Source organism: Cytobacillus kochii, assembly GCF_044790165.1.
In the GTDB taxonomy this organism is placed as follows: domain Bacteria; phylum Bacillota; class Bacilli; order Bacillales; family Cytobacillaceae; genus Cytobacillus; species Cytobacillus kochii.
Genome location: NZ_CP085254.1, coordinates 633,124 through 748,466, shown reverse-complemented (window position 1 = coordinate 748,466; position 115,343 = coordinate 633,124). Strand labels below are relative to the sequence as shown.

The following is a 115,343-nucleotide window of genomic DNA, read 5'->3' as shown; positions in this document are numbered from 1 at the left end:
GATTGATATCCTTTTTGTTTCAGTTCAGTAGTCACAGCTGCAAACAGAGCCGTCCCCACTCCCTTTCTTTGATACTTTTCTATTAAATAAATCGCATAAAGTTCGCCATCAAAACCGTTGTACTTCCCACTTCTCTCTTCCCCACCCGAAGAAAATCCAATGATTTCACCAACCTCATTTTCAGCCACATATACGCCACCAAGAGGAATATTGTTTAACCACAATTTTCCCCTCTTTTCATACGAAAGTCTATTTAGATATTCTTGTGGGAAAATGGTAGCATAGGTGCTACGCCAACTATCGACGTGTACTCTTGCTATACCCTTGGCATCCTCAAGAACCGCTTTTCTTATAACAAACGACGAATGATTCATTGTTTTCCCCCTGTTTTTTATTTAAGTAATTCGTTTACTATTCTAAATATTCCTTTAAGATATTATGCTAAAATCCTATTAAAGAGGAGGGGCCTTTTTGAAATGAAGAAGTGCTTCATCCTTTGTCACCTTCAGTTTTTTATTGCTACTTAGCGCTTGTCACAATACACCTAGCTTTGATGTTTATAAAGGATGCACCTTAAAGATTAAAGGGGAACATGTAAAAGACGTATATTCTCGTATATTTACGACCATTAGTGGATTGGAAAGCGCTGGTCTATAAAAAAGGCTAGGGACGTGGAGCAGAAGCCCCATGGTCTTGCACCAATATCTTTAACGAAAGGAAGTCGAAGGTCTTGATGCTCATCTTCTTACTTATTCATATAATCGTTGGATGGGTTCTTATATGTACGTATAAAAGGTTGCCTTCTGCCGTTTTCACCTTTATAGGTGTTTTTGTTATTATGAGCTTTATATACTGGACGACAGTCGTACTCCGTTACTAATATGTATTTTCCTTCTCTTTACTACACATACTAAGTTTTAGTAATTTTCGGAGGAGATACCATGCTTTCTACTGCACTTAGTAACCTAGACCTTGGAGCAAAAGGATTATGGTTTCCAATCATCGTTGTTGTCGCGCTATTATTTATCCTTAACCTCATGCCCAAAAAGAGAATAAATCTAACAGAATTATATATCATTTTTTGTATTGTTGGGTTTGCAACATGGATCATGGATGCATTTATTTTACGCGTTTTCGACTTAGTTGATTTAGGTTCCCCTAAAAAGCTAGGACTCGGTGATATTCTCTCTTTTACCTTCATCCCTTCATCATTAGCTTGTATCTTCTTAAATTTCGCAAATAAGAAAAACAAATGGAGTTTAGTCATATTCTTCACCCTCATTTCATTTGGTATCGAAATTGGAATAGAATACTTTGGTTACATGATAGAAAAAGGATGGTTTAATTTTTTCTCTATTTTGTTTTATTTTATTGTTTATGGTTTTGTACTGCCTTATCAATTGAGAATTATAAGGCGGAGATGAATAATCCCCCTCGGAGAACTAATTTTTAATTTAGATGTTTACACTCTTGCGCTATCTAATATGGCGATTCTTATTTACTGCTTTTTCATTTTATTAAAGGATATGAACCTAACAACTTAAAAACCACCCTCTACTCGATACCATACAATAGCATCGTTTGTTTTTCACAAAAATGAAACACCTATATCAGAAGGATATACAAGGAATACACGGAGAAACAATTGTAAAACGGCTGCAAAAGGATTATTCATACCGATTTATCGCCTTAACATTGGTATAGTAACCTGGATGTAAGAGCATCGTTCACTGCTTCTTGTATCCTTGGATTTAGCAAACGAATGTTTATAATTTGGAGCATGGTCAATAAACCACTCTTTCATATTAATTCTTCAACAAATGTAACTTCTTCCGAATCCAGATTTGAGATAACAATTTCATAAGCCCATGGCATCCTCAAGAACCGCTTTTCTTATAACAAACGACGAATGATTCATTGTTTTTCCCTCCTTTATATTCTTTCACCTAACATTGAAGTTTTTTGCTGCACAATAATCGCCTGCTGTGTAGCAAGTGACTCTCTTTAATAAAAGGTACCTTCCTAGTGCTTGGCATTAATGTATAAAAGATAAATTAAATTCCATATTGAGAAGGAGCGCCCTACAAATTAGTAGAAATTACATACATGAGGGATTCATTTTTTTAAGAAAAATTAGGAGGTAATCATGAGTAGATTAGTACATTTCGAAATTCATGTAGATGACATGGACCGCGCTAGAAAGTTTTATGGCGAAGTATTTGGCTGGACATTTGAAGATTGGAGCGAATTTGCAGGTATGCCTTATTTTGGGGCAGTAACTGGCGATGAGGATGAGCCTGGAATTGACGGTGCTTTAATGCAACGTCAAAGTCCTCCTCCTGAATCAAATCAGCCATTAAATGGTTATGCCTGTACAATAGGAGTAGAAAATTACCATGCGATTGAAGGAAAAATACTTAATAATGGTGGTGTAGTAGCATTGCCCAAATATGCTCTCCCTGGCATGGCTTGGCAGGGGTACTATAAGGATACAGAAGGAAATATTTTCGGCATTCATCAACCAGATGCAAATGCGAAATAGACTAATCTCACCAGAAAGAAAAGGTATTTTTCATCGCACCTTTTCTTTCTATTTTTCGGTGTGATTTTTTTCAGATGAGTTCCACCTTATCGATGTTGATCAATTAAGATTGGATTGCCGTCTGGATCTTCCAGAGTAATAAATGCCGGTCCTTCTGTTGATTCATCGGCTTCCTGTATTAATTTTACTCCTTTTTCTTTCAATTCTTTTTGGAGTTCTCGAACATCTGTAAAATCTTCTAGATTTTCAGCGTTATTATCCCACCCTGGATTAAATGTAAGCGCATTTTTTTCAAACATTCCTTGAAAGAGACCTATGACCGTTTGTTCATTCTTCAATATAAGCCAATTTTGATTAATGTCCCCTCCTAGCGTTTTAAATCCTAGATCCTCGTAAAATGCTTTTGATCGATGAATATCTTTTACATTTAAACTAATAGAAAATGCTCCTAGTTTCATCGTGTCTCCCCCTTTTAATAGATTACATAATATTTCTATTTTTCATCAATAATACCTTCTAGCTAAAGACAATCATGGAGACAATATGTGATATTTAATGTTTCTATAGGCTTTATCCTAATACAACATATCATATGAATTGGAACAGCATAAAAGGAAATGAAAAAAATTTGTATTGCTAAAATTAAATGATAAAATTACTGGGATTAAAGTAATAAATAAAAAAGGAGTTTTCTATGATTAACAAAATTGGTAAGGTAACTGTTTATGTAAAAGACCAAGAACTAGCGAAAGACTTCTGGATAAACAAAGTTGGTTTTGTCTTAAAATTTGAACAAGCTATGGGACCAAACATGTCTTGGATAGAAGTCGGTCCAAGTAAAGACGAATTTACAACACTTGTTCTTTACTCCAAGTCAGCAATGGAACAACAAAACCCTTCAGCTGTTTCTCACCCTTCTATCCTTTTCAGCACAACTGATATAGAATCAGCTTACGAAAAAATGAACCAAAATGGAGTAGAAGTAGATGAAATGCAAAGACTTCCTTTTGGTACAATGTTCTCTTTTAAAGACCAAGACGGGAACAACTACTTACTACGTGAAGACAAGTAGCATTAATCAACTTAAATAAGATAGATTGCAAAAGCATGGACATTTTGACCGGAAAATCCATGCTTTTTAAACCTTTACAAGTCCATTCAAATCTACCGTTTATAATCCTAATAACAGAAACATTACATCGATGCAGTTCTTCACCCATAACTATATATTTCCCCTCACTACCACATGGACAAGAATCATTTCTACCGATTTTCTGTTCTTGAATAACTGGTGATGAAATATTCTCTTCTGATTTATTGATTATCCACTACTTCTAACAATTGACCTTTTTAACCTAGATTACCACTGCCATCGCTTCTTGTTTAATGCGCATTTTATTATGCGGTTTACCACCATATTTTTATCCTAATACCTAATGTATTCTAGTTGTTATTTCTCACTTAAATGAAAATAGGCGCCTCCATTGTTGCAGAAAGCGCCCTTTTGCTGAACAAGGCTACGACTTCAGTTATGAAGTAATTGCCTTAACTCTTCTGTCATTTCCTCCACTAACTCTGGTTTGCCATGAAACTGAGCCGGGGTATTTTGAAAAAGTTCAATTTGCCATTCATGATCTTTCTTCACGGCAACTAGCGTTTGATGAGCATTTACTGATGGGTTAATATCTGATGTTTCAGGTGAAATCATACCTGCAATAGCGTGTAAAATTGCTACATCAGTACCTAAAAGCCGTGTATCTTTAACTTTAGTAACAAAAGGAGCAGTAGGATGACCTTCAAATATGGGTGTAAGGTGCGATAAAATCTCTTCTGACCCTATTACCTTACTTCCATCAAAACCAATTTGGACTCCCTGTTCTTCAAAGAGTACAGCCATTCCCTTAGCATCACGATTGTTCCAAGCATCTATTAGTTTTTGATAAAGATTTTGAATTTCAATATGGAATGAAACATTCATGACCTATTCCTCCTTCATTTTTAATACCCTTTCTCATTGTTATCATAAAATTGATCACATTCATTTCCAAACGGTTTCTTTTCGGACTTTCATAAAATCTCCTTATATTCAATTAAATACTTCCATTTATAAAAAGAGTGAATTTCTTGCTGCAAGAAAGCACCCGGTTGTGGAGGAATGTCAAACTATTCAATGATAATTTTCCACTTTTATGTTTATTTTTCGACCTCAAACACACATGGGTAATGAGCAGGACTATACTTTATTATATTAACAAATACATGTCTTCCGCTTTATTCCAATTCGATCTTTATCCTCTACTTTTTTTATATAGTCTTTTGCGAGCGGTACCTTACAAGCAGTATTTCCTACATCCACATGTACTTTTCCAATAAAATCAGCTACCTGTTTCGCTTCTTCCGTTAATTCAGGTACATAGGAGCCGACGGAAATAACAAAGGAATTCATAACATAACGAACTCGATTGCGTTCCTCATGTACAGAATCTTTCACTCTGTACAACAATGTCCTAATTTCCCCTATGTCTAGCTCCTCATCAGGAGTAATTGATAAATAATTCGCATATGTACTCCATCCAACAACTGCGATCATCTCTTGCTCTGAGCTCATCCATTCATTAGCCAATTCAAGGGCATACTCACTTTCAGCTGCTACCTGCGCAACGGTATATTCAGCGACCATATACCAATAAGCTTTCTTAGCCCATTCTTGTAAGTCTTCTTTTGCCATTAATTTTGGATTAACGGATAGACCTGCCAAATACATCGCATCATGATTTCCAGAATGATATAGTTGTAATGCTAACTCATGATCCTTCTTTACATACTTAACAAGCTTTTTTAAATCTCCAATTTTCACACCAAAATAAGGTTCCTTTACTCCGTGGTTCAAGAAGATTCTCTTTGTTTGATCACTGCCTAATTCTTCAAGCTTTTGCATCATTTCTTCATAAGTCATCGTTTTCCTCCACATATGATTACATTAAATTCACTTCAGAGGAATTCTGAAGCGTTTTTTGGCATTTATGTTTAACACGGTCAGACACCTACATATATGATCACAACGGGATTGTGACCTTCTTATCTCTCAAGCTTAACAATCCGTATTTTCACCGGCGCGCCACATATCAACGGTTTTATGAATAAATTGTTCCAATCCCGTATCTTCCATCTTTATCGTTTTTTTGATACGAATGCAGCCTTTTCCGTAATTATAACCAGCTAATAGGGTCTCTGCATTTTCTACCTTATCTATTGTACCCACATAGAGACTGACATAATGTTTTTGCGCATTTAATGCAAACACATAGGTATCATCTTTACCATAATTCAACATTTTATAGCGAATCACCTCATCAAATTCGGGTGCATAAGCAAAAATCATTTGTCGAACCGCAAGCAATTTCTCTTTTCTCCAATCGTCTTCAAGCAATTCTAGATATTCTTCCGAATTCTTTGCATCATATTGCATATTGTCCCACTCCTCTATTTCTTAATTAATAGTTATTATAGAATTCAATTTACTTAACTCTTCCATCTATTCAAATTGTATCGTAGGTACAAAGTATTTTGTATGTATGGCAATTAAAGCAGGTGATGGCACTTGCTTCATTAATCATCTATTCATAAATAATTCCACGTCTAAACTTAAATGCCTTTGCTAAATCGAATCAATTTAATTGGATAAACAACGGCTTAACTATTTTAAGTACAATTTTAGGAGTCTTAGGTTTTCTGCACTCACCGATTAAGCTAGAACAACCTAAATTTAAATTTAAGTATAGGTCTATGATATCATATGCTTTGCCTATCATATAGCTAAGCGAAATTTAACTAGTTAACCACAAGAATGATGACCAACCTGTTCGTTGAGTAGTAACTGCTGAATAAGCCCGAGGGTTCTCATGATATTCTATACCCATTGACTTTCACTACATTCTCTTACATAGTCACCCAAGTCAGGTGATTTTGCTGCGCAATATACGTCTACTCCGTATTAACGGATACCTATGAATTGGTTTCGAAATAAGAATCAAAAAAGCCGGTCAAGATAAATAACCCCCACCGGCAAACTCATTCTTTTATTTATTGGCACTCTACCCTCTTCTATCTAGAAAAAGGTCACTATTACTTTTTTCTTCACTTTATAAACCGTCATCTTCTCTACGAACTGCTTGACTTTATATTTCTCGAATAGGTTTTCGCTTTTTTCTTGTCTTCCCACTTTTGTATAAAATACTCCTCTATTTTCAGTATGGCATTAAAAACATTGATAAAAACTTTTCATATAGTGGTGTTATTCATCTCATTATTTACCATTAATAGTTTTTTTTATCGATCAAATACTATGTTTAAATTTGTTACATTTGGGAGGATATCATATTGAGTAAAACAAGTTATATACCCTTAACCTCATCAGAAATTGGTTCTCTTTGGTCAACTTACTTACAAAATAGTATGACAGAACATGTTTTAAATTACTTTCTAGTGCAAGTTCAAGACCCAGATATAGAACCGTATATTCAAATAGCCTATGACATATCTCTTCAAAGTTTGGACAATATAAAAAGTATATTCACCCAAGAAGAAATCCCAATCCCTGTTGGGTTTACAGAACAAGATGTAAACCTACAAGCACCTCGTTTATTTGATGATATCTTCTTTCTAAGTTATTTACAAAACCTTGGTAAGGTAGGAATGGCGCAGTATAGTTTGATGAAAGCTATGTCAACTAGAAAAGATATACGGGCTTTCTTTAGTTCTTGTCATGAAGAGACCTCCAAACTTTATGATCAAGTCATTGATAGCTTACTCAATAAAGGATTATTAATTCGGCCTCCACAAACACCTATTCCTAATAAAGTCAATTTTATTGAAGATAAAAACTATTTTGACGGTATATCGTTTATTGGGAAGAAAAGACCACTGAACGTGATTGAAATTTCCCATTTATTCTCGAATATTCAAACGAATGTTATTGGTGTAATGCTTTCTATAGGTTTCGGGCAAACAGCAGAATCACAAAAAGTAAGAGACTATATGAATAGAGGAAAAGAAATAGCTAAAAAACACATAAAAGTTTTTGGTGATTGTTTAATTGAAAGTGATATTCAAGTACCAATGACATGGGATGCTGCTACGTTAGAATCTACAGTTCCAGTTTTTTCAGATAAGCTAATGATGTTTCATTTTAATATGCTGGTAGCAGGTGGTATAGGTAATTATGGAGTTGCCGCATCAGTTAGTCAAAGAAGCGATCTAGTGTTGAATTACAATCGGCTCTCAGCTGAAATTGTAAAATATGCTAATGATGGCGCAAATATCATGATAAAAAATGGATGGATGGAAGAAGTACCAACGGCAATAAATCGTACAAATATAATAAAGAAAAGTGGAAACAAATAAATGGCGTGAAAACAATCGAAGTATTACTTTGGAGCATTATATTTCCTGGTTTTGGGCAAATATTAAATGGTAAATACCTTAAAGGCATTGTACTCATACCTTTAATTGTTTTAATTATTGTAAAAGGGAACCTAAATCTAATTATCCTATCTAGCTTACAAGGTGATGTTGAAAGGGCAATTCAACTAACTAACCACAAGTGGATTTTATTTTTTCCTTGTTTATATTTCTTTGCAATATGGGATGCCTATAAAGATGCAGGCGGTGGTGAAAAGCCGTATTCATCTTTCCTGTTTTTGTTTTCAGGCTATTTTATGACCATAGGAACCATTTTTTCTACGAAGATAACTTTGTTTGATTTACATATAGCACCTATATGGCTACCAGTGATTAGTGTTATACCAGGGATACTTGTTGGGTTGTTATTACAATGGATAATCATAAGCAAGGAAAATGGTTAAAGGAAAGTATGCTAGCGCATATCCATCCATATGTAGGTAATTAGATTTTTAATACTCAATGTAGGACAATCAGTGGTATTGTCCTTTTCTTATGTCACAAAAATGGTAAGTAAAAAAATAAAACGATTATCTATTAGATGCTCCACCCTAAAAATACCCCTACTATTCCTAGCAGGTTCTTTTATAACGGCTACAGTTATACTCAAACTACTTGGAATTTACTTTTGGAGAACTAGAAATAGAGTAATATCTCGGCTTTAAGGGATGTAATAGTTCGATATATGAATTGAACAGTATCTCGCATGCTTCATATTTTTCAAGTAAATCCAGGAATGAAACCTTTTTTGCATAATATCTTTGGCATAGTGTTCTTCTTCAATCATTAGATAAAAGCTCTTTCTTATGCGGTGGACAAACAGTCCAATTGCTCATTATTCTGATTTGAGTTCGAGTTGCAACCTCTTGCAACTCTACACGATGTTTCCTGAAACAGTTGTAGAAGCTATAGAAGGTGGTGCATGTGAACTTTATTTTATACCTGGAAATACTGAAGATATGGATACAAAGTGGTGTAAAATCACAAAACTTATTAATGAGAAAGAGCTTCATTTTACTTGGGAAGGACCAGACCAATTTGAGTCATTAATGAACAATGAAAATGAATTAACAAATGTTAATGTAAGTTTTATATCGATCAATGAGGACTATACCAAAGTGATTGTTGAACATAAGGATTTAAAGATAATGAGGACTGGACTGAAGCAATCAATTGGCACCATATGGCTTGGTCAGGAGTTCTTGATAGTCTAAAAGCTGCTCTTGAAAAGGGCGAAGGAACTTTATGTTGCCAACCTTAAAAAAGATTACATACACTGTCTAAATTTTTTTATATAGATGTAGTTTTTTTCTAAAAAACATGTAGAACCTACCTTATGTTGTAGCAATATTTCCCTTTTAGTATAAATGATTAGTCGTTATCCATAAAAAATACTTAAAGGTTATTTTATAGACTAATCTTTTATATAATTAAATATACTTTTATTATAAAATCAAAGGAGTGTATCAGAATGAATAACAAAACAGATGTCCTAGATAATGGGCCTTTTTTTCATGGTACTAAAGCAGAACTGAAAGTTGGAGATTTTTTAGAACCTCAACACTTATCAAATTACCAAGAGAAAAAATCGAACTATATATATTTTACTGCGACTTTAAATGCTGCTAAATGGGGTGCTGAACTAGCAAGGTCTAATTCAAAAGAAAGAATATATATCGTAGAACCACTAGGTGATTTTGAAAATGATCCGAACGTAACGGACAAGAGGTTTCCCGGAAACCCAACCCGTTCTTATCGATCTATATCTCCTTTGAAAATACTAGCTGAATTAGGCTCATGGGAAAGACATTCTGACGAAGAAATAAACCATATGCTTACATCTTTAAAAGAGTTAAGTGAACAAGGAAAAAATGTAATTTACGATTAATGCATAATATCTATAATTGAAAGAACACACATCAATGGTCCGAATCCGTCAAATTTTCATGATCTCCATATATAATTTTCCTCCCTCATTCTTGAGGGGATCTTTTCAAAAATTGGTCCATTTATTTAAGAAGTCTTCTTTTTTAAGATAGATTAACAGATTAAATTAAAAATGAGCCGGGTACAATACCGAACTCATTTTACCCAAGTTGCCTAATGAAATAACGGTGTCTAACTTTTAGGGGTCACTTCAAATTGGCAGCTTATCTTGAATATAGGCACCCTTTAGTCTAAGTATCTAAAGAAATTTTTAATTGCGTCCATACGTATCTTATGACTACAATCCTCGCAACAAAAAATCTTAGCCTTTTTTTCCTTAAATTGTTTATAATTTAAGGAACCTTCGTATACTCTGAATATACTTTTACAACTATAACAAAGTACCTCATAGTAAATCATTGGATCCTCCTAAGCGACACATTACTTTTTAGTTGATTTGTCGAAGATTGTAACCAGTTCTCTAGTATATTCCTGAACATCTAAATGTGACTTTCTCGTTAATTCAAGGGTAAACCCGTCAATGGCACTTCTTATTATTAACGCCATCACCCTTGCTGATGATCTGGTGAATTCTCTGAAAACTCCTTCTTGCATCCCCAGGGTAAGTATATTCTCAATTGGAAGTAAAATAGCTTCATCATGGTCGGCTGCAAACTGAAGTTTACCTTCCGCAGTTCTCATATTAGAAACCGTTTCTATAACAGCGAAAACATGCTGACGATTTTCATCTATAAATGTAAGGTTGGATTCAATATACACCCGAAGCATTTCTTTAGGAGATTTTTGAGCTTCTATTCTTGGAGCAATATAGGCTTGCCAAGCCAAATAGTATTCAATAGGTATTTGCTCCAATAATTCCTCTTTATTTGCAAAGTGATAAGAAATAACCCCCTTACTGATATTTGCACGTTTTGCAATTTGTCCCAAAGAGGCTTGAGCGTAACCTACTTCTGCGATTGTTTTAATCGCACATTCCACAATTTGTGCTCTACGGGCTTTTTCAATGAATGACATTTCTTTTTGATTAGTTGGTTTGTTTTTTTTACTCATATACTTATTTTAGTACAGCCGTACAAAAAGATAACCAAAAAAAATCATTTATTTGAAGATTATCTAAATGATTTATGATCACTTTTATGTAACTACCTGCAAGGTACGATTGTTGAACACAAATTAAACATCGATTTTCAACTAAACTACCCCGTTCGTATTATAAGATCAATCAGATATGAAAATATTTCTGGTTGACCATTTTTTATATGGTCTTATTATAACGGTAGCCGGGGTAAAACGTAACTGCCCGTGGGACTAAGATCCCGTTAGCTAAACAGTTTGCCCCCTACTTGTAGAAACATGATTGAGGTGGTTGGGACATAGATCTCGTATAACAAGCGAAGATTCTAGAAGCAACTGGACACTATCAGACACTAGTTGTCCAATATCTAGGAACGTGGATATTTATTAATTATTATTAATCCTTTAATTTCGTATACAGCATGGCCAAGATCAAAAAAAGTTAATTTAACACCCGATTATATTAAAGGACCCTGTAATTGCTATTTTGCTATTAATTTAGGCAAGTAATTGCATGAAATAAAAGATAATTTCCTTGTAGACCTTCTCAGAAGCACAAACAAAGAAAGTATTAAAAGAAAAAAGACTAATAATGAGAAATAAATTAATAGAGGGTAATAGTATCCACCTTCTTCAGATCAAAACCAAAGAGTGATATTGAATAGTAATAAAACATTTTGTGAAGTGTATATACTACAACTATGTTCCAAACAGGTAACCATGTTGGTTGCACTATATTGTGATTTCCTTAACTCGTAATCCCCCTTTTCTTGACGCTACCCCATGATAAGCATTTTTAATACACAGGTACTCGTTTCCATGACGTCAGTTATTGCAACTTTATTTCAAACTACATTAAACATATAAATAACCTACTTTTTGAATATACTTAGCTACCCACAGCAAATAAACTGTGCAGTAAAAGCCATACACCCTTTTACGTTCACAGTTTATATTACAATCCCTAATGAGTGAATAGTTCTTTTTTCACCAATCTATATGACCAAAAGAAGAAAAGAATATTAGGGAGAATAAATGTATTTTAATAATACGGTTACTAGAGGCCTTCTTGAGATCGCTCCTAGTATGACTGCACAGTGAGTAAGCCTTCAAGAATGGCTTCTTCGAGTAGAGTGATTGGCTCTGGAGACCGATCCGTGGAAAAATGATGCTCTGAAACTACTGAGGATACTATAAAAAGAAAACAACGTTTCTTTGTGAGATAATTATCATTAACTAAAAAGACTCTTCAATTCTCCGCAGAATTACAGAGTCCATTGTAGTGGGTTATTATTCAAAAGTCTTCTTACACAACTAAGTAGAGAATAGCTATACTGACTACCCCAACAATGAGGGATGCTATTAATCCCAAATATACTGGTTTTAATCCAATCTCTCTAATCTTTTTAAAATCGGCACCTAACCCTACACTGGCCATAGCCATTAGTATCATAAACTTTGAAACGAATGTGATATAGTGGGCAACCGATTCATTGAATACTCCAATAGTATTTAACACGGTCATAACTAGAAAACCTAGTAAGAACCACAATTTTGGGAATAAATCCTACCCATTTTGCAATCATCATTGTTATTAATATAAAGATAGGAGTGATAAACCTCTTCATTGACTAGATCTTCAAAATCACTTCCTTAGATTACAGCAGATACTCTGAAGACCGATCCGGAAGTTTAGCTGGAGGTCGTTGTCGGAGAAAACGGGAACGGGCTTCGTGGAGTAGCTGGAAAATGCTACTATGAAATGACTAAGTATACGATAAAAGAAAACAACGTTTCTTCGTGAGAAAATAGGTTGTTTTCTTCCTTTATTTAAATATTTAAGTAGTAAACTATTTAAAAGGAGCCAAGCTATCATTGATTCTATAGATTCTTCTTTTAAGCTCGACCAGGTGCAACACAAAAATCACTAATAATAGTAGTTTCATCTATATATTCAATCGAGAGAGTATCCTTATTCTGATAATTTATAAAGAGTTTGCAAAAAAGTCAGGTCATAGTCAACTGATTCAATGGTGATTCTGAAAGATCCCTTCAATTATGATGTGTATCATCGATTAAAAAGAATTAAAAAAGTATGGTTTAACGATCTAATTAACAAATGGTGTATCCTTTTTTATTTCAACACCCATATTTTTTTCATATATTTTAACGATAGCACATTGATCTTCATTAACATTACCTAATTCTTCCATTTCATTCATAATATCGAGAACTATTTTAGACATTGGTATTTCGACTTCTAATTCCTCAGCTAGTTTGATAGCATTCTTAAGATCTTTTTGATGAACTGCAATCCTAGCACTTGCTTCAAAGTTCCTACTCAGAATTTTAGGGACTTTAGCTGCAAATATAGGACTTCCAGCATATCCATCTTTTATGGCATTAAATAATGTTTCAGGATCAAGACCAGCCTTAACAGCAAACGCCAATCCCTCTGCCATAGCACCGAGATAACAACCTGCAATCATGTTATTGGCCAATTTTGCTATACTGCCACAACCTGATGTTCCCATATATGTAACGGAACTCCCCATATGGAGAAGTAACGGATTCACTTTATCAAAAACTACCTTATCTCCGCCACACATCATTACTAGTGTACCTGCAATGGCTCCTGCCTCTCCACCGCTCACTGGAGAGTCGAATAGATTTATTCCTGCTTTCCGTGCCTTCTCATACATTTCTCTAATCAGAGAGGGGGAAGTAGAGCTTAAGTCAACAATAATTGTCCCTTTTTTCCCTTTATCTATAATTTCTTGAATACTACTTTTTACAAGATCATTAGAAGGTAGGCAGAGAAAAATAATATCACAGCTTTGATAAATTTCATCTACATGGTCAAGGGATTTCCCGCCGTTCACTTTAAAAATACTACGCTTCTCTCTAAAAACATCATATCCTAGTATAGGATAATCACTGTTTTTCAGAAGATTTAATGCCATGGGTAATCCCATTACACCTAAACCTATAAAACCAATTCTCTTATTAATGGGTTTCACTCCCTTCTACTTTTTTTCTACCATCTTATTTATGGCATGGATGGCTCTATTTTCGGTCGCTAATGCTGCTTCTCTTACAGCCTCTGTTAATGTAGGATGTGCATGGATCGTTTCGATTAAATCTTCAATAGTGGCCTCCATACCAATCGCAAGTGCGCATTCGGCAATAAGATCAGTTGCTCTTGTTCCTAAAATATGAACACCCAGGACTTCTCTATACTCTTTGCCGAGAATGACTTTGACCATGCCTTCTCCGCCATTCATTATAAGTGCCTTTCCATTAGCCATAAGAGGGAAATGACCTACTATATAATCAATTCCTTCTTCTTTTGCCTTTTCTTCCGTCAATCCAACCCCTGCAAATTCAGGATTTGTAAAGATGCAGGAAGGAACTGTTTTACCGTTATAGAAAGTTTCCAAACCCATTGCGTTTTCGGCAGCTACCTCTCCCTGAGCAGAAGCAACATGTGCTAACATAACTTCTCCTAAACAGTCGCCAATTGCATAGACATTCTTAATATTTGTTTCCAATTTATGATTCGTTTTAATTCTACCTCTATCGTTCTCAATACCGGCTTTATCTAGATTTAATTCTGCTGTATTGGCTCTTCTTCCAACAGCAACCAGTACCTTCTCTGCTTCAAAGCTTATTAATTCGCCTTTGTATTCCACATTCACTTTAGCTCCTATAGGCGTGGAGTCAACAGATTGTACTTTTGCTTCTGTATAAATGTCAATCCCGCTTCTTTCCAATTTATTTCTTAATAGGGAAGTTAATTCTTCTTCCATCAATGGAAGAATTTTAGGTAGTGCTTCAATGATGGTTACTTTTGTACCGAATTGACTGTATATAGATGCAAATTCAACACCGATGACCCCGCCTCCGATGATAAGAAGTGATTTAGGAACTTCATTAAGGGAGAGGGCACCTGTAGAATCAATGCAATTCTCATTTTCTTTCACACCTGGAATTAGCGGTATAGCCGGAACGGATCCAGTTGCAAGAATGATTTTCCCGTCACCCATGATTTCTTTTGTCCCATCTACCTTGGTCACGGACAGTGTATCGGGAGAGACAAATTGGGCCGTTCCATTTATTATTTTAATTTTATTTGCTTTTATTAACCCGTTTATCCCATTTACAAGCTGACTGGAGATACTATCCTTTTTTTCCAATACCTTTTTCCAATCAAAACCATTTACATTCACATTAATGCCAAAGTCTTTGGCATGATTAGCTTCCGCTAATAAATCCGCAGAGTGAAGCAGTACTTTCGTAGGGATACACCCAACATTTAAGCAGGTACCACCTAATTTACTTTTTTCAATTAATGTTACTCTTCCGCCTAGTTGGGCCGCTCTAATAGCGGCCACATATCCACCAGGACCTCCTCCAACTACAATGACTTCTTGGTTTTCGTTTGACAAATTCACCATACCTCCTTGTGGATATAGACGCTTTTGTAAATTCCACTCATTTTTTATTAAAAAGAGCTTTTTTTAAGATTAGAGAAGAATATTCATAGGTTCTTCAATAAATTTCTTTATACCTTGTTGGAATACAGCCGCTGCTGATCCATCAAGAAGTCGGTGATCAAATGTTAAAGATATAGTCATTACTTGTTTCTTAAATACATTTCCTTCATCATCTATATCCAATTCAATTTGAATCGTATTGACTCCAAGAATTGCTGCATCTGGTTGATTAATGATAGGAGTAAAGGATGTAACGCCGTACATACCTAAGTTAGTGATGGTAAATGTGGAACCTGAATATTCATCCATATTGAGTTTTCCTTCGCGTGCCCTTACAGCTAGATCTTTTGCTGTTTCGGATAATTCTTCAATTCCCATTTTATCTGCATCCTTTATAACGGGGACAATAAGACCCTCATCTAATGAAACTGCCATCCCCAGATTGACATGAGCTCGTTGAATAATCTTGTCGCCATCTAGACTTACTAAAATGTTTTTATTCTTTTTCAGTACTTTAGCTACCGCTTTTAGTATAAAATCATTGACTGATAATTTTGTTTCTCTACTTGCATTCAGTTGCTTCCTGAATTCCATTAACTTGGTCACGTCAATTTTGACATCTTGAGTGACAACAGGAATCTCATTGTGGGACTTGTACATTCTTTCCGCTATTGTTTTTCTGATTCCGGTAAGTTTCACGACTGTATCGCCATCCATTAATTCGATGCTTCCAACTTGTGTTGTAGCAGATTCTGCAACAGCTACTGCAGCAGGTGATGTTGGCTCTTCAGCCTTTTTTAGGATATCCTGTTGAATAATTCTTCCTCCAGGTCCCGTTCCGATTAGATTTGTAAAATCGATTCCCATTTTTTTTGCCGTTTTTCTGGCGAAAGGAGAGATTTTGATCCTCCCTCCAGACCTTGCTGGTAAGGAAACAACTGTTTCTTCAACTTTCACTTCCGCTTCAACAACGGCTTCTTCTTCCACAGCCGTAGCGCTTTCATCAACTACACCTACAGCTTCACCTGGTTCCCCTATGTAAGCTAATAGACCTTTTACAGGAATATCTTCTCCTTCTTGTGCCACTATCTTTAATAGGACGCCATCTACTTCACTTTCAACTTCGCTTGTTAATTTATCGGTTTGAATCTGTACAATAGGTTCTCCGATCTTTACTTCGTCACCTTCTTGCTTTAGCCATTCGTCTAGGGTTCCTTCTTCCATCGTAAGACCTAACTGTGGCATTCTAATTTCAACAGCCATATCTATTATCCTCCAAACTCTCATTTATTCAACTTTCAATCTAGCAATCTTTGAAATTAACAATTTAACGCATAAGTCACGGATTTACTTAATACTTTCTTAACAGAACTCACAATATCATCCACTTGTGGGAAATTTGCATCCTCTAGCGGCGGACTGAAAGGAGATACGATATTAAGTCCAGCTACCCTTTCAACTGGTGAATCTAATTCATCAAAAAGTTCTTCCATAATTTGGGCGCTAATCTCGCCACCAAAACCGCCTCTTTTTACTCCTTCTTCCACCACGACTACATTATGTGTTTTTAAAACAGATTTTTTTATTGCTTCCCAATCAAGGGGAACTAATGTACGAAGATCTAACACTTCTGCATAGATACCTGACTTTTCTAATTCCTTAGCAGCATCTAGGGCAAAATAAACCTGCCTGCTCCATGTAATAATCGTTACGTCTTTTCCTTCTCTTTTAACATCTGCTTCACCTAGTGGAATTACGTATTCGCCTTCAGGTACCTGTTCCTTCTTAGCATAAAGAAGTTTGTGCTCAAGGAAGATAACAGGGTCATTATCTCTTATAGCTGCTTTCATTAAACCCTTTGCATCTTTTGCAGTTGATGGACAAACTACTTTTAAACCAGGGATATGGGCAAATAATGCTTCTAAACATTGTGAATGCTGTCCAGCATTTCTTCTTCCTGCTCCCATGGGTGCCCGAATCACCATGGGAATTGTCATTTGGCCACCAGTCATATAACGTAACTTTGCGGCTTGGTTCATAACTGGGTCTAGACTCACACTAATAAAGTCATTGTACATTAATTCAACCACTGGTCGAATTCCTCTCATAGCCGCACCTACTGCCATTCCTGTAAAGCCTAATTCTGAAATAGGTGTTTCAACCACTCGTTCTGGACCGAATTCATCTAAAAATCCTAATGTTAAAGCAAATGGGCTACCCATTTTCCCTAAATCTTCGCCCACCATAATGACATTTTCATCTCTTGCCATTTCTTCATGCATTCCCTCTCTAATAGCCGCACTAATACTTATTTTTTTACTCATCGTACAACACTCCTTTCGTTATCTTGAGAATATACATCCGTTGTTACTTCACTGAGATCAGGATATGGAGAATTAACGGCAAATTCATATGCTTCTTCAATTTCCTTTTTCATCGCTTCATCAACTTCTATTATTTCTGCTTCGGTTACATCGTTTTCAAGCAAGTATTCTTTGAATCTCTTAATAGCATCTTTTTTATAGGCTTCTTCGATATATTCCTTTGGACGATAGCTTGAAGGATCACCACAATAATGTCCTTCATGCCTAAACGTTTCACACTCTATGATGGATGGACCGTTTCCTGCTCTTGCATATTCAACAGCTTCTTTAACAGCTTCATACACGGTCAATACATTATTGCCATCTACTGTTTTACCTGGGATATCATAAGCCGCCGCTCTTACAGCTAGGGTAGGTGTGTTTGTTACTGATTTGATGTCAACCGAAACGCCAAGGCCATTATTTTCGATTAGATATACAACGGGAAGCTTCCATGTGGCAGCCATATTAATGGATTCATGGAATGCTCCAGTGTTCGCACCAGAGTCACCGAAGAAACAAAGGGTTACTTCATCCGCTCCTTTAATTTTTGAAGCTAAAGCAGACCCTGTAGCAATTGGAATCCCTGCACCAACAATACCGTTAGCACCAAGAATTCCTAAGTTCACATCCACAATATGCATGGATCCACCTTTTCCACCACAATAGCCTGTTGCTTTCCCAAAAAGCTCCGCCATTGTCTTATCTGTTTTGGCTCCCTTTCCAATACAATGACCATGCCCACGGTGTGTACTTGTAATAAAGTCCGTTTTCTCCAGAGCATAGTTAGCACCAACTGCTGTCGCTTCTTGCCCAATACAGAGGTGGATATTTCCTGCTAACATCCCTTTGTTAAAGCATTCTCCTGCTTTTGTTTCAAAAGTTCTGATTCTCACCATTTCTTCATACAATTTAACTAAAAATTCTTTTGAATATTTATTTTCTGTTTCAATACTACTTTTTAAATTAACCAATTTCTCCACACCTTTCTGAACGTTAAATTTTTTAATAGGCAAAAGGTAAACTTTTATCATACAGAGGTACCTATTTATTTCTAAACTCATTTTGGCATTTTTTGGTAAACTATTTCTTTTTAATTGAAATCGCTTACAAATTTAATCCGCCATATCTGTTCAAGTCTTCAGCTGAAAGGTTTTCATTTTTCAACCAAATTTTGAATTCAAAAATATTAAATGCAATTACTGTGCCAAAATTTAAAATAATCTAATCCTTATTAAAAATTGGTACTTTTTTGATAAAAATCAAAAAACATAAAAAGATGTCAAAACATTTATTGTTTTGGCATCTTTTTATTAAAATCCTATAAATTACAACCCATATCGTTTTTTCTTACGAGCTAAGGTAGTAAGATCAATTCCTAAAACATCTGCACAGCGCCTCATAGGACGATATTTTGCTAGATAGTGAGAAAGAACTTTTTTCTCATAGTCATCCATTAAGCTTTTTAGATGAACGTCTGGATTTTCGACTATAGAATCCTCCAACAGATTATCATCTGTATGATTGATTTTATTACGAATATTAGCTGGAATAAAGGTCTCGTTCACCACATTACCATCTGAAACAATCATGAGCCTCTCTACTAAATTTTTTAATTCACGAATATTCCCTGGCCAATCATAAGAGAGAAAGAATTTAATGCTGCTCGGTGAGAAAGACTTGTTGAACTGGTGTTTTTCGTTAAACATTTTTAGAAAATGTTCAATTAGGACGATGATATCATCCGGTCTCTCTCGAAGAGGTGGAATCGTAATGGACAATACATTTAAGCGAAAATAAAGATCCTGTCTAAACTTTTTTTCTCGGATCATTTTTTCTAAATCGGCATTGGTTGCTGCAATGACTCTCACATCTATTGGTATCTCCTTGGTTCCACCGATTCTCTGAATTTTCATATCTTGCAATACTCCTAGTAATTTCACTTGAAGTGATAAAGGCATTTCACCAATTTCATCTAAAAATATTGTACCGCTATTTGCTACTTCAAATAACCCTGCTTTACCATTGCGATTAGCACCGGAAAAGGCACCTGCTTCGTATCCAAATAGTTCTGATTCCAATAGCTGCTCAGGAATGGCTCCACAGTTGATTTTTACAAAAGGGCCACTATTGGCTCGAGTATCAATATTATGTATGTAATTGGCTAAAACATCTTTCCCAGACCCGGACTCACCTAATATTAAAATAGGTGTATTCACTTTAGAAAACTTCTGAGCCAGAATAATAATGTTTTCCATCAATGTGCTTTGATAAATGATTTGATTACCACTTGTTTGTTGGACTTCTTGTAGGGTTTGTCGATAAGACTCAGATAATGCATAGGTTTCGTCTAGTTGATGTTTTAATTTATTCAATTCTGTTATATCTCTAATATTTTGAAAGGTATACATAAGGCTTCCATTATTATCCAAAATAGGTGTAGCCGATATTAAAGCTTCAACCCCTGTAGAATATTTAACTGATTTTGTAATCGTCACTCCTTTTGAGATAGCCTCAATGGATGCAGAATCTTCCATCCAACCATTTTTGATCAATTCTTCCGCTGTATAGTTATCTAACTGAGAAGGCAGTAACCCTGACATTTGTAAAAAAGATTGGTTATACCATATGGTTTGTCCTTTTGCATTGGTAATTGTTACACCATCAAATGAACTTCCAATAATTTTGCGAAATAAAAATTCTGGTCTATCCTTTAAAAGATTTTCTAAATGTTTCATCTAAATCCCTCCTCTGCTTCTATAAGCATAAAGAAATATGGCAACTTTGCTATAATTATAGCAAAATTGCCAATGCGTTTATGCAATTTTTTATATACTTTGAATATTATATTTATCTTAATACCTTTTGTTTTTCTCTACTTAATGGCCTCTGCATTTTGGCGAATTTCTATTACCTTCACTATGTTTTTTCTAGCAAAATAATTGGAAATCCAAGAACCCACGGAAAGATTAATAATCATATTGATTATCGGTGCAATGGCCGCTAATTCACCAATAAAATCAAAGGCTAGAATTGCTGCTAAAGCACTGTTACATAAGCCAACTTGAAAGAGAATGGCACGTGAATCCTCTTCACTAATTGATAATTTTTTGGAAATAAAATAGGACGCAATCATCGGAAAGACCACTTGAATAAAAATAGCTAAACATAAAATAGGCAGAATGCTTATCTCTTGTTGAATGGACTCCCTGCCATTGCCAACAATAATGTGGACAGTTAGGAGCAACGCAAGAGAAGATCCAAATTTTGTTGCTGATTTGGCGTGATATTTAGAATCGGGAAAACTTCTTTGTATAACAATTCCAGCACTTAAGGGTAGAACAACAATGAGTAAGAAAGACTTCAACAAATCAAAGAAGGAAATGGTCACTGAAGCATCTGTTATTCCAAACAGTGAAAGTGGAGTAACAATGGGACTTATCGCAACATCTATTAAAGTTGAAACAATAACAAGCGAAGTATTTCCTCCTGCTAGGAAAGTATAGAGTGTTGCAGCCGTTGCACTTGGGACTGTACCTGATAAAATGAATCCTGCAGCAATTTCTGGCTTGGAAGAGAAAAATAAGTAGGCCATTCCTATGGAAATAAAAACGGTTATCGTCCATTTAAGAAACGAAGCCATGAAAAGCTCTCTTTTTTTTCTTCTAATTCCTTTTATCACATCTAATTCCATAGATAAACCTGTGAAAAATATGACGATCCCAAGTAGTAGACTCGGAATCCATGACGGTACTTTTAAATAATACGATGAAAAGTAAGTAATGACAGAGATTAATAGAATTAATACAGGTAATCTTTTCGACAAAAATTCCGTTAACCATTTCATTTTTTCTCCCTCCTTATTTTTCCAATTATTAAATTTTTCATTGTGATTAATAAGAATTATAAAAGAAATAACTATAAAAACATATAAAAATATTCAAATATTTCAGAAATAATCACTTATCATTTATGGGTTAATAACATAATAACAGCAGGGGTTTAATAGTAAAAAATACTATTTCCAACATAGCTATAGGTTAAATGTTTCTATGAAAATAAATATTGACTTTATTATAAATATTCTGTAAAAATGAAACTGTAGTTTCACTTTTACAGAATATTGTAATAATTTATGGTATCAATTTTTTTGGTAGAGGGGGAGATGATGAATATTGAACAAAAAAGGGTAAAGTCAGCAGAAAATACCTTAATGATTTTAGAATTAATTGCAGAAAAACCTCGTTCTTTTTCTGAACTTATTGTTTTAATGAATAGTAATAAAGCTACCGTATTTAGATTGATTACAACACTAGAAAATCAAGGGTATATTTATAAAAATCAAAAGGATTTTTATCAGCTGACATTAAAACTCTATTCATTAGGTAAGAAGGAAATTGAGAGACATGACTTGCTCGAAGTAGCTAAACCTTTTTTATTAAAGCTTGTAAAAGATGTAAAAGAGACAGTAGTGATTTCTATTTTTACAAAGGATATGGTTTATTATTTAGATAAGATTGAATGGAATTCGGCACTAAGAATTGTGGTGGAACCAGGGCGAACTGCTCCGCTTTATTGTGTAGCAAGCGGTAAGTTATACTTGTCTCATTTTAGTGACGAAGAACTAGATGACTATTTTAATAGACAGCTATTAAAATCCTTTACGGTTAATACGATTACAAGTATTGACACATTGAAAAATGAAATTGTAAAAATTAGAGAACAGGGTTTTGCAATAGATAATGAAGAATGGGAAGAGTACCTGCGGGGGATTGCCTTTCCGATTTATGATTATACAAATAAAATGATAGCTTCATTAAGTATTTCGGGGGTTTCCTATCGTTTTTCAGAAGAAAAAATATTCTCCATTGTTGATGAAGTTTCTCTAATTACAAAGAAAATATCTGAACTATTAGGCTATATAAACAGAAAGGAAGAGGGGATTAAAAAATGAGAAAAAGAAAGTTATCTTTTTTATTTATTGTAAGCGCTATCTTTTCTCTGTTTATCGCAGGGTGTAGTAGCGGCTCAACTAATGCAAATGGTGAACAGGAATTGGATTTGAAAATGTCCATTACTATATCAAATACATCTACTTGGTATAAGGCTGCAGAACAATTTTCAAATGAAGTAAAAGAAAATACTGATAGTCGAATCAATATTAAAATATATCCTAACGAACAGTTAACTGGTGGAGACTCAGGAAAAACAGTCGAAAGTTTATCAAAAGGAACAGTTGATCTTACATATAACTCAACGATCATTTATTCCATCTTAAATGACAAATTAGGCGTGCTTAGTGCACCATTCCTATTTAAAGATGGGGCAGATGTTGATTCCAAGTTAGCTGGCGAAGGCGGAGAAGCAATCAAGCAGATCATTCGTGACTTTGGCGTTGAACCATTAGGTTTCGGGGAAAACGGATTTAGACAAGTAACAAATAGTGTTAGAGAAATTAAAACTCCAGAAGATATTGAAGGTCTAAAAGTTCGTATTCCTGGAATTAAAATGTATACAGACCTATGGACTTCTTATGGTGCAAACCCAGCAACTATGACGATGTCTGAAGTTTTCACTGCTTTACAAACAGGAACGGTTGATGGGCAGGAAAATCCTATTGATGTTATTCACTCTTCTAAACTTCAAGAGGTTCAAAAGTACACCACTATGTGGAACTACTCTTACGACCCGCTTATTTTAGGTATGAACAAAAAATTATATGACTCTTTAAGTAATGAAGACAAACAAATTATTCAAACGGCTGCTGAAAATGCAAATAAATTTCAAATTGAGCTTGCAAGAGAAACTGAAAAAGAACAAATTAAGGAAATGGAAGAAGCCGGAGTTAAATTCTACTACCCAACAGAAGAGGAACTGGCTGCATTTAAAGAAAAGGCTCAGCCTATCTATAATCAATACAAAGATGTATGGGGAGAAGATCTGCTTAATTTATTCTTAGAAAAATAAAAATCCGTAAAAAAATAGGGTGTGATATTATGTCAAAAGCGCTTTCTATTCTAGAGAATACTTTGCTAATATTTGGTGCAGCAATTATGTGTATTATTACATTTGTTAATGTTGTATCCAGATACATAACTGGAACTTCATTCTCGTTTACGGAAGAAATCACGATCAATATATTAGTTCTTGTCGTTTTTGTTGGAGCTTCAGTTGGGGTGAGAAATGGTGCTCACCTCGGCTTTACCCTCATTTTCGATCGTGCAAATCTTCCATTTAAAAAAATTCTATGTATTTTCACTGGTCTAATAGTCGTGAGTATATTTGGTCTATTTACTTACTATGGAATCGATATGTTTCTATATCAAATGTCTATTAATCAAATGACACCTGCATTAGGATGGCCGCAATGGATCTATTCAGCTGGATTTGCTTTAGGCTGCCTATTATGTGTTATACGTACCATTGAAGCTAGTGTTAAGGAGTACAAAAATTTACAATTAGAAAGCGAATGATGCATATGATAGCTGTTATACTCTTCGGAGTGTTTTTTCTCCTTTTATTATTAAGAGTACCAATTGCAATTGCCTTGGGCTCAGCATCTGTTGTAGCACTTTTAACATCAATGGGGACAAGTTCACTTGGTTTAATTGCAGATATTATGTATACAAGTGTTGCAAAATTCACACTACTAGCTATTCCATTTTTCATCATAGCAGGTGTAATTATGGATTACTCAGGTATCTCTAAACGACTGATCAATTTTGCCGATACCTTTGTCGGACATAAGAAACATGGAATAGCACTAGTGACTGTTATTACCGCATTATTCTTTGCAGCTATTTCTGGATCTGGCCCGGCGACTGTTGCCGCAATTGGTGGAATCTTAATTCCTGCCCTTGTGAAAAATGGCTATAAAAAAGAATCTGCTGCTGCTTTATTAGCTGGAACAGGCGCCACAGGGATTGTTATTCCTCCAAGTATTGCTTTGATAGTGTTCGCCGTTGTTGCTGGGGACCAACTTAGTGTATCGATTGGAAGAATGTTTATTGCAGGGGTGATTCCAGGGATTTTAATGGGTATTGCTTTTTACATAGCCGCTATCTATGTGAAGAAGAAAGATACAAAGGACTTATTGCGTGAAGCACAAAAGAATGGCATCACATTTGAGATTGCTGTCAGTAGAGAAGTAGCCTCTCCAAAGGAAAGATTAATTGCATTCAAAGATGCTATTTGGGGATTACTTGTTCCAGTAATTATTTTGGGTGGTATTTATGGAGGGATCTTTACACCAACTGAATCCGCAGTTGTAGCTGTATTTTATGGTTTATTTGTCGGATTATTCATCTACAAAGAACTCAAATGGAAAGATATTAAAAACATTTTAATTGATTCCAGTGTACAAACAGCAGTAGTCATGCTTATCATTGCTGCAGCGTCTCTATTTGCATATGTTATCACGACAGAACAAATTGCTGACATCATCTCAAGTGCCTTACTTGGAATTACAGAAAATAAAATTATTATCTTAATTTTTGTAAATATCATCCTTTTAATTGCAGGGATGTTTATGGATGCAGTTTCCGCATACTATATCTTTGTTCCAATTTTATTACCAATTATGATTGTATTAAATGTTGACCCAACTGTTTTTGGACTATTTATGACTGTTAACCTTGCTATTGGATTATTTACACCGCCTGTAGGTGCAAATCTATTTGTTGCCTGTGGAGTTGCGAATATATCTCTCGCCAAGATTTCAAAAGCAGTTTTACCATTTGTATTTGCCTCCCTTATTGTCTTAATACTGGTTACTTATGTACCAATTATTTCAACATTTCTACCAGATTTATTAGGTATAAAATAGATAGACTTTCCATAGGTGTAGATTGATATTAAAAAGGATTTTTATTTCAAAATATTTATATTATTTTAGAATTAAAAATATATGGAGGTGTAGAAAATGGATAAACAAACTGAAGGCTCTGCAATGGTGGGGCGTCGTTCTCAGTCAGTATATGATAATAAAAGAGGCATTATTATGGGGTATTTAGCTCCTGGTGAAGACTTACTCACTGGATTAAAGAAAGTATGTCAAGAACATCAAGTAATAGCAGGTACCATTAATTGTATTGGTTCATTATCGCATGTGTCTATTATTCAATTAGACTATGAAGATGATCATATATTTTATACAAACCCAACTCATTGGGATACACCCGTTGAGTTGCTTTCAGGGCATGGCGTTCTTGGTAAGAAAGAAAACGGTGAACTGGATATTCACTTTCACGGTGTCTTTGTTGATCATCGCAAGACCATCAACGGAGGACATTTTCTAGAAGGAACCAATACGGTAGCTATTACCATTGAATACACCATTTATGTAACAGATGAGATTCAACCTGTTAGGAAATTTGATGAGTCTACAGGATTTACACTTTTTAATTTCTATAATAAAAGTGATGTTCAATAAATTAAAAAATATATTTTATTCTAATCTAAGAAATCTATTCGGGGGAGTTTTATGGTATGGGTGAAACAATGAAGTGCGTAGTTAAAACCAAGCCAGAACCAGGAAATCTTGAATTATGTGAAAGGCCGATACCTAAACCGGGTCCAGGGGAAATACTAATTAAGGTTCGTTTAGCAGCCATTTGCGGTACCGATGTCCATATCAAAGAGTGGGATTCATTTGCTGCTGCAAGGTTGAGTCCCCCGGTAACCATTGGTCATGAATTTTGTGGTGAAATTGTTGAAATTGGACAAGGTGTTGATCCATCTAGAATAGGTAAACTGGTATCTGCTGAAAGTCATGTTGTCTGCGGTCATTGTGATTTATGTAAGGACGGATTGGCCCATGTATGTATTAATACCACTTGCATCGGATTGCACTTTGACGGGGCTTTTGCCGAGTACGTAGTGATACCAGATCAAAATGCTATCGATTGTAATCCTAAGATCCCTGAGGAAGTCAATGCACTCCTTGAACCATTAGGTATTGCCGTCCATGCAGCCTCAAAGGTCGAAATTGCAGGGAAATCTGTTGCTGTAGTTGGTTGTGGTCCTATCGGTCTCATGGCGGTTGCAGTAGCCAAAAAGATGGGCGCTAGTAAAGTCATTGCTGTTGAAACCAATGACTACCGTGCAGACACTGCTATCAAGATGGGGGCTGATATTGCGATTAATCCACTAAGAGAGGATACCACGAAAAGTATCAGAAATGCTACTAAAAGTATAGGTCCCGAAGTAATCTTAGAGTTTTCTGGTAGTAAACAAGCAATCATGGAAGAAACAGAATACATAAGAAAAGGCGGTGCCATTGTTGTAGTCGGTCTTCCTTCAGGTGAAATCGGTCTAGATTTCGAGAAAATATTCTATAGTGGCGTTAGCATGTATGGTATTTCCGGTAGAGAACTTTACCGTACTTGGAATATCATGTTTGGCCTGTTGGATGCTGGATTGGAAATTACGGAATGTATCAGTGATATACTACCTCTTGAGGATTTTGAAAAGGGATTTGATTTGATACAGTCCGGGAAGGCCTTAAAAGTCCTTCTTAAGCCATAACAAGACATAAATATGTAAATTTAGGGTCTCCCAAGTCTCATAAGGTGTATTTATACTTGGGGGCCAGCCAACTAAACGCGGAAAACCTACGTTAATACATTTTATGGAAGATAAAAAAAGAATCGAAAAAGAAATGAGCTAATGATGTACATCATTAGCTCATTGATTACAATAGTTATTGTGTACATAAACTATTAACAAACCATTTATTAAACTAGTAACTCTGAATCGCCCGTTACTTGCTTAGTTTAAATGTAAACTGATTTTCTGAATCCTTTTCTGATACTATTAATACTTCATATTGAGTGGTTTCATCGTTTATAATAAGTGCCGCTTCGTAAGTCACTCCTACCTTTAACTTTCCAGTAATAGTTCCTTCCGAGTCTGTTGACCCTAATTGTATTCCTTGCTCAGAGTCGCTACTTTTATCTAAAAGTGAAACTTCTATATTCTGAACCGGTTTGTTACAAGTATCCACAACAGTTATTGTAACATTGGTTTTAATTTGTGATTCCTGTTGGCAACCTACAAGTAAAAATATTAAAAATACAGCTAGTATTTTCTTCATCTATCTTTCCAATCATTAATGAATACATTCAGCACTTGCTGCTGATCGTTTAACTTAGCTAATCTTATTTTCATAAACTTTCCATTAAACTTACCCATAAGATATCTTCTCCAAATAAATCATCTGGTTGAGTAGTCTTTTTCATCTTCCTAAAGTTAATAATTTTAAAATCATTAGAAAATACTTCTTTTAATCGTTTTTCCGTATACCCTATTCCTCTTTTTAAGCTACCTTCTTTATAAACTTCCCAATCAGATGTATCCAGAGCACCATCGGTATTGAAGCAAACAATACCGAAATACCCATCTTTTTTTAATGCTCTCTTAATTATTTCTAGATATGTTAAACGACGATGAGGTGCTAAATGATGAAACAAACCACAATCATAAATAAAATCATATGAGTGTGGCTTAAAACCAAAATCAAAAAGGGATAAACAATGGAAATTTATATCTACTTCTTCTTCCTCTGCTCTCTCTTTCGCCCATTCAATCGCATTTTCAGCTATATCCAAAGCATCTACCTTGCAACCTTGTTTAGCCATATAAACAGCATTTCTCCCAGGTCCACACCCCAATTCCAATACTCGTTTAGGAGCAAGTCCCTTTTCAAAATACTCTACTAAATTCTCATCAGGTCCTTTTACCTTGAAGAAAGGAATTTCTTTATTTCTATCGATGTAAAAATTCTCCCAAAATTCCTTCGGTTCTCTTAAGAAATGATCTAACATTTCAAGTAAATCTTCATAATTTAAAATCGGTTTATCCAATAAAAACGCCTCCCCATTTAATGAAAAATTCCTCTTTTATATTTTACTAAAAATTCCCACATTTACTAGTTACAACAACTTTAATATACTGTTATTTCGATTGAGAGAAATCATGAAAAGGCATACTTATATTGGCTTTAAAGGTCAGTATTAAACTTTCTTAACGTTGTTAAAAAAAAGGGAAACGTCTTGATAATGGGCTTAGCGTTGTAACAGCATAATTACAACGCTAAGGAAAAGTCACCCATTAAAAAAGCCGATTTCTATCTCAAGGAATCGACTTTTTTAGTTATTCTTATTCAACTAAAGCCCCGTAGCTGAAGAACATACCCCATCCGATTTATAAATTAAATTTTTCTTTGATGATTTTCGCTACTTCTGCCGTACTCAAGTTTGTATTGTTTATTTTGATATAGTTTGAATAATTAATCTCACATTCTAAAGAATTCAATCTGTATTTTTCCATTGACTTCTTCAAGTCAGCTTCAGACCATTCAATATCCCTTTTCGATTGCTTATGCTCAAGTCTATTAAAACTTTTATTTCGCTCAAGCCTTTCTTCTAAATCAGCCTCAAGCTCCACATAGTAAACAGTACCTCCTCTGGACTCGAATAACTGAGAGACTTGATTAACATAATCCCAGCCAGCTTGCAGGTTAAATGCCCAAACATAAGTAAAAATCATCCCATACAAATCACTCTTTGATACTTCTTCAAATATCTCCTGACGAAACAAACTTACTAATCTTTTTCCTTCTTTCGTGCCATAATCAAAAAAATGACCAACCAAATCAATCGTCATATGGTTATGAAAAAGTTTCAAATCCGTCATCTTAGCTAATTCCTGCCCAACAGTCATTTTCCCTACTGCTTGGGGTCCAAATATAAGAATAAATTTCATAAACTTCCTCCGATAAACGATTTTTCCTAATGATTCTTTATTTATTCGTTATTTTCTTCTTCAACTAACCTGCCCCTTTAGTTCAAGAAGAACTGACAAGATCACGATGAATGCTCTTCAAATAACTTTATTAATTTTTAGCTATGTTAAATGATAATGTTGATATTATAAAATATACAAGGGAACTCCATATTCGCTCGGAGTTCCCTTATTCCGTATAAGTTCAAGAAGATTAAATAACTCATCAACTTTCTAACCAGAATGTAAATTATATTACTTTTACAGACTGATAATCTTGTTAAGAAATGTATGTAAAGTTTTAGTATATAAATCTGGTTGTTCCCTATGTACCAAGTGACCAGAAAAAGGAATAACAGATATATTAATATTATAATTTAATTGCTTGTAGGTTATAGCGGCGGAAACTTCTATTTCTTGCTTTTCGCCAACAATACATAATGTTGGGATTTTGATATCTGATACATCACCTGTTTTATCAAAGGGGTAGAAATCTTCACCATTGAAAGATTGAAATAACAATTTCCAATCATTTTCTCCGTGAATTTCGTTTAAGAATGATACGGCTTCTTCGTTATTAAACAATTGTTCATAGGATGCAGCTTCCTCTCTTGAAAGTTCTGTCCAATTATCAGGCTCTACTGGAAATATCCCAGAAAAGCTGAGAGACTTAACCTTATTAGGATATACTTTAGCAAAAAGCAAAGCAGCGATTCCACCTTTTGAAACTCCTGCAATATGACATTGTTCAATATTCAGAAATTCCAAGGTATCATTTAAATCTTTGACACAACGACTAAAGTAATTATCGATTTCTCCAACAGACTTTCCGTGTCCTCTTAAATCAGGTCTAATTACTTTAAAGTTCCTAGCTGAAAAGTATTCACTTTGTTCCTGATACTCGGTCAAGCCAGTCATTCCTCCAGAGTGAATGAGAACTAAGGGTTCACCTTCACCTGTAATATTTGTATGTAAAATCATATAATCCCCCCACCTCTTTGTTTAATTAATATGTCCTATAACTAAATACGCTCGTTACCCATTTGGAAAATTCTGATAAAATAATTTTATCATAGGTAGCATCCGTTAAAAACAAACAACTTTCAACAATTATCTTACTAACCGTCGTGTCGTCATTTCGATGTTTAATTTGGTCTAGAAATTGAAACCAACTCCAATAATGGTCGAGTTATTTCGTTGCCACGCCATTAAACTGATTTATCCAGCAAACTTCAAACGACTGTGATAACTATTCACATTTTGGATATGATAAACGCCTCGGACACGTTCTTTTCCATCAGATTTAAACCTATAGTGCTCAAGGTCTTTTTCTTTTGCGTAAGTCATAAATGCCCGCCAAGCATCGGTACATAGAACATTTGCAGGAGACAGTTTAGTGCCAATTGCCTCTTCCAGTCGGGATTTTGATATTCGACCCTGACCAACGACCTTCGAATACATTGCGTACCGTGAAGAGGATTATTCGTTAGGTCAGTAAATATCTTAGCGGTTCGTTGGCGTACAATTGTACGAGTACCCATTTTCACGTTGTATGTTCCGAACCGAACTGCGTTATTGGAATGGCAATGAGAACAAGTGAATCCGTCTTTATGCTTCCGCTCTGAAACCTCTTTATATATAGGCTCACTAGCGGTATAGGAAGCTAAGGATTTAACAAAGAACTCTTTCAGGCGGTATTGGTCTGCTATACTTAACTTTTGGATTTCTAGCATGATGTGCTTCAATGCCATTCTAAACAACTCGCTCTCGTCTTATTTTACGCTCACTATAGAACAAACGTTCTTTTTATTCAAATATCAACAGAGTTATTTGACAGAGCTATTTTTTAAATAACATTATTATTTGTGAACAGATAGCTTAGTCCTTTTTGAATTAGACTTCTCAACAGTTACATACTTTATTAAGTTTTATTGTAAATCTACTGTATACTGAGTCTTGTCTCTCATACTCCAATTATAGGTGTAATATTACAAGCTAAACTTAATTTCTTCTCTCTCCTATGTACAACAAAAAATAAACCCTTCCGAAAATCCACCCCTCCATCTCACATTCCACTGTTCCAGTTAAAATAAAGATTTCCGACTGAACCCCCATTTCGACCAATTTCCGATTCGGAAATGACCGTTTTTCCACCTTTTATCCCGTGTTTTTCACGTTTTTTTGGGAGTTAAAATAGAAATCTCCGATAAGGGAGAGAAGAATAAAGCGGAGAAAAGAATTGGGGGAATAAGAAAAAACATTGAGAAAAGATTGAATGAGACCTTCGGTCTCTTATTGAATAAACACCTGAGTGAAATATTGAAAAAAGCCTGAAATGGTAAGGGTTCAAACATGATTAAGCTAAAATAAAACTATTGAAAAATTATTGATTTTATATTGAATTAAACCAGAAAAAATCCCGGGTTCCTAATGAGGAAAAACCGGGATAATATTGAATCAGAACTTGAAATCGGAAATGTTTATTTTAACTAAAATCGGTTCCGAATCGGAAATGTTTATTTTTACTGGGAAGAGTTTAATATATTATTACAATACCCAAGTTAGTTTAGCTACTGCTTCCACGTGCGTCGTCTGCGGAAACATATCCACCGGCTGCACCTCTACAGTCCGATACCCACCATCCTCAAGCACCCTTAAATCACGCGCCAATGTCCCAGGATTACATGACACATAAACAACCTTCTTCGGCTTCATGTCGATGATGGTTTGCAACAGTGCTTCGTCACAGCCTTTTCTTGGCGGGTCGACGACGAGGACGTCTGCTTTGTGTCCTTTTTCGTACCAGGCTGGGATGACTTCTTCTGCTTTTCCGACGGCGAAGTTTGCGTTGGTTATGTTGTTGAGTTCGGCGTTGCGTTTGGCGTCTTCAATGGCTTCGGGAACGATTTCGACGCCGAAGACGGATTTGGCTTTTTGGGCAAGGAAGAGTGAGATGGTACCGATGCCACAGTAGGCGTCGATGACTTCTTCTTTGCCTGTGAGTGCTGCGTATTCTAGAGCTTTGTCGTAAAGGACTTTTGTTTGTTCTGGGTTGACTTGGTAGAAGGATCTTGCTGAGATGGCGAAGCGCACATCGCCAATATAGTCATAGATGACTTCTTGCCCCCAGAGTACACGGGTTTCGTCGCCCATGATGACATTTGTTTTCTTAGGGTTAACGTTTTGAACGATAGATTTGACGCCTGCAATATTCTCTGTGATGTCTGCGATGATTTTCTTTCTATTCGGTAGATCCTTCGCTTTTGTGACAAGGACAATCATGACATCCCCCGTAACTAAACCGTAGCGGGCCATGATATGACGAAGATCGCCTTTATGGCGCTGCTCATCGTATGCACGTACGCCATTTTTGTTGCAGATCTCTTTGACTTTTTGAATAACCTCATCATTTTTTTCTTGCTGAATAAGGCAAGATTTCATATCAATGATTTGGTGGGAGCGTTGTTGATAGAATCCACCTATTAACCCGCCTTCATGTTCACCTATTGGTACTTGGGATTTATTGCGGTAACGCCACGGATTGCTCATGCCAATGGTGGGATGAACAGTGACGTTTTCAAGCTTGCCTATTCTTGTGAGCACATCACGGACTTGTTTTTGCTTGGCTAGTAGCTGGCCCTCGTAGCTTAAATGCTGGAGCTGGCAGCCGCCACATTCCTTATAAATGGGGCATGGGGCCGTGACACGATAAGGGCTTTCTTCGTAGGTTTCGATTAGTTTGCCGAAGCCATAGCCTTTGCTTGTTTTAAGCACCTTAATTTGTGCTTTTTCACCTGGAAGGGCATTGGGGACAAATAGTGGATAACCGTCGACCTTTGCCACGCCCGCTCCTTCATGGGTTAAATCTTCAAAAGTAACATCTATATAATCGTTTTTCTTAACAGGTAATGTTTGCTTCATTTCATTCTTCCTCTTCTCTTAAAATCCGTGCAAATCGCTAGTCAGATTGTAACATAAAAACAACCGCAATACGAAAGGAGGTTTCTTCCTCAATTTTAAATAAAAAAGCCATGCATTACGCATGACTAGTGATGTTTGCTTCAAACCGATCCTCCACCTCAAGAACAAACCCGTGAAAATACTTCTCAAAATAAGGGTGGCGATGAATCCCTTCCGCGTCAGTGATAAACTGGAAGGTCGCATGTGGATGAACGAGCTTCTCCTCAAGTGCTTTCGTTGCTTCTATTGTATTAGGTACCATTTCTCTTAGGATATTTGGATATTCGTCTCCTTCTTTTTCACCTACGTACCAGTAGATATGTTTCTCATCCGTGATGGCTGGTTGTTTTTGCAAGAATGATAGAAAGTCAGGGTACCATAGAGAAGCCGATAGTAAGAAATAATAGTCGAAATCCTCACGTCTTGTTAATAAAGAGTAAAGGGAGACGAGCGCCCCGAACGATGCTCCTGCGATGCCTACATGCTTCGGTTCTATTGATAGATGAAATTCTTTATGTAAAAAAGGCAACAGCTCATCTTTAACCATCGTTAAATATGTATCTGCCTCACCTTCATAGGCATAGTCATCTACTTTTGCATACCAAGGAGTGTATTCTCTATTACGATCTATCGGGTCAACACCTACAAAGGCAATATGCTTCAGCGGGTGTTGCTCGAAGTACTCAAACAAATAAGAGCCATCTTGAACAATAATCGTCAGTTGCGGTGTTTCATTTTCTGGTAAAAGAATCGACAAGTTATATTCTTTCCATTGCCATTTTTTCATGGTTTCCTCACCTTCCCTTTTTTTCAAAAAAAGCTACTGAAGGCTCAATCACGACAGTAGCTTTTATTCATTCTTAATCTTGATAATCAGGGCGATCTTGTTTACGTATTTGATTGAGTGGTACAAATACATCCAAATGACGATACAAGTTCACAAATTCAGCTGGGGTGTCCCCGCCGTATTCACCGTCAAGGTTCAACATAACCGGATCTTTTGAATATACTTTTATTCTGTTCGCTTTTGCATAGATGACATGTGGATCATTGACATGCTCACCTCGTAAGGCAAGTGAGGCAATGCGAATAAACTCAGCTAAATTGGTTTTCTTCAAAATCAACAAGGTGAACATTCCATCATTAATGGAGGCATCTGGGGCTAATTTTTCAAAACCGCCGACAGAGTTTGTTAAAGCGACCAGGAATAACATCGCTTCTCCTTCAAAAATTTTGCCATCGAATTCAATCGTGACATCAGCCGGTTTAATACTTGGAAGCATTTCTATTCCTTTTAAATAGTAGGCAAGTTGACCAATCATCGTTTTTAGCTTGCTTGGCACTTCATATGTGAGCTCTGTAATACGACCGCCACCAGCAATATTAATAAAATACTTTTTATCCATTCGGCCAATATCAACAGGTATTTTCTCGCCTTTGACAATAATATCCGCTGCTGCTTCTACATCACGTGGAATGTGCAGTGCACGAGCAAAATCATTCGTTGTCCCTGTCGGAATAATACCCAGTTGCGGTCGGAATTCCTGCTCTGCGAGTCCATTGACGACTTCATTAATCGTGCCATCTCCACCGGCAGCTACGACAAGGTCATACTTTCTCTCAACAGCAAGTCTTGCAGCCTTTGTCGCATCACCTTCACAAGTTGTCGCGTGACAAGAGGTTTCATATCCTGCGCGTTCGAATTTCTCTAATACTTCTGCAAGATGCCTTTTAAAAATTTCACGACCAGAAGTTGGATTATATATAATTCTCGCTCTTTTCATTACCCATCATCCTATAAAATAAAATAAGTGCTTATATATGTTTTTACTGTTCTTTATACTGTAATGAGCCATTGGTTCCATCATTTTACATCATACATTGTCCACAATCAGATAGCAATATTTAACCATTTCCTCTAGCCCAATCCTATTCTAATTAATCTCGACCGTTTAGACAAGTTTCATACCTATCTATTTCATTATTTAAGGAATATTCAGATTCCCACATTTCCCTTTTCTTTTATATTATAATCAACACAGAAGCGAATGTGCGAAAGAGGAGTGACACCATCGTGACCATACATAACTGGCGTAAATCATTACTATTAATTGTTATTATACTATTCACCGTTACACTAACTGCATGTGCCACTGAAACAACAACTGAAGAACAGACAACATTTTCACCAACCTTAACAGCTCACTTTATAGATGTAGATCAGGGAGAGGCGACATTATTACAAGGTGAAGATTTTACGATTTTAATAGATAGTGGGAGACATGATGGCGATGAAGTTGTACCCTATTTACAATCAGTTGGGGTAAAAGAAATTGACTTACTCGTTGGCTCTCATCCCCATGCTGATCATATTGGACAAATGCCTGAAGTAATTGACTCTTTTCCTGTCAAAGAAGTGTGGATGAGCGGAGCAGAAACAACGTCGAGAGTATATGAAGACGCATTAGATGCCATTATCGAAAGTGAAGCAGCTTACCATATACCAAGAGCAGGCGAATCATTTACAATTGGTTCAGCACAGATCGATATTCTTCACCCATCATCTGTTGATGAAGATTTGAATAATAGCTCGATTGGGATGAAGGTCACTTATAAAGAACAATCGTTTCTCTTCACAGGCGATGCGGAAACATCAGCCGAAAATGAGATGCTCGCCTCAGGCAACATAGAAGCAGATATTTTTAAGATCGCACATCATGGTTCAGATACATCTAATAGCGAGGCATTTATAGAAGCAATCCATCCTGAAATCGCTATTTACTCTGCTGGTGCAGACAACTCTTACGGTCACCCAAATCAAGAAGTATTGAACCGCCTTCAGCAAATGAATATAGACGTGTACGGCACAATCGAAAATGGGACGGTTATCATTCAAACAGATGGCCATGACTACCTCTCCATAAATGGGGTAAAAGAGAAAAAAGATAACAAAGCGAACGAGGAAGTTGTCATTGAAAGCTGTCCTGCAGATCATATTATGATTAATGAAGCGAATGCTGAAACCTTGCAACAAATCCATGAAATTGGCCCAGATCGTGCCGAGGAAATCATCGAGAAAAGACCTTTCACTTCCTATGATGACCTGCAACGCATTGCTGGTATTGGTCCAGCCAAAGCAAAAGAAATTGAAGATCAATCTATAATTTGTTTCTAAGAGGAGTGGAGTCGAGTGAATAAAGCTGTTATAGATAGAATGGAAGAAAGCAAAGCTGTGCTCCTAGTCGGTGATGATCAAGTGGAAAAAATAATTTCGGCTCATTTCCTACCACCTGACGCAGCCGAAGGTACGTGGCTTCTTATTACAATGAAGGAAGACGAAATAACTGAAATCATCATCGATCACGAGGCAACAAAAGCTGCCAAAGAAAGAATCAAGCAAAAACAAGCGAAGTTATTAAATAGAGGCAGCCGCTTTAAACAAGACTAATCAACACTGCGAAAAAGCACATCAACATTTTCATTTTACTAGATTGATGTGCTTTTTTTTTCGTATACGCCCTCTAGTCATCCTCACGGGTGATAAATAAATGGGACAATGATGAGAAAGATGGCTATCATCGTGATTGTTTTCGTCAGAGACTTTGATAGCTTCTCTCTTCCTTCCCCTTTATACCAACCAGAAAATTGCCATTTATTCCGATAGAGCACAAATAATAGAAGTAAAATACCAAGAAAGCCCATCCAAGGTTGCGTAACCGTTTCTCCTCCTATTGTATAGACACCCGCTAACGCCGCACTTCCTAACCAACCTACTACTAAGAAGATAGCAATAATTCTTACAAGTTCAAAGACAATCGTCATTGTTTTGTCACTCCTTTTTATAAACAACTTCAAAGTCTTCACATACGACGAGAATTTTTTCGTGAAAGTCTTTCCCTAAAGGTGCTAGCTCTCGTTTAAAAAAGGCTTCATGTACCTCTCTCCAATAAGCTAGCGAACAATCACCCTCCCCTTCATTAAATGCATGATTCTCTGTTACCTCGTCAAAAGGCACGACCGTCACATTTGTCGTTTTAACAATCACTTTCGGCAACCCTTTGCCATCAAGAATGATATTCAACTGTCCGACTTGCGGCAAATCTTCATTTTCTAACTCGTATAAAAGGTAATTGGATGCTGTTGCTGTTTTCTTCCCTTCTGCAACTAGTTCCACCAAGGCATCCGCCATTTCTTCACTATCACCGAAAGCCCATGCTGCATAAGTATCTGGTGCTTCTGAGTGTTGCTGTCGATATTGCTGCCATATTTTATCTATTGCTGTCTGACTCATCTTTTATTCTCCTATTCACTTCTTCTATTTTTGTTGCGTGGTTTCCTCTTTGCTTAAAGTGCCATCGATGATTTTATCAAGCATCCATCCTGACTGTCTCAAGCATATGGATATGCGCCTCTCCTCTTCTCCATATAATCAGCTGCCGCATACTGTGACGCTCCATTTCGATGAATTTCAGCTAGCAGGACCGAGTAGTATCATCCAGTGGATTGAAAATGGTGCGACCTCACGTATAGGACAACACTCCGATTGTAAAAGAGGTACAGCGATTAAACAATGCCTTCGTTATCTCTGTTTTCCCTCCACCAGAAACGGCTGCAATTGCAATAATGAAGCTGTCTTTCTCTTTTATAAACGTCTGAGATTCCACCTTTTCTGATTCATCTCTCCTATATTCTTATGTCGATTATTTTCTATCTTATAAAAATAAGTGATTTCAAAAGCGAAATAACCCATCAGCAGTCCCCCACCCATTGCCGAATAGACTCCATTAAAAATGAAAAGAGGAATAAAAGCAAAAGAACTAGTCAAGGTAGCTATCGTTAGCGGTTTCATAGAGTCACTCCTTTTATATATAGACTTTCCTTTACTGGGTTAGCAATCATTTAATACTACTTTAAAAATACCAATTTTTTCACTTTTTTAAACATATGCCAAGAAAATTCTTTTATTATCACTAACCAAGTTGAATTACCGACCAAATTTCAGTAATAAAGAATCAATTATATGGATAAAATCACACGAAAAAAGTTAGTTGGACAACTTTTTTTCACCAAGAAAATCAGCAATTATTGATAAAAATCAATATAGTTAAGTTTTCATCAGATGCGGCTTTCACCTTTTTCTTTTAGAAAAACAACAAAATGACTGACTTTACGAAATGGCTTCAACTTTACATTTTTCCAAAAAGATAAGAAAGTAAAAAAAGCGTAAAAACAAGTAAAGAATTTACAAAGAATATTATCAGAATATTAATATAATTAGATGATTGAAACAATTTATTTGTACCATACTTTAGGGGGGATAGGATTGAGGAGAAAAATAAAAGAGCTGGGTTTATTATTATTCATTTTAGTAGTCATTTCAGGATGTTCAACAAGTAACAATGTTACTTTAGAAAGCAATGATTCTAAAAACGGGAACGGTAATGAAGGAACACTTATTATTGCCAGGCAATCAGACGTGGATAACTTAGATCACCACTTTATGTCGACTATTAATGCAGCCAGTGTGACTCATGGAAAGGTTTATGAAGGATTAGTTGCTAGAGATAAAAATGAAAATATTGTTCCTCTATTAGCTGAAAGTTGGGAACAGGTAAATGATACGACATGGGAGTTTCATTTGCAACATGGAGTAACCTTTCATGATGGGACACCCTTTAATGCTGATGCCGTTAAGGAGACATTTGAAAGGGTGTTAGACCCTGACCTAGGTGCCCCAAAAGCTTCTGCCTTTGAAATGGTCGAAGAGATAAAAGTTTTAGATGATTATACTGTACAATTCATACTTTCCGAACCATTCTCTCCTTTACTATCGATTTTAGCAAGCCATGAAGGAGGAATTATTAATCCAAAAACGATCGAAAAATATAAAGGAGAGGTCATAAAAGAACCTAATGGGACTGGACCATTTACATTTGAGTCATGGACACCCGGTCAAGCAATTATATTGAATAAGAATCAAAACTATTGGAGAAATCCCCCACATATCGACCGAGTCGAATTTAAAGTAGTGCCTGAAGAAACAACAAGAGTTTCTATGATTGAAACGGGTGAAGCACATATTGCAGAACCTCTTTCTATCCATATGATTGAAACGGTTGAAACATCAAAGAAAGGGAATGTGTACCGTAGCGAGGGCTTTGGTACAGAATATCTTGGTTTTAATATGCAGGCACTACCTTTTAATGATGTTCAAGTGAGAAAAGCTATATCACATGCCATTGAGATGGATGCAATCATTGATGGAGCTTTTAATAAAATTGGACATAGAGCCAATTCATTAATGGGGTCAAAAGTGTTCGGATATCATGAGGACTTAAAAGCTTATGAATATAATCTAAACGAAGCGAAGAGATTACTGAGCGCTGCTGGTTACGCAAATGGCTTTGAAGCTACATTACTCACAATGGATAACAAAGAAAGAATAAATCTTGCAGAAATATTACAATCGCAACTAATGGGAATTGGAATCAAACTTAACATTCAGGTTCTTGAGTATGGTTCATTTGTGGAGCAAGTGAATAAAGGAGATTCGCAATTATTTCTCATTAGTTGGAGGAATGCAACAGGTGATGCTGATTATAATCAATATAATCTTTTTCATTCAAGCTCACACGGTGCCACAGGCAATACGCTCTTTTATAGCAATAATGAAGTCGATGAGTTAATTGAATTAGCGAGAGCTGAGACCGATCAAGAGAAGCGCCTGGAACTTTATGCAAAAGCACAAGAAATAGAAATGGAAGACGCTGCTTATGTGCCTGTAAGAGTGATAGAAAACTTAGCGGCCGTTGCGAAGAATGTTGATCATTTTTCTATAAGCGCTGCTGGTTACTTAGAAATCAATGATATTTTAATCAACAAAGATTAATAGGGAGGAAAATATACATTGAATTATCAAACCTATTGGCTTAAAAATGTAAAGATAGAAAGTGGATTTAAATGGGAGAATGGCCAAGCAGTTAGAACTGAGACAGAAACGGTTCACTTATTCATTAGTCATGGGAAGATTGAAAAGATTACGAATACCTTAGCAGATATAACAAATGATTACCCTCTAAAAGACGTAAAAGGCTTATTGTTAATGCCATCCTTTGTTGAAAAACATGTCCATTTAGATAAAACCTATATGGGAGATAAATGGCAGTCTTGTCTTCCCGCATCAAGTGTAATAGAGCGTTGTAATATCGAAAAGAATATTTTAAAATCCCTTCCTTCACAAACTCATGTTAGAGCAGGAAAGCTCCTGAAACAATTACTATCATTTGGATCCACACATGTCAGGACACATGTAGATATCTATCCTGAGGTTGGGCTTAAAAACTTAGAAGAAGTCCAAACGGCCATACAAAATTTCTCCGGTCAGATGAGCGTTGAAAGCGTCGCATTTGCACAACATGGTTTATTAAATAAAGACACGATTAGTTATATGAGGCAAGCAGTTAAGCATGGGGCAGGCATTGTAGGCTCGGTAGACCCAGCTACTGTTGATAATAATATCGAAGCTTCATTAGTACAATTAATGGATATTGCTGTGGAAGGAAATGCTGACATCGATTTACATTTACATGATCCTGGACATCTCGGGACATTTACAATGAAAAGACTTGCCCATCTCACATTAGAAGCTGGGTGGCAAGGTAGAGTTTTCATTAGTCATGCATTTGGATTAGGCGGAGTATCGTTGGATGAAGTAAAAAAAACAGCTGAACTTCTTAAAGCAGCAGATATATCTATAGTCACTAGCTTACCGACCGGGAGAGATATACCACCTGTAGATTTCTTAGACGAATATGGTATACAAGTAGCGATTGGTAACGATAATATTTTTGATTCCTGGTGGCCAACGGGGAATGGGGATATCTTGGAAAGAGCAACAAGATTAATAGAGCGATATAGATGGACAAACGAAATATCTCTATCACAAATATTAAAATATATTACAGGCGGCATTACAACTTTGGATAGAAATGGTCATCAGCAATGGCCAAAAACCGGTGACTCTGCCAATTTCCTATTTATGGATGCATCTTGTAGTGCCGAAGTCATTGCTAGACGTATAAAACCAAACGGTGTTATGTATAAAGGAAACTTAGTTTATGATGAACTATGCAAAGAAGAGCCTGTTAATGATTAATGAGATATAGGCAGAAACTAAATAGTATTTCAGCAAAAGATGTATCCGAATGATTAGGAGAAGAATCTACCTTCTAATTATTCGGATTGTTTTATATCATTGAGAATAGTGGAATCGACAGGAAAACACTCGACACCTACAGGATTAGGACCAGCTCCCTCCCTCCCCTCAGAAAACGAGTATCTGTAGTGCGCTGGAACGAATTTGTTTAGCAACTAAACTATGTTATAAATCATCATTTGCTATTGTTCATTATTTCAGGCTAAGTCATTTAGTTAGCTACTTGCCTTATTCTGCCTACTTCCAAATTTGCCAAAAAAGACTGTATTCATAAATATAAACAAAAGGTATAAAAGTATAGATGAAATGATTCCAACAAAAAATGATAGATTGTATAATGGCTCTAAAGATGAAATAAAATGTCCTGAGAGACTTAATCCCCCTGCCATACACATAGCTAAAATAGCTGATTTGTTTACACCACTAGAGTAATAATGATCTCCTTTATTATGATAGAGCTCCTTTATATCAATTTTCTTTTTATCGATAAGAAAATATTGTGTAATCATGATTCCAATGACAGGACTCAATAATCCACCTACCATGTTTAAGAATGTGAATATACTAGTGGAATTCTCCATCAACTTCCAAGGCATAATAACCATCCCTGCTATGGAAATGATAATAGCTGCACTTTTGGAATTGATTAACTTTGGAAAAAGAGAAATTAGCTGATTAATAGCAGGAATTATATTTCCGGTAATATTAACAGAAAGCGTAGATAAACAAACCGTAATCAGTGATAAACAAACCACTAGCTTACTATCGAACTCACCAATCACATCAAGTATATTCCAAATAGGTTTGCCATAAAGCATTTCTGTACCTTTAATAATTGAAATACTAGCTGCAGCAAATAGGCCATAAGAAACCATTATCCCCAAAAATTGACCGAGCGATTGTTGAATGGTTGTTCTAGCATACCTAGTGTAATCAGAAACACTCAATATAGGCGCCACCCAAGTAGCTAATAAAGCTGACATGCAAGTAATCATAGTAAATATATTTGTAGCAGAGATATTTGTAGCGCCATGCAAAAGGATTGGTTCTACTCCCCCTGCTTGACCAATAATCCAAATACTCATGCCTCCGAATATAAGGAAAACCAATGGAGTAATCACATTGGATAATTTTCCAAGTGCTTTCATTCCTCCAAAAGAAAAGCATAAGTTGATGAACCAAAATACAAGAAATGAAATAAGATGAGTAAGGCTAAGACCAAATAATGTCCATTCACCCCCCAAATTTATATAAGCAGGCCAGAATTGGCCAATTAAAATGGTGATTGCAAGGCTCCCAGCATAAGTTTGAAGCCCAAACCACATAATTCCTGCAATGATTCCTCTCAATACACCTGGTAATAACGCACCTGCACCGCCAAATGATGTTTTAAGAAACATCACAAAGGGAATGCCATATTTATTTCCTGCATGTCCATTGAGCTGTATCAGAATAGTAAGTAGAAACGCTGAGGCGAGAATAACAACCATGACTTCGGTTATAGAAAGTCCTAATGCAAAAAAACCCCCTACCGTTACATAGGAGGGGATATTATGAATAGATCCCATCCATAAAGAGAAAAAATGACTGAAGTTCAAATTTCTTATGGTGGGTTTAGTAGGTTGCAGAGCGAAATCCTCTTCCACTCTATCTACCAGATTAGATTTACCTGGATTCAAGTATAATCCCCCTATTATTTATTAAAATGGTTGTTGAAAATGGTATAAATCCAAACAATACTACATAGGGTACCGGAAATGAAAAAGCTAATCCAAATAGCAGTGAAATTTCCTACAACAGATATAAAAGCATAACCACCTATCATTCCGATTAATGAGGAAAAGGGAATAATCGAATGTATTGGTCCTTTACTTAAGATAATATAGAGCATAGGAATAATTAATGAAGCGTACATATGCCCAAAGAAAAATAATAGTTCTAAAAGAGAAGGAGAAAAAATACTTACGACTACTAATAAAAGTACACAAATAAAGCCTGAAGTTAGATAAGTAAGATTCCATTTATCCCTGTTGGTGAGCGATAAGAAAATCTGTAATATATTTCGCACGATTAATACAGTGGTGGCTTGTAATTCTGAACTAATTGCTGCTGAAATTGCGCTGAAACAAAATAGAATAAACAAAAAAACAAACAGGGTGGTTTGAATTCTATTAATTAGTTCGAATAATAAAGAAGTAATATTATCGTAGCTACCACTATAGATAATAATCATCAATAAAGATGACAAAGCCAATGGAATAGTCATCCATATAAAACCTGCTAAAGTAAAGGTTAACTGGACCTTAGCAGGTTTTAATAAGAAGACTCTTTGCCAAGTCGAACGATCAATAATCACTTGACCAAATCCAATTAATATAGCAGTCATAATAAACAACATAGCATCTGTGTTTTGAAAATATAACAGGTAAGGATGGTATAATTTGATTCCTTCAAATACTGGGTGCACACCATTTTGAATGTAAAAATAAACGGGAATTATGATGACAGCAGCAAATATTAATGTCACATTTACACTAGCTAGCTGATGAATTCTCTGCATCCCACCCATTCCACCAATGAGATAACAAACAAATAAAAATAATAGCATCCCCAAATAAATAGGAATAGGAAAAACAATATGAAGGAGAATAGCCGCCCCCATCGCTTGCACGAATATAGAGTCCAAACTCGTGATTAAGAGGATACAAATCATGTACCAGTAGCCGCTAGGATTGAGTTTCTGACGTAATACATCTCCAATGGTTAAATGGTGGGGGAAAGATTGACGTATCCTCTTTGCTACCATTCCAAAAAGGATCAGGCTTAATGCACCCATAAGAGAATAGCCTATTCCTCCTACCATTCCATACTTTAATAAAGTTTCAGGTGAGGAAAGGATGGTATTCCCCGTTACCCATCTCGCTAATAGGCTCACGATTCCAAAACTAACCCCTAATTTAATTGCTCCACTTATATAAAATTGATAGTCCTGTTTATTCAACGATAGGGCACCTCTAGGCGAAATTCTCTTGGCGTCATTCCAGTTAATTTACGAAACATTTGACTAAAGTAATGTTGACTATTAAAACCGCATTTTTCAGACACTGTATGGATGCTCAAAGTCGGCTGTTCAATTAACATCTTCTTGGCTATGTTTAGACGGTAATCATTTAAATATTCAGAAAAACCCAAACCCACTTCTTCATGAAACTTCCTACTTAAATAAGCTGGATTCATATGACTCTTTGAAGCCAAGTAATTAAGTGTTATTTTCTCACTATATTCTTGTTGTATGATTTGAATCGTTTGAATAATTGATTCTGAATACTGACCTAATTGTTCATATTTATTTAAAACACCTATTAGTTCATCCTCTATGACAGGTTTAGTTATATAATCAACTACACCAAGGCGAATAGATTTTTGAGCATATTCAAAACTTTGAAAAGCGGTAACCATAATAATATCCATTGTATAATTTTGCGCTAATTCACTGGCTAACTCTAGACCAGATTTACCCGGTAGTTGAATATCTAAAAAGGCAAGAGAAATATTGTGTTGCTTGTTGATTTGAACAGCCTGAGACGCATCATTTGCTTTGTAGATCGTCCATTTAGGAAATTGGTTTTTTATCAAATATTCGAGTTGTTCAAGTTCTAGCATTTCGTCATCGACTAATAAAATATTCATACTTGTTTACCCTCCTATAATCATTCATTCCTTTGTTATATAAGGGAAAACAGCTACAACGGTTGTCCCAGTTTCTGAGATTAGTAAATTTATACTCGTCGTCTCTTTCGAATAAAATAGATGCAATCTTGCCTTTATATTTTCAAGGCCTATACCCACTTCATTATAATCATCGATTGCTTGATTATTCGCGCTGTTCCAGACAGTAACTTGTATGGATTGTGAACACTTTTTAACTGTAACCTTTAAGAAGGCTTCACCTATATGTTTTTCAAAAGAGTGCTTAAAAGCATTTTCAACAAGGGTTTGAATTAAAAAAGGGATAATTAATGCTTGATGAACATCTTCATCCGCTTCAATCTCATAAAAAAGGCGATCCCTAAACCTTGTCTTTTGAATTTCGAGATAATATTTAATATAAGTAAGTTCATCATTAACCGTAATATTGTTGGTGTTGGTTTGATATTTAAATTTCAATAGTTTAGAAAACGTTTCAATTGAATAGACTAATTCTTTTTTTCTATCTAACCTTGCTAAACTTAATATCGAGTTAAGCGTATTAAATAAGAAATGGGGTTGAATTTCTTGGTTAAGCTGGTTATATAAGGCCATTTGTAATTCTCTTTCAATAGCGATTTCTTTCTTCTCTTTCTCTATTAAATCGATTCTTTTCTCAAAGATAAACAAAAAAAGTAAGGTGAAAGCGCCAATTAATGGTGCTAATACACAGAGAATAATATAAATAGAGAAACTTTCTAGGGATATCACTTTCCCACTCCTTTATGTAAGAGAAGGGGGAGTCATGCACTCCCTTCAGCGCGTAGACATAGAAATATCGAAATTTCAGTTGGAATTGAGCAGTATACTCTAGTTCCCTTTTTGAGAAGCTCGATCCTTGAACCGCTAAAAACATGAGGTTAGCCTCCGAAAATGCGATAACCTACTCTTTCAATTAATGATTGCGTTTGTTTACCGCTTAGATCAAAGGGTAGACTCCCTTTATTGATATTTTATATTCTTGTAAATATTTTGTATAGAGAAATTATTATCCCACTATATTTTTTCCACCATATGACAGCTCACAAAATGGCCTTTCTCCAACTCCCTTAACTCTGGCTCAGTTTCTTGACAAAGATCCGTAGCAAATGGGCATCTTGTATGAAAACGACATCCTTTTGGAGGATTAATAGGAGAAGGTACATCCCCTTTTAAAATGATGCGTTCATGCTTTATAGTAGGATCGGGTACAGGGATTGATGATAATAGTGCATGTGTATATGGATGCATCGGTTTATCGAACAGACTTTTTTTATCTGCGATTTCAACGATTTTTCCAAGGTACATAACCATTACCCGGTCAGATACATGTCTAACAACGCTTAAATCATGTGAGATGAATAGAAAAGTTAAATTAAACTGTCTTTGTAATTGTTTTAATAAATTTAATATCTGCGCTTGTATAGAGACATCCAATGCGGAAACTGCTTCATCACAGATAATTAATTTAGGATGAACTGCGAGCGCTCTAGCAATGCCAATACGCTGTCTTTGGCCACCGCTAAATTCGTGTGGGTATCGTTCCAATGATTCTAACGGTAGACCAACGTATTCTAATAGTTCTTTCATTCTTTCCGGCCTTTTCTCTTTTTCAACTGACTTCTGTGTAGCCATCGCTTCATTTAAGATTTGTTTTACTTTTTGTCTAGGGTTAAGTGATGCGAAGGGATCTTGAAAGATAACTTGTAAATCCCCACGTAACTTTCTCATGTCCTTCTTCTTAACAGTAAGGAGATTTTCTCCTCCAAAATAAATTTCTCCAGCTGATGGTTCATCTAGTCGTAGAATAGCTCGGCCAGTCGTTGACTTTCCACAACCCGATTCACCTACAATACTTAATGTTTCTCCCTCATACAGTTCAAATGAAATGCCATCAACTGCTTTTACCACCGTTTTCGGCTTAAACAAAGCATCATTTTTCACTGTAAAATGTTGTTTTAGATTATTTACCTGAAGGAGTACTTTTCGCTCAGCTATGCTTTTCATTTAGACACTCCTCCTCCCTCTTACTCTGATTATTCCAATTATCGGAGTATATCCAACATCTCACTTTTGTATCATCGCTAACTTCGAATAATTCAGGGTTTCTTTCAGAACAAATATCTTTACTATGAGGACATCTTGATGAAAAACGACAGCCCTTTGGCAGATTATATGGGCTAGGAATTGTACCTTCAATTGTTCTTAACTCCTCTACATCCTCAGTTATATTTGGCAAAGATGCTAATAATCCTTGTGTATACGGATGTTTAGGATTGGCAAATAACTCCTTAGAAGAGGTATGTTCTACAATATTCCCCGCATACATGACGACCACTTGATCACAGGTTTCTGCCACGACACCAAGATCGTGAGTAATCATAATCACACCCATCCCAAGCTGTTTTTGTAAGTTTTTTATTATTTCAAGAATTTGTGCCTGTATGGTTACATCTAAGGCAGTTGTTGGCTCATCAGCTATCAGTATTTCAGGGGAACAGGCAAGAGCCATCGCAATCATTACACGTTGACGCATCCCACCACTTAGTTGAAAAGGTTCCTGCTTGGCTCTTTTTTCCGGTGAGGGAATGCCTACTAAACGAAGCATCTCGACCGATTTTTCCCAAGCTGCTTTTTTCCCTAAATTTTGATGTAATCGAATAGCCTCAGCAATTTGCTCGCCAACAGGTATAACCGGATTTAAGGATGTCATCGGCTCTTGGAATATCATTGAAATATCATTGCCTCTTACCTTCCTCATTTCACTTTCTGGTAACTTAACTAAATCTTTTCCTTTAAATAAGATAGATCCTCCAGAAATTTTTCCTGATGGGGAGGGAATGAGACGAAGAATCGAAAGAGAAGTCATGCTTTTTCCACACCCAGACTCTCCTACTATTCCAAGTGTTTCTCCTTTATTCAGAACGAAATCAATGCCATCAACCGGTTTGCTAGTTCCTTTTTTCGTAGTAAAATAGGTCTTTAATCCCTTCACTTCGAGTATAGGTATCTCTTTTTCCGCCATATTTGCGCACCCCATTTTTAATTTAAATCTATACGTTTATTAAATAATCTATAGAAAATATCAACCAATAGATTCACAATCACAAAAATAAGTGACGCGACTAGAACCCCGCCTTGAACCATTGGTAAATCTCTCATTCGTATCGCATCCACAATCATTCTCCCTAGTCCATTAATAGCAAAGATGGACTCAACTAACACCGTGCCGCCTAGTAAAGCACCAAACTGTAAACCTACGACTGTGATTACCGGTATAAGGGCATTCCTTAAAGCATGTTTGAATATGATGATTGTTTCTTTGATTCCTTTCGCTCGTGCAGTACGTATATAATCTTGGCCTATAACTTCTAACATACTAGACCTTGTCATTCGTGCTACAATGGCTGCGCCCCCTACTCCTAGGGTAATGGCCGGCAGGATGATATGAAGAGGGCTATCCCAACCTGCTACAGGGAGAATTTGTAGCTTTACGGAAAAGAAATACATTAACATTAACCCCAACCAAAAACTCGGTAATGATATGCCTAATAAAGCAATTAACATGACCCCTATGTCTTGTAAAGAGTATGGTTTTATAGCTGCAATGATCCCAGCAGCCATACCGAGGAAAATGGTTATAAGAATACTAACAAAAGCTAATTCCATTGTTATTGGAAGCCTTACTAATATCTCGTCTAATACAGGTTGACTACTTTTTAATGAAGTACCGAAGTCTCCCTTTAACAGACTTGTTATATAGTCAAAGTATTGAATAATGAGGGGTTGATTCAGTCCTAGCTGCTCTCTTAACGCCTCAATCGTCTCCTTAGACGCTCCTTCTCCAGCTAGAATAACAGCTGGGTCTCCAGGTACTAGCTGCATGATAAAGAATACAACAAAAGTGACACCAATAATGACCGGGATTGTTTGGAACAATCGCCTAAAAATAAACATTGCCATTTTCAAAACCTCCTATTATTAGTTTTTCATTCTAGGATCTAACGCATCTCGTAAACCATCACCAAAAATATTAAATCCTAGAACCAAAATTGAGATGGCCAGGCCAGGAAAAAGGGCAATATATGGAGCTGAGAATAAAAAATCACGCCCACTACTTAACATTGTGCCCCATTCAGGAGATGGAGGCTGTGCACCTAATCCAAGGAAGGACAACCCTGCTGCTGAGAGAATTGCTGTGGCTAATCTTAAAGTCCCTTGGATAATAATAGGAGATAGAATATTAGGCAAAATATGTTTAAAAATAATGACGAAATCATTTGCACCTAGTGAACGAACGGCATCGATGTATTCCAGTTTTTTCACCTCTAGAGTGGATCCACGTACAATTCGAGCAAATAATGGAACTGAAAATGCCCCTACTGCAACGGTTACATTAATTAAGCTTGGTCCCAATGCAGCTATAATCGCTAAAGCAAGTAAAATCCCTGGAAAAGCGAGTAAAATATCCATCACTCTCATAATGATAGAATCCACCCATTTTCCATAATAGCCAGCGATTAATCCGCACATTATGCCAAATAATGCGCCAAAAGCTACTGCTGCAAACCCTACGCCCATTGATAAACGACTACCATATAAAAGGCGGCTTAAAATATCTCTACCTTTATCATCAGTCCCCATCCAATGATCAGCAGAAGGAGGAATAAATTTGTTATCCAAGTTAATTGCATATGGATCATAAGGTGCGAGTAAAGGAGCAAATAACGCAATCAAAAGATAGAAAATAATAATCATTGCACCTATCATTGCTGCTTTATTGCTAAGAAGTATGGCTAATGCATTTTTTATCTGTGATTCCTTTGGTTTGTTTAAAACTTGAGACACTGAATGATTAAGCTCGGATTTTACTTCAATAGACATTGCATCTTCCTCCTGTAATATTTATGAATGGATAGTATGGTCGTTTCCAACAGTAAGTCCCCCTTAGAATTGAAGAATAATCATGTGAATAAAATTATCAAATTTAAATAGAAAGTAAATAATTTTCAGAATATTGATGAAGAAAATGAAAAAAGAAGTAAATATAATATAAATATTTTAAAAAATCATCCTCTATAATGCAGATAAGCATTAAATTTAATGTAAACATTCACTTAAGAAAAGAAAGAAGGGAAAGTATGGTTGAAAGGTTGCAAAAGAAAAACATCTTAATAGGATTCATCGTATTAGTATTAACTCTTTTCACAGCATGTTCAACACAATCTAATAGTGAGAGTGCAAATGCGGAAAACGAAGATACAGCAAAAGAAGGAGGTACACTTTCAGTAGTCCGCTTATCAGATGCAACAAAGCTTGACCCTCATTTCATTACAGATATACCTTCTGCTAATATTACTTATCAAAAGGTGTATGAAACACTCGTAGTCCCTGATAAGGATTTTAAAATACAGCCTCTTTTAGCAACAGAGTGGGAAGTAATAAATGAGACAACTTGGGAATTTAAGCTTCGGGAGGGAGTAAAGTTTCACGATGGAACGCCATTTAATGCGGAAGCTGTGAAAACAACATTTGATAGGTTGCTAGATCCTAAAACAGAATCCCCGCAAAGGGAAAAGCTAAGTATGATAAATGAAGTAAAAATCGTAGATGATTACACTGTGCAATTGTTATTAGACTATCCATACGCACCCTTACTCTCTATTTTAGCTAGCCAAGAGGGAAGTATAATAAGTCCAAAAGTATTAAAAGAAAATCCAGATCAATTAATGGACCATCCAGTAGGTACTGGACCTTTTCTATTTGAACATTGGAAGTCAGGGCAAGAAATCTCATTAAACAAAAATAAAGATTACTGGGGAGAAAAACCTAGTCTGGATCGTGTCGTCTTTAAAGTTGTGCCAGAGGATGCTACTAGATTAGCCATGATTGAAACAGGAGAGGCACACATAAATGATCAAGTACCCGTAACTGAACTTGACCGTATTGTGGCATCAGATAGCATGGGGCTATATCGGACGGAGGGCCTTGCTGTAGAATATATAGGCTTTAATACTTCTAAAAAACCATTAGACGATATTAGGGTAAGAAAAGCCATTAGCCATGCAATTGAAAGGGACTCAATCATAAAAGGTGTTTATAATGATGTCGGGACACTCGCCAACTCGGCAATGAGCCCTAAAGTATTTGGATATAGCGAAAATGTTGCTCCATTTGATTACGACCTTAATGAAGCAAAAAAATTATTAAAAGAAGCTGGTTTTGAAGATAACCTTAACTTAACACTACTTACGAATGACAGAAAAGAAAGAATCAACATGGCTGAGGTGATCCAATCTCAATTAAAGGGAATAGGTGTAAATATAGAAATTCAAGTAATGGAATACGGTTCGTATATTGATACAATTGATAAATCTGACCATGATTTATTTATCGGCGGATGGGGTAATGCTACCGGTGATGGTGATTATAATCAATACAACTTATTCCACTCGGATTCTCAAGGTTCACCAGGTAACCACTTCTATTACAGTAACCCGGATGTAGATCAATTGATTGAAGCAGCACGACAAGAAACAAATAATGATAAACGATTAGCGTTGTATGAAGAAGCTATGGAAATAGAACTAGATGAGGCTGTATATGTACCTATCCGTAATTACGAGCATCTAGCAGTTCACAGTAAAACTGTTAGTGGTATGTGGTTAAATGCGGCCAACTATTTAATGATTAATGAAGTGAAGCTAAAATAAAATCTTATATTATAACGGGGTTAACTAGCTAAAAAACTCTATTTCCCCTTTAAAAACTCTTTAGGAGGTACAAAATGACAATTCAATGGTTATTAAATGTAAAACTAGAGAAGTCTTTTGACATAGAAGATGGTGAAATCCGAGGGACAAAAACGGAATTATGTCATTTAAAAATAGAGGATGGCACGATTACTGAAATAACGAATCAGTTACCCGAAACTCATGAATTGAGCATAGATGGACAGGGGTATTTGTTATTACCCTCATTAAGAGATATGCATATCCATATTGACAAAACATACTATGGGGGTCCATGGAAAGCATGTACACCTATAACTAATGGCATCTTTACAAGATTGGATGAAGAAAAAAAGTTATTACCAAAGTTGCTACCAACAGCACAAGAACGTGCTGAAAAAATGATTGAACTATATATAGCAAATGGGCATACACATATACGCACACATTGTAATATTGATCCTGTCATTGGTTTACAAAACTTGGAGGCAACGGTAAATGCCTTAAAAAAATATGAAGATGTACTTTCTTATGATATTGTCGCTTTCCCTCAACATGGATTGCTAAGAAGTGATTCTGTGCAACTAGTTAAAGATGCCATGAGAAATGGCGCTACATTGGTTGGTGGCGTTGACCCTGCAACTGTCGACCGTAATATTGAAAAGTCATTATATACTATATTTGATATTGCAAATGAAAATAATAAAGGTGTAGACATTCACCTCCATGATCCGAACTCATTAGGTGCTTTTACCTTTGAAAGAATGGCATATTATACTGAACAAACAGGGTTGAAAGGAAAAGCTACGATAAGTCATGGCATTGCGCTAGGGGACTTAGATGAAAGTAAACTAACCGACATAGGCGAACAATTAAAGGAACAGGAGATTGATATTACTACAACAATTCCAATTAATAGACCAACTATTCCCGTTCCACTATTAGATAAGATGGGCATTACTGTTTCAGTAGGACATGATAGTATTACTGATCATTGGTCGCCTTTTGGAACAGGTGATACTATTCAAAAACTTTCTATTTTAGCAGAGCGATTTAAAATGAGTGACGAACATTCATTATCAACAGCTTTAAAATATGGTACAGGTGGGATTAAACCGTTAAATGCAGACGGTGAAAGAGTGTGGCCTAAAGTAGGCGATGAGGCAACGATGATGTTAGTGGATTCATCATGTTCCGCTGAAGCCATAGCTAGAAGAGGTGCCATCAAATCACTTTTCTTTAAAGGAAAAAAGGTAGAAAGCAAGCTAGGGTCAGAGCAAACTATATAATCGAAAGGGGTTATATCGTGAAAAAGAAATTTTGGCTAACAAATGTATTGCTAGAAGTAGGATATGTTGGAGATGAAAATAACACATATACCACCAAAACAGACTTATACCATTTAAAAATTGTTGATGGAAAAATTGTTGAGAAAAAAGAAAAAAAGGATAAAATTTCTCCTGAAGAGAATCAAATTGATTGTAAGGGTCTTCTGGCCATACCTAGCTTAAAAGAAATGCATAATCATTTAGATAAAACATACCTATCGCTAGATTGGAAGGCTTGTACACCTGCCAAAAACTTAGAAGAACGGTTGCGCCTTGAAGCAATGGAATTAGAGGAACTCTCAACTACAGTTAAACAACGAGCTTCTAAAATGATTGAACTTATACTTTCTAAAGGTTCCACACATATTCGCACTCATGTAAATATTGACCCGTACATTGGTTTAAAGAATTTAGAAGGCGTATACGAAGCGCTTGATAGCTATTCTGATCAACTAACCTATGATATTGTCGCTTTTCCGCAACATGGATTATTAAAAGGGGACGTCATTCCTTTAATGAAAGAAGCCTTAAATTCTGGTGCTACACTTATTGGGGGGTTAGATCCAGCTGGAATAGATAAAAACATTGAGCAATCATTATTCGAGGTAATGAATTTAGCGACCGAATTTGATGTTGATATCGATATCCATCTCCATGATGGTGGGCATGTAGGCTATTATACGATTGACAAGTTAGCTGAGATGGTCGAAGAAGCAAAATGGCATAATCGTGTAGCAATTAGCCATGCTTTCTGTCTAGGCGAAGTTCCTTTACAACAAGCTGAGCATATGAGTGATCAATTAAGCGATTTGGGGATCTCAATTATGTCCACCATTCCTATCACAAAATCACTACCACCTATTGCATTACTGGATAAAAAAGGCGTGAATGTTCATCTTGGTTGTGATGGATTTTATGATTCATGGGGTCCGTTTGGTAACGGAGATGTTCTGGAAAAGGTAACGAGGTATTGCGAGACTTATAGAAAGAGTGATGAAATCTCACTCAGCCAATCTTTAAAATATGCAACTGGTGGGATCACACCATTAAATAAAGCTGGGGAACATCAATGGCCAAATGTAGGTGATGAGGCCAGCCTAGTTTTAGTCAACGCATCCTGTACTGCTGAGGCAGTAGCGAGAACAAGTGAGAGGAAAGCGGTACTCAATAAGGGGAATTTCACCCAAATCCAACAGCATAAATCTTTTATTACTACTTAAATATTAGCTAAAAGCTAGAAGAGATGGTATCTCTACTTAGCTTTTAGCTTATTTTAGTTTGGTGAATATGAGTGACAAGGTCCATCAATTCTCTCTTTCTCACCAAATAGACGATTATAGACCACCAGGTTGTCATTCTTAAACACTCTATCAATTTATTCCCCTAAATGTCTCGACACCCCCATCGATCACTTCTTAAAACTAAAAGATTAATCGTGCGATTCCACATGTATAAACTTACGATTTTACAAGTAATAAAGTTATTGAATGTCTCTCCATTTAATTATGGTTCATCTAAACGAAAAAAAAATCCATATCTCTGGTATAGTACGAAATTGTACTTCTGTATCGTATTAGCTTTTATTGAACGGTCTTACTTACTGTCTTATTGGTCATTAAATGAGCACAAATAATTTCCGCATAATTAACAACAAGATACTCCACTTTCTTTTTGGGGAATATCGGCAGATTCAAACAATTTTTGCAATCTGATTCAAAGGCACTAATATTTTTCTGACTATCCCTCTTCTTTAGCTCAAGGGTTCTTTAAGTATTCTATTTCGAAACATATAGAGTTTTTTTGCCATTTCTACTCAGAAATCACCATTACATATTTCTTCTTAACTACCGGAGAACTTCAATCCTTTATCAAAAAAGAGGTAACAATTTCTCGACTCGGTGTTATAAATTCATTATTCATAGTAATTTTCATCATCGTTAAACCTTGTATCGTCGCAAAATAGAAAAGCGCCATTTCCATGGGATCTCCCTTTTTAAATTGATCTAATATCTGACCTTTTTCAATTAATCGGGCAGTTTGATTGAACATAGCTTTACTCTGCATATTAAGCTGCTGTATTTGAGGAGACAGATTCTCTATTGTTGAGGATTGGTTCATAAGCATTTGAAAATAGGCATACTCATCATCATTATCTAAATCATTTAATATTTCCAATGTTAATTGAAGAATTAACTCAACTGGGGATTCATTGCTTTGAAACTTTTTTATAATTCTTTTTAACCCTTCCACAGCGTAAGTAACTAATTCATTAAATAAGTCTTCTTTCTTTTTATAATGACGATACATTAACCCAATGCTAATTCCCGCTTCTTCTGCAATATCCTTCACACCTGTAGCAGCAAATCCTTTCTTCGCAAAAAGCTTTATTGCTGCAGTGTGGATTTTATTTTTTGTCGCAATCCTCATTGCCTCATATTGCTCTTCTGATCTAGGCAATCTTCTTCTCCCCTTCTTGACCATTCTGTTTCCTGATAATAAGTGCTTTAATCTTTCACATATTTCAAAGACAAAAGATGATGAATACCATTTTTCTTAGATATTTTTTCTGGCATAGACTTTCTCTTGTATTCTTTAAAACCCAACTTTTCATATAACTGTATTGCCGGGATATTAGTATCTGCTACTTCGTCAATCACATAATCATCATATAATGTGTTATCAATGATATGATGAATGATTTGAGATGCCACACCTTGACCACGAAATTTCTGAGCGGTTCCAACAAACTCAATCGATCCAGTGTTTGTTGGTAAGTGTTCGTAAGGAGCTTCAAATTCCTTTTTCAAAAAAACACTGGCTATGCTTCCTTTAAAGAAACCTAAGTGCTTTCTCAACTCTTTTGAATTTAACCTCACAGAATTACTTTTTCTATCTGTACAAGCCGCAAAACCAGCAATTTCACCATTTACTATTGCTACATAAAATTGGTCTAAAACAAACATATGAGCAAAAGCATTGGCTATGATTTTTTTATCCTTTGAAAAATAACCAAGCCATTGCGTAAAGCCTTCCGCGAAGATTTCTCCCATCTGTTTTCTTACATTTAAATCAGTTTCAGCAGCAGGAATGATTTTAAGATTTTGACAAATCGCCCCCATAGAATAACACCCCTTTTTTAATGAGTGAATATATTTTCATTATAAAACAAAAAGGCTACATTGTGAATCCCATAATCTTGTGGATTTACGAAGCTTCGCCCCCTTTGGCTAACTCTTTTTCTAAAAGGGGGTTTTTGTCTTAAAAGATTATTCCGTTAAAGAGACAGATTCTTCTGGAATCTTGTATAATAAAATCAATAGTTTTTTTCAATTAAAGATAGAGGGTATAAAAATGGATAATGAAACCGCTAAAAATATTAGAGAAAGTTTAACGGCTGATTGTACAAAGTGCTTTGGACTTTGCTGCACAGCACTTAATATTGTAGCATCAAGTGATTTTCGGATTAACAAACCGGCAGGTACTCCTTGTAGGAATTTGCAGTCTGATTACAGTTGCCAAATTCATAGTCAGTTAAGCGATAAAGGATTCAAAGGCTGTACAGTATTTGATTGTTTGGGTGCTGGACAAGTCGTTTCTCAAGTTACTTTTAACGGTCAGAGTTGGCGAGAAAACCCTGACATTGGGGAGAAAATGTTTCAAGTGTTTCCCATCATGGAGCAAATTCATGAAATGATTGCCTACGTGGCAGAAGCTCTGTCTTACGATATACCGGATGATTTAGCTGAACAGTTGAGGAAACAGTTAAAGGAATTGCAGGATTTAACGAAGTTGGACGCAGATAATTTATTGTCACTTGATTTGGTGATTTACCGATTTTCTTTAAATGAACTGCTTACTTCAGCGAGTGATTTTGTTAGGAGAAATACCATTGATAAATTGCATGGTGATCGAAAAATTAGAGAGTTTGACCATGGAAGAGCTGATTGGATGGGCAAAAAATTAAAGGGAAAAGATTTAAGAGCAACTGATTTTAGGGGAGCCTATTTAATTGCTGCGGATATGAGAAATACGGATTTAGGGGCAGTCAATTTTATTGGTGCGGATTTGCGAGATGTTAATTTCAGTGGCGCTGATCTGTCAACCAGTATGTTTTTGACCCAAATGCAAATTAATTCGACCAAAGGTGATGTAAAGACCATATTACCCTCTCATATACATCGACCTTCTCATTGGATTAATTAATCTTGTTCATGTTTGTTTATTAACAGAGCCTTTTTGAAGATGGTTTTACTATCAGTCTTATTCAAGAAAATGGCGCTTTATCGGAAGAACACTACATAAATGATCAAACTTTTTTATAACAAATACTTCAAAAAAAAGCCCATTTTGATCAATCTTTATTTCAAAATAGGCTTTTTAAGTTAACGCAAAATATGGTTTTCGAGATATTTCTTGATCAAACTTTAATCTAAACCACCAGATATATTTTAATCTAGATACAGGCTTTCTATTTCAATATGTGTTTTAATAAAGTATTTGGTAACGGTTATACACTAAATTAACTTACTATTGTAGGTTCGACAATATCTTTTCTTCGATAAACGTTCAGAATAAGGCCTAGTAGTGCAGAGTAAACTAGCAACATGCTTCCTCCATAACTAATAAACGGCAGGGGTACTACCATAATTGGGACGATTCCAAGACCCATTAGAATGTTCCAACAGGCTGGAACAATAAATAATGCAGCCCCACCGATTACTAATAATCTGCCGAATAAATCCTTTGTTTTAAAAGCATTTAATGAAATCCGCAAAATAAATACAAAGAGAAGTAGACAAAGGAGCATTCCGAACGCCCAGCCTAGAGAATAGACGAGAAATGGGAATACCAAATCTGTATGTGCTTCAGCGAGCTTTAAATCATTGTAAAGTCCCTTGCCGAACCAACCAGCCTCTGAAAGGATATCTTTCAGTGGTATGAGGGTACCAGAGAGAAAGATATTAGGGAAATAAAGGATCATTGTACTAATGAAAATGATACCTATAAGCAAATTACTCACGGCTACTTTAATGGCAAATTGTTTATGAACATAAGAAAAAACATACATCGCTAATACGCAAAAAAAGTATATTATACTAAACATAAATTGTGGGACCATGATGTAGAGAAGGACTGGAGTCCAAAATAGGAATAATAGCATTCCTTGTTTTTTCCAATCCTTAAACTCATTGATTTTGGCAAAAATGCCGGCCCACGCTAAGAAAAATAAAAATAAGGATATAGCTGGACCATCAATCGTCATACCCCCGAAAGAAATCCATCTTTTTGCTCCGTTAACCTCCATGCCAACTAAAAAAGTTGTAAAAAAAAGGATTAAGCCACCTCCATAAAAATACATCCACAAATTTTTCAGTTTCCTGTAATCAAAGAATAGAAATCCTATGAGAGCAAGAATTGCAAGCACGAGCCAGACTACTTGTTTTTTCATTAAAGAAATGCTTGGTTCTGAAAAACCACCAATCAGTGGAAGAAAACTAATGCCTGCAAGAATAACAAATAAAACAATAAGGAGCCAATCCATTCTCGGTTTATGAAGATGATTCATGTTTTTACCAACGGTAGAGGGATCTCCCATTTCCTCCATTGCCTTTTTATCCGCATCCTTTATAGATACTCCTCTCTCTTGAAAGGATTGGCTGAGCTCTTCCATATGATCACTAAGCTCCTTTTTGATCATACTGTGAGCTTCCTTGGATTTCACTTGAGAGATGACTTTACTTAAATATTCCTCAAATTTGGAAGAACTCATAAAGAAGCCTCCTCAATTAAATAGTTCAGTGATGCGCATTGTTTAGAACCTCTATGCTCCCAAGAAGCTACATATTTTTTTCCTTTTGTAGTTAGAGAATAGTATTTCCTGTCTACAATCCATTTTGAAGTAATGATTTTCTTATTTTCAAGTAGATGTAAAAGGATATAAAGCTGGCCTTCATTGCCTTTGAAGCTAAGCTCATTTTTTCGAAATAGTTGGGTGGAAATATCATACCCATGCTTTGCTCCATCTTGCAGTGACTCTAATATATTTTTTAGGGTTTCTACTTTCCAGTAATGAAGTTCTAGGTGAGATTGTTTTCTACGGATTGTTTCTTTCACCGCATTTTTTCTCTCCTCGGAAAAAGAAAGACCTGCAAAATCTTTTTTTATAGAATTCTTTAAGTTATAGAATGGATCGTCCATGATTAAACCTCCTTTTTCATCTTGTTCTTTAATAATTCTCTGGCATGCTTTAATCTAGTTTTTAATGTATTACGATTGACACCCGTAATCTTGCTGATATTTGCTAATGAAAGCTCCTCGTAGTAATGTAAAAAGGCAACTTCCCTGTATTTTACTGGTAAATCCATCACAGCACTTGTTAAACTGTCCGCTACATTTTTTGAGATTATTTCCTCTTCCACATGTTTTGACTTGGATGGGATATGGTCCCAAATTTTATCGCTGAATTTTATTTTGCGATAATGCCAACTACGCAAGTAATCCTTACAATGATTAATGGCAATTCGATATAGCCATGTTTTTATTGATGACTTATGATTAAACTGACCTAGTTTTTCATAGCACTTAATAAATATCTCTTGCGTTAAATCCTCAGCTGTCGTTCGATTCTTCACATATGAAAAAACAAGATGCAGTACATCATCGCTGTAGTTATCCATTAATTGGCCGATAATTTGTTCAGTATTTTCTATGTCATTAACATTTATTGCTATTTTTTCATCAGCCATCTAAGCTTCACCCCTATCACCCATTTTAGACGAAGCAAGTATCATTTTGGTTTGGAAAAATTTAAGGGAAAGTAAAGGAAATATTTATGTTTAGGACATTCCACTCATACTGATATGTCCCAGCACTATTCGGTACATCAAATCTATCAATTTGGTCATCACCAACAGGATCGTCTTCCATTAACCTATAGCTCCACTTAAATCCAGGACCAGCATGTGGCTGAGATACCCAAACTCTAAAATTACCACCTCCAGAAGAAAATACAGCAGATTTATTTTTGAAAGTACTAGAACCAAGATAATCCCATTCACCAGCCCCATATGGAGATATACCAAATAATAGGGATTATCAGAAATCTGAGTAACAGTCTTATTAATTGTTGTATGGCCGTTTTCCCCATCACTCATACCGTCAGGTTTAGTTACTGGATCTCCTGTGTTTTCTATTGAAGTATCATCGGTTCCGCTTGCATTTACGTAACTAACAAATGTAAAGCTTAATACAAGCATACTAAAAACGTTATAACTGATTTCAAATCCCATCCATGCTTCAAAACAAAAAAAGGGCAGACCCATTAAGGTCTGCTCTTTCCCCTTTTTTGTAATAGCCTATTTCTTTTCGACCGTCACCCCTTCAAGAGGATATCTTTCATTTAAAGTTTTTACTATTGGGCGTTTTATGGAGGTTTTAATAAGAATGATAGAAGCAATCGATAATACACCATGATCAGGTAACCTGTCGATCTTGAAAACATTTCAATCAAAATGCCAATGATGACCGGCCCTAAAAACATTCCTGCAGAATATAAGCTTTGGAACAAGCCCATTCTTGTTGATTGTTTAATCTCTGGTATATTTTCAACAGCCCAGGAAGTGACGACTGTAAAGATTAGCCCGTAACCGAAGCCTTGAACTGCTTGTAATAGGAAAAGTATCGTTAAATTTTCAGCATAAGGGATTAATATGATGATGAACCCTTGTAAAGCTACTCCCAAGATCGCCGTATTCTTTAAACCGATTTTCTTATAAAAAACGGCTCCACATAATCCTGCGGCTAATCCATATATAATCAGGTGAGTGTTTGCCAACATGCCATCATTAATGGATTTGCCCCCAGATCACTTGCAACTAAAGGTGTGAAAGTATCCCTTGTTCCAATGGTGACCATCAAAGCAATCGTTGCCAAAACAGAAATAACCCAGATTTTTTTGTCGGTAATTTGCTCCCTATACAATGGAACTCCGTTGTACGAATATACCGACATTGTGGACTTTCGCTTTCAAATTCTGCATCGCCTTGCGTGTCTAAAGGCATTTTATGAGAACTATTTTCTAATAATGGGCATGAAGAAAAATTCATATAATAATTGTTGTTTTCAAAGTCCATAAAATGCACCGACAGGACCCTTACTGTTCCCATATTAGCCAAAGAAAAGGCTAAGCCAAAACTTTCATTTCCTATATAATAATCCCATTCCTTGATACTTTCGATAGGGGCGTTGATATTCTCTCAAGCAGCAAAGAGAAGAAGCGATTAATCGCTTATGAGTTAGAGTATAAAATATTTGTTCAATTTTTATAGCCGTTAAGTTCTTCTTGCTAAAGATAATTCATATTTGTTAGTCAGTGTAACTACAATATATGCAATTCCCCAATACATTAAAGCAGCTACAATAAACGCTTCAACATAATATGAGTTTGATGATGCAATAAGCCTAGCTTCAGCAAATATGTCAACTACAGTAATCATAAACCCTAATGAAATTGCCTTCATTACAACTAAAAATGTACTCCCAAACTCCGGTAATGCCTCCACAAGTGCCTGAGGAGTTATAATTCTAAGGAATGCTTGGAAAGGCGTATATCCTAATGATCGTGCAGCTTCTATTTGTCCATAACTTACCGAGAGAAATGAAGCTCTTATTGTTTCTGCTTGAAATGATGATACTGTTAGTGATACAGAAACTATAAGTATAACAACAGGTGACATATTATGAGGGTTATAATCTATGTTTAGTAAATTTGTAAAAAAGCTAACAATTCCAGGTAGGGAATAATACATTATAAAGATAAACACAATTAATGGTGTACCTCTCATAAATAACTTAAACAACATAACAATTTGCTTAAGTACAGGCACATTATATTCCTGAATTAATGCCATTACAGTACCCACTAAAATAGATAAGATAAATATAGTGACAGCTAGTGCAACAGTTTGTGGAACTACATTTAATATTCCAAAAAAGTTCTCAACTAAAATCTCAAAATTAAGCATTTACATCCCCCTTGCATTAAGTCCCGAATCCAACTTATATTTTCTTGTTTTCTTTTCAAATAGACGAACCATACCATCAGAAAGAAATGTAAAAATAATATAAATTATCGCAACGGTAATAAATACTTGTACCTGGTTCATTCCATACGATGCTGCTGCAATTAACTCTGCGCGTCCCATAATATCAGCGACACCTAGAGCAAAAACAAGTGAAGTATCATGTATTAAGTGGATCAAGGCGTTACCCCATCCAGGCAAAGCAACAGGTACAACTTGAGGAAGTATAATTCTAAAGAATTTTTTAGTTGGAGTATAACCAAAGCTATCTGCAGCTTCGTGTTGCCCCTTATCGACTGCTTTATATGCTGCTCTTAAAACTTCTGTAAGATAACCACCATGATATAATGTCAAAGCCAAAATAGCAGCAACAGTAGCACTTAGATTACTAGCATCAATACCAAAGTTTGCTAAAATTGGTGGTATTGCATAATAAACTATAAACAACTGAATAATGATTGGTACACTTCTTGTAAATGATGAAATTACTACAGTAAATTGCTTAAGTACAGGTATATTTTTTACGTTAATCATGGTAAGTAATGATCCAAGTAATAATCCTAATACAGCGGATACCACTAGAATAATTAAAGAAACATGAGTTACTTCTAACAATAAAGATAGTATTTCTAGTGTATTAGGTGCAACCATACCGATGATTCTCCCTTCATAAATAAATTTAATGCCCCTTTATAAGTAAATTCATTCTCTTTTCTTATAATGGGGCACAACCATCAGATTAATTAAAGTCTTTTATTTAGTCACTTCATATTGGAATATATCTTCTCCATAGTATTCTTCAGAAATCTCAGATAGTGTTCCGTCTTCTCCTAATTCTTTCAATGCTTGGTTAACCTCTTCAACTAGTTGTTCATTTTCTTCTGATTTATGAATCAGCATAATTGTTTCTCCTACAAAAATAGGATCGGTTCCTCTCACATTTAAACCAAGTTCTTCAATAACCTCATTTTGTCCCAAGTTAGCAGGACCAACAAAAGCATCATATTTACCAGAGTCTATTTCTTTTAGACGCTGAGCGTATGGAATATCACCACTAGATTCCTCAAGATCAAGTTTATGTTCAGGATTTTCCTCTTGCCAATCCAATACAACTTGTAATGTTCCTCCTCCAGCAGTAAAAGGTGTGATCTTCTTTCCAACTAGATCCTCAAGAGTTTCAATACCACTGTCTTCTCTAACATACATTTTTATTAGACTTCTTCCAGTTGGTTCTTCCGGTACATAAAATTGCTCTTTACGTTCAGGAGTCGGATAGAATCCACCAACATTAAGTTCGTATTTCCCTGTTTTTAGACCAGTTTCTTGAGCACTATCAGCTACTGCCTGAATATTAAATTCATATCCTTCTAATTTTTCATCTATCGCTCTTAATACACCCGGCTCATAACCTAGGATTTCACCATCTGGTGTTTGCCAGCTTAAATTCTTGGAAGTTGGAGGTGTAGTAACTTGTATAGTTCGTACCTCTTCACTTCCTGTATCATCTGCAACTGACTCCTCGTTACATGCTGCCAATATAAAAGTCATTCCTAAAGCTAATAAAGACATTGATATTTTTTTCATAAATACCCCCCCTTATTTATATTTTTATTGTGCAGCTTCCATCATTACAGCAGCTTCTTCATTATAATTTTTCAAGAATTGTTTTGTTCTTTCATTTTGTGAGTTCTCAAAAATTTGTTGGGGTGATCCTTCTTCAACAATTTTTCCCTTTTCCATAAATACAATTTTATTTGATACCTTTCGAGCAAAACTCATTTCATGAGTTACTAGGAGAATTGTTACACCAGTTTTTGCAACACTTTCGATAACTTTTAACACTTCAGCTATCAACTCCGGATCGAGTGAAGATGTTGGTTCATCAAATAAAATTACTTCTGGTTCAACAGCTAAAGCTCTTGCAATACTTACCCTTTGCTGTTGTCCTCCTGATAATCTAGAAGGATATTCATTTTCTTTCTCTAACAAACCTACTTTTTCTAACAAATCAATACTTTTTTCATAAGCTTCTTTTTTTGACTTTTTCTGAACTGCAATTTGGGCATCCATCACATTTTCTACTACTGTTTTATTTTTAAACAGATTAAATTGTTGAAAAACCATTGCAGTGTTACGTCTTAGCTGAAGTATTTCTTTTTTATTAATATTTTTAAAATCTACACTTACATCTGACAGTTGCATTTGACCTTCGTCGGGTTCAACTAGATAATTTATGCACTTTAATATAGTTGTTTTACCAGTACCACTTGGTCCTATAAAAGTGACAACGTCACCTTTGTTAACAGTTAAATCAACACCTTTTAAAACTTCTTTATCACCAAATGATACTTTCAAGTTTTGAATATTTAACATTTAGAAAACCCTCCCTTTATGAAATCCCTTTCAAATTACTATTGATTTTCCTTGAGAAAAGTTATTAATCAATACTTTAAAACCATGGGATATCAATGTATATATCTTTTCTTTATGATATATAACTCTTAAAATCAATTAAACTTTTTCAGTAAGCCCTCCATAACTGGATAGTTCTTCGAAAGTTATGTTCTCGAGATTAACACCCTCTTTTCTATAGTCCACTGTTGAAAGTAAAGATGTTATATTGATAAGTGAATCTGTGTAAGGTATCTCAATACCAGCTTTCTTAGCAATTTCTGAAATTGCCACTAAACCAAAAGGGATATCTTCGGTAAAGTATCTATGTTTAAAAGTAGTTGGACCTGCTCCCTCTGGGAATAAACCAGGTAACGCCTCATATAAAGTGGAATAACTAGTTCCATAAAAATCATTTAGAATAGTAAGAATATCTTTTGTTTCTACATGGAACAAATCAGCTATTTTCCTTCTTTCTTCATCAACTTTTTCAATGTATCTAACTATTAAAGGGGATATACCATCTGGATAAAATAGAAATTCTTGAGAATCATCAATCCTGCTGGCATTAAATAATGAAATTGGTACATGAATAACAACGTTTGAATTATTTAATGAAGTTTCAAATACATTTTTGGAAGGAACTAGATGTGGGAATCTATCTAAAAATTCTGGTGATAATGATGATGACTTTCCTTTTGAAGTAGCTAGTGTGCTTACTAAGACGTTATTTTTAATTCTTCTTACACTTACTGACCTTTCATCATCTGCATCACTAATGAAAGGCTGTGCGCTTGTTTCTGCAATAGTAATATTTTTAGCCTCAATATCTTCTCCAAGTATTTGTTTACATTCAACAGCCCCCCAATATCCGGGGATAAACACTATTGTCTGATTGTTCTTTAATAACGGTTTTAATTCTCTAATAATTGGTTTATGTCCATCTGCAGTAGTTGAAATAATAATAATTTCAGTATCCTGAATGACTTCCTTCATTGATGTGTGTACTTCTAAATTTATGTATCCAGAATAAACACCTTTTATTTCTAACCCATTCCTTGATATTCGTTCTGCTCTTTCTGCATTTCTTGTATATAATTTGACCTTTTCTTCATTTAAAGCTAGATAGCTAGCTATCCCTTGACCTGTATTACCCCCGCCTATCACTGCATATGTCATAGAAACACCCCTAGTTTTTTTATTTTTGATTAGTTGCTCTTACTTTCTAATTTGGTAGCGTCTTTATATTTTTCGAGAGCTTTAATCGCCACTTTCATTGCATCTATAACATGTTTTTCAATTTCTAATTCTGCGTTAATCTTATCTTTTTTAATCATGTAATTAAGTATGACCTCATGTTCATCAGATGAAGTCTTTATATCTACAAAGTGTTTATGAGCTAAATGTCTATATCTATTAATACGATCATTTAGTTGAAAAATAATGTTTACAACTGTTGTATTATCACTGATAGAGTATATAGCATTGTGAAACTTACCACCGAAATTCTCTGTATCTGTATAATTCTCTAATCTAGAGTTTAATTTCACCATTTTTGTAAGATATGATAAATACTCGATGTGTTCTTCTGTAAGATTATCGATTGCATCTCTGATTAGAATTCCTTCTAATTTACTACGCATTACAAATAATTCTTTACATTCTTTTATTGATATAGGAGAAACACTAAATGTTCCATTTGATTTACGAACAACTAGCTCTTCTACTTCAAGTCTTTGTAATGCTTCTCTAAGAGGTGTCCTGCTTATTGCCAATTCATTTCCTAATTCCTTATTCACAATAGGTTGTCCTGGTTCAAGTAAATATTTTATAATTTTTTCTTTAATCTGCTCATAAACAATATCTTTGGCTGAAATCCTACTCAAATTATTTTCCATAGTTTTAAAAATAATCACCACCCCTTTGTATAAGTTAATAATTGTATACAAATATTATAACATTAATTTTTCCGATTACAATAAATATTAATAATTTTCTGTAAATTTAATTTATTTATATTCTTCAAAACACTCTAGATGGTTTGAGGAACTAAAAATCTCTCTAAATGCTATTTATTTTCAATAGAAGATTACTTAATGGATTAAAGATTATCCCCTTTCATAATTTGTATATTTGGTTTATTCGAAAATTGTATTCTTACCTATATTGGAGTAAGTTCTTGCAAGTAATCATCGCAGTTATGCGGACTCCCCGTTTAAGAAGCGCAGCTTTGCATCACCGTATGGGGGTAAAAGCGAGGAATAAAACAACCCTTCGTGCAATCTACAAATATATGAAATTGAATGTATATTATATAATGTAACTGGTAATAAGAGTAGTGTATTACCCCTTTTAGCATTTGCTTTTATTTGAGCAAATGCTATTTTTTTTACGATATAAGCTTATTTTACCTCGGCGAATTAATATAGAAGGAAGTGCTGAAGACAGGAAAGAGAAATGGAATTATGTGTATATTCGATAGAAAAAAAAGAGAAAAGTCGTTTTCTCTTTTTTAAACTGGTGCCTAATTCAAGGACATAATAAAAAAAGAGTTAAGAAGCTAACAGATGATTTCTAAATTGTTTAGGGGTCATCTTTTTTAGATTCCATTGATATCGATAACGGTTATAATACACCATGTGATGATGATTTTGGAATTTAGTTCTATAAGGGGGTCTCGCCAACATTTCGGAAATTTTGTACGCTAAGCAAGTTTACATATAAAAATTGCCTGTAATGTGTACGCTAAGACATTTCCCAAAAAGGTAATTTCTCTAAATAAACGGTGCGTTGAATTTGGAAATGAGTTTTCGTGCTATAAATGAACAAATTTCAATGCTTGTAAGACCAAAATTAGGAATGCACCATAAACGAACGATATTGGAACATCCCTTTTATATCAATGGTTTTAGCCTTAACGTACAATATTTCCGTTTTGCTGTCTGTACCCCCCCTATACTTCAATAAAAAGGGTGCAATCTCCTTATTGAAGAAACGCCCCCGTTACTTTAAGTACATTTCTTCACAAACTTTTATTTAAAAGAAAAAGTTGCTTTTAGAACTATTTCCCGTTCCACAACTTTTACTTTATCCACATTTAATTATTCATTTCTTTGGGGTAAATAATGGATATTACCTTTTTGTTTTACCTGCTTGTTCCCCAAACTTCTTTCCGAACGCTTCCATCAGATCAATTATAGGAATGAATTCTTTCCCTTTTGAGGTTAATGAATACTCTACACGAGGAGGAACCTCTGGATAAACTTTACGATTTATTAAGCCATCTCTTTCTAATTCCCGAAGTTGCTTTGCAAGAGAGCCTTGTGAAATATCCCATAAAAAGGATTTAATTTCACTATAACGACGCTCTTTGTCCTTTAAATACCAAAGAATGATATATTTCCAACGTCCAGAGAGTATGTTCTGGGTATAGGCAATGCCATAAACTTCTCTTTGTTCCTTAATACACTCTTTGTCAAATCCTTCTTTACAAATCCTTGACCCTTTACACCTGCTTTCTACTGTTAAGTACAAAAAATGTACTACGGCAATTTTTATTGTCTACTTCAAAAAGATGAGAAATCATTTTATTCTAGTATATGTAGCAGAAATACTCAATACGTTTTTAATATCTAATAAATATAACCGTTTGATAAACATATTAGTGTGTAACTTAACGTGTTTCCTGAATATCGAGGGGTTTTTGGGGATTTGTATTCTGTGGTATCACTCTTATTACTACAAGAGTTTCCGTCATCTGAAGACATTCTAAAGGCCAGTGATGAATCTATCTCGAATAAGATCAAAGAATTATGTAAAAGCCGTTCAATCAGATGGACAAATGAAAAAGCCCTAAAACTAAAAGGTGCGGCAGCTCGTAATCCTTTTAAAAAAACAGTCTACCAGAGTCATATATTAAGCTTAGGTATGTACATTAACATTATTCTTCAATACAAAGAGCACCTATCAAGATTAGAGTCAGAGATAGACGCTCTCGCTAAAGAAATTGAAGAATATAATATTATCAAAACTATCCCCGGTATTGGAGAAAAAATCGCCGCCACGATTATTTCTGAAATCGGTGAGATAGATCGATTTAACCATCCTAAAAAGCTAGTAGCTTTCGCTGGTGTTGATCCTAGTGTATTTGAATCTGGTAAATTTAGAGCTACCCAGAACCGTATTACTAAAAGAGGATCAAGTAGACTTCGCCATGCCTTATATAAGGCAGTTCGTTGTGCCATTCGTGATTGTCGTAAGAAGAAAACCACAGATGAGATACTCTCTAGAAACAAAAGAATGCGGGAGTTTTACGATAAGAAACGCGAAGAAGGAAAGCCCTTAGGTCGCTGTCATCGCTTGTGTAAACAAGCTCTTACATTGGATTTTTGCCTTATTAAAAAACAGAACAACTCTCCAATATATAGCTTAATGTATATCTAACTAAATAAAACAAAACCTTCCAGCAAAAGCCTAACGAGGGTTATTTGGCATACACTTTTTTAGTATATCACCAATGATTTTATTTTTTTAGAGAAAAATATTGACAAACTATTAGCTGGTTTAGCACCATAGGGGTAGCGTCAGGAAAATGCCGATTTACAACGTTAAGGAAATTTCAATATCAAAAAGACTAATTTTTCAATTAAATCGCCTGATTGTTGAATATAATTTTTTTGTTGGACAGTATCCTTGTACTGCGTAGCAAATCCATAATAATTGTTGTTCCAGTAATCCTGTACAATACAAAAAAAGCCACGTTATTCAAGAAAAGTGCTCTTTAATGGAAGATCGTTCAACATCATTAAGGTCTTTCCTATTTACATAAGATATTCCAGAAAAGCATCCTAGGAAGTTTAAGAGAAATTATCCTCTTATGCCGTCTTTTGGGTTCCATGAACCCTGTACCTACCCATATATTCCAACAACGTATATCAATTAGAATTTTCAAATTATTTAACGATTGATTTAGCAATTCTGAATCCGATATCATCTATATAAAAGTCAGGCATACTCTTTCGACGACAAGTAGCTCCACATCCTCGTTCTTCTTCTGCCCAACTTCCTCCACGAATTATTCTGTAATTACCAAATGTCTCTTCATCGTATAAGTCCCAGCACCACTCCCAAATATTCCCAATCATGTCATATAAGCCCCAATCATTAGGCTTTTTTTTACCAACTTCGTGTACTTGTTCGTTAGAATTATCTTTATACCAAGCGATTTCATCAATTTCACCATACCGATATCCTTTTGATTTTGCCTTACATGCATATTGCCATTCAGCATCTGTCGGTAAACGAAAACCATTATTATTATAATTGCAAATAACTGATTTACTTTCATTATCAAAATAATAAAACTTGTCGTAACCAAGTTTATCAGATAATAAATTACAAAAATTCACTACATCTATCCATGAAACATTAACAACTGGTTTTTGAGCCTCTGTTGGTGTAAGATATTTCTCCCCCGTAATAATGGCATAAAGTTCTTCTGTCACCGTATATTTGGATAGATAAAATGGCTTGATTTCAACATCCCAAATAACTTCCTTTAAATTTTTTCTAATACCCGGCATTCCAAATTTATAGTTTGAACTAATCCATTTTTGTTCGTTTCGAAAATCTCGTAGGCTGATTTCTCCTTCAGGAATATACACCATTAAATCTTTTAAGTAGTCATTTAAGTTAGCTAACATTGTCCTCTCCTAGGTCTTGAGTTAATGTTTCTAGACACAAATTCCATATTAAGACATCTTTTAAGGATTATTGTTTAAGTATTTCTTCACAATGTTATACCAATATTAACATAAATATCCAGTTTTGTTTAGAAGTATTCCACAAGTTAAAAACTTCTCTTCAACTCTTCTGCCCCTATAGCATCATAACAAAGAGTCTTCCCCCTTTATTTAAGGAAAGCTCCCTTAGCTGAATAACTTTCTTTAAAATTTTAATGGTTTCCAATTAGGGTCTTTTACGTCTTTCTCATTAGGCTTCCTTACAAACTCAATATATCTTTCTTCACAACCCCCAAATACAACATAGTTTTTTTGTGCTTGCCTTAAAGAAGGGATATTTGCACCGCCCTCATAATCGGAGTCACTATACTGAACTCCATCATCTTCCCAAAAACAGATACTACAAATATCATAAGTTCCTGGCGGTTCTTCATCTAATGTTTTATAACCACAACAAGGACAAGTATATTTCATACAATCACCCCAATACTTAAGTATAATAGCTTCACCGTTTTTAGACTTAACACTAAGCCCTTCCCCTTTTGTTAATTTTGCTCTAGACTTTAATTCTCCAAATTGAGTAAATCTAATCTTTTCGCTATACTCCTGGGTTGCTCTTAATGTTAACCTTTCTTGCCTGTTTCTAAGACCTGTTACGTAAAGAAGGAGTGAGTATGCCTAACAAAATAAATCATTATTAGCACCTCATTCACTTCCTTGCTTCTTCTTCTTTTCCTTTGCAAAAATATAAAACAAGTACAATCCAATGAGGCTATAAGTAATGAACATGCCAATGATTAGCTTACTAGATTCAGATAGCGCCGTTTCCTTAAGTAAAATATCTGGTAAGAACAGTGCGAGTAAAACAACTGGAATAATGATCGTTTTGCTCCATATGGAGAAGGCGATGATGAGTATGAATACAACGCTCCCCAACCCAATACTGCCGATTTCTCCAAAGTTGACGATCGGTGTGTCTATCATTGTATCCAAAAATAGTACTAATAGATAAAACAGCATGCTAACGATGATTGGTAACGATAAGATGATTATTTCCTTTGTGACGGATGTCTGTTTTCTTGATGTATATTTAAATACAATGGAAACACCCATAATAAATAGCAAGGTATAAACAATGATTCCTATGATATTAAATAGACTATAAGCGAGTACTCCGTTATCAAGTAAATCTCCGAATATGGTAAAAGCAATCGGTCCCAGCAAGACAAGTGGAAAGTACTTTGCCCATGACGCAAGATCTGATTTCATTTCACCTGAAATACTCTCCATATATGCACTTGGGGAGTCTCCTACAATTTGGTCAATCGATTTACCATTTGCTTCTGCTTCTATTAGATGATCTTCGAGTTCTGTAGTAATCTCCTTAATTTCGTTGAGGTTTTTTCCACTTGACAGTAAATAGATATGCAAGTCCTCAAGAAATTTTCTACTCTTCTGTGTTAATGCCATTTTTTCCACCTCCACTATTCCATTTCTTTTTTTAGGACGGCATTTACGCTTTTCTCTAGCTGTTGCCACCTCAGGATAAATTCTGCTAATGCCTGCTTGCCTTCTTTTGTAAGAGAATAATATTTTCGCTGTGGTCCAGCTGTCGATGCTCTGCGAACTGAAGTGACTAATCCTTCTCTTTGCATACGCATGAGTAACGGATAGATCGTCCCTTCACTCACGGCATCAAAGCCATAATCACCTAGCCGTTCAGCCATTTCATAGCCATAGCACTCTTTACCATCAATAATCGCTAACAGACAGCCATCGATAATTCCCTTCATCATTTGTGTTTGCGACATTTCTATTCCACCCATTTCACTATCTTCTTTTACAAGGTATAGGAACAGTATAAAAGATACTATCTTGTAAAACAAGGGTTATATTATTTATTTTTCAATAAAAGCGTCTCTAAATCAAACGTTTGTTAAACAATTACCCTTTTTCCCTCTATCTATACAGATATCAATTGGATATTATATTACAAAACTTGGGCTATCGTATCTAAATGAAAAATTAGGTCCTTCTGACATTTATTCATAACCAATAGAACGATACACTTTTAGTACGTTCAATTATTAAAGGAGATGAAGGATATGAATGGAAAGAAAAAACGGTACCTCAGTGTGGCGATACTTATGACTGCCATGCTTATGGCTCCAGGTGCAGCATTCGGACATGGTTATGTCGAGCAACAACCTTCTCGTGCCCTTCTATGTGCACAAGGTGCCAATGAAAATTGTGGCAGAGTTCAGTATGAACCACAATCAACCGAAACAACAAAAGGTTTTCCTGAAGCAGGTTTAGCAGATGGCCAATTTGCTTCAGCCAATGGGATATTTCCTGAATTGGACGAACAATCCGAAACGCGATGGGCAAAAGTCGATATGGATGCAGGGGAGCAAACATTTACATGGCATTTAACTGCTGCTCACTCAACCGCCAAATGGCATTATTACATAACAAAAGAAGATTGGGACCCTAATGCACCCTTAACGCGGGATCAATTTGAATTAACCCCTTTCTATGAAGAAAATGATTATGGGGCAGTCCCAGGCTCAACCGTTTCACATGAAGTAACCGTACCTGAGCGTGAAGGCTATCATGTGATCTTAGCTGTATGGGATGTGGCGAATACAAGTAACGCCTTTTATCATGTGATTGATGCCGAATTCTCTGGTGAAAATAATATACCTACACCCGAACCTGATCCTGAGCCAACACCTGAACCGGAAGAACCAAGCACAGACCCAGAACCCGAAACGCCTATTGAAGGCGATACTTGGCAGACAGACACTATTTATGTAGAAGGGGATCGTGTAATTTATAACGGTTTAACATATGAGGCACAGTGGTGGACAAAAGGGGATCAACCTGGTATATCGAGTGTGTGGCAACTCATCAGCGAAGCGGAAAACCGTGAATGGAATAGCGAAGTCATTTACTATGGTGGTGACCAAGTACTGTTTAATGGGCAACTTTTTAAGGCTAAATGGTGGTCAAAAGGGGACGTGCCAGGTGAATCTAGTGTCTGGGAAGAAATTTAAGTAGGTGAATCACTTATTGCTCTCCTAATTATACAAGAGAAGTTGTGTGGGCATTTCTCATTTGCCCACACTTCTTTTTTCATTTGGCGAAACCGCCTATGTGGACATCTCATTCCTCTTATCTACCAGCTTGCACCGTCTCTCTTCCTTCATTATGGGAGGATCCTTATAATGAAAATGAAAAGAACATAAAGACTAACCACTATCCACGCCCATATTCTCCTAATTCCAGCTGTATATTGAAGACCTATACCCACGAGGATAAGTTCCCATATAAAGAATACTTCGAGTAAATGTAGCGGACTTGACACGTCACTGTTAAACAAATAACCAATACTTGTTACCTTAATTAAGCCATCACTACCAACTAGGGCTTGAATAATGACATTCAAGACATCACCAAAAGTCGTTACAATGACAATATATGTATACATGGAAAATAATTGTGTAAAGGTTGCACCTGTTTTGACCACTTTTGTTATGACCCAAATTATTAAGCTCACAACTGTTATAAAAAATATGGGACCAAATAAACTGGCAATAGAGATTGGTACGATACTTAGCCACATACCTCCCATTTCATCCAAACCGACTTCAGAAAATATACTGGATTCTACGTAAAATGCACCGAAAAACATATGAATAAAGGATAAAATAAAGACAATAAATAAGGCACTTTTCACCTTTGGTGTTTGCTTTAACTGTTTAAAGAGCATAGACGGCTCTGATACTAGTGATTTTAAATCGTTCCACATCACGGTTCCTCCTCTAACAAAAAGAAGTGCAGCTTATCTACTACACTTCTTCTAATTATTCATAACGCAATGATTCAATAGGGTCGAGCTTTGATGCTTTACTTGCAGGTAATATCCCAAAGATAACACCGATTAGCATAGAGAATAGCATGCCTCCAGCAATGACTTGCCAACTCATGAGAGACGGCCAACCCGCAAATAGACTAATTAATGTTGTCACACCCCAACCAAGCAGAATACCGACTACACCACCAATGAAAGTAAGTGTAATTGACTCTATGAGGAATTGAGTTAATACTTGCTGTCTCGTTGCGCCTAACGCTTTTCTTATGCCAATTTCACGCGTACGCTCTGTGACAGAGACAAGCATGATATTCATGACGCCAATTCCACCGACAAATAATGAGATCCCGGCAATACTACCAATAATCATCGTCATAATTGTTGTGACCTGACCGAGTCCTTCAGCGATTTCTTCCATATTTAACACTTGGTATGCTTCTTCCGTGTTATAGCGACTGTTCATTAGAGAGGCTGCTTTCTCTCCTGCCTGCTGTAAATCATCTGCCGAATCAGTCTGTAATGTCACTTGCGATATATCACTACTGCCATAAATCGTTAACCAAGTCGAACTAGGCAAGTATACTTCCATACTACCGAAGGAGAAAATCCCTGTTGGTTTTTCTAGCACACCAATAATTTCAACCGGTTGAGCACCAAGGCGAATCACCTCACCCACTGCTGCTTCTCCTTCAAATAGCTCTTCCTGAAGTGATTGACTAACAATAACTGCCCGTTTTCCACTTAAGAAATCTGCTGTTGTAAAACCTCTTCCATCTGATAGATTTAACGGGTTCAATTGAAAATAAGATTCGTTAATCCCCATTAAAGTTGCTTCTATCTGCTGATCTCGAAACTGAACAGGGCCGAATTCTAAGCTTGACGCAACGACCCTTTTCACTTCATCAATTTCCTCTAAAGCGCGAATATCCTCTTGTGAAAAAGCCGAGGCATACAATGCATTGGGATTGGCCATTATCTCTTCATCTGATGGTTGATAAAATAAATCAACCGTATTTCCCGGGCCTGTGAGTTGTGATTTCAACATGGCTTCCCCGCCCTGGCCAATAGCAACAACAATAATAACAGAGCCAACACCGATAATGATCCCTATCATTGTAAGAATGGAACGCAGCTTATGTGCCATTAACGAACTAAGTGCCATTTTTATACTTTCAAGAAGGCTCAAAGTCATCGCCTCCCTACTTGGCGCTCATTTTCGACAATGATTCCATCGCGGACGAGAATTCTACGACTCGCATAAGCGGCGATTTCCGGTTCATGTGTTACCGTTACAATCGTAGTACCTTCTTTATTTAGTTGGGTAAAGAGTTCCATAATATTTTCACTCGTTTTTGTATCGAGCGCGCCAGTCGGTTCATCAGCCAAGATCAACTTCGGTTCGTTCACAAGTGCACGGGCGATGGCTACCCGTTGCTTCTGTCCGCCTGATAACAAACTCGGGAGCTGTTCCATCCGGTCTTCTAAACCTACCTTAATGAGCGCCCGCTCAGCTTTAGCTATTCTTTCCTTCTTATTCAGACCACTATAGATCATCGGTAGTTCAACATTTTTTAAAGCCGTCAGCCTTGGTAGTAAGTGAAATTGTTGAAAGACAAAACCAATGGACCGATTTCTAATTTTCGCTAGTTCCACTTCAGAATATTGCGATATATCTTCACCGTCTAGTTGATAGGTTCCATTCGTCGGTCGGTCTAGACAACCAATAATATTCATTAATGTCGATTTTCCAGAACCAGACGGTCCCATAATTGCGAGTGACTCTCCATTTTCAATCGTTAAGTCAATGCTTTGTAAAATATCGACCATTTCATCGCCTATCTGGTAAGATTTTGTGATTTCTCGTAAATGAATCATTCGACTTCCACTTCCAAGCCATCACTCAATTCATCAGAAGGATTAGTAATCACATCATCTTCAGCAGTTAAACCATCTAATATCTCTATCTTTTCACCAGTGGCAACGCCTACACTCACGTCTTGACGATGAGCTTTTCCATCTTTTAAAAGATATACATAAGATTCACCATCGGCAGATAACACAGACTCAGATGGGACAGTAAGTGCCTTCTTACTACTTGTCTCCACTTCAATAATTAATTGGAATCCTGTGCGCAGTTCAGTAATATCATCTTCAATTTCAACTGTCATTCCATATTGCGCTGGGGTCGCTTCACCAGCAACAGACTGGTTGTTTTCATCTGGCATTAAACCGATGAAATTAACCTTCCCCTTCCATTCTTTATCAGATAATACATCTGTCCGAATTGTCGCTTTCATCTCTTTCTCGACCTTTAAAGACTCAAATTCTGATAAAACCCCTCGGGCTACCATTTCATCCGTATTACCAATATGGATGACTGGCTGCTGAGTCATTGAATCCGTTGGTTGGTCTTCATTCACTTGTAAAATTGTTCCGTCTAATTTACTTTTTATCTCTAAATCTTTTTGTTGTGCTTCTATTTCTTTCTTTTCTAGAAGTAACTGACGAACATCTAAATTTGCCATTCTTAAATCTAATTGCAGTTGATCTCTTTCCGGTGCTATTTGCTTAGTGGCTTCTTTTTTGCCGACTTGATCACGCAATTCCTTTTCTTGGTCTGAGAGTCGATCTAATTGTTTGTCCACTTGATTGATGCGTAAATAACCAGATTCAATCTGTAAACTCAACCTTTCAAGCTCCATCGCCACTCGTGTATCATCATACTTGGCGACAGCTGTACCTTTTTCAACAGCATCGCCTTCCTTTACAAGGATTTCAGCAATTTCTTCGCCTTCTACACCAGGATACACTTTCTGTTCATTTTTCAAAGATAATGTACCTGGTACAATTAACGTATCTGTAATTACTTCATTCTCAGCATTTGCAGTCGTTACAGACGGTCCTTTCGCAAAAGCTTGATGATAGACGCTTGCGCCTATCATCACCAAAACTACACTTACCACTCCAACAATGATCCAAGTTTTTTTCTTCATATTTATCTTAGACCGCCGTAGAAGTAACTAATGCGAAAATCATACTAATAATAAAGAAGGCAATGGCCACACCGTATGCAACACCTTTACTTAATCCCGCCACTTTATGCAAACCTAAACCGACAAGGATTGTTTGCCAGATGGAGAAAACTTCAATACTCGCCCAAACACTCGTAGCTTCTGCATTTAATACAGATGCTAAACTCGTCACATTTAACTCTGGGTTGCCACCAATTATCATACGAATGACACCATTCAAGATGAGTCCAATGACACTGATAACCAGAATGTATGTATTCATTGAGAAAAGCTGCTTAAATGACACATCAGAACTGGCAATTTTACAAATTAATAGATAAATAGCTGAAGAAATTAATACCGTAAAAATGGGTGTAATGATGCCCATAATTACAAACCCAATCAGTGAAATCATATACACCATGTCTTGCTCAGCTGAAGATAACTCATCAATTCCAAGATAAGCCGGGTCCATCGATAAAGCCATAATAATCATACCGACCGTAAATAATAAAGTTACGAATAATAGTGGTACCCAAATTTTTGGACGTTGCTTAATCCGCTCAAATTGCTCTGATGGATTGGCAATCATCCCAAATAAACGCGGTTTCTTTGGTTCCTCCACCTCATGCTTTAATTCAGCTTCCATAAAAAAATCTCCCCTTTTTATAAACTTGCTACAATAATGTATACGTGGTGGCAATTGTAAAGTTTCATTTTTTTGGTAAATAATTTTAATAAGGACGCTGAATATTAACCGATGTTTCGCTCATATCATTAGCAAAGAAATAAAATTGAATAGAAGGAGATTGAAATGGAGTGGAAGATAAGAGAGAACGCTTAAAAGAAGAGCCATTTAGTTTTCAAATAATGAAAAATCAATCCGTTGTGATTTCCTACAACCATAAAGTCATAAAAACAATCAATGGAAAAGAAGCGGCGAAGTTCATAAATAAGATCGAGAACGAAGAGGGAAACATTCAATTATTGTTGGCAAAACTCACTGGTAACTTTAAACGAGGAAATGAAAGGTTGAGTAAGGAGCATCCAAAACAGCAGTAGGGTAACGCCTTTTTTAGGGTGCCTGATGAGATGTTTCATCAGGCACTCTATTTGAAGGTGAAGCTTACTAATATAGAAAAGCTTGATTCGAGTACATGAGTTTTTTGTGGCGCTCTTATTTTTCATGCCTAATTTGAGACCGCCGTATCTAGTTTTACGATGGCCTCAATGTGCCATTCTGATTTGAGAGTCCGCAATTCACTTCCATGTAATACTCTTAAACCGGATCCCCCGTGCAAGAGCAATGTTTCACATTTTCACATAAAGACATTCAACCTCATTATTGCTCATCATAGTATTCCCCGGCAGTTTGCTCAGCATTGAATGTCCAATTTACACGAAGTTGATCACCTTGAAATTGATTTTGATCTTGTCCATTATCAACAAATTCGAATAACACAAACATTTTTTCTTTCTCCCCTGCTAAGATACCATCGGGTATTTGTCCACCGCCAACGAATGTATCGATAGCCGTTAAGTCTGGCTCTGTATTCGATAATTCTGCCAAGGTAGTTTCGACAACAGGGACTGTTGCGCTGCTTGTATTGTACATAATTGTTACTTTGATATGTTCAGCGAAGTCTTCTACATTATCCCCATTTGCATCCACTACAGAGTAATCTGTTTGTAGCAGAACTTTATGAATATCTAATGTACCATTATTCTCTAAAGTGAATTCTCGATAGATTTCATCACCTGGCTTGATATTATCAATATTCACAACAAAATCCGGATTTACAGCTAAATCTAGTGTTCCTGCTGCAAAAGTATTTTCAGTGGCAAAACTATCACTAAAATAAGCATAAGTCCCTCCGGTAATTAATGATAATCCAAGTGCAGCTGTCATCAGATTCTTTTTTGTTAACTTAAAATTTAACCCCATGTAAACATTCCTCCTAATATATGTTTCACTTCCCCTTAGTAGAGAAGAGAATTACTGCGTATATACCTCTTTTGGTTTTCTCTCCCCTGGTTGCACAAAGGCAGAGAAGAGTAAAATGATGCCTGGAATAATCATTAATAATGCGGCTCCTGCTTTTGTTTGTGCGGTATGCAGAACATAGCCTAGATAGGGGATAGTCACACCTGCATATTCCCCAACCACATGATGTGCCGGGACTTCCCATCTATCAATAGCGTCATTATTATCACCTTTAGTCTTATACGTAATTGCCCCATCTTTTAAAGATGTTTCTACTATTCTATGTGTGATAAGGATCTCATCAAGTTTGAAAGTAATAATATCTCCTGTTTGATAGGTTTGATTTTCTTCTGTTCTGTTAATCGCTATCACTGAACCTGTTTTAAATAATGGCTCCATTGATCCAGAAAGCACTGTTTTAACCTGGTATCCAAAGAGATTGGGTTCATTACCGGTGAATCGAGCAAAAAGCATAATAAATAATAAAACACAGATAAGCAGAAATAGTAGATTACCAATTAAGCGCAGTGTCCATTTTGCTAGACTTAACAATATGAATGACTCTCCTTTCATAAAAAACTTCATCGTTTTTCTCTGCTACCAATAATATAACTGAAATATCTGATAAATAAATTGGGTTATTTTTATCTGTAAATAGACCTAATAAAGCGTGCGATTCCTATAGAAGATGATAGAGTTGAGAGTCCAAAGTCGCGTTTTATTAACCCAATCGCTAACATATTGACGTAGTATTAAATTTTCAGAATAATTGTAATTGTTTACAGAAAATGAATATGAGGTGATTGTTTTGAAGAAGAAAAATTTTACTAAGAAAGTGATTTTACCCACTGCATTAGCCTTGTCCGTCACATTCACGGGGTTTTCTCCATTGTCCACATATGCAGCGATTCAAACAGAGACCAATGAAGTCATCTGGCAAGCACCGAAAGGATTAAATAAAGAGGAGGTTGTACAAGCTTATTTACAGGACCAATTAAAAGATCAGCCCCAACCTAAAGCGCGTTCAAGTAAAATGAATGTGAATCAATTTAAGATCATTGATGAACAGGTTGATAAACAAATAGGAACAACTCATATGAAAACCGTTGAGCAAATTAACGGGGTCCCAGTTTACGGCTCAGGCCAAACAATTTCACTAGATGAGAACTTAAATGTTTATGCTTCTATCGGAGAAGTAAATAACGAGTTAGTAAAAGTAAATATCAATACAACACCTACTATTACTAAGGAAGAGGCAGAGTCTCAGGCGAAAGCTGCGATAGAAAATGAAATTGGTGCGATAAAAGATTATGATGGCATGGAAACAGATCTGATGGTATTTCCAAAGAATGATGAATACCATCTGACCTATTTAGTTAAAGCCTCCACTTCTATTCCTGAGCCTGGTTACTTCCATTATTTTATTGATGCGCATACGGGTGAAGTACAACATCACTTTAATGCCCTTCATTCTGCGGAGCCGGAAACAGAAACTGTCAGTGCTCGTGGATTAGACTTATTAGGAAAAATGCAAAATTTCAATGCGACAAAGAATATGGAAACGGGTAAAACCCATTTATATTCATTAGAAACTGTCAAAAATCGTTCAGTACCCATTCATACGTATGATGCACAAAGAATGGGTGAAACGCCTTTTATCCTTTTGTCTGCCTTACTAGGATTTACAGGTTTTGAAGTAGAGACAGCGTCTAACTTCTTCTACGATCCAGCAGCTATTTCTGCCCAACAAAACTCGATAAAGGTAAACAAATACTATCAAAACGTACATGATCGTAATAGCTTAGATAACGATGGTATGAAGATTATTAGCACCGTGCACATTGGTGATAAGTGGAATAATGCAGCGTGGAACGGGAAACAAATGCTTTATGGAGACGGTGATGGTTCATACTTCAGTTCACTAGCAGGGGCACTTGATGTTGCAGGACATGAAATGACACATGGCGTGATAACAAATACAGCTAATTTAACGTATGAAGGTGAATCAGGCGCACTAAATGAATCCATTGCTGATATTTTCGGTGTGTTAGCAGAGAATCATTCCAAAGCCGAAGAAGATAAAAATTGGGTAATAGGGGAAGACGTATACACTCCTAATATCCCAGGTGATGGAGGGCTTCGCTCCCTAGAGAACCCGAAAGACAACTCACTTCACCCGAACTATGGGATGAAAGATGATGCTTATCCTGACCATTATGATGATCGCTATTTAGGAGAGTTAGATAAAGGTGGCGTCCATATTAATAGTAGCATTAACAATAAAGCAGCCTACCTTATTGCAGAGGGTGGAGAACATTACGGTACCACTGTTAATGGAATAGGATCAGATAAATTAGGCAAAATTCTTTATAAAGCATTAACAGTCTATTTAGTACCATCATCTAATTTTACCGAGATGAGAGAAGCTATGGTGCAATCTGCACGTGATTTATATCCTGATAGAAATGGAGAACCTTCCGCTGAAACAGCTGCTGTAATGGCTGCTTACGATTCAATTGGAGTATTAGAATAAACATTGAATCTTGTGTACTGAGGTAATCATAACGAACAAACACTATGAATAATAGTCTTTGTTCGTTTTTTTGTGGAAATGGCTAGCGTTCAAAATTCGTTGTGCCTTAGGGCCATTCTAGGATCCCACTCATATTTGGGGGTTTTTCTGGATTTATGGACTAAACCTACGAATAGCTCACACAACCTCTTTGTCTGGCTTTCGTTTCCGGATTTGAAATTCGAATAACATGCAAAACGCTTTTGCTGTTCGGCTTCCATTTCGGGTTTTTCCTCTGAGTTGACCAATCTTTTTTCTATCTTTTCTGCGTATACACCTCTTGGATGTAATTACCTACCTTTTCTTTGCTCTCTTTTGCGCGTATATACCTAATGCACGCAGTTCTTTACCTTTTCTTACTCTTTTTTGCGTGTAAACCCCTCTTTCATGCAATTCTCTATCCTTTTTTACTCTTTTTTGCGCGTAAACGCCTCTTGCACGCAATTCTCTCTCTTTTTTTACTCTCTTTTGCGCGTAAACACCTCTTGCACGCAATTCTCTATCCTTTTTTACTCTCTTTTGCGCGTAAACACCTCTTTCATGCAATTCCCTCTCTTTTTTTACTCTCTTTTGCGCGTAAACGCCTCTTGCACGCAATTCTCTCTCTTTTTTTACTCTTTTTTGCGCGTAAACCCCTCTTGCACGCAATTCTCTATCCTTTTTTACTCTTTTTTGCGCGTAAACCCCTCTTGCACGCAATTCTCTATCTTTTTTTACTCTTTTTTGCGCGTAAACACCTCTTGCACGCAATTCTCTCTCTTTTTTTACTCTTTTTTGCGCGTAAACCCCTCTTTCACGCAATTCTCTACCTTTCTTTACTCTCTTTCGCAACGCGTATACAAGACTTGCGCTCATTCTCAGCTGTGTTCCTCCTGTTTACTATTTTCTTGTTTATAACCTAAGAATATTTCTGTACGCCTATCAGACAAAACACCCATTAAAGTTAGAATATTAAAAATAATATACCAATTCAATAAATCTATATTACAATTGTATACATTACTAATTAAATAGATCTAGGGGGTAAGTACCATTGTCAGTAGGCCATATTATTAAATTTTATAGAGAAAAAGAAGGTATGACTCAATCACAATTAGGTGACGGTATTTGTACCGCAACACATGTGAGTAAAATTGAGAATGGTAAAACCGATTATTCATTAGAAATTATTCAATTGTTTTCGCAAAAGTTACAAATTGATTTACAAAAAGAAAGTGAAAAGTTCGAGGAAATCGAAAAAACATTGCATTCTTTCAATGAAGCTTTGATCTTGAATAAGATTAAACAGGTAGAGTCTTACCGAAGAATTTTAAATAATATACCGTACTTACTATCTACAAAGTATGCCTATTTTTATCAACTGGTAATGTTACGATATTGGTTCGTAAAGGAAGAGAAAAAGGAGATCGATGCCCTCTTAGGTTCTTTAGACAAGGTAGAAGCATGGATGAATCCTTATGAAAAAAACTTTTTACTTCATATGAAAGGATGGCATCTCATCCGCTATTCTTCTAAAAAAGATGATCATTATGAAGCCATCGCTATTTTCAATAAAATCCAGATTGCCTATTACCCAAATGAGGAATTCTATTATCATTTAGCACTTGCTTATCAATATGTAGGCAGACAAGTAATGGCATACATGTATGCAGAAAAGGCATTAAAATACTATAAAGAAATCAATAATTACGCTGATGCAATTAAGGCGGAGTCCTTATTGTTATTACACATATCTGAAGACCCTTATATCGATGTGAAACCTATGTATAACCGATTAATTTATGCGTGTGAATTAATTAATGATAATGACAAAAAAGGGATGTTACTGAACAATCTTGGAAACACGCTTCTCAAAAGAAAAGAATATAATGAAGCTTATCAATACCTGAAGGAGTCTATACGCCTATGTAATAAAAAAGGGAAAGTCTACATTCATCGCCTTTTCAATTATATTCTCGTTGCAGTGGAAGGCCATTTAAGTAGTAAAAAAACCTTAAGAAAAAATATTATCGAAGGACAAAGAATAGCACTAGAACTAAAAGAAGATATTTTTATACACCTTTTTAAATTATTGGAGTATAAATTAGAAGATGAACAAGACAAATACCAACTATATTTAGCAGAAAAGGCATTCCCATATTTCAAAGAACATCAACACTTTGCCTTAATGAAATCATCTTTGAAGGAACTAGTCGAGATGAATCAAATGAATTCTTCCCCTCAGTTAACAAGTGAATTATTAGAAGAAGCTGTTCAGCTTATATAATTTTCAACTGGCACTATAACTGTAAAAAGTTTCATCCCCTGGTATCCTTATCAAGCTGCACGACAAACAAGAGATTGAAAGTTTTAATAAACAAAGGAAATGAAGTTTTTTAAACGAATACCTAAAAAGATAAAAATATACAACACATCTATTCCATATAGATCATTTTGTAGAAAGTGAGACCCCCATTATCTTTCTATTATTCGAAAGGAGTTTGAAGCATTCTTGCATAATCCAATTTGATTTACCCCTACAAATCCAACTTTAGACGAACAAAACTTGGGGGAAATAATCATGTTTCGAAACAAAAATTTTGCTTTATTTGTATTCGGGCAGTCTCTTGCGAATATAGGGGATATTCTTTATATTACATCTATCATTAGTATGATGTATCAATGGACAGGGTCAAGCTTTTATACAGCATTTGTTCCTTTTACGATAACATCAGCTATGTTTCTATCAAGTTTGCTTTCACCGCTTGTGATGAATCGTTGGAACTTAAAATGGTTACTCACCTTTTCACAAGTGGGGAAAACGATCATTATTACCCTACTTACCCTCCTTGTAACTGAAATGGTTGCTGTACCGTTGATCATTGTCTTTATACTCATTGCTGGCATCGGGTTGCTCGATGGCTGTGCGAATCCGATCAGCCAAACATTGATTCCTCATTATGTTAAGAGTGAACAATTAGTGAAAGCAAATGGGTTTTTCGATACGATAACACAAATCATTCAAGCTGGCATGTGGTTCATCAGTAGTTTGTTGCTCATTCGTATTGGCAGCAACAGCTTATTGTGGGTAGTGATTGGTTTATTCTTCTTATCTAGTTGTTTCCTTTCTTTTTTAAACAACGTACAAAGCTCAAACGAAAAACAACCGTCTCCGTTTGCCGAAATGAAAGAAGGTTGGCACATCCTGTATCGAGCACCGATATTGCGAAAAATGGCCTATATTGAAGGGCTTGATTCCATCGCTGCTACAGTATGGATCGCTGCTATTCTCTATGTATTTGTGAGTGAAAGGCTACAAGCCGACCATCAATGGTGGGGCTGGATAAATGGCGCTTTTTTCCTTGGGCTCATTCTCGGCAGTCTGTATTGTATGAAGTATGCAAATTTAGTAGAAAACAAAATAAGAAAGGTGTTTATGCTCGGGGCCATCGCAGCGTTTTTTAGTACATTCTTATTCGCTTTGAATACGCTACCCGTTCTTGCACTTATCCTTGCCTTTTCATTTGGTGCTTCTATGCAAATAAAAGGCATACCGCAACATACAATGATTCAAACGAGTGTGTCACTTACACAGTTATCAAAGGTCTACGCCGCACTAGGCGCTTTGGGCACAGGTATTTTCGCCCTTTCCTCTTTACTGATGGGATGGCTCGCTGAAACATTCAATGTTCAGCATGTTTTTCTCCTATCTGCCGCTTTAATGGCCGTGATAAGTATTTTAATAAAAGTTAATCAACAGGTTTTTGTTAAAGGAAATGTGAAACAAACGTAAAAAAGAGGGGGCGGACATCCGCTCCCTTTTTCACTATTTTAGGGGTATCTTCATCTCATCAAGCTGTAGTGGGATATTCGCACTCAAGGAGCCTAAATTTACACGGATGATATAATCGTCTTCATCACCTTTTATTTCATAAGTGCTACGGAAATGAAGGGCTCCTTGATCGATTACTTCTGTTTTGTGCTTCATTGGTGCCTCATAAATATCCTTTCTCTCCTTCTCTACTATAGTAATATCGTTTTTAGCAAAATCTTTATAGAAGGTAAAATCACGACCGAATGTCTCTCCTTGATTTATTTGATAATCGAAAGTGACTTTCCCTTTATGAACTTCCAACTTATCAATTTCGACTGAAAAAGCCTGACGCTTTGATGCTATTTTAAATGGTAATTTGTGTTTTAATGATATAAATTGATCAGGTGTTGATAATCGGACAAAGGGTTGTAGAATTAAATCGTCCTCATTAAGCCGTTCTAGAATTATACTTCTCCCCTTCACTATAAAACGGCCATCAGCCACTCCCCTTTGTATACTATGATCAATAGATATTTCAATCGGTTTCCCACTATAATCGGATGCATTTAATTCTACAAAATCATGTTGCTCATCTTTTGGAAAAGTAGCTGTGTAATCAATAGTAGTAGAGGCCTTTCCCTTTATGACAGAGTCAATATGTAATTTCATATCCAATTTCTCATCTGTGACACTTTTGTTTACTTTCACTGTTTCATAAGGTAATTGTTTGATCGGCACATCAAATTTCCAGTTACCTTCTTGTTCACCAACGCTAAGAAAGGCCAAAGGAAAAGTAGTTTCTTTTGGAAGCTCTTTTTTGGGGTAGGGAAATTGAATATGACCAATATACCGTTCACCATCTTTCTTCATATGAACGAGTTCTTGACTTTCTGCTATGTTCTCATCTCCGTCAAAAATTTCATATAATGCTTGAATCTGTTCCTCCTTGCTATCCATACCTGTGACCGAAAATACCGCTCCAACAATGGTTCCATCATAATAAACTTCATTCATCTCGATACCAATACCGTGTTGTGTAGACGTTTCATGTAATTCAGTTACCAACCCTTGAGATTGTAAGCTCCTACCAACCGAATCATTAAATGTGGCATAGACATTACCAATTAAGGGAATTTGGGCCATAGCCTGTGAAAAAGTAGGAGAAAGAAAACTAGTAAACAATAAAATAATAGCTGCGACTGATGATAATATAACGACACTTTTTATTCGGGGTTGAGATTTACGCTTTTTTTGTTGAGCTCGATATTTACCTACTTTTATCGCCTGCTTGAGAGAATCCTGCGGTACTTCTATATCCTTATAAGCTTCTAGGTATTCTTTTTCCTTCATCATAATAATCCCCTCCTAACTTTTCCTTTAACTTTTCTTTCCCTCTGCGTAAATACGTTTTAACTGTTCCCTCGGGTATTTTCATTACTTTTGAAATTTCATTTATTGTTAGGTCATGAAAATAAAAGAGAATAATAGCATGTTTTTGCTTTTCTTTTAACGTTCGAATAACATCTAGTAAATCTAGTAATGCCTCTGATGTTGGTTCGTGCTGCTGCTTAAAAATCTCATCAGTCGCTTCAATCCTCACTTCCTTGTTCCGCTTCTTTAATACGCTGTAAGCACAATGGATCAAGATTCTCGTTAACCATGTGAGGAAATACTTCTCCTGTTTTAATTGTTCAATAGCAATGAAGGCCTTATAGGAAGCTTCTTGCACGACATCAAGGGCATCCTCTCTATTTTGCACATATAAGTAAGCAGTCCGGTACAGTTGGTCACTATGTATAAGCAACAACTCTTCTAAAGATTCCATATCTCCTTTTATTGCTCTTTTAATTAAGCTACGTTCATCCAACCTTTTTCCTCCTCTCTTTGCCTATTAGAGGAATGCCTAGGTCAAAAAGTTTCAATAAAATGAGTACTTTTATAAAAAAACAGGAAATAAAAACGGACAAAGTAAAAACATTGTCCGCATATCTCTATCAATTTAAACCATAACCGCTTGTACAAATAAAGCAAAGACAACAAATAAATGAACAACCGCCAATATCCCAATATATAAACCATTTAGCGGAAAGAATAATAAGTGAATCAAAATAAGTAAAAAGCACTCCACTGCAAACAAGATAACGTCAGCCCTATTCGATTGGCTAGCTTTTTTTCATTCCTTACTCTTCCCTCTTTATAACCAGCGATAAAACTGACACTACCCTTACGTTGAATTAATACACCAATGACCACTAAAATACTACAAAGGAATAAAGCAAGAATGATCTCCACCAACCTATGTGACCTCCTACCTTCTATCTATTTTTTAAAAAAATGTATAGGAAAAAGTTTAATTCATGATAAATGAGCCTAAATAGAAACTATATATTTTTGCTAGGGAGTGTGCATATATCGTGTTTGATCTTTTTGATTGGCTTAGACTTTTATTATCTGCCATTATCATTTTGCCATTAACAACAATCGTTCGAGAGTTTGGGTATTACCTAGCAGCGACCATTTTAGGGAGCAAAGAAAAGAAGTTAGTGATTGGAAGTGGGCCGGTATTATTTAAAATACCTACTATCGAAGTGAGAAGATACTTCTTTATGAATAGCTGGATGGAGTATGAAGAATTAAATCCGAGCGGGCGCTTTTGGCATGGGTTCATTTATGCTTCTCCTATTTTAACGACAGGTGGTTGCGCGATTATTGCTAATTCGCTTGTATTAGAAGGGGTCTTACCAAATAATATTTTCTGGCAAACATTTATCTTTTATTGCTTTTATTATGTATTTTTTGATATTGTCCCTGTTTATTTGCCAGATGGTCAACCTACTAACGGTCGGGCGATTTTTGACCTTATTTATTACGGGGAGCGCTCCGATTATTTAAGACAGAAAAATAGCCAAAGTAATGAGCAACGAGCTTACACTGATGAACAAGAAGAAACAATGGAGAATAGGGATCGAGATGAAAAAGAACATAGTGACCATACCCAGCCTTAATAATTTCTTTAAGCTGAAACTGAATCTATCTCACTGTTTTCTTCACGTTTACTTAGTTGATGATAAAAAATATTGACCGCCGTGAAATAAATCACAGCACCCATTACCAAAAATATAATGAGTTGGATAACCTTTTCTTCTTTTAATAAATGTTCTGTATGATAAACAAATTGTAATTGCTCGTTCAATGAAATGGGAGAGGTAAATATCGATAAAATAAAACCTAAAATAACGAAAATGCCATAAATATTTAAAGCAAACCTTATCGTTAATTCTTTTTTATCATACACGTTTACCTGCTGTTCCTGTGGTCTTGTGCCCATTTAACCTCCCCTTTCATTCATCATGATTAACACTAGAAAGAATATAAAGAAGCATATCGGTAAAAGAAAACTTAAAAGCGCTGTCTTCGTTTGATAGTTTTCCTGCTTCCTTTTTAACAAACGATCGATAACAAAAAACAACCATGCGGCAATTAAACTAATATGTAGGAGAACGAGTCCAAATATAGTATGGAAGAGAAAGGTAAGGATGATAGCTAACTTATTTTTCTTTTTAGCAAGTAAACTGGCAAGCCAATCACTAACGAGAGAAGTCGCTATTCCATAGATATAAATGACTGGAAGACTATACATCATAACAAACCCAAGGAATTCTATGAAATAGGAATGATCTCCTACTGTAGAAATGAGAGTTAAGGTCAGTGGATAAAGCACGCTTGTAATGGAAGCCGCAATCAATTTTCGTCGAAACATATTGCCACCTCTCATGCAATTGGATACCCTAATTATAACATAATTTTGAAAACTATATGAATTTTACCATTATGAACTTGCGATTCGATCAAGCTTTTTCAATCCCGATTGTTCAAACTCATTGGCTTCCATCTTTAATCGGTTGATGTCATCCTGTTGATCTAATCCCGTTTCTAAAACTTCTTTCTCTAATTGATGTACCTCCGCCTTTAATGAGAAAGCTGTAGAGAGGTCGGCACTCGCCCCTTCAAAGACGGATAACATACTTTCAGTTAGATTTTCAGGTGGCGGATATTGGCTGTATAAACTTGCTAGCTTCGTTGCCTCTTCATATAAAATTTCTAGTTCCTTTAACATCTCTTCTGCTTGATTATCTTCCTTTGCTTCTTCATATGCCACTACATGAGTTTGATAAGACGATTGTTTAGCTAACATTTCTTCCTTAAATTCTTCGAAAGCAGATTTCTTTGTGCATCCGAAAAGTAAAACTATCATGAAAATGAACAGACTATATTTAAGCTTCAATTGTATCCCCCTTTGGCAAAATATAAGTACTACAGCTCCAATGCGTGTGATGAATCATTCCGTGCCACTGTCGTTTTTCTAACTCTCTAGCAATGAGGCGATTGAATATGCCATGTCCGACTAAACAGATCGATCCTTTTTCTCGCGCTTCATTTATGAGAACATCAGCCGCGGCAATAGCTCTCTCTTTAGCTTCACGATAAGACTCACACCCATGCTTGGCACCTAAAAACCATGCGATTCTTAAAAAGAGTGTCCAATGATTTGGCTTTAACCTTATAAACTTACTTAAGTAAATATGAGGAAGCTCTGCCTCCCGAAAAAGAGCATCAGCTGCATAATTTTGATTGCCAGCTAAATGATGAAGAGTCGCCGTCGCACGTAACAAATCACTCGTCAGCAATGTATGTGCTTTTTTGATTTTTTCGATAGTCCATGCTGGATAGCGTTCCATTGGTTCGACTCCGGATTCATCATAAACTTCTATCCACGAACGATACCCAGCTCCATCTATTCGTTTATTCTCTTTATGAATGGAGGCGCCATGCCTGATTAAGTTAATTTCCATCCTTATCACTTCTCTTTCCTTGCCTAACTCTACCTATGTCCACCTTCTCATAGGGATCATTCGCATAGTTAAAGCCTCTTATTAAAAAGTTAAATGATACATTCTCTTCTTAAAAATATTCTATTTAGTAAACACAAATTCCTTTTCTTTTTATTCAAAATATATTGAATAAATAATTCTAAAAATATAGAATGTAGACAATCTACTTATCCATTATAGGAAAGGAGCCAATTCATGTTACATACGCAGTCATTTAAAATATTATGGTTAGGAAATTTAATCTCTGAATTTGGTGGGGCCATCGGGGGAATTATGAATGGTTTATTACTCTATGAGCTGACAGGTTCAAAGGAATGGATGGCAACCATGTGGCTCTGCTATTTCCTACCTTCACTCTTTATTCAAAGCTTGAGTGTCCCGTTTTTAAACAATATCAATAAAGAAAAAATGTTATTTGTCATCCAACTCTTCCGCTCAGCTGTCTATCTTTTACCCTTATTAGGAAGCATAGTAGGCATAAACAATATAACCATAGTAGTACTTGTCATTCTGCAATGTACAATCGGTATATTGCAACCAATTTATGCTAGTATCTCATTCGCTTTAATACCCATATATTGTGAAGATAACAAGCTTGTCTCAGCCAATAGTTCGCTCGATGCAACGATAAGATTAATGAGCTTTATCGCACCAGGAATCGCTTCTTTTTTCTTACTTGTCTTCCCTCTACACTTTCTTTATCTACTCACAACATTGCTCTTTCTTCTCAGCGCTTTTACAATACACCATTTGCCATCCACAACAACAAGATCTTCAGTTAACAAAAATAAAAAAAGTTGGCGCACAGCATTCGTAGCAGGCTATCAAACCTTCTTTTCTTATCCTCCATTATGGAAGTTAACCCTTCTCTCTTCAGCGGTGCAGTTTGCTGTAGGAGCAACAATGGTGATAAAGATTCCATTTTTTCGTGAAGAATTAGGCGGCACTTCCTGGGAGTATGCCCTATTTGCCGCTGCTTTTCCACTTGGTTATGTACTAGGTACATTCTTGTTAGCGAAGTTGCCTAAGAACAATGTAACACTTTATCTCGGGTTGTTTGGGGGCGGACTTTCTTTTATGCTATTGTCTCTCACACCATCCATAACCTTTGCATTGGTTTCCGAGCTACTTGGCGGCTTACTATTTCCATTATTCAACGCACAGAGTGTAGCCATTTTCCAAAGAGCGGCTCCTAGGGATCAATTAGTAGAATTAAGTGCCATCCGCCTCCTCTTTTTAAGAATAACGATGCCTTTAGGGATTTTATTTGCCTCTTTGCCATTACCAACGAGGGACATCTACCTTTATATCGCTGGGCTCATTATCTTTTTAGCGATCGTTTCCTTCTTTAAGGGGGCTCGTGTTTCTAGCAAACACCTTACAACTTAAGCTTTTTTCAAATTTATAAATCACTTGCCTTGCTCCAAAACGATCAATATAACAATCAATAGTGAAACCAAGTTTTTCTAAAAGTTGACACGACCGCTTGTTAGCTACTTGTGTTTCAGCGACAACCTTTTGCTCGTTAAGATTAGAAAAAGCAAACACCAACACTTCATGGATGGTCTCTCTTGCATACCCTTTCCCCCAACCATCAGGGAAAAATTGATAAGTGATTTCTATATCCGCCTCACAATGGTGGGGGGTAAGAGCGATGAATCCTAAGTGATGATGCGTATGCTTTTCTGATACGATCCAATAATACGATGATAAGTTCATCAACATATTCTCCATTTGCTCCTTTACTTCTTCAATTGTCCTTATCCCGCCAAGATACTCCCGGACCTCGGCATTACGGTACAATTTCACCATTGTGGGAAGATGCTTCATAGAGAGCGGAGTTAATACACATCTTTCAGTCATCAATGGCATCATTTACTAATCTTTTCAATCATTTCTACACGATTGCCGAACGGATCTCTAAATTCAAAGCGGTCAAAACCTGGAATAGGGACACCCTCTATTAAACTAATGTTTTGCTGCGATAATACTTCCTTCCAAAAGGATAGATTATCTACTTCATAAGCGATATGTGCCTTTGTAGTCGTTCTGTCAAATCCATTTTCAGTGCCAACATGGACGGCACGGTCACCTACTTGTAACCAAAAACCACCTCTCCCTTTCAATGAAGCTGGTTTTTCAATCTCCTTTAATTGCAGAACTTCGCAATAAAACCGCTTGCCTTTTTCTTCTGCTCCTTTTGGAATTGTTAATTGTACATGATGAATCCCTATAATCATAATTTACCTCCTTTATCATTCTTCTCCGAAAGAATAGCACCATTAGGAAAGTTCATTTTTCTTCGTAAAAACGATGAGCTGCTTTTTCGTGACTAGAGTGATTCAAGACAGATATAGTCGGTTCCATGTTTCACCAATTGCATTAGCTTTCCTCCATACCCTTTGAACGAACAGTTGCATCCGTGACGCATTCTGACATTTACACCTGCTTGCCTCAACCTGACCATTCCATCAGTCGTATCCCTTCTTTTATTTAACTTTATATTTCTACTTTTAGAAGAATATTCCTTTCATCTAACGACATAATAAAAAGAATCTTATTACAAAAGGAGCTGTTCAATATGCGTAAAAAAAGAAGAATAGTCATATTACTTTTCATTTTCATCTATATTGGCCTTGTATCAAATGTTAGTGCCCTTACCTTCGACACCTTACCCGTCGAGCAATCCTCTCAACGTTGGTCCGTGGAAATAAGTGAGGGTGTGGACGATAATTCAAAACAGCAATCCAAGTTCGGTCATTATGATACACGGTCTCTAAAAGTTGAAAACATGGGAGAGAACAACCTCATAACTGCTGAAATTTCAATGTACCGAAATGAACCAAAATCCACAACAAAGTATGCCCTACAAGGTTGTCCGGAAGCATTGGATTGCAAGCAAATTTCAGAAGATCAAAAGCATACGCTTGCCGCACAATTAAATAATGGCTCCCCATATAATTTCACAGACTTTATCCTAGCTGAAAAAGCAACAGAACTTGAAGTTGAAATCACCTGGACAGAAAAAGGCAATGAAGGACGTCCACTGAAAGAAAGATTTGTTTTTTCTGAGGAATAAATGAGAAAGAAGGTTATTCTTTGCTAATAAAGAGTAACCTTCTTTAGAAGTAAAATATATGGAAGCACTATTTGATACACTGCCAGGCTGAATCCAAGTATACTGGCTTTTAATTTCGAGGGATGATTGTTTCCTTTTATTTAAATCAGTGCTTTTGTACGCCTTGTTTATACGAGTTATACTAGGGGGTATTTCTAGCTCATGATACCAATCGGTATTATACATACTCGAAAAAAGTGAGCGTGCTATAAAATCAAAGAAGTAGAAAAGTAATCGCTAGTATATGTAACAAAATGAATTACTTACTCCATATCCGCTCGACACTATATCCATCCTTCTTTTCACTTAATCTATAAACATCAGGATTCGATAATTCTTTCCATTCGTCAAACCCGAATGAAGCATGATACTGTTTTAGTAGTAGAGAAATAATATTTCCGTGGGCTACGATGATTGTGTGCTCGGCCTCACTGCTTCGGATTTCCTCTACGACTTGAGAGATTCGGTCCATCGCTTGTCTGCTTGATTCACCACCAGCAAAATATAAATCTAAATCATCGAAAGTGGCCTTTAACTTATCTTGCCAATCATCTAAGCTTGTTGTACTCAGCACACGTTCGGATAAACGTTTATCCACTTCCACTGTAATGCCGATTTTTTCGGCTAACGGTTCAATCGTTTGTGTCGCACGTAAAAATGGACTAGAGAGGATACGATCAATTGGCCTGTCTTGAAAGAATGCCTCTAACTCTTCGGCTTGTTGCTGACCCCTTGTGGTTAGTTCAGCATCCGGTGCTTGTCCGGTTGCTTGGCAATGTCTGACGATATAGATTTCTTTCACTTTATTACCCCCCGATTACTTTTGTCATCTTCACAATTTCTTGCGAATATCCGATATGTTCGTAAAATTGGACGGCACGTTGATTGTCGGAAAACACATCTAGAACGAGGACTTTGATTCCTCTTTCTTTTGCCCAAGTTTCTGCAAAACGCATCAACTGCTTACCAACTCCTTTTCCCTCACCTTCAGCAGTGACCGCGATTGCAGATATATACGCTAGCTTTTCTTTTGAAAAATAATCCTCTTCTTCCTTACATTCAATATATCCTAAAAACACACCTTCTCCTTCTGCGACAAATATATTATCACTATTCTCATCAATGGAGGCCTGTGCCATTTCCAACTGTTTTTGCTGCATCTGCTCGGAATCACGGTGTGCTAGAAAAGGAATCTCACTCAAACGAGATGATAATTGCAAGATTCTTTGTTTATCTTGTTGATTGTACGCCCTTATATTCATACTGTCCTCCTGTTCATATATTCCTCCTGTAATAGACCCATATGGATCATATCAAACCATTTGCCTTCTCTAAATAAACATTGCCTCACACGACCTTCTTCAATAAACCCTAATTTTTCGTATACATGCTGCGCTCTCTTATTTAATGAAAATACCCTCAATGAAAGGCGGTGAAGATTTAACTCCATAAAAGTATATTCTAAGAGGATTTGAACGGCGCTCGTACCAACACCTTTACCCCATTCATTTTTTTCACCAATATCGATAATGAGTTCAGCATTGCGATTTTTCATGTCCATATTTACTAATGAGATGATGCCGATTGGACGTTGATGACTCTTCTCCTCAATGATATAGCATTTAGAATCCGTCGCCCCTAGAATGACTGTCTCAATGAACTCCTTTGTTTCTTCATATGTATATCTATCTAAATCTAAACTCGTAAAAGTCATCACATCTAAATCATTTCGCCATTTATGATAAATGGGTATATCATCCACAGTCATCTTTCTTAAATATAAATGTTCATTTGCAAGCATTCCTTATCACACCTTTCATCCTTGACTTTGTTCAAGTATACCGTAACATTAAATATTTTTACTATAAATTACTTTTCTGGAAACAAAAAAAGACAAAGACGTTTTGAAAACGCCCTTGCCCCACTATTTAATATACATAATCCGGATAATCAGTAATAATGCCATCCACTTTCATTTCTTTTAAGAATTGTGCTGCTTCAGGTGTACGAACAGTCCAGGACTGGATTTTCATTTTGTTTTTTCTCACCTTTTTGACGAGTTCTTCATTCACAAGACCGATACTCGGGTTAAAATAATCAGCATATTTCCGAAATGCTTTGAGCGCTTCATCACTAACATCGTTAGGAGAGGAAGTTAATACGCCAATAGGCATTCTTGGTAATAATTTATTTGCCAGTTTCATAGATTCGAAGTTAAAGGATTGGACAATCACTTCTTCTCTTTTCGGTTTATCCATCTTCCGTTTCTTTAATGCTTTCGTCATTTGCTTCTCGATACCAGGATATAACTCGGGCGCTTTCAGTTCAATGAGAATACCGATTTTTCCTTTATAACGATCGAGGACTTCATCGAAACTAGGAATTTTCTCTCCTGCAAATTCCTCCCCTTTCCAGCTACCAGCATCTAGTTGTCTTAACTCCTTAAAGTCGAGGTCACCTACTTTGCCAGTTCCATCAGTTGTGCGGTCGACTGTCGTATCATGTAAAATGACTAACTTGCCATCCTTACTTCTTTGCACATCAATCTCAATATAATCTGCACCCATCGCAACTGCTAAATCAAATGCTGCGATTGTATTTTCTGGTGCATAGCCCGAAGCTCCCCGATGCGCTACGTTCGCAATTTCTTTTTCTTTCCTACTTGCCTCAGCCTCACTAAAAGGCAAAGTCACAAAGATCACTGTCGCTAGTAAACAGAAAAGTAATACTTTCTTCAAATTCCCCAACTCCTTTATTTTATCTTTCGAATCAAATGATAAAGGAGGAACTTGAAGAGAATATAAAAAGGGTGTGTAGAAGATATAATATTAAAGTAAAAATATTCAGTCTTATTTACTTATAATTTTTTACAAAGAGAGTAAGTAAAAATACATAGAACGGAGAAAAGGAGAAGTCTTTCACCCCTAAAAGGCAGCTTCCCATCATTCTCCGTATCATCTAATCAATCCAATAACCTTCTTCTTAACTTCTCTATAACCTCGCTCTCAACTGAGCATTCCTTCATAAGATAGTCCTCGATTGCATCATATTTAGAAAATATGGCTTTATAGGCTTGTTCAAGATAGGCTTCTCGTACTTCAAGCACTGGTTGAATATCTGTTTCCTTCAAACGGAAGAGGCTAGCTATCTTTAGTGCTTTTGCGGTTTTTTTCATTCTGGGCGCAATCAATTCATTGGATTGAAGGTATTCTTTCATGACCATATCGTATGGAACATCCGCTGTTAATTGAATTAACGATGACATAAAACCTGTCCGGTCTTTACCTCCTGTACAATGAATAAGCAGTGGAGCGTGCTCCTTTTCCACTATCAGGTCAAAGATTTGTTTAATTTCCCTTTGGCAACCGAACGCCATATGCTGATACATTTTAAGCATCAACTCTTCAAAGTTCATATGCCTCGCACCGGTTAGTAAAAATTTAAGCATCCCTTTTCGCGTTAATTCCCAACTAGGGTCTTGAATAGGAATTTTCACTACTGAGAGATGTTGTTCTTCATGAATTTTCGCTCGCTTTGATTCTCCTTCTGACACCGTTCTTAAGTCACAGATTGTTTTTATATTCAACTTTCGAAAAAGATTCATATCCGCTTCAGTCAAACGAGACAGTTCATCTGATCGGTAAAGCAGACCTGATTTCATTCTTAGTCCGTTGCTCGTAACAAGTCCTCCGATATCTCTGAAGTTATATACCCCTTCTAGTCGTTCCCATTCCATCGTCGTCATCAATTGTTCTCCTAACTACACTTTTAATAATTCATTTTAACATCTTGAAGTTTAAGAAAACAAAAAAAACCGACTGTAAGCCGGCTTCTCCTCAAATCACTCTTTATCTTTTATTTGCAAGTAATCACTATTATTGATTGAAATGGTGTATTTACCATCGCCATACTTAAGCATGGCTTTCTCTACTCTCTGTTGTTCATCATATTCATCCTGTTTTTCTGTAAAAACGATATTATTTGGTTCTTTTTCAGAGTTAAGGTCACCAACATCTGATATAACAAGCTCGGCATTACTGTTTTTACTCATGTACACATTCACTGCAGAACTGTTATTCACGTCCCAATCTGCTGTTAGTTGACGAGGCTTCATCGTAATTTCGTTATAATTCCCGTCAATTTCTAGTGTCACATCTTGTGGAATCACGAGTGTCGGATCCAAAGTACTATAATTTTGAAACATTGCGATTGACTCACGTGGTAGTTCCTTAAATGCAATGTATAAGGTATCTCCCTTTACAGTAGTTGTCATATAATCTTCAACATCCGTAATTAATGGTTTTTTCTCTAATTGGGTGGCAGTGTACGTACCAAATACAGACAGTTCCTTTCCTGTCGATCCTTCCACACTTATACCAGTTGAGCCTGAATCAACAACGACTCTTTTCACATCATTATTCATAGCAAAATCGAATGTTGGTAAATCACCTGTCCTATGTTCAAGGTCCATATTGGCACTCACTTTATCAACAATACCTGTCATACTAAGAAGTGCAATGGTAATACCAACTGTTCCTAACACACCCACAAAGAAAATGCTAAAGATATCATACTTTAAGTAAGGCTTTTCTTGTTTTGAGAAGAATAAATATAGCAAGATTTCGCCGCCTAAAATAACAAATATAATCGGCCACCATGAAATAAGTATACTCGAGACATCCAACTTAAATATTTGTGAAAGAAGCAAATATACGCCTAAAAATAAAAGTGATGCCCCCATTGAAAAGGTTCCTACTCTCCATGTCCTCATTTTTTCTTCACCCCTTCTTCATTTTTTTCTTTTCTTTTGTTCCAGATAAGAGCTTTAACCCGCCACCAATTAAAACGATACATACAATAGCTGTTTGGAAATAGCGATTAAACCAGTACCAGACGTCAATATTCAACACTTCAATAATACTTGGTGCAAAAGCCGGCAATAAGACATTTGTTGTCAAATAATACAAACCAACTACAACCAGCCCTATGCCTAACCATTTTTGATGATTTTCAAAATAAGAAACAATCGGTACATCTTCTAACTCTTCTTCTCCATAGCGTGAGGATTTTTGTAAACCGTCGAAAAAGCTATAAAACCATATAATTGGTATGAGAAACAGGAAAATCCCTAAACGCAGAACGTCCAAAATATAGATAGAGAAAAGAAATGCAGCCATTAATTGAATCCCTCTTCGCTGTAGTCCTAAATACAAATGACCTGCTCCCGGGAAAATAGATAAGAAAGTAGCAAGTCCTTTGCTTTTACGGCCCTCTTCTCTTCCTCTTTCTATATCTTCTAATAAAGTTCTGTCTACGAGCTCTTCCCCTTTTTGCTTTTTATTTAATTGTTGAATCGCATCAAAGAAACTGTATACCCATATTACTGGGAATAGTAAAAGAAAGACCATAAATTCTCCACGATCAGTTAAAAAAGCGACAAACAAAACCATAATACAGAAACCAAGTGAAGCCGTTAGTAAGGTAATCCCTCTATTCATTAATCCCAAATGAAAATGTCCCACTCCTGGAATAAAAGATAAAAGAATAGTACGGAACCGTTCATAATCCAGTTCTTCTCCGACTTTAGAGGACGGGTCTTGTTTATTCTTTAGCAACTTTGAAGCCATAATAGCTGTATCGACGAGATTAATAATATAAAGAATGACACCAGCAAAGACAACAAGTATAATTTCGCCTCCTACCCCAACCGAAAGCATGAAAAACGTAAAGGCAATAAGGGCAAATTCACCTATTAGATAGGCCAACCCGCGGAGGAATACGCCTAAATATAAAAGACCTCCTCCAGGAAAAAAACCTAATAAGAATGCCAATAAAGGGTTTTTCATTTTTTATCCTCCTCCTTCTTTGTATCCATCCAAGCAAATGTTTTATCCATAATTCCTTCTGTTATAGATGCTTTATCCTCTTTAAACTGTTTGCTCTCCACATCACCAGCATATTGTGTGAGCGTTTGGAAAAAGCCCGTTGACATAAGTATTAAAGTCATCGCTGCCGCTATCCCATAATGAAAAATTGTTTTTTTATAGAACGCTGTGGCTTTGCGAGAGAAATTTTCATTCTTTGTATCTTGTTTATTATTTTCATTTGGCAATTGGGCCATAATGTTGTCGGTAAAAGCTGTTCCATCTATAATATCTGGGAGTTCCTCTGCCTCAATTGCCGTCAGATAGACCTCCAAGCATTGATCACAGGTATAGAGGTGGTCCTCATAAAGAATTTTATCTTCACCATCTAATTCATTCTTCACATATTTCGTCCATTGTTCATAACTGTAATGTTTCATGAAAAATCGTCCTCCTTCCAATGCTTTTTCATCCATTGACGTGCTCGGTATAATTTTGTTTCGATGGTCTTCACCTGCACATTTTGCTCATCTGCTATTTGTTGATAGGTTTTTTCGTTTATATAAAAATCATAAATGACATGTCGATAGCCTTCTGGCAATTGATGGATACGTTGTCTTACTAACTCTACCGTTTCTTTCCTAAGGAACTTTGTTTCAATATTACCATGTGAAGATTCCCTTCTATCAAAATCAATCACATCCATTATGTCTTCACGCTGTCGTTCTTTTTTTCTTTTCATATCAATGGCGTGATTGACGGCGATTCGTTTCATCCATGTTTTAAAACCTTGATCCTCATATTGGGGGAGAGAGTGATAGATTTTCAAAAACACTTCTTGTGCGGCATCTTCAGCAGCATTCCGATCACGTAATACCGCAAACGTAACTTTAAAAAGTTCATTGCGATATTTTTCGACAAGTAATCGGAAAGCATGGTCGTTGCCATCTAATATTTTTTGGATAAGAACTTGGTCGCTAATGTCACTCTCCCCCTTTCCTTTTTAGCTTCCATCATAATAGACGTTAAACAATCATCTTTCCCCTACACAAAAGATAAAAATATTTTCACTAGCTTTATTCAAGCAAAAATTAGCCTGCTTGACTATACTTATATTTTGCAAAATAATGGGTTCTAGACATTTTCAATCATGAATATCACTTTATCTTCATATTCTTAACTATGGGGTGAGAACAGCATGAGAGTAGCTTATACAAGTTCCGACGTAGATTTAATGGCAAGGATGATGAGAGCCGAAGCTGAGGGTGAAGGAAAGCAAGGAATGTTATACGTAGGCAATGTAATCGTTAATCGTGCAATCGCTGACTGTCTTGACTTTAAAGATATTCGAACAATCGAGGATGTCATTTATCATGTGCAAGGTGGTAATTATTCATTCGAAGCCGTGCAGAAGGGGAACCTCTTTTACAACAGAGCAAGGAGCACAGAAAAAAGACTCGCCGAGAAAAATTTGAAATATTGGCGTGAACACCCTGCTAAATATGCACTCTGGTATTTCAATCCATATGCTCCCTGCCCGCCTACTTGGTATAATCAACCTTTTGCTGGCCAGTTTAAAAATCACTGCTATTATGAGCCAATCGCTAACACATGTGACAGTGTTTATGTGTAAAAGAGAACAACAAAGAACATCCCAAAAAGGGGTGTTTTTTGTTGTTTGTTTAAGTTCGTTGATTTATTTACGAAAGAATCGCCATTTATAACCCTTAGGAATTAATTTTTTCGCGTAGATTGAAGCAATGTCTTTATCGAGGGTTTAACTTTTGTTCAAGCTACATTTTTATTTAAAATAGAGAATAGCTATTAGTAATCGAAGAACAGGTATCATCTGGAGAGAAAAAACGTTTGACGGAACTACTAAGAAACAAAAAAACATAACGCCCCTTTCAAAAAAGAAGCCGGTTACTTAATTGTTATTCCTCACCATGAGGATCGCAAAAGTTATTCAATCGAAATACCCAATCCCACCCCTGACTTTTAAACAGTCTAGTTGAATGATGTAATTCTCCTAACGAGAATAATTTTTATAATTTTCTGCCACCCCATCTATCACACTGTTATTTTACACTAAATAGCTTCTTTCATTTTGACAAAGATAGACATTATTTTAATATTTATTTATTATTTTATAGGATATTTTCGCATAGACTAATATGGTAAAATTAGTAATGTTAGAATTTTCTTGATAAGGAGTTTAGCTATGGACTTATTTATTTTATTACTATCTTATCTCATTGGCTCGATACCTACTGCCTTGCTTGTAGGTAAACTTTTCTTTGGCATTGATATTCGTGAATATGGTAGCAACAATCCCGGCGCAACGAATACACTTCGGGTTTTAGGAAAAAGAGCAGGGGTTACTGTTTTAATTATTGATATAGGTAAAGGTGCACTTGCTGCTTCACTCCCCCTGTTACTTCAAACAGGTGGTGATCCACTGATTATTGGTTTGTTTGCAGTTGTTGGGCATTGCTTCCCTATTTTCGCTGGGTTTCGTGGAGGAAAAGCCATTGCTACTACTGCTGGTGTGCTATTGGTCGCGAATATCTGGTTATTTCTAATTGCCTATATCACCTTTGTTGCCGTGGTTTCTATCACAAAATACCTTTACTATGGCTCCATTTCTGTAGGGGTTGCTCTTTTCTTATATGCCACCCTTTCACCACTACAAAAAAATGAATGGATCTTTTTCCTATTTTTATTGTTGCTCATTTATTTACACCGTTCAAATATTCGCAACCATTTACTGCAGAGGGAGCCTAAAATTAATGATAAGAAAATTAAAGATGACCGTCTGCCACCTAAACAAGCTTAAGGAGGTCTGTTATGACTAAACAGTTAGCCAAGTTCATCGCTGATTTAAATCAATTAGACAAGCATCATATCGGCTATTGTGGAGAAAAGGAAGAGGACATTCTGCATGATATACAAGAAATAAAGCCTTATTTTATCACTTATGAATATGAGGGTGAAATTGAAGCTGCAATAGGATTAGATATTGATGAAGCTGACCGGAGTGCCGAAGTATGGGGTCCCTTTGCCAAGAATCATGAGGTAAAAAAAGATTTGTGGAACCAAGTTGTAAACTCCTATGAAAATAAGCTACAGCAATTATCGTTTTTTGTGAACGAAAAGAATAATAGCACCTTACATTTTTTACAATCAATCGATGCCACTCACCAAGGAAATCATGCCATACTCGCAGCAAAGCGAGGGATTTTCCAAAATATCTGTCACAGCTATCATGAGCAGTATCGAAACGATTTTCTGCTACTACACGAAGCAACTTTTCCGCAAACTTATATGTCAGGAGAAGAGATACTAAAACTGTTGGATCAGCATCATAAACTGCTTCTATTGACAGAAAATGGCCAATTACAGGGCTATGTATATCTCGAAGCTGCACCACACTTTGGTGAAGGGCAGATTGAATTCCTTGCTGTATGTCCTGAAGCAAGAAAAAAAGGAAGAGGGCGACAGCTCATTGAGGCTGCGCTCGAAACACTCTTCCAGTATGAAAACATAGATAAAATCACGTTATGCGTATCGCTTGATAATCATCAGGCGATCAAGTTATATCAATCAGCTGGATTTGAGCTGAGTGCACGGTTAAAATTATTCTCTTATCAATTTTAACTGAGTTAAGTCTTTCACTCTTGCAATGCCAGCTAGGGACATGGTGATTCTCGTTTCTTCTATTAAGTTTTCTAATACTTTTTCAACCCCTGCCTGACCGTCAATACCTAAACCATATACAAAAGGTCGACCAATACATACAGCCGCTGCGCCTAATGCCAATGCCTTTACTATATCCGTCCCGCGGCGAATACCACTATCAAATACTACTGGCACTTTTTGATTAGCTGCTTTAACAACGGCAGGCAATGCATCTAGCGCAGCAACTGTTCCATCTAATTGCCTGCCACCATGATTAGAAACAATGAGCCCTGATGCGCCTGCCTCTATTGCACATTGGACATCTTCTGGATGAAGGATACCTTTAATATAGATAGGTAAGGACGTTCTTTTTGCTAATGCTGCAATATGCGACCAATTCATTTCAGGATAATGAATATTATCTAAAACAGATTGAATAATAGATTCATGGTCAGTCTTCTCACCAAGCGCATGCATAAAGGCTGGATCTGATTCGTAATTTGCTTTACCGTAACCCTCTTTTAGCGGAGAAAATTGTGTAGCGACATCCGTTTCTCTCCAGCCTGTCATGATTGTATCAACAGTCACGACAATCGCTTCATAACCTGCGCTTTCAGCTCTCTCTACCATACTGAATGAAACCTCTTCATTCCTCGACCAATAAAGCTGAAACCACTTTGGACTATCTACTGTTGCCGCCTTGATCTCCTCAATCGAGTAGCTAGAGACTGTACTCTGGATAAAAGGAACTCCGATTGTTTTCGCCGCTCTAGCAGTAGCCAACTCCCCTTCTTCATGTGTCAATTTTTGCATGCCGACCGGGGCAATAAAAATGGGGTATGGGTAAGTATGCTCTCCTAATGTCACACTCATATCTATATCTGCTACATTTCTAAGCATTCGAGGTAGAATTGACCATTTTTCGAAAGCTGTTGTATTCTTTCTTAATGTTTCCTCATTACTTGCTGCCGAGCGGACGTATCCATATGCACCCTTAGACATGATTTTTTTTGCTTCTTGTTCTAATGATTGGTATGAAACAGGGAAAACGGCTGGAACCTCAATATTCATCTGTCTATCTCCTTTTGTTAAACTCATTTGCGGCGCCTTTTTTCACATGCGAAGAGTAGGAATAGTGGGATCCTTTGGCATTTTTTCCACTCTTTTTCTGAAGAGAATGATGATTGATCTGGTGTAGCTTCACTAAGATTTATAATATTAAATTGGCAATCTTGCAATATTTTAAAATACTGTTCGATTGTCCGATAAACCTTCACAACTTTTTCATCAATCCACAGCTCTACCCGCTCACCAATTAGAAAGTAATCATCCACTACCCAATTTCCTCGCTTACCTCCACCGCTAATGAAAGCACTTGTAAGGACCGGATGCTGTACACTAAAGACAAATTCGCAACCCGTTCGCAAACTGTTATAAATATTCTCGCAAATTTGTTTGAAATCTTCAAGATAGTGAAGCGTTAATTGTGAAAAGAAATCATAAGTTTCTTTTTTAAAGTCATATGTTTCTAAACTAGCATGAGTTAATTTTACATTAGGAATACCTGCGAGGTTTTTCAGACCAATTCTAACATTTTTTGCGAACCGTCTCTATCCCTGTATAAGATCGAGTAGATGGTGCCAATTTTTTTACTAAAGTGGCGGCACCACACCCAAGTTCAAGCACATCTTTATTGGTCATGTCACCTAGTAAATTCAAAAGGGCTGGCTTTTCTATCATTTCATTAGGGCTTTCTTTACGCATTCTTCTTTTCAAATCATTTTGTGAAAATTCCTCCTTTTCATAAACGGATGATCCCCGATATTCCACTGTATCGCTCCCTTCATTATTTTGTTGGTGCTCCTCGATATCTCGCTTCACGTAGCTCGAGAGCATAGGCTGCAACATTGGGCATCCCCATTATTTCAGCTTGATGTATTTCTCTTTCAATATCATAAGGAATCCTCACTATTTCAATTGAGAAGGGACCTTCTTGTTTAGATTGATAATTGCCATGCATAATCGCAAAAGTTGCCTGTGGAATATCTAATGAATTACCGACACTGCCACAATTAAATAATGTTCTTTGCGGTTGAATTGGTTCAATGAGCGCAGCATGAATGTCTCCGAATCCAATTACATCAGGCTTCCTCTCTTGTTCAAGCGGCTTTATCCATTCACTTATTTCAAACATCTCATTTTTCTCTTTGGTCGTGGCCTTCATTGGGATGATTCTATGATAAACACTCTTTGCTGAAGCATGATAAAGTCGTATATATTTTCCACTCATATAAAAATCATAATGGAAGGGTAAACTCTGTAAATAGTCCATAGCTTCTCCCTCCAGCTGCTTCTGATGCCACTCGATTTCTTCACTATCAATTGGCTTTGTAATAAAATCATCCCAATTCCCTTGCAGTACCACATCACATGTTTCTCTTACTTTATGTACTACCTCTAAACCACTCGGACCCTTACCAATTAAATCACCTAAGCAAAAAATCTTATCTATTTTTCTTTCTTTTATGTGATGTAGGACCGCTTCTAAAGCTGTCAAATTACCATGAATATCTGAAATAATTGCAATGGCCATGGTCATTTCCTCCTTCGTGCTTGTTGATTATAGTATTTTGTCATAAATAGCAGTATTATTGTTGAATTGGTTACTCTATTTTGTTCAAGAGAGGCGATTCTTCTTTCTGTGACTATCTCAATTGTACTTCTTTCCCTGAAGTCAGTTATTACTTCTTTTGCGACGGTCTCACTTGAGATTCCTTTAAGAGATCCGCAGCCTTTCATTTGCCACTTCCTCACTTACCACCGAGGAGGGCAATACCTCTCTATTGCCAACAAACGACAATTCATTACGAAAAGTCTACTCCTCTTTCACTGAGCAGTAAAGGGTTTAGCAATTACTAAGAACTCCCCCTCTCTTCCTTCCATTTCTTTTCTACGAATTAAACATGAATGTATTGTGTTCTTGCCATGATTACTGCTAAAATTTATGTTAAAATAGCAATGAATAATCTTTTAATCAAGGAGACGAACGATGTCAAAAGTATATATTTTCGGTCATAAAAACCCAGATACTGATACGATTTGCTCTGCAATTGCCTATGCAGATCTCAAAAAAGAATTAGGTATGGATGCAGAACCAGTTCGCCTTGGCGAAATTAACGGAGAAACACAATACGCATTAGACTATTTCAAGCAAGCGGCACCGCGCTATGTAGAAAAAGTAGCTAGCGATGTAAAGGAAGTCATTCTCGTTGACCATAACGAATTTCAACAAAGTGCAGATGATATTCGTGATGTCCAAATTCTTGAAGTCATTGACCATCACCGTATTGCCAACTTTGAAACAAGCGATCCTCTATACTACCGTGCAGAACCAGTCGGGTGTACAGCAACCATTTTAAACAAAATCTATAAAGAGAATGGTATAGAGATTAAAAAAGACATTGCTGGTTTGATGCTTTCAGCTATCATTTCTGACTCTTTACTTTTCAAATCACCGACATGCACAGAACAAGATGTAAAAGCCGCTCAAGAGTTGGCTGAAATTGCTGGTGTCAACCCACAAGTATATGGTTTGGAAATGCTTAAAGCCGGTGCAGACTTAAGTGAAAAAACTGTTGAGCAATTGATCACACTTGATGCAAAAGAATTTCAATTAGGTGAACACAAAGCTTATATCGCTCAAGTAAACGCTGTCGATTTAGACGATGTCCTTAAACGTAAAACGGAAATAGAAGCCGCAATGATGACAGCGATTGTTGATAAAGAATTAGATTTATTCCTATTTGTATTAACAGATATCCTTAACAATGATTCAATGGCTATTGCTCTTGGATCCCAAGTAAAAGCTGTGGAACAAGCATTTGAAGTCATTTTAGTAGATAATCAAGCTCTACTAAAAGGTGTTGTTTCTCGTAAGAAACAAATCGTACCACCATTAACAAATGTATTAGCTTAATTATTTATAAAAGTATCCTCATTGCAAAAAGAGGATACTTTTTTTATGGAAAAATATATGTATAAAAAAGGATATATATACAAATTTTAATAAAAAGGAGGTAATATGATGAAAAAAATCCTAACATTTATGTCCATTGTTTTTCTTGCAACTAGTGTCATGACTCCTATAGCGAATGCCGAGGGCCACCATAAACACCGAAATCATAAAATGCACGGGATGCATGAGGCATTTAACCAATTTCTATTCGACCAATTTGATGAAGAGATTAATAAAGCCGTCAGCAACTATTACAAAAACAATTCCATGAAGGTGCAGTATCATACAAAAGGTCAGCACCCTCATGCACTGGTAAAAATCGTACAATCTAAAGAAGAAAATAAACTGAGTCACCCCTATATATTAACTTTCATCGTCAATACTTACGAAGGTGATCAGACGGAACCCGCTGGTATTGATAAAATCAGCTTTGGTGTCACACCACTTGATAACAACAAAGTATTTAGCCAGCAAGCTGTGGCAGGTTCTAAAGTTGAATTAATCGAGTTTAAACATCATGACCCTAAAGAAAAAACAGAAACAAACAAAAACGCCGAATAAGGCGTTTTTTTGCATAATAGCCTACACATTTGAAAGAATAAGTATTAAAACATTTAGAGGTGATAACCATGCAAGCTGTCACATACCAGGGACCTAAAAAAGTAGCAGTAACAAAGGTAGCCGATCCAAAGATAGAAAAGAAAGACGATCTTATTGTAAAAATAACCTCAACGGCTATTTGTGGATCAGACCTTCACTTATATCAGGGAAATATGCCACTACCGGAAGGCTATATCATTGGTCACGAACCAATGGGAATCGTAGAAGAAGTAGGTCCAGATGTGACAAGGGTTAAAAAAGGCGATCGGGTTGTTATCCCCTTTAACGTATCATGTGGACATTGTTTCTACTGCGAACACCAAATGGAAAGCCAATGCGATCATTCTAACCCTCATTATGATTCAGGTGGATACTTTGGCTATGCAGAAAAATTCGGTAACTATCCTGGAGGACAAGCAGAATATTTGAGAGTTCCATTTGGAAATTTCACCCCTTTTATTGTGCCTAAAGATTGTGAATTAGAAGATGAATCTCTGCTTTTTTTATCTGACGTATTACCTACTGCCTATTGGAGTGTACTTCACTCTGGAGTAAAAAAAGGAGATACAGTAATCGTTCTTGGTTGCGGACCAGTTGGGCTAATGACTCAAAAATTTGCCTGGATGATGGGAGCCAAAAGAGTAATTGCAATCGATTATTTGGACTATCGAATGAATCATGCAAAAAAAAATGAACAAAGTAGAAACATTTGAATTTACAAAGTATCCTGATATGGGGGAGCATTTGAAAGAAATCACCAATGGTGGTGCGGATGTTGTCATCGATTGCGTTGGAATGGACGGAAAAAAATCTCCAGTAGAATTTCTTGAACAGAAACTTAAATTACAAGGCGGCACTTTAGGACCCATCCAAATTGCCACAAAAGCCGTAAGGAAATTCGGAACAGTTCAATTGACTGGCGTATATGGAGGCAATTATAACGCATTCCCACTTGGTCCATTTTGGGTCAGAAATATACAGCTTAAAATGGGGCAAGCTCCTGTCATTCATCTGATGCCAGAACTTTACCAAATGATACAAGAAGAAAAGCTTAATCCTAAAGAGATTATCACACATAAAATCTCTTTAGCAGATGCCAGTCATGGATACCAGATTTTTAATAACCACGAAGATCAATGTATAAAGGTAGTATTAAAACCGTAAATAATGAAATTGGACGCTCATAATGGAAAGATGGCTTTTCATTTATTTGAGAGTTACCTGTTTGACCAAACTTCTTGCAAGCTTCTTCACTATGTAATGTGAGGCAATTAGATAGTGCAAATTTTTAATCTATACATTCGATAAGTAAATGATACAAATTTTACAACCCCCAGAGAAAGTATTGTTATAACAAACAAAATAGAAATGAATTCCTCTCAAATGCACTGTTAATGGACGTTCTGTCTATATTGCGAGTGGATACAAGCTCACTAAAAGTCCCTAAAGATTTTAATAAAGGACAGATAAAGACATAAAGATACTGGTTTTAAATTTATATATAAATACATCAAAATGACAGCCTTTTAGACTTTTCTATCAATATAACAAAGAAAACCCGCCTAAATTTGCAAGTTTTCTTTGTTATACTTTTGTCTCTTCTTAAATTAAAGCCTTATTAGTTATATAGCCCAAACGTGATCATTGATCAAGTTAGTATTATTCTATTTCAAAATCCTTTATATTGGCTATGGGATGAAGTATTGCTTCGGCATTAAATGTAGAAAGTGCTTCACCTTGCTGAACCTTTTTAACCCAATCATGATCAGCTAAGGCTCCTTTACCAAGAGCCACTAGATCGGCACCTCCATCGGTTAACATTTCAATTGCTCGATCTACATTTTCGAGTTGTCCATTTGCGATTATCGGTAATTCGCTGTATTTTTTTGCAAGCGATACAAGAGAAGTCTCACTACCTTCGAAGGCAGGTTGCCAAGCTTCAAATTCTGTTACGTGAATATAATTTAATCCTGACTTACCTAATGCACTAAATATGATCTCTGCATCTACTTCTTTGCCTGACCACTTATAAAAGTAGTCATTGACTTGTGATTGTGAAATTCTCATCCCAACAATAAACTGCTCATCCGCAACAGCTTCCGTTACACCGTTGGCAACTTCAACAAGAAACCGTACTCTATTTTCGGTGCTCCCCCCATATTCATCTGTCCGAACGTTCGTGTACTCTGTTAAAAAAGCATCTAATAAATAGCCGTTTGCACCATGCAATTCTACACCATCAAAACCAGCAGACTTTGCTTTTTTTGCCGCCTCTACAAAGCTATATTTAACATCCACCATTTCCTCTTTTGTAATGGTTCTTGGCCGTTTAAAAGCGCCTTCTCCAAGATAGAATTTTAACTGCTCTCCTTTCGGTTGAACAGCAGATGGCGCTATGGTTTCTTCAGTAAATCGATTTCCTTGGGAAAGTGGTCCGGTATGTTGTAATTGCATGAAGATTTTTCCACCTTCTGAATGAACAGCGTCAGCAATTTTCTTCCATGCTTTCGCTTGTCCATCCAATGCAATACCCGGTTGAAACTGATACGTCTGACTGTTCTTTTCATCTATATAGGTGCCTTCCGTAATAATTAGCCCAAAGCCACCCTCTGCAAAAGAACGGTAGTATTTAATCATCTTGTCTGTAATGAAACCTTCTTGGTCTGCACTAATTCGCGTCATAGGTGCAACCGCTACTCTATTTTTAAGTTCTGTATTGTTGATGTTGAATGATTGAAACAAAATATTTTTATCCATCTTAAGATTCCTCCTGTTGAATTGATAATTGACAACTTCTTAGTAAATAGCTTAAATGAAGTATGTAGTTTAGTAAAATGAATATATTAAAATTAAACATTCAATAATATTGAACTAACATAAGGGGTTATAAATATGGAGTTACGTCAATTGATTACATTTAAAACCATTGTAGAAAAAGGTAGTTTTAATAGAACAGCCCAACACCTAGGCTATTCACAATCCTCTATTACAACACACATTAAAGAGCTAGAAAAAGAGTTAGACAATCCTTTGTTCGACCGATTAGGAAAAAAGGTAGTTTTAACGCATTTTGGAAAACAATTCTATCCATATGCTACCCAAATTATTGAACTTTACAATCAATCTTTAAATATAGATAAAGAACCACTTGGTCAACTAACCATTGGTATATCTGAATCGTTGACCATCTGTCGAATTCCACTTATTCTACTTGAATTTAAACAGAGATATCCAAAGGTTAATTTACATGTCAAATCAATAGAGAACTATGATGTTACTAAGAGTCTACAAAGCGGAGATATTGATTTAGCACTCATTTTGGAAAAAGAAGATTGGGTTAATGAAAATCTATTTATTAAGGAATTGATTAGAGAGAAAATGGTATTAATTAGTCCCAATGAAAAAGGCTTTTCTAGAACCGCATTGTATGCTGATTTACGATGTAGTTACAAGTCTGTTTTTGATGAGTATATAAAATTTAACCAGTTAGATATTGAAGCTAGTTTAGAGTTTCAGAGCATTGAAGCCATTAAGCATTGTGTTAAACATGGGTTGGGCATATCATTAGTGCCTTTGTTCTCAGTGAAAGAGGAATTGAAAAATGGGGTGTTTAAGGGGGAAAAGGTATCTAATAAGCAATCGTCGATTTCAACTTATATGACGCATCATAAAGATAAATGGATTTCTCCATCGATAAAGTGCATGATGGAAATCGTTCAAGAGCATGCAAGTCATTGGGAATAAAAAAAGAGCTTCTTAGCTCTTTTTTTATTTGCCTTCCTATTAGTATTAAGAAGAAAAAGCCACCTATTGGTAGCTATTCATTTTTTTGTCTGCTAATTTACTTCTATCTTCAGACAATGGGGGTTGTTCGATCCAACGATTCTTAATCATTAGATTAATCCATTCATTACCAATATCTAAATCATCTGCAATTGCTTTCATGTATTTTGGTGATAAATCTCGTCTTGGTGAAGTAGCCCAACCGGTCCCGTAATACACCATTGCTGTTGAAAATAAAAATCCTACTTGGAACATGATGAGTTTTTCAGAGAATGGTGAGTTCGTCGAATCTGTAATTTCAGCATCAAAAATAGACGGATTCGGGAGGTTTTCTGCTAGAAAAACTTCAAAAAACGTCCTTACATGCTTCTCTTTTGTCTTTACAGCTTTCTTTAATAATTTTTTTACATCTTTTGATTTTGCCACTTGATGAGCAAAAACTACAAATGCCTTAGCAAATATGCTTTTCTTTAAATTAAAATAAATATCTGCTATTTCAATGCAGCTTAATGGCCTTTTTTCTCCCAACCATCCCGTTAAATAACTTTTATCATCTATATATTCTGCTCTATCTGGAGGGGTAATCACAGGGGGACGCAAATACAATCCTTTTTCTAAAAGTAAGTTTTTCGTTTGGTTACACAATTCCACCGAAGTAGTTATACATTCACTAAAATAATTTCGAACATCTACTCTAGTACATGTAGTTATTGCACCACTATAACCATTACAACCATGTATGGACATAATGTTTAAATAATTTAAACAAAAAACATCAGAGAAAACGCGAGGTACATTTGGTATGTAATCATTGTCAGAAAATCCAATGGGAATCGGAAAACTTTCACTTTTAAAGAACTCTTTAATTTTTCGTGTATGTTCGTGGCTAATGGCCATTGCATATTCAAATACACTTCTTATTTCAGTATCCTCTATATGTTCCAACATATGTTTGTGAATACAAATACTTGCCGTTTCGTTCATATACTGTGTCCATAATGCAGCAATCTCAGCAGACGTTAATTTTGCTTTAGATGTATTGTTCATTTTTTACTCCTCGCAGCTTTTACTCATAAGGTGTCCCATTCACCAAGTAATATTCGATGTTAAAGTTACTAAGGATAAAAAGGAAATTCAATTGCATTTTAATAAACCCTGTTTTAAAAAGAATAAAGGTAATAATTAACTTAAACTCATAATTTATTGGGAGTTTGAAAATGATAACTCGTAAAGGTGGAACAGCATGAAATATTCTCCACTAGAGAAAATATTATGGAGTATTGCTTTACCAGGGCTTGGTCAATATTTAAATGGAAAACTATTTAAGGGCACCGTTTTTCTCATACTAGAAATATTTATAAACATTAAATCACACTTTAATGAAGCCATTATATATAGTTTTAAAGGGGATATTCCTATGGCTATAGAACAAACAAATTATCACTGGCTTATGTTTTATCCTTGTTTATATTTCTATGCGATTTGGGATGCTTATCAAGAATCTGGTGCAGGAAGTAAATATTCATTCATTCCATTTGTGTGTTCGGCTTATCTTGTTACAGCTGGTTTGTTATTTTCAGTAGACTTTACGATTTTCGGTATACTATTGGGACCTGTTTGGTTACCAATGTTATGTGTAATTCCTGGAATAATTATAGGAAATATATTTATGAAGTTAATACTTTTAAGTAATAATTAAATGCTAACGACGTAGAAAACATTGTGCCTCCCAATCCACACTTCCGCTTCTGATTTTCCTTCTTCATTGTTAGAAAGTATGGCACAAACACATAATATTTCTTTTATTGACCGTCATTCCAAGTGGCATGAGAATCGGTTTTATCACTACAATATAATACTTATTGTCCTATATTAAATAGAGAGTCAAGACTAAGAGAGAAACTAAAATAGAAAAAAAAGGAAAATGACGTGTACCTATTCACACGTCATTTTTTGTAATTTATCAATAAAGATCCAAGGACAAAGAATTTTTGTTTATCCTCTTAGTTATTATTTAAGTTAATAAACATGGTTTTTAACCCACGAATAATGATACTTTGTCTCCACTCTAGTTCAGACTCGGGGACAGCTAAGCTTACTTTGGGAAAGGTCTGCAATAATATACGTAAAGCGATGTCCCCTTCTAATCTTGCCAATGGTGCACCTAAGCAATAATGAATTCCTTTTCCGAAGGCAATATGTGGGCTCTTCTCTCTTGTAATATCTAACCGCTCTGGATTTGAGAAAACTTGCGGATCGTGATCAGCTGAAGCAAGAGAAACAATGACATGATCACCCTTTGCAATTTCCTGGCCCATAAAGGTAAAAGACTCACTTGCCCAACGGTCCGTACTGAACTCAACTGGCCCGTTATATCGTAAAAGTTCTTCAATTGCCTGTGGCATCAAGTCTGGGTTTTCTTTTAATAATTGTAGCTGATCTGGATGTGACAATAAGGCGAGTAACCCGTTGGCGATTAAATTTACTGTTGTCTCATGCCCTGCTACGATTAATAACATGATGACACCGATTAGCTCACGCTTCGATAATTTATCCCCATCCTCCTCCGCTCGAATTAAATCAGAAAGTAAATCCGCCTGCGGAGAAAGTTTTTTTTGTTCAATTAAATTTTCCAAGTAAACAATGAATTCGCCCATCGCTTCGTCGTGATCTTCGGGATCCATTACATCTACTAACACATGTGACCATCGTTGAAAATCCATTTGATCAGCTTCAGGCACACCAATCAATTCACAGATGACACGAATAGGAATCGGAAATGCATAAGCTTCTATAAAATCAACCGTCTCTTTTCCCTTCATTAGTTCCGCTTGCTCGAGAGCAATCTCTTCTACTCTTCCTTTAAGCGCATTAATTTTTTTAGGCGTAAAGCCATATTGGACAAGATTGCGTAATCTTCTATGGTCAGGCGGGTCAACAAATAACATACTACTCGCAATCGGTGGCATATTCTCATCTGTTATTTCGTCAGGATAGACTTTTCTCATATCTTTTATAAAACGTGGATCTTTCAACACCGCTTCACTCGCTTCATAACTAAATGCCATCCAAGTCTCCATACCACTGAATAACTTCACCTTTGTAAATGGCTGGTGTGGTCTAATTTCTTTGTAATAATCATAAGGGTTTTGATGAAACTGATGTGAGAAAATCTCATCTGTTTTTTGTGGCAAATCGCTTCCTCCTTTATTGACTCTGTACTGTATCTATTCTTGGCGATCGCTTTAAAACCCTTTAATTTGCGTGTAAACTGATACGATAAATGAACTGATAAATAGCTAACTGACAGTAAAAGCCATCTCA

At 36.1% G+C, this 115,343-nt stretch carries 123 protein-coding genes and 4 pseudogenes (1 of these 127 running past the window's edge); 38 read left to right on the top strand and 89 right to left on the bottom strand.

Annotated elements, in window-relative coordinates; genetic code table 11:
- Positions 1 to 374: the 5' portion of a GNAT family N-acetyltransferase gene (locus LG276_RS04055; RefSeq protein ID WP_224934418.1), read on the bottom strand. The gene continues 181 nt to the left of window position 1, outside the view; the window shows 374 of its 555 coding nt (coding positions 1–374); it begins with the start codon at positions 372 to 374; the stop codon falls past the left edge of the window.
- Between the two features lie 567 nt (positions 375 to 941).
- Between LG276_RS04055 and LG276_RS04050 the strand changes: the two genes are divergently transcribed.
- Together LG276_RS04050 and LG276_RS04045 are read left to right on the top strand one after the other, a co-directional pair.
- Positions 942 to 1,424, top strand: a complete 483-nt coding sequence (locus LG276_RS04050; RefSeq protein WP_224934416.1) for a hypothetical protein — start codon at positions 942 to 944, stop codon at positions 1,422 to 1,424.
- 722 nt (positions 1,425 to 2,146) lie between these two features.
- On the top strand, positions 2,147 to 2,542 hold the full coding sequence (locus LG276_RS04045; protein ID WP_224934415.1) for a VOC family protein: 396 nt from the start codon (positions 2,147 to 2,149) through the stop codon (positions 2,540 to 2,542).
- Between the two features lie 86 nt (positions 2,543 to 2,628).
- Here the strand turns inward: LG276_RS04045 and LG276_RS04040 are convergent, their stop codons facing one another.
- On the bottom strand, positions 2,629 to 3,000 hold the full coding sequence (locus LG276_RS04040; RefSeq protein WP_224934413.1) for a VOC family protein: 372 nt from the start codon (positions 2,998 to 3,000) through the stop codon (positions 2,629 to 2,631).
- Between the two features lie 236 nt (positions 3,001 to 3,236).
- Between LG276_RS04040 and LG276_RS04035 the strand changes: the two genes are divergently transcribed.
- Entirely contained in the window at positions 3,237 to 3,614 is a 378-nt protein-coding gene (locus LG276_RS04035; protein WP_224934411.1) for a VOC family protein, read from the top strand.
- A 453-nt stretch (positions 3,615 to 4,067) separates the two neighbouring features.
- On the opposite strand, the gene LG276_RS04030 is transcribed toward LG276_RS04035, so the two are convergent.
- The 3 genes from LG276_RS04030 to LG276_RS04020 form a co-directional block, all read right to left on the bottom strand.
- A complete protein-coding gene (locus LG276_RS04030; protein ID WP_224934409.1) occupies positions 4,068 to 4,520 on the bottom strand; it encodes an SgcJ/EcaC family oxidoreductase in 453 nt (150 codons plus the stop codon).
- Between the two features lie 270 nt (positions 4,521 to 4,790).
- Complete coding sequence (locus LG276_RS04025) at positions 4,791 to 5,498, bottom strand: DNA alkylation repair protein (RefSeq protein ID WP_224934407.1); 708 nt, start codon at positions 5,496 to 5,498, stop codon at positions 4,791 to 4,793.
- 135 nt (positions 5,499 to 5,633) lie between these two features.
- Entirely contained in the window at positions 5,634 to 6,011 is a 378-nt protein-coding gene (locus tag LG276_RS04020; protein WP_224934405.1) for an iron chaperone, read from the bottom strand.
- Positions 6,012 to 6,922: 911 nt separating this feature from the next.
- Between LG276_RS04020 and LG276_RS04015 the strand changes: the two genes are divergently transcribed.
- Together LG276_RS04015 and LG276_RS04010 are read left to right on the top strand one after the other, a co-directional pair.
- Positions 6,923 to 7,945 (top strand): DUF3231 family protein, encoded by a 1,023-nt coding sequence (locus tag LG276_RS04015; protein WP_251162799.1) that lies wholly within the window; start codon positions 6,923 to 6,925, stop codon positions 7,943 to 7,945.
- Positions 7,879 to 8,406, top strand: coding sequence for a hypothetical protein (locus LG276_RS04010; protein ID WP_404293619.1), 528 nt, complete (start codon positions 7,879 to 7,881; stop codon positions 8,404 to 8,406). Before LG276_RS04015 ends, LG276_RS04010 begins: the two co-directional genes overlap by 67 nt.
- A 207-nt stretch (positions 8,407 to 8,613) precedes the next feature.
- On the opposite strand, the gene LG276_RS04005 is transcribed toward LG276_RS04010, so the two are convergent.
- Complete coding sequence (locus LG276_RS04005; protein ID WP_373370944.1) at positions 8,614 to 8,736, bottom strand: hypothetical protein; 123 nt, start codon at positions 8,734 to 8,736, stop codon at positions 8,614 to 8,616.
- Between the two features lie 72 nt (positions 8,737 to 8,808).
- On the opposite strand from LG276_RS04005, the gene LG276_RS04000 reads away from it, so the two are divergent.
- Together LG276_RS04000 and arr are read left to right on the top strand one after the other, a co-directional pair.
- A complete protein-coding gene (locus tag LG276_RS04000; RefSeq protein ID WP_251162801.1) occupies positions 8,809 to 9,216 on the top strand; it encodes a hypothetical protein in 408 nt (135 codons plus the stop codon).
- Positions 9,217 to 9,473: 257 nt separating this feature from the next.
- Complete coding sequence (arr, locus tag LG276_RS03995; protein ID WP_251162802.1) at positions 9,474 to 9,890, top strand: NAD(+)--rifampin ADP-ribosyltransferase; 417 nt, start codon at positions 9,474 to 9,476, stop codon at positions 9,888 to 9,890.
- A 284-nt stretch (positions 9,891 to 10,174) separates the two neighbouring features.
- Here arr and LG276_RS03990 read toward each other — a convergent pair whose 3' ends face one another.
- From LG276_RS03990 to LG276_RS03945, 10 genes are all read right to left on the bottom strand, one after another.
- Positions 10,175 to 10,348, bottom strand: a complete 174-nt coding sequence (locus LG276_RS03990; RefSeq protein ID WP_251162803.1) for a DUF2197 domain-containing protein — start codon at positions 10,346 to 10,348, stop codon at positions 10,175 to 10,177.
- A gap of 21 nt (positions 10,349 to 10,369) precedes the next feature.
- Positions 10,370 to 10,999 (bottom strand): TetR/AcrR family transcriptional regulator, encoded by a 630-nt coding sequence (locus LG276_RS03985; protein WP_251162804.1) that lies wholly within the window; start codon positions 10,997 to 10,999, stop codon positions 10,370 to 10,372.
- Positions 11,000 to 12,329: 1,330 nt separating this feature from the next.
- Entirely contained in the window at positions 12,330 to 12,575 is a 246-nt protein-coding gene (locus LG276_RS03980; protein WP_285840915.1) for a putative sulfate exporter family transporter, read from the bottom strand.
- A gap of 556 nt (positions 12,576 to 13,131) precedes the next feature.
- On the bottom strand, positions 13,132 to 14,043 hold the full coding sequence (locus LG276_RS03975; protein ID WP_251162806.1) for an NAD(P)-binding domain-containing protein: 912 nt from the start codon (positions 14,041 to 14,043) through the stop codon (positions 13,132 to 13,134).
- A gap of 6 nt (positions 14,044 to 14,049) precedes the next feature.
- Positions 14,050 to 15,471, bottom strand: a complete 1,422-nt coding sequence (gene lpdA / locus LG276_RS03970) for a dihydrolipoyl dehydrogenase (protein WP_251162807.1) — start codon at positions 15,469 to 15,471, stop codon at positions 14,050 to 14,052.
- A 78-nt stretch (positions 15,472 to 15,549) separates the two neighbouring features.
- Positions 15,550 to 16,782: a dihydrolipoamide acetyltransferase family protein gene (locus tag LG276_RS03965; RefSeq protein WP_251162808.1), complete on the bottom strand. Its 1,233-nt coding sequence runs from the start codon at positions 16,780 to 16,782 to the stop codon at positions 15,550 to 15,552.
- A 56-nt stretch (positions 16,783 to 16,838) separates the two neighbouring features.
- On the bottom strand, positions 16,839 to 17,843 hold the full coding sequence (locus LG276_RS03960) for an alpha-ketoacid dehydrogenase subunit beta (protein WP_251162809.1): 1,005 nt from the start codon (positions 17,841 to 17,843) through the stop codon (positions 16,839 to 16,841).
- Positions 17,840 to 18,856, bottom strand: coding sequence for a thiamine pyrophosphate-dependent dehydrogenase E1 component subunit alpha (locus LG276_RS03955; RefSeq protein ID WP_373370938.1), 1,017 nt, complete (start codon positions 18,854 to 18,856; stop codon positions 17,840 to 17,842). Before LG276_RS03955 ends, LG276_RS03960 begins: the two co-directional genes overlap by 4 nt.
- Positions 18,857 to 19,210: 354 nt before the next feature.
- A complete protein-coding gene (locus LG276_RS03950; protein ID WP_251162810.1) occupies positions 19,211 to 20,620 on the bottom strand; it encodes a sigma-54-dependent Fis family transcriptional regulator in 1,410 nt (469 codons plus the stop codon).
- A gap of 137 nt (positions 20,621 to 20,757) precedes the next feature.
- On the bottom strand, positions 20,758 to 21,729 hold the full coding sequence (locus LG276_RS03945; RefSeq protein WP_251162811.1) for a bile acid:sodium symporter family protein: 972 nt from the start codon (positions 21,727 to 21,729) through the stop codon (positions 20,758 to 20,760).
- A 321-nt stretch (positions 21,730 to 22,050) separates the two neighbouring features.
- Here LG276_RS03945 and LG276_RS03940 point away from each other — a divergent pair, with 321 nt between their 5' ends.
- The 6 genes from LG276_RS03940 to tdh all read left to right on the top strand — a co-directional run bounded on the left by LG276_RS03940 (position 22,051) and on the right by tdh (position 27,407).
- The gene (locus LG276_RS03940; RefSeq protein WP_404293610.1) at positions 22,051 to 22,836 is read left to right on the top strand and encodes an IclR family transcriptional regulator; all 786 of its coding nucleotides are present in this window, start codon (positions 22,051 to 22,053) and stop codon (positions 22,834 to 22,836) included.
- Positions 22,833 to 23,849, top strand: coding sequence for a DctP family TRAP transporter solute-binding subunit (locus LG276_RS03935; RefSeq protein ID WP_251162813.1), 1,017 nt, complete (start codon positions 22,833 to 22,835; stop codon positions 23,847 to 23,849). Before LG276_RS03940 ends, LG276_RS03935 begins: the two co-directional genes overlap by 4 nt.
- A 29-nt stretch (positions 23,850 to 23,878) precedes the next feature.
- Complete coding sequence (locus tag LG276_RS03930; RefSeq protein ID WP_251162814.1) at positions 23,879 to 24,355, top strand: TRAP transporter small permease; 477 nt, start codon at positions 23,879 to 23,881, stop codon at positions 24,353 to 24,355.
- A 5-nt stretch (positions 24,356 to 24,360) separates the two neighbouring features.
- The gene (locus LG276_RS03925; protein WP_251162845.1) at positions 24,361 to 25,707 is read left to right on the top strand and encodes a TRAP transporter large permease; all 1,347 of its coding nucleotides are present in this window, start codon (positions 24,361 to 24,363) and stop codon (positions 25,705 to 25,707) included.
- A gap of 96 nt (positions 25,708 to 25,803) precedes the next feature.
- The gene (locus LG276_RS03920; protein ID WP_251162815.1) at positions 25,804 to 26,313 is read left to right on the top strand and encodes a PPC domain-containing DNA-binding protein; all 510 of its coding nucleotides are present in this window, start codon (positions 25,804 to 25,806) and stop codon (positions 26,311 to 26,313) included.
- Between the two features lie 68 nt (positions 26,314 to 26,381).
- Positions 26,382 to 27,407: an L-threonine 3-dehydrogenase gene (gene tdh / locus LG276_RS03915; protein WP_251162816.1), complete on the top strand. Its 1,026-nt coding sequence runs from the start codon at positions 26,382 to 26,384 to the stop codon at positions 27,405 to 27,407.
- Positions 27,408 to 27,642: 235 nt separating this feature from the next.
- Here tdh and LG276_RS03910 read toward each other — a convergent pair whose 3' ends face one another.
- The 8 genes and pseudogenes from LG276_RS03910 to LG276_RS03875 form a co-directional block, all read right to left on the bottom strand.
- Positions 27,643 to 27,975: a DUF2606 family protein gene (locus LG276_RS03910; RefSeq protein WP_251162817.1), complete on the bottom strand. Its 333-nt coding sequence runs from the start codon at positions 27,973 to 27,975 to the stop codon at positions 27,643 to 27,645.
- A 70-nt stretch (positions 27,976 to 28,045) separates the two neighbouring features.
- Positions 28,046 to 28,744 carry a bifunctional 2-polyprenyl-6-hydroxyphenol methylase/3-demethylubiquinol 3-O-methyltransferase UbiG gene (locus tag LG276_RS03905; protein ID WP_251162818.1) on the bottom strand — a complete coding sequence of 233 codons (699 nt, stop codon included), beginning with the start codon at positions 28,742 to 28,744 and terminating at the stop codon, positions 28,046 to 28,048.
- A gap of 340 nt (positions 28,745 to 29,084) precedes the next feature.
- Positions 29,085 to 29,645, bottom strand: coding sequence for an AAA family ATPase (locus LG276_RS03900; RefSeq protein ID WP_251162819.1), 561 nt, complete (start codon positions 29,643 to 29,645; stop codon positions 29,085 to 29,087).
- A 279-nt stretch (positions 29,646 to 29,924) separates the two neighbouring features.
- Complete coding sequence (locus LG276_RS03895) at positions 29,925 to 30,644, bottom strand: alpha/beta fold hydrolase (protein ID WP_404293602.1); 720 nt, start codon at positions 30,642 to 30,644, stop codon at positions 29,925 to 29,927.
- Positions 30,645 to 30,669: 25 nt separating this feature from the next.
- Positions 30,670 to 31,414, bottom strand: a pseudogene (locus LG276_RS03890) (IS1595 family transposase).
- A gap of 796 nt (positions 31,415 to 32,210) precedes the next feature.
- On the bottom strand, positions 32,211 to 33,584 hold the full coding sequence (gene rlmD / locus LG276_RS03885; protein ID WP_251162821.1) for a 23S rRNA (uracil(1939)-C(5))-methyltransferase RlmD: 1,374 nt from the start codon (positions 33,582 to 33,584) through the stop codon (positions 32,211 to 32,213).
- A 115-nt stretch (positions 33,585 to 33,699) separates the two neighbouring features.
- On the bottom strand, positions 33,700 to 34,410 hold the full coding sequence (locus tag LG276_RS03880; RefSeq protein WP_251162822.1) for an alpha/beta hydrolase: 711 nt from the start codon (positions 34,408 to 34,410) through the stop codon (positions 33,700 to 33,702).
- Between the two features lie 73 nt (positions 34,411 to 34,483).
- Complete coding sequence (locus LG276_RS03875; RefSeq protein WP_095370585.1) at positions 34,484 to 35,407, bottom strand: diacylglycerol kinase; 924 nt, start codon at positions 35,405 to 35,407, stop codon at positions 34,484 to 34,486.
- Between the two features lie 290 nt (positions 35,408 to 35,697).
- Between LG276_RS03875 and LG276_RS03870 the strand changes: the two genes are divergently transcribed.
- On the top strand, positions 35,698 to 36,798 hold the full coding sequence (locus tag LG276_RS03870; RefSeq protein WP_251162823.1) for an MBL fold metallo-hydrolase: 1,101 nt from the start codon (positions 35,698 to 35,700) through the stop codon (positions 36,796 to 36,798).
- Between the two features lie 15 nt (positions 36,799 to 36,813).
- On the top strand, positions 36,814 to 37,071 hold the full coding sequence (locus LG276_RS03865; protein WP_251162824.1) for a DUF3006 domain-containing protein: 258 nt from the start codon (positions 36,814 to 36,816) through the stop codon (positions 37,069 to 37,071).
- Between the two features lie 83 nt (positions 37,072 to 37,154).
- Here LG276_RS03865 and LG276_RS03860 read toward each other — a convergent pair whose 3' ends face one another.
- The 3 genes from LG276_RS03860 to LG276_RS03850 form a co-directional block, all read right to left on the bottom strand.
- Positions 37,155 to 37,445 carry a hypothetical protein gene (locus LG276_RS03860; protein WP_251162825.1) on the bottom strand — a complete coding sequence of 97 codons (291 nt, stop codon included), beginning with the start codon at positions 37,443 to 37,445 and terminating at the stop codon, positions 37,155 to 37,157.
- Positions 37,446 to 37,452: 7 nt separating this feature from the next.
- Entirely contained in the window at positions 37,453 to 37,914 is a 462-nt protein-coding gene (locus LG276_RS03855) for an ASCH domain-containing protein (protein WP_251162826.1), read from the bottom strand.
- Between the two features lie 229 nt (positions 37,915 to 38,143).
- Positions 38,144 to 38,287, bottom strand: coding sequence for a hypothetical protein (locus tag LG276_RS03850; protein ID WP_157733799.1), 144 nt, complete (start codon positions 38,285 to 38,287; stop codon positions 38,144 to 38,146).
- Between the two features lie 614 nt (positions 38,288 to 38,901).
- On the opposite strand from LG276_RS03850, the gene LG276_RS03845 reads away from it, so the two are divergent.
- Together LG276_RS03845 and LG276_RS03840 are read left to right on the top strand one after the other, a co-directional pair.
- Positions 38,902 to 40,512, top strand: a complete 1,611-nt coding sequence (locus tag LG276_RS03845; protein WP_285840916.1) for a glutathione ABC transporter substrate-binding protein — start codon at positions 38,902 to 38,904, stop codon at positions 40,510 to 40,512.
- Positions 40,513 to 40,530: 18 nt separating this feature from the next.
- Positions 40,531 to 41,778: an amidohydrolase gene (locus tag LG276_RS03840; RefSeq protein WP_404293597.1), complete on the top strand. Its 1,248-nt coding sequence runs from the start codon at positions 40,531 to 40,533 to the stop codon at positions 41,776 to 41,778.
- Between the two features lie 275 nt (positions 41,779 to 42,053).
- Here the strand turns inward: LG276_RS03840 and LG276_RS03835 are convergent, their stop codons facing one another.
- The 8 genes from LG276_RS03835 to LG276_RS03800 all read right to left on the bottom strand — a co-directional run bounded on the left by LG276_RS03835 (position 42,054) and on the right by LG276_RS03800 (position 50,448).
- Positions 42,054 to 43,517, bottom strand: a complete 1,464-nt coding sequence (locus LG276_RS03835) for a cytosine permease (RefSeq protein ID WP_251162828.1) — start codon at positions 43,515 to 43,517, stop codon at positions 42,054 to 42,056.
- Between the two features lie 14 nt (positions 43,518 to 43,531).
- A complete protein-coding gene (locus LG276_RS03830) occupies positions 43,532 to 44,839 on the bottom strand; it encodes a hypothetical protein (RefSeq protein WP_404293593.1) in 1,308 nt (435 codons plus the stop codon).
- Positions 44,836 to 45,528, bottom strand: a complete 693-nt coding sequence (locus tag LG276_RS03825; protein WP_095370595.1) for a helix-turn-helix domain-containing protein — start codon at positions 45,526 to 45,528, stop codon at positions 44,836 to 44,838. Before LG276_RS03825 ends, LG276_RS03830 begins: the two co-directional genes overlap by 4 nt.
- A 24-nt stretch (positions 45,529 to 45,552) precedes the next feature.
- Positions 45,553 to 46,296, bottom strand: a complete 744-nt coding sequence (locus LG276_RS03820) for a sensor histidine kinase (protein WP_095370596.1) — start codon at positions 46,294 to 46,296, stop codon at positions 45,553 to 45,555.
- A gap of 285 nt (positions 46,297 to 46,581) precedes the next feature.
- Positions 46,582 to 47,571: an ABC transporter ATP-binding protein gene (locus tag LG276_RS03815; protein ID WP_095370597.1), complete on the bottom strand. Its 990-nt coding sequence runs from the start codon at positions 47,569 to 47,571 to the stop codon at positions 46,582 to 46,584.
- Positions 47,555 to 48,589: an ABC transporter ATP-binding protein gene (locus LG276_RS03810; protein WP_251162830.1), complete on the bottom strand. Its 1,035-nt coding sequence runs from the start codon at positions 48,587 to 48,589 to the stop codon at positions 47,555 to 47,557. Before LG276_RS03810 ends, LG276_RS03815 begins: the two co-directional genes overlap by 17 nt.
- Positions 48,590 to 48,606: 17 nt before the next feature.
- Positions 48,607 to 49,527: a nickel ABC transporter permease gene (gene nikB, locus LG276_RS03805; protein ID WP_224939256.1), complete on the bottom strand. Its 921-nt coding sequence runs from the start codon at positions 49,525 to 49,527 to the stop codon at positions 48,607 to 48,609.
- Between the two features lie 18 nt (positions 49,528 to 49,545).
- Positions 49,546 to 50,448 carry an ABC transporter permease gene (locus LG276_RS03800; protein WP_404293589.1) on the bottom strand — a complete coding sequence of 301 codons (903 nt, stop codon included), beginning with the start codon at positions 50,446 to 50,448 and terminating at the stop codon, positions 49,546 to 49,548.
- Positions 50,449 to 50,705: 257 nt separating this feature from the next.
- Between LG276_RS03800 and LG276_RS03795 the strand changes: the two genes are divergently transcribed.
- The 3 genes from LG276_RS03795 to LG276_RS03785 all read left to right on the top strand — a co-directional run bounded on the left by LG276_RS03795 (position 50,706) and on the right by LG276_RS03785 (position 54,843).
- Positions 50,706 to 52,277 carry a glutathione ABC transporter substrate-binding protein gene (locus tag LG276_RS03795; RefSeq protein WP_095370600.1) on the top strand — a complete coding sequence of 524 codons (1,572 nt, stop codon included), beginning with the start codon at positions 50,706 to 50,708 and terminating at the stop codon, positions 52,275 to 52,277.
- A gap of 74 nt (positions 52,278 to 52,351) precedes the next feature.
- A complete protein-coding gene (locus LG276_RS03790) occupies positions 52,352 to 53,584 on the top strand; it encodes an amidohydrolase family protein (protein ID WP_224939258.1) in 1,233 nt (410 codons plus the stop codon).
- Positions 53,585 to 53,601: 17 nt separating this feature from the next.
- Complete coding sequence (locus tag LG276_RS03785) at positions 53,602 to 54,843, top strand: amidohydrolase (protein WP_224939259.1); 1,242 nt, start codon at positions 53,602 to 53,604, stop codon at positions 54,841 to 54,843.
- Between the two features lie 637 nt (positions 54,844 to 55,480).
- Here LG276_RS03785 and LG276_RS03780 read toward each other — a convergent pair.
- Together LG276_RS03780 and LG276_RS03775 are read right to left on the bottom strand one after the other, a co-directional pair.
- A complete protein-coding gene (locus LG276_RS03780) occupies positions 55,481 to 56,080 on the bottom strand; it encodes a TetR/AcrR family transcriptional regulator (protein ID WP_224938936.1) in 600 nt (199 codons plus the stop codon).
- 47 nt (positions 56,081 to 56,127) lie between these two features.
- Positions 56,128 to 56,742 (bottom strand): N-acetyltransferase, encoded by a 615-nt coding sequence (locus LG276_RS03775; RefSeq protein WP_251162831.1) that lies wholly within the window; start codon positions 56,740 to 56,742, stop codon positions 56,128 to 56,130.
- A gap of 232 nt (positions 56,743 to 56,974) precedes the next feature.
- Here LG276_RS03775 and LG276_RS03770 point away from each other — a divergent pair, with 232 nt between their 5' ends.
- A complete protein-coding gene (locus tag LG276_RS03770) occupies positions 56,975 to 57,826 on the top strand; it encodes a pentapeptide repeat-containing protein (RefSeq protein WP_251162832.1) in 852 nt (283 codons plus the stop codon).
- 316 nt (positions 57,827 to 58,142) lie between these two features.
- Here the strand turns inward: LG276_RS03770 and LG276_RS03765 are convergent, their stop codons facing one another.
- The 14 genes and pseudogenes from LG276_RS03765 to LG276_RS03700 all read right to left on the bottom strand — a co-directional run bounded on the left by LG276_RS03765 (position 58,143) and on the right by LG276_RS03700 (position 68,628).
- Complete coding sequence (locus LG276_RS03765) at positions 58,143 to 59,393, bottom strand: FtsW/RodA/SpoVE family cell cycle protein (protein WP_251162833.1); 1,251 nt, start codon at positions 59,391 to 59,393, stop codon at positions 58,143 to 58,145.
- Positions 59,390 to 59,821, bottom strand: coding sequence for a PadR family transcriptional regulator (locus tag LG276_RS03760; RefSeq protein ID WP_404293583.1), 432 nt, complete (start codon positions 59,819 to 59,821; stop codon positions 59,390 to 59,392). Before LG276_RS03760 ends, LG276_RS03765 begins: the two co-directional genes overlap by 4 nt.
- Positions 59,822 to 59,823: 2 nt before the next feature.
- Positions 59,824 to 60,369 (bottom strand): sigma-70 family RNA polymerase sigma factor, encoded by a 546-nt coding sequence (locus LG276_RS03755; protein WP_404293581.1) that lies wholly within the window; start codon positions 60,367 to 60,369, stop codon positions 59,824 to 59,826.
- Positions 60,370 to 60,549: 180 nt separating this feature from the next.
- Positions 60,550 to 60,945, bottom strand: a complete 396-nt coding sequence (locus LG276_RS03750; RefSeq protein WP_404293578.1) for a hypothetical protein — start codon at positions 60,943 to 60,945, stop codon at positions 60,550 to 60,552.
- A gap of 101 nt (positions 60,946 to 61,046) precedes the next feature.
- Positions 61,047 to 61,457, bottom strand: coding sequence for an MFS transporter (locus tag LG276_RS03745; RefSeq protein ID WP_404293575.1), 411 nt, complete (start codon positions 61,455 to 61,457; stop codon positions 61,047 to 61,049).
- A gap of 79 nt (positions 61,458 to 61,536) precedes the next feature.
- Complete coding sequence (locus LG276_RS03740) at positions 61,537 to 61,830, bottom strand: hypothetical protein (RefSeq protein ID WP_404294380.1); 294 nt, start codon at positions 61,828 to 61,830, stop codon at positions 61,537 to 61,539.
- A gap of 123 nt (positions 61,831 to 61,953) precedes the next feature.
- Positions 61,954 to 62,646 (bottom strand): amino acid ABC transporter permease, encoded by a 693-nt coding sequence (locus LG276_RS03735; RefSeq protein ID WP_404293573.1) that lies wholly within the window; start codon positions 62,644 to 62,646, stop codon positions 61,954 to 61,956.
- Positions 62,647 to 63,354, bottom strand: coding sequence for an amino acid ABC transporter permease (locus LG276_RS03730; protein WP_404293570.1), 708 nt, complete (start codon positions 63,352 to 63,354; stop codon positions 62,647 to 62,649).
- Positions 63,355 to 63,456: 102 nt separating this feature from the next.
- Positions 63,457 to 64,287 carry a transporter substrate-binding domain-containing protein gene (locus LG276_RS03725; protein ID WP_404293567.1) on the bottom strand — a complete coding sequence of 277 codons (831 nt, stop codon included), beginning with the start codon at positions 64,285 to 64,287 and terminating at the stop codon, positions 63,457 to 63,459.
- A 24-nt stretch (positions 64,288 to 64,311) separates the two neighbouring features.
- Entirely contained in the window at positions 64,312 to 65,076 is a 765-nt protein-coding gene (locus LG276_RS03720) for an amino acid ABC transporter ATP-binding protein (RefSeq protein ID WP_404293564.1), read from the bottom strand.
- Positions 65,077 to 65,214: 138 nt separating this feature from the next.
- Entirely contained in the window at positions 65,215 to 66,273 is a 1,059-nt protein-coding gene (locus LG276_RS03715; protein WP_404293561.1) for an NAD/NADP octopine/nopaline dehydrogenase family protein, read from the bottom strand.
- Between the two features lie 29 nt (positions 66,274 to 66,302).
- Entirely contained in the window at positions 66,303 to 66,992 is a 690-nt protein-coding gene (locus tag LG276_RS03710) for a GntR family transcriptional regulator (protein WP_404293559.1), read from the bottom strand.
- Between the two features lie 654 nt (positions 66,993 to 67,646).
- Positions 67,647 to 67,736, bottom strand: a pseudogene (locus tag LG276_RS03705) (IS3 family transposase); the annotation flags it as partial.
- Between the two features lie 490 nt (positions 67,737 to 68,226).
- Positions 68,227 to 68,628, bottom strand: coding sequence for a winged helix-turn-helix transcriptional regulator (locus tag LG276_RS03700; RefSeq protein WP_404293556.1), 402 nt, complete (start codon positions 68,626 to 68,628; stop codon positions 68,227 to 68,229).
- 144 nt (positions 68,629 to 68,772) lie between these two features.
- On the opposite strand from LG276_RS03700, the pseudogene LG276_RS03695 reads away from it, so the two are divergent.
- Positions 68,773 to 69,526: pseudogene (locus LG276_RS03695) on the top strand (IS110 family transposase); the annotation flags it as partial.
- A 520-nt stretch (positions 69,527 to 70,046) separates the two neighbouring features.
- Here the strand turns inward: LG276_RS03695 and LG276_RS03690 are convergent.
- The 4 genes from LG276_RS03690 to LG276_RS03675 form a co-directional block, all read right to left on the bottom strand.
- Positions 70,047 to 70,796, bottom strand: a complete 750-nt coding sequence (locus LG276_RS03690) for a formylglycine-generating enzyme family protein (RefSeq protein ID WP_404293553.1) — start codon at positions 70,794 to 70,796, stop codon at positions 70,047 to 70,049.
- Positions 70,797 to 71,039: 243 nt separating this feature from the next.
- A complete protein-coding gene (locus LG276_RS03685; RefSeq protein ID WP_322910168.1) occupies positions 71,040 to 71,309 on the bottom strand; it encodes a CPCC family cysteine-rich protein in 270 nt (89 codons plus the stop codon).
- Positions 71,310 to 71,540: 231 nt separating this feature from the next.
- Positions 71,541 to 72,305, bottom strand: a complete 765-nt coding sequence (locus LG276_RS03680; protein ID WP_404293551.1) for an HAAS domain-containing protein — start codon at positions 72,303 to 72,305, stop codon at positions 71,541 to 71,543.
- 14 nt (positions 72,306 to 72,319) lie between these two features.
- Positions 72,320 to 72,646, bottom strand: coding sequence for a PadR family transcriptional regulator (locus LG276_RS03675; protein WP_095370623.1), 327 nt, complete (start codon positions 72,644 to 72,646; stop codon positions 72,320 to 72,322).
- Positions 72,647 to 72,940: 294 nt separating this feature from the next.
- Between LG276_RS03675 and LG276_RS03670 the strand changes: the two genes are divergently transcribed.
- Positions 72,941 to 73,891, top strand: coding sequence for a lytic polysaccharide monooxygenase (locus tag LG276_RS03670; protein ID WP_251163228.1), 951 nt, complete (start codon positions 72,941 to 72,943; stop codon positions 73,889 to 73,891).
- 152 nt (positions 73,892 to 74,043) lie between these two features.
- Here the strand turns inward: LG276_RS03670 and LG276_RS03665 are convergent, their stop codons facing one another.
- The 5 genes from LG276_RS03665 to LG276_RS03645 are packed head-to-tail and all read right to left on the bottom strand — an operon-like array spanning position 74,044 to position 78,369.
- Entirely contained in the window at positions 74,044 to 74,646 is a 603-nt protein-coding gene (locus LG276_RS03665; RefSeq protein WP_404293548.1) for a YIP1 family protein, read from the bottom strand.
- Positions 74,647 to 74,701: 55 nt separating this feature from the next.
- Positions 74,702 to 75,895, bottom strand: a complete 1,194-nt coding sequence (locus LG276_RS03660; protein ID WP_289432843.1) for an ABC transporter permease — start codon at positions 75,893 to 75,895, stop codon at positions 74,702 to 74,704.
- A gap of 2 nt (positions 75,896 to 75,897) precedes the next feature.
- Positions 75,898 to 76,584, bottom strand: coding sequence for an ABC transporter ATP-binding protein (locus LG276_RS03655; RefSeq protein WP_404293546.1), 687 nt, complete (start codon positions 76,582 to 76,584; stop codon positions 75,898 to 75,900).
- On the bottom strand, positions 76,581 to 77,702 hold the full coding sequence (locus tag LG276_RS03650; protein ID WP_404293543.1) for an efflux RND transporter periplasmic adaptor subunit: 1,122 nt from the start codon (positions 77,700 to 77,702) through the stop codon (positions 76,581 to 76,583). The genes LG276_RS03655 and LG276_RS03650 overlap by 4 nt, the downstream gene beginning before the upstream one ends.
- A 7-nt stretch (positions 77,703 to 77,709) precedes the next feature.
- Positions 77,710 to 78,369, bottom strand: coding sequence for a Yip1 family protein (locus LG276_RS03645; protein ID WP_095370628.1), 660 nt, complete (start codon positions 78,367 to 78,369; stop codon positions 77,710 to 77,712).
- A 221-nt stretch (positions 78,370 to 78,590) separates the two neighbouring features.
- On the opposite strand from LG276_RS03645, the gene LG276_RS03640 reads away from it, so the two are divergent.
- On the top strand, positions 78,591 to 78,782 hold the full coding sequence (locus tag LG276_RS03640) for a hypothetical protein (RefSeq protein ID WP_224939011.1): 192 nt from the start codon (positions 78,591 to 78,593) through the stop codon (positions 78,780 to 78,782).
- 280 nt (positions 78,783 to 79,062) lie between these two features.
- Here the strand turns inward: LG276_RS03640 and LG276_RS03635 are convergent, their stop codons facing one another.
- Together LG276_RS03635 and sipW are read right to left on the bottom strand one after the other, a co-directional pair.
- Positions 79,063 to 79,665: a TasA family protein gene (locus LG276_RS03635; RefSeq protein WP_224938951.1), complete on the bottom strand. Its 603-nt coding sequence runs from the start codon at positions 79,663 to 79,665 to the stop codon at positions 79,063 to 79,065.
- Positions 79,666 to 79,716: 51 nt separating this feature from the next.
- Positions 79,717 to 80,277 (bottom strand): signal peptidase I SipW, encoded by a 561-nt coding sequence (sipW, locus tag LG276_RS03630; protein ID WP_404294378.1) that lies wholly within the window; start codon positions 80,275 to 80,277, stop codon positions 79,717 to 79,719.
- A gap of 235 nt (positions 80,278 to 80,512) precedes the next feature.
- Between sipW and LG276_RS03625 the strand changes: the two genes are divergently transcribed.
- Entirely contained in the window at positions 80,513 to 82,237 is a 1,725-nt protein-coding gene (locus tag LG276_RS03625) for a M4 family metallopeptidase (protein WP_404293540.1), read from the top strand.
- A gap of 333 nt (positions 82,238 to 82,570) precedes the next feature.
- Here LG276_RS03625 and LG276_RS03620 read toward each other — a convergent pair whose 3' ends face one another.
- Entirely contained in the window at positions 82,571 to 83,131 is a 561-nt protein-coding gene (locus LG276_RS03620) for a hypothetical protein (protein ID WP_404293538.1), read from the bottom strand.
- Between the two features lie 178 nt (positions 83,132 to 83,309).
- On the opposite strand from LG276_RS03620, the gene LG276_RS03615 reads away from it, so the two are divergent.
- Both LG276_RS03615 and LG276_RS03610 read left to right on the top strand, forming a co-directional pair.
- Positions 83,310 to 84,542 (top strand): helix-turn-helix domain-containing protein, encoded by a 1,233-nt coding sequence (locus LG276_RS03615; protein WP_404293535.1) that lies wholly within the window; start codon positions 83,310 to 83,312, stop codon positions 84,540 to 84,542.
- A gap of 294 nt (positions 84,543 to 84,836) precedes the next feature.
- Complete coding sequence (locus LG276_RS03610; RefSeq protein ID WP_404293533.1) at positions 84,837 to 86,048, top strand: MFS transporter; 1,212 nt, start codon at positions 84,837 to 84,839, stop codon at positions 86,046 to 86,048.
- Between the two features lie 33 nt (positions 86,049 to 86,081).
- Here the strand turns inward: LG276_RS03610 and LG276_RS03605 are convergent, their stop codons facing one another.
- The 3 genes from LG276_RS03605 to LG276_RS03595 all read right to left on the bottom strand — a co-directional run bounded on the left by LG276_RS03605 (position 86,082) and on the right by LG276_RS03595 (position 88,364).
- Positions 86,082 to 87,422 (bottom strand): DUF4179 domain-containing protein, encoded by a 1,341-nt coding sequence (locus tag LG276_RS03605; RefSeq protein WP_404293531.1) that lies wholly within the window; start codon positions 87,420 to 87,422, stop codon positions 86,082 to 86,084.
- The gene (locus LG276_RS03600) at positions 87,388 to 87,936 is read right to left on the bottom strand and encodes a sigma-70 family RNA polymerase sigma factor (RefSeq protein WP_251163242.1); all 549 of its coding nucleotides are present in this window, start codon (positions 87,934 to 87,936) and stop codon (positions 87,388 to 87,390) included. The genes LG276_RS03605 and LG276_RS03600 overlap by 35 nt, the downstream gene beginning before the upstream one ends.
- 236 nt (positions 87,937 to 88,172) lie before the next feature.
- Positions 88,173 to 88,364 carry a hypothetical protein gene (locus LG276_RS03595; protein ID WP_404293528.1) on the bottom strand — a complete coding sequence of 64 codons (192 nt, stop codon included), beginning with the start codon at positions 88,362 to 88,364 and terminating at the stop codon, positions 88,173 to 88,175.
- Between the two features lie 119 nt (positions 88,365 to 88,483).
- Between LG276_RS03595 and LG276_RS03590 the strand changes: the two genes are divergently transcribed.
- Positions 88,484 to 89,074: a hypothetical protein gene (locus LG276_RS03590; RefSeq protein WP_224938959.1), complete on the top strand. Its 591-nt coding sequence runs from the start codon at positions 88,484 to 88,486 to the stop codon at positions 89,072 to 89,074.
- Between the two features lie 8 nt (positions 89,075 to 89,082).
- Here the strand turns inward: LG276_RS03590 and LG276_RS03585 are convergent, their stop codons facing one another.
- The 4 genes from LG276_RS03585 to LG276_RS03570 all read right to left on the bottom strand — a co-directional run bounded on the left by LG276_RS03585 (position 89,083) and on the right by LG276_RS03570 (position 90,922).
- Positions 89,083 to 89,397, bottom strand: coding sequence for a hypothetical protein (locus LG276_RS03585; protein ID WP_404293525.1), 315 nt, complete (start codon positions 89,395 to 89,397; stop codon positions 89,083 to 89,085).
- Positions 89,398 to 89,829 (bottom strand): hypothetical protein, encoded by a 432-nt coding sequence (locus LG276_RS03580; RefSeq protein ID WP_404293522.1) that lies wholly within the window; start codon positions 89,827 to 89,829, stop codon positions 89,398 to 89,400.
- A gap of 69 nt (positions 89,830 to 89,898) precedes the next feature.
- Positions 89,899 to 90,354 carry a hypothetical protein gene (locus LG276_RS03575; RefSeq protein ID WP_341104486.1) on the bottom strand — a complete coding sequence of 152 codons (456 nt, stop codon included), beginning with the start codon at positions 90,352 to 90,354 and terminating at the stop codon, positions 89,899 to 89,901.
- Complete coding sequence (locus LG276_RS03570; protein ID WP_404293520.1) at positions 90,344 to 90,922, bottom strand: histidine phosphatase family protein; 579 nt, start codon at positions 90,920 to 90,922, stop codon at positions 90,344 to 90,346. Before LG276_RS03570 ends, LG276_RS03575 begins: the two co-directional genes overlap by 11 nt.
- 234 nt (positions 90,923 to 91,156) lie before the next feature.
- On the opposite strand from LG276_RS03570, the gene LG276_RS03565 reads away from it, so the two are divergent.
- Positions 91,157 to 92,350, top strand: coding sequence for an MFS transporter (locus LG276_RS03565; RefSeq protein ID WP_404293518.1), 1,194 nt, complete (start codon positions 91,157 to 91,159; stop codon positions 92,348 to 92,350).
- Here the strand turns inward: LG276_RS03565 and LG276_RS03560 are convergent.
- The gene (locus LG276_RS03560; protein ID WP_404293515.1) at positions 92,291 to 92,824 is read right to left on the bottom strand and encodes a GNAT family N-acetyltransferase; all 534 of its coding nucleotides are present in this window, start codon (positions 92,822 to 92,824) and stop codon (positions 92,291 to 92,293) included. The genes LG276_RS03565 and LG276_RS03560 overlap by 60 nt on opposite strands.
- A gap of 8 nt (positions 92,825 to 92,832) precedes the next feature.
- Positions 92,833 to 93,201: a VOC family protein gene (locus LG276_RS03555; protein ID WP_404293512.1), complete on the bottom strand. Its 369-nt coding sequence runs from the start codon at positions 93,199 to 93,201 to the stop codon at positions 92,833 to 92,835.
- A 341-nt stretch (positions 93,202 to 93,542) separates the two neighbouring features.
- Between LG276_RS03555 and LG276_RS03550 the strand changes: the two genes are divergently transcribed.
- A complete protein-coding gene (locus LG276_RS03550) occupies positions 93,543 to 94,040 on the top strand; it encodes a hypothetical protein (protein ID WP_224938967.1) in 498 nt (165 codons plus the stop codon).
- Positions 94,041 to 94,338: 298 nt separating this feature from the next.
- Here the strand turns inward: LG276_RS03550 and LG276_RS03545 are convergent, their stop codons facing one another.
- From LG276_RS03545 to LG276_RS03505, 9 genes are all read right to left on the bottom strand, one after another.
- The gene (locus LG276_RS03545) at positions 94,339 to 94,881 is read right to left on the bottom strand and encodes a histidine phosphatase family protein (protein WP_404293509.1); all 543 of its coding nucleotides are present in this window, start codon (positions 94,879 to 94,881) and stop codon (positions 94,339 to 94,341) included.
- A 4-nt stretch (positions 94,882 to 94,885) separates the two neighbouring features.
- On the bottom strand, positions 94,886 to 95,341 hold the full coding sequence (locus LG276_RS03540) for a GNAT family N-acetyltransferase (RefSeq protein WP_289432829.1): 456 nt from the start codon (positions 95,339 to 95,341) through the stop codon (positions 94,886 to 94,888).
- Positions 95,338 to 95,880, bottom strand: a complete 543-nt coding sequence (locus LG276_RS03535) for a GNAT family N-acetyltransferase (RefSeq protein ID WP_404293506.1) — start codon at positions 95,878 to 95,880, stop codon at positions 95,338 to 95,340. The genes LG276_RS03540 and LG276_RS03535 overlap by 4 nt, the downstream gene beginning before the upstream one ends.
- 127 nt (positions 95,881 to 96,007) lie before the next feature.
- On the bottom strand, positions 96,008 to 96,817 hold the full coding sequence (locus LG276_RS03530) for a glycerophosphodiester phosphodiesterase (RefSeq protein ID WP_404293503.1): 810 nt from the start codon (positions 96,815 to 96,817) through the stop codon (positions 96,008 to 96,010).
- A gap of 224 nt (positions 96,818 to 97,041) precedes the next feature.
- Positions 97,042 to 97,824: a tyrosine-protein phosphatase gene (locus LG276_RS03525; protein WP_404293501.1), complete on the bottom strand. Its 783-nt coding sequence runs from the start codon at positions 97,822 to 97,824 to the stop codon at positions 97,042 to 97,044.
- Positions 97,825 to 97,920: 96 nt separating this feature from the next.
- Entirely contained in the window at positions 97,921 to 98,850 is a 930-nt protein-coding gene (locus LG276_RS03520) for a hypothetical protein (protein ID WP_404293499.1), read from the bottom strand.
- 7 nt (positions 98,851 to 98,857) lie between these two features.
- Positions 98,858 to 99,925, bottom strand: a complete 1,068-nt coding sequence (locus LG276_RS03515; RefSeq protein WP_224938973.1) for a hypothetical protein — start codon at positions 99,923 to 99,925, stop codon at positions 98,858 to 98,860.
- The gene (locus tag LG276_RS03510) at positions 99,922 to 100,383 is read right to left on the bottom strand and encodes a hypothetical protein (protein WP_095370655.1); all 462 of its coding nucleotides are present in this window, start codon (positions 100,381 to 100,383) and stop codon (positions 99,922 to 99,924) included. The genes LG276_RS03515 and LG276_RS03510 overlap by 4 nt, the downstream gene beginning before the upstream one ends.
- The gene (locus tag LG276_RS03505; RefSeq protein ID WP_404294375.1) at positions 100,380 to 100,925 is read right to left on the bottom strand and encodes an RNA polymerase sigma factor; all 546 of its coding nucleotides are present in this window, start codon (positions 100,923 to 100,925) and stop codon (positions 100,380 to 100,382) included. The genes LG276_RS03510 and LG276_RS03505 overlap by 4 nt, the downstream gene beginning before the upstream one ends.
- A gap of 216 nt (positions 100,926 to 101,141) precedes the next feature.
- Between LG276_RS03505 and LG276_RS03500 the strand changes: the two genes are divergently transcribed.
- The 3 genes from LG276_RS03500 (at position 101,142) to LG276_RS03490 (ending at position 103,600) form a co-directional block, all read left to right on the top strand.
- Positions 101,142 to 101,576 (top strand): cell wall hydrolase, encoded by a 435-nt coding sequence (locus LG276_RS03500; RefSeq protein ID WP_404293496.1) that lies wholly within the window; start codon positions 101,142 to 101,144, stop codon positions 101,574 to 101,576.
- A 588-nt stretch (positions 101,577 to 102,164) separates the two neighbouring features.
- A complete protein-coding gene (plsY, locus tag LG276_RS03495) occupies positions 102,165 to 102,779 on the top strand; it encodes a glycerol-3-phosphate 1-O-acyltransferase PlsY (protein WP_095370658.1) in 615 nt (204 codons plus the stop codon).
- A gap of 11 nt (positions 102,780 to 102,790) precedes the next feature.
- Complete coding sequence (locus LG276_RS03490; RefSeq protein ID WP_404293493.1) at positions 102,791 to 103,600, top strand: GNAT family N-acetyltransferase; 810 nt, start codon at positions 102,791 to 102,793, stop codon at positions 103,598 to 103,600.
- On the opposite strand, the gene LG276_RS03485 is transcribed toward LG276_RS03490, so the two are convergent.
- The 5 genes from LG276_RS03485 to LG276_RS03465 all read right to left on the bottom strand — a co-directional run bounded on the left by LG276_RS03485 (position 103,580) and on the right by LG276_RS03465 (position 106,420).
- On the bottom strand, positions 103,580 to 104,692 hold the full coding sequence (locus LG276_RS03485) for an alpha-hydroxy-acid oxidizing protein (protein WP_404293490.1): 1,113 nt from the start codon (positions 104,690 to 104,692) through the stop codon (positions 103,580 to 103,582). The two genes, LG276_RS03490 and LG276_RS03485, sit on opposite strands and share 21 nt — an antisense overlap.
- Positions 104,693 to 104,715: 23 nt before the next feature.
- Positions 104,716 to 104,955, bottom strand: a complete 240-nt coding sequence (locus tag LG276_RS03480; protein WP_404293487.1) for an SAM-dependent methyltransferase — start codon at positions 104,953 to 104,955, stop codon at positions 104,716 to 104,718.
- A 253-nt stretch (positions 104,956 to 105,208) separates the two neighbouring features.
- Positions 105,209 to 105,451 (bottom strand): hypothetical protein, encoded by a 243-nt coding sequence (locus tag LG276_RS03475; protein WP_404293485.1) that lies wholly within the window; start codon positions 105,449 to 105,451, stop codon positions 105,209 to 105,211.
- 16 nt (positions 105,452 to 105,467) lie between these two features.
- Positions 105,468 to 106,214, bottom strand: a complete 747-nt coding sequence (locus LG276_RS03470; protein ID WP_404293483.1) for a metallophosphoesterase family protein — start codon at positions 106,212 to 106,214, stop codon at positions 105,468 to 105,470.
- A 2-nt stretch (positions 106,215 to 106,216) separates the two neighbouring features.
- Positions 106,217 to 106,420: a hypothetical protein gene (locus LG276_RS03465; RefSeq protein WP_404293480.1), complete on the bottom strand. Its 204-nt coding sequence runs from the start codon at positions 106,418 to 106,420 to the stop codon at positions 106,217 to 106,219.
- Positions 106,421 to 106,670: 250 nt separating this feature from the next.
- Between LG276_RS03465 and LG276_RS03460 the strand changes: the two genes are divergently transcribed.
- The 3 genes and pseudogenes from LG276_RS03460 to LG276_RS03450 all read left to right on the top strand — a co-directional run bounded on the left by LG276_RS03460 (position 106,671) and on the right by LG276_RS03450 (position 109,400).
- Positions 106,671 to 107,597: a manganese-dependent inorganic pyrophosphatase gene (locus LG276_RS03460; protein WP_404293477.1), complete on the top strand. Its 927-nt coding sequence runs from the start codon at positions 106,671 to 106,673 to the stop codon at positions 107,595 to 107,597.
- A 108-nt stretch (positions 107,598 to 107,705) separates the two neighbouring features.
- Complete coding sequence (locus LG276_RS03455; protein ID WP_251163261.1) at positions 107,706 to 108,197, top strand: DUF3888 domain-containing protein; 492 nt, start codon at positions 107,706 to 107,708, stop codon at positions 108,195 to 108,197.
- A gap of 68 nt (positions 108,198 to 108,265) precedes the next feature.
- Positions 108,266 to 109,400, top strand: a pseudogene (locus LG276_RS03450) (zinc-dependent alcohol dehydrogenase).
- Between the two features lie 495 nt (positions 109,401 to 109,895).
- Here LG276_RS03450 and LG276_RS03445 read toward each other — a convergent pair.
- Positions 109,896 to 110,993, bottom strand: a complete 1,098-nt coding sequence (locus LG276_RS03445; protein ID WP_404293475.1) for an NADH:flavin oxidoreductase — start codon at positions 110,991 to 110,993, stop codon at positions 109,896 to 109,898.
- 135 nt (positions 110,994 to 111,128) lie between these two features.
- Here LG276_RS03445 and LG276_RS03440 point away from each other — a divergent pair, with 135 nt between their 5' ends.
- Positions 111,129 to 111,980: a LysR family transcriptional regulator gene (locus LG276_RS03440; protein WP_404293473.1), complete on the top strand. Its 852-nt coding sequence runs from the start codon at positions 111,129 to 111,131 to the stop codon at positions 111,978 to 111,980.
- 63 nt (positions 111,981 to 112,043) lie between these two features.
- Here the strand turns inward: LG276_RS03440 and LG276_RS03435 are convergent, their stop codons facing one another.
- The gene (locus LG276_RS03435; protein ID WP_404293470.1) at positions 112,044 to 113,066 is read right to left on the bottom strand and encodes a DUF3231 family protein; all 1,023 of its coding nucleotides are present in this window, start codon (positions 113,064 to 113,066) and stop codon (positions 112,044 to 112,046) included.
- A 196-nt stretch (positions 113,067 to 113,262) separates the two neighbouring features.
- Between LG276_RS03435 and LG276_RS03430 the strand changes: the two genes are divergently transcribed.
- Positions 113,263 to 113,718: a hypothetical protein gene (locus LG276_RS03430; protein WP_404293467.1), complete on the top strand. Its 456-nt coding sequence runs from the start codon at positions 113,263 to 113,265 to the stop codon at positions 113,716 to 113,718.
- Between the two features lie 304 nt (positions 113,719 to 114,022).
- Here the strand turns inward: LG276_RS03430 and LG276_RS03425 are convergent, their stop codons facing one another.
- On the bottom strand, positions 114,023 to 115,213 hold the full coding sequence (locus tag LG276_RS03425; RefSeq protein WP_224938986.1) for a cytochrome P450: 1,191 nt from the start codon (positions 115,211 to 115,213) through the stop codon (positions 114,023 to 114,025).
- Between the last annotated feature and the right edge of the window lie 130 nt (positions 115,214 to 115,343).

Coding starts and splice junctions, on each gene's coding strand:
- LG276_RS03610 (WP_404293533.1), top strand. CDS start 84,837: ATGTTTCGAAACAAAAATTTTGCTTTATTTGTATTCGGGCAGTCTCTT.
- LG276_RS03440 (WP_404293473.1), top strand. CDS start 111,129: ATGGAGTTACGTCAATTGATTACATTTAAAACCATTGTAGAAAAAGGT.
- LG276_RS03465 (WP_404293480.1), bottom strand. CDS start 106,420: ATGAAAGGCTGCGGATCTCTTAAAGGAATCTCAAGTGAGACCGTCGCA.
- LG276_RS04030 (WP_224934409.1), bottom strand. CDS start 4,520: ATGAATGTTTCATTCCATATTGAAATTCAAAATCTTTATCAAAAACTA.
- LG276_RS03960 (WP_251162809.1), bottom strand. CDS start 17,843: ATGAGTAAAAAAATAAGTATTAGTGCGGCTATTAGAGAGGGAATGCAT.
- LG276_RS03455 (WP_251163261.1), top strand. CDS start 107,706: ATGAAAAAAATCCTAACATTTATGTCCATTGTTTTTCTTGCAACTAGT.
- LG276_RS03765 (WP_251162833.1), bottom strand. CDS start 59,393: ATGAGTTCTTCCAAATTTGAGGAATATTTAAGTAAAGTCATCTCTCAA.
- LG276_RS04020 (WP_224934405.1), bottom strand. CDS start 6,011: ATGCAATATGATGCAAAGAATTCGGAAGAATATCTAGAATTGCTTGAA.
- LG276_RS03720 (WP_404293564.1), bottom strand. CDS start 65,076: ATGTTAAATATTCAAAACTTGAAAGTATCATTTGGTGATAAAGAAGTT.
- LG276_RS03935 (WP_251162813.1), top strand. CDS start 22,833: ATGAGAAAAAGAAAGTTATCTTTTTTATTTATTGTAAGCGCTATCTTT.
- LG276_RS03760 (WP_404293583.1), bottom strand. CDS start 59,821: ATGGACGATCCATTCTATAACTTAAAGAATTCTATAAAAAAAGATTTT.
- LG276_RS03845 (WP_285840916.1), top strand. CDS start 38,902: ATGATTGAAACAATTTATTTGTACCATACTTTAGGGGGGATAGGATTG.
- LG276_RS03790 (WP_224939258.1), top strand. CDS start 52,352: ATGACAATTCAATGGTTATTAAATGTAAAACTAGAGAAGTCTTTTGAC.
- LG276_RS03855 (WP_251162826.1), bottom strand. CDS start 37,914: ATGAGTCAGACAGCAATAGATAAAATATGGCAGCAATATCGACAGCAA.
- LG276_RS03560 (WP_404293515.1), bottom strand. CDS start 92,824: ATGACTGAAAGATGTGTATTAACTCCGCTCTCTATGAAGCATCTTCCC.
- LG276_RS03485 (WP_404293490.1), bottom strand. CDS start 104,692: ATGAATATTGAGGTTCCAGCCGTTTTCCCTGTTTCATACCAATCATTA.
- LG276_RS03910 (WP_251162817.1), bottom strand. CDS start 27,975: ATGAAGAAAATACTAGCTGTATTTTTAATATTTTTACTTGTAGGTTGC.
- LG276_RS03690 (WP_404293553.1), bottom strand. CDS start 70,796: ATGTTAGCTAACTTAAATGACTACTTAAAAGATTTAATGGTGTATATT.
- LG276_RS03460 (WP_404293477.1), top strand. CDS start 106,671: ATGTCAAAAGTATATATTTTCGGTCATAAAAACCCAGATACTGATACG.
- LG276_RS03895 (WP_404293602.1), bottom strand. CDS start 30,644: ATGATTTTACATACAAATATTACAGGTGAAGGTGAACCCTTAGTTCTC.
- LG276_RS04010 (WP_404293619.1), top strand. CDS start 7,879: ATGGATGGAAGAAGTACCAACGGCAATAAATCGTACAAATATAATAAA.
- LG276_RS03750 (WP_404293578.1), bottom strand. CDS start 60,945: ATGGGTCTGCCCTTTTTTTGTTTTGAAGCATGGATGGGATTTGAAATC.
- LG276_RS03635 (WP_224938951.1), bottom strand. CDS start 79,665: ATGGGGTTAAATTTTAAGTTAACAAAAAAGAATCTGATGACAGCTGCA.
- LG276_RS03985 (WP_251162804.1), bottom strand. CDS start 10,999: ATGAGTAAAAAAAACAAACCAACTAATCAAAAAGAAATGTCATTCATT.
- LG276_RS03605 (WP_404293531.1), bottom strand. CDS start 87,422: ATGATGAAGGAAAAAGAATACCTAGAAGCTTATAAGGATATAGAAGTA.
- LG276_RS03520 (WP_404293499.1), bottom strand. CDS start 98,850: ATGAGGACATGGAGAGTAGGAACCTTTTCAATGGGGGCATCACTTTTA.
- LG276_RS03535 (WP_404293506.1), bottom strand. CDS start 95,880: ATGCTTGCAAATGAACATTTATATTTAAGAAAGATGACTGTGGATGAT.
- LG276_RS03675 (WP_095370623.1), bottom strand. CDS start 72,646: ATGTCGCAAACACAAATGATGAAGGGAATTATCGATGGCTGTCTGTTA.
- LG276_RS03945 (WP_251162811.1), bottom strand. CDS start 21,729: ATGAAATGGTTAACGGAATTTTTGTCGAAAAGATTACCTGTATTAATT.
- LG276_RS03825 (WP_095370595.1), bottom strand. CDS start 45,528: ATGAATATTTTATTAGTCGATGACGAAATGCTAGAACTTGAACAACTC.
- LG276_RS03930 (WP_251162814.1), top strand. CDS start 23,879: ATGTCAAAAGCGCTTTCTATTCTAGAGAATACTTTGCTAATATTTGGT.
- LG276_RS04050 (WP_224934416.1), top strand. CDS start 942: ATGCTTTCTACTGCACTTAGTAACCTAGACCTTGGAGCAAAAGGATTA.
- LG276_RS03510 (WP_095370655.1), bottom strand. CDS start 100,383: ATGAAACATTACAGTTATGAACAATGGACGAAATATGTGAAGAATGAA.
- LG276_RS03685 (WP_322910168.1), bottom strand. CDS start 71,309: ATGAAATATACTTGTCCTTGTTGTGGTTATAAAACATTAGATGAAGAA.
- LG276_RS03435 (WP_404293470.1), bottom strand. CDS start 113,066: ATGAACAATACATCTAAAGCAAAATTAACGTCTGCTGAGATTGCTGCA.
- rlmD (WP_251162821.1), bottom strand. CDS start 33,584: ATGAAGCAAACATTACCTGTTAAGAAAAACGATTATATAGATGTTACT.
- LG276_RS03900 (WP_251162819.1), bottom strand. CDS start 29,645: ATGAAATTTATTCTTATATTTGGACCCCAAGCAGTAGGGAAAATGACT.
- LG276_RS03540 (WP_289432829.1), bottom strand. CDS start 95,341: ATGAATATAAGGGCGTACAATCAACAAGATAAACAAAGAATCTTGCAA.
- LG276_RS03565 (WP_404293518.1), top strand. CDS start 91,157: ATGTTACATACGCAGTCATTTAAAATATTATGGTTAGGAAATTTAATC.
- LG276_RS03990 (WP_251162803.1), bottom strand. CDS start 10,348: ATGATTTACTATGAGGTACTTTGTTATAGTTGTAAAAGTATATTCAGA.
- LG276_RS04000 (WP_251162801.1), top strand. CDS start 8,809: ATGCGGTGGACAAACAGTCCAATTGCTCATTATTCTGATTTGAGTTCG.
- LG276_RS03950 (WP_251162810.1), bottom strand. CDS start 20,620: ATGAAACATTTAGAAAATCTTTTAAAGGATAGACCAGAATTTTTATTT.
- LG276_RS03810 (WP_251162830.1), bottom strand. CDS start 48,589: ATGGCGGAAAAAGAGATACCTATACTCGAAGTGAAGGGATTAAAGACC.
- LG276_RS04040 (WP_224934413.1), bottom strand. CDS start 3,000: ATGAAACTAGGAGCATTTTCTATTAGTTTAAATGTAAAAGATATTCAT.
- plsY (WP_095370658.1), top strand. CDS start 102,165: ATGGACTTATTTATTTTATTACTATCTTATCTCATTGGCTCGATACCT.
- LG276_RS03965 (WP_251162808.1), bottom strand. CDS start 16,782: ATGGCTGTTGAAATTAGAATGCCACAGTTAGGTCTTACGATGGAAGAA.
- LG276_RS03670 (WP_251163228.1), top strand. CDS start 72,941: ATGAATGGAAAGAAAAAACGGTACCTCAGTGTGGCGATACTTATGACT.
- LG276_RS03620 (WP_404293538.1), bottom strand. CDS start 83,131: ATGAGCGCAAGTCTTGTATACGCGTTGCGAAAGAGAGTAAAGAAAGGT.
- LG276_RS03555 (WP_404293512.1), bottom strand. CDS start 93,201: ATGATTATAGGGATTCATCATGTACAATTAACAATTCCAAAAGGAGCA.
- LG276_RS03650 (WP_404293543.1), bottom strand. CDS start 77,702: ATGAAGAAAAAAACTTGGATCATTGTTGGAGTGGTAAGTGTAGTTTTG.
- LG276_RS03875 (WP_095370585.1), bottom strand. CDS start 35,407: ATGAAAAGAGCGAGAATTATATATAATCCAACTTCTGGTCGTGAAATT.
- LG276_RS03430 (WP_404293467.1), top strand. CDS start 113,263: ATGAAATATTCTCCACTAGAGAAAATATTATGGAGTATTGCTTTACCA.
- LG276_RS03770 (WP_251162832.1), top strand. CDS start 56,975: ATGGATAATGAAACCGCTAAAAATATTAGAGAAAGTTTAACGGCTGAT.
- arr (WP_251162802.1), top strand. CDS start 9,474: ATGAATAACAAAACAGATGTCCTAGATAATGGGCCTTTTTTTCATGGT.
- LG276_RS04045 (WP_224934415.1), top strand. CDS start 2,147: ATGAGTAGATTAGTACATTTCGAAATTCATGTAGATGACATGGACCGC.
- LG276_RS03710 (WP_404293559.1), bottom strand. CDS start 66,992: ATGGAAAATAATTTGAGTAGGATTTCAGCCAAAGATATTGTTTATGAG.
- LG276_RS03755 (WP_404293581.1), bottom strand. CDS start 60,369: ATGGCTGATGAAAAAATAGCAATAAATGTTAATGACATAGAAAATACT.
- LG276_RS03640 (WP_224939011.1), top strand. CDS start 78,591: ATGAAAAATCAATCCGTTGTGATTTCCTACAACCATAAAGTCATAAAA.
- sipW (WP_404294378.1), bottom strand. CDS start 80,277: ATGAAAGGAGAGTCATTCATATTGTTAAGTCTAGCAAAATGGACACTG.
- LG276_RS03775 (WP_251162831.1), bottom strand. CDS start 56,742: ATGGGGGCGATTTGTCAAAATCTTAAAATCATTCCTGCTGCTGAAACT.
- LG276_RS03735 (WP_404293573.1), bottom strand. CDS start 62,646: ATGCTTAATTTTGAGATTTTAGTTGAGAACTTTTTTGGAATATTAAAT.
- LG276_RS03500 (WP_404293496.1), top strand. CDS start 101,142: ATGAGAGTAGCTTATACAAGTTCCGACGTAGATTTAATGGCAAGGATG.
- tdh (WP_251162816.1), top strand. CDS start 26,382: ATGAAGTGCGTAGTTAAAACCAAGCCAGAACCAGGAAATCTTGAATTA.
- LG276_RS04035 (WP_224934411.1), top strand. CDS start 3,237: ATGATTAACAAAATTGGTAAGGTAACTGTTTATGTAAAAGACCAAGAA.
- LG276_RS03730 (WP_404293570.1), bottom strand. CDS start 63,354: ATGGTTGCACCTAATACACTAGAAATACTATCTTTATTGTTAGAAGTA.
- LG276_RS03665 (WP_404293548.1), bottom strand. CDS start 74,646: ATGTGGAACGATTTAAAATCACTAGTATCAGAGCCGTCTATGCTCTTT.
- LG276_RS03515 (WP_224938973.1), bottom strand. CDS start 99,925: ATGAAAAACCCTTTATTGGCATTCTTATTAGGTTTTTTTCCTGGAGGA.
- LG276_RS03570 (WP_404293520.1), bottom strand. CDS start 90,922: ATGGAAATTAACTTAATCAGGCATGGCGCCTCCATTCATAAAGAGAAT.
- LG276_RS03725 (WP_404293567.1), bottom strand. CDS start 64,287: ATGAAAAAAATATCAATGTCTTTATTAGCTTTAGGAATGACTTTTATA.
- LG276_RS03550 (WP_224938967.1), top strand. CDS start 93,543: ATGCGTAAAAAAAGAAGAATAGTCATATTACTTTTCATTTTCATCTAT.
- nikB (WP_224939256.1), bottom strand. CDS start 49,527: ATGGCAATGTTTATTTTTAGGCGATTGTTCCAAACAATCCCGGTCATT.
- LG276_RS03470 (WP_404293483.1), bottom strand. CDS start 106,214: ATGGCCATTGCAATTATTTCAGATATTCATGGTAATTTGACAGCTTTA.
- LG276_RS03925 (WP_251162845.1), top strand. CDS start 24,361: ATGATAGCTGTTATACTCTTCGGAGTGTTTTTTCTCCTTTTATTATTA.
- LG276_RS03680 (WP_404293551.1), bottom strand. CDS start 72,305: ATGGCATTAACACAGAAGAGTAGAAAATTTCTTGAGGACTTGCATATC.
- LG276_RS03445 (WP_404293475.1), bottom strand. CDS start 110,993: ATGGATAAAAATATTTTGTTTCAATCATTCAACATCAACAATACAGAA.
- LG276_RS04025 (WP_224934407.1), bottom strand. CDS start 5,498: ATGACTTATGAAGAAATGATGCAAAAGCTTGAAGAATTAGGCAGTGAT.
- LG276_RS03580 (WP_404293522.1), bottom strand. CDS start 89,829: ATGTTTCGACGAAAATTGATTGCGGCTTCCATTACAAGCGTGCTTTAT.
- LG276_RS03645 (WP_095370628.1), bottom strand. CDS start 78,369: ATGGAAGCTGAATTAAAGCATGAGGTGGAGGAACCAAAGAAACCGCGT.
- LG276_RS03920 (WP_251162815.1), top strand. CDS start 25,804: ATGGATAAACAAACTGAAGGCTCTGCAATGGTGGGGCGTCGTTCTCAG.
- LG276_RS03795 (WP_095370600.1), top strand. CDS start 50,706: ATGGTTGAAAGGTTGCAAAAGAAAAACATCTTAATAGGATTCATCGTA.
- LG276_RS03585 (WP_404293525.1), bottom strand. CDS start 89,397: ATGGGCACAAGACCACAGGAACAGCAGGTAAACGTGTATGATAAAAAA.
- LG276_RS03525 (WP_404293501.1), bottom strand. CDS start 97,824: ATGACGACGATGGAATGGGAACGACTAGAAGGGGTATATAACTTCAGA.
- LG276_RS03490 (WP_404293493.1), top strand. CDS start 102,791: ATGACTAAACAGTTAGCCAAGTTCATCGCTGATTTAAATCAATTAGAC.
- LG276_RS03715 (WP_404293561.1), bottom strand. CDS start 66,273: ATGACATATGCAGTGATAGGCGGGGGTAATACAGGTCAAGGGATAGCT.
- LG276_RS03800 (WP_404293589.1), bottom strand. CDS start 50,448: ATGTCTATTGAAGTAAAATCCGAGCTTAATCATTCAGTGTCTCAAGTT.
- LG276_RS03860 (WP_251162825.1), bottom strand. CDS start 37,445: ATGACGATTGTCTTTGAACTTGTAAGAATTATTGCTATCTTCTTAGTA.
- LG276_RS03880 (WP_251162822.1), bottom strand. CDS start 34,410: ATGAAAAAATGGCAATGGAAAGAATATAACTTGTCGATTCTTTTACCA.
- LG276_RS03655 (WP_404293546.1), bottom strand. CDS start 76,584: ATGATTCATTTACGAGAAATCACAAAATCTTACCAGATAGGCGATGAA.
- LG276_RS03940 (WP_404293610.1), top strand. CDS start 22,051: ATGAATATTGAACAAAAAAGGGTAAAGTCAGCAGAAAATACCTTAATG.
- LG276_RS03815 (WP_095370597.1), bottom strand. CDS start 47,571: ATGAAAAGCATAGCTGAGCGAAAAGTACTCCTTCAGGTAAATAATCTA.